Source organism: Actinoplanes sp. NPDC048967, assembly GCF_040649415.1.
Lineage (GTDB): Bacteria > Actinomycetota > Actinomycetes > Mycobacteriales > Micromonosporaceae > Actinoplanes.
This window is the reverse complement of sequence record NZ_JBEZFL010000003.1, coordinates 906,918-1,022,260: the sequence shown is the minus strand read 5'-3', so window position 1 is coordinate 1,022,260 and position 115,343 is coordinate 906,918. Positions and strand designations below refer to the sequence as shown.

Genomic DNA, 115,343 nt, shown 5'->3' with positions numbered 1-115,343 from the left:
ACCCTGGCCGACCGGATGCTGCAGATCACCGGCGTGGTCGACCCGCGGCAGATGCGCGCTCAGTATCTCGACCGGATGGACATCGAGCGCGAGCGTGGCATCACGATCAAGAGTCAGGCCGTGCGCATGCCGTGGGTCGTCCGCGAGGGTGACCGCGCCGGCGACACCGCCGTGCTCAACATGATCGACACGCCGGGCCACGTCGACTTCACCTACGAGGTCTCCCGCAGCCTCGCCGCCTGTGAGGGCGCCGTCCTGCTGGTCGACGCCGCGCAGGGCATCGAGGCGCAGACCCTCGCCAACCTGTACCTGGCGATGGAGAACGACCTGCACATCATCCCGGTGCTCAACAAGATCGACTTGCCGGCCGCGCAGCCGGAGAAGTACGCCGAGGAGCTGGCCAAGCTCATCGGTTGCGAGCCCGACGACGTGCTGCGGGTCTCCGGCAAGACCGGGGTCGGCGTCCCTCATCTGCTCGACGAGGTCGTCCGCCAGTTCCAGCCGCCGGTCGGCGACGCCGACGCCCCGGCCCGCGCGATGATCTTCGACTCGGTGTACGACGTCTACCGCGGCGTGGTCACCTACGTCCGGGTCATCGACGGGCGGATCGAGGCCCGCGACAAGATCAAGATGATGTCCACCGGCACCGTGCACGAGCTGCTGGAGATCGGCGTCGTCTCGCCCGAGATGGAAAAGGCCGGCGCGCTCGGCGTGGGCGAGGTCGGTTACATGATCACCGGCGTGAAGGACGTCCGCCAGTCCCGGGTCGGCGACACCGTCACGAACAACCAGCGGCCGGCCTCCGAGCCGCTGGGCGGCTACTCCGACCCGAAGCCGATGGTTTACTCCGGCCTGTATCCGATCGACGGCTCGGACTACCCGGCGCTGCGTGACGCCCTCGACAAGCTGCAGCTCAACGACGCCTCGCTGACCTACGAGCCGGAGACGAGCACCGCGCTCGGGTTCGGTTTCCGGTGCGGCTTCCTCGGCCTGCTGCACCTGGAGATCATCGGCGAGCGGCTCGAACGCGAGTTCAACCTCGACCTGATCTCGACCGCGCCGAACGTGGTCTACCGCGTCTTCACCGAGGACGGGGCCGAGGTCGTGGTCACCAACCCGAGCGAGTTCCCGGAAGGCAAGATCGCCGAGATCCACGAGCCGGTGGTCCGGGCCACCGTCCTGGTTCCCAACGACTACGTCGGCGCCGTGATGGAGCTCTGCCAGAGCCGCCGCGGCCAGCTGCTCGGCATGGAGTATCTGTCCACCGAACGGGTCGAGCTGCGCTACACCCTGCCGCTGGGCGAGATCATCTTCGACTTCTTCGACCAGCTGAAGTCCAAGACCAAGGGCTACGCGTCGCTGGACTACGAGCCCTCGGGCGAGCAGGCGGCGGAGCTGGTCAAGGTCGACATCCTGCTGCACGGCGAGCCGGTGGACGCGTTCAGCGCGATCGTGCACAAGGACAAGGCCTACAACTACGGCGTCACGATCGCCGCCAAGCTGCAGAAACTCATCCCGCGGCAGCAGTTCGAGGTGCCGATCCAGGCCGCCATCGGCAGCCGCATCATCGCCCGCGAGACCATCCGCGCCATCCGCAAGGACGTGCTCGCCAAGTGCTACGGCGGTGACATCAGCCGCAAGCGCAAGCTGCTCGAGAAGCAGAAGGAAGGCAAGAAGCGGATGAAGATGGTCGGCCGCGTCGAGGTCCCCCAGGAGGCCTTCATCGCCGCGCTGTCGACCTCGGACTCGGCCGACAGCAAAACAAACAAAAAATAGGGCGGTTTGGTTTTCGGGCCGGTCGGGAACTCTGGGGTCAGACGAACGCAACAACTGTTCTACCCCCCAAGGAGACCTTCAATGACCGTCACCGGCATCATCACCGCGCTCATCGTCGGCCTGATCATCGGCGCCCTCGGCCGCCTGGTCGTACCCGGCAAGCAGAACATCCCGATCTGGCTGACCATGGTCATCGGTGTCGTGGCCGCCCTGCTGGGCACGGTCATCGCCCGCGCCTTCGGCGTGGACTCGACCGGCGGCATCGACTGGATCGAGCTGCTGTTCCAGGTCCTGCTCGCCGCCGTGGGTGTGGCGCTGGTCGTCGGCATCTCCGGCCGCCGCGGCGTCACCCGCTGAACCCGGATCAGCTGAGGCTGAACCGAAAAGCTCCACAGGAACGCCGGACCGCGAGGTCCGGCGTTCCTGCATTCCCGGTCCTTTCGCAACCAGCTCAGGCCGGGCAGTCTCGGAGGCCAGAGCGGCGCAAATCACACGGCACAAGCTTCGCTGGATTGCGGGGCTGCGCACTCCGCGACAGGGCCACTAGGTTGGGCCGATGGCTGCGCGGGGGCTTCTGTTCGACGCCGGCGGCGTACTCATCGGACCCGTCGGTGGCCGGTGGAATCCCCGGTACGACTTCGAGCAGGTCCTGGCCCGCCACGTCCCCGCCATCCCGGACTCAGCCCTACCAGCAGCCTTCGCAGCAGGCCAGGCGCTGCTCGACAGCGCCTCGGGCACTGCCGACAGGACCGACTACCACCGGGCCATCCTCCAAGCCCTCGGCATCGCCGACCCCACTCGTGAGCTGCTCGCCGAGCTCGAGCAGCCCGCCGCCGGGCTGCCCGTCGAGCCCTACCCCGAGGTCCGGGATGTTCTCGCTCGGCTGCATGCCGACGGGGTGCCGATGGCTGTCATCTCGGATGCCTGGCCGGATCTCGATGACCTTTTCCGCCGGCTCGGCCTGCGGAACTACTTCGTCACTCTGGTGATCTCGGCCGTTCTCGGGTGCCGCAAGCCCGATCCGCGGATGTACCGCGCCGGCAGTGACGCGCTCGGGCTTTCGCCGGCCGACTGTCTCTTTGTTGATGATGATCCTGAGCTTGTCGCCGCGGCCGTCCGGCTCGGCTATCAGGGGGTCACGATGGTCCGGGACCCCGATGGGACAGCGCCGCCCGCCACGCGGTGGATCGCTTCGCTGAGCGAGCTTGTTCCATAGCGGATTCAGTAGCGGAACTTGTGTTGCGCGCTGCGGCGGTTCACCCACGCCGGGAGTTCGTCCACGTGTTCCAGGTGCGGCACCTGCTCCACCGGGTCCTGCGGTTTCGTCACCTTGCGCATCGTCACCACGTAGCCCTGGACCAGGCGGTCCTCGCGCAGGTCCCGGTACGTCGCCTCCACCATCACCTGGGTCTCGTCCGCCCGTTGCAGGGCGCAGTAGACCACCCCGTCGCCCTCGTCGCGGAGGGCTCGGCGGATCTGGCCCCGGTCGTCCGGGTGGACCAGATCCGGCAGCTTCGCGAACGGGGGGAGTTCCTTCTCACCGATCAGTTCGTGGAGCGCCGGGCTCGCGTACCGGATCTGCTGGTCCTCGTCGATCACCAGCATGATGTCCGCGGTGTTGCGGATCACCGCCCGCAGGTAGAGGTCGCTGTCGCGGCGGCCCACGGCCTCCACCAGGGAGATCCGGTCCAGGGCCAGCGCCGCCTGGCCGGCCAGGACCTCCAGGGCGTCGCGGCTCACCGTCAGCATGTCCTTGCGGCCCGCCAGCACCAGCGCGCCGCCGCTCGGGCGGGCCACGGCCAGCGGTTCCAGCCACAGCGGACAGACCAGCGTCCCGTCGGCCGGGTCCGTTCCGGGCTTCTTCTCGTCGTCCAGCCACCAGCTGCGCGGCCGGGGGCTCGTCGTCGCCGCCGGCAGGGCCTGCAACGTGAGCTGGCGGTCGTCGGTGGCGAAGACGATGCGTTGCACGTCGTGCGGGGGCAGCAGCTGGGTCACCGCCGTGCGGACCGCCTCGTCGACCGCGGCGTCGTCGGCCGCCGCGACCAGCGCCGCGCTGGCCTCGCGCAGTACGCGTTCGCGGGTCAGGGCCTGGCTGTTCTGCGTCACGGAGTCGGCCAGCCGGGTGAAGGCCAGCACCACCGTCAGCGCGCCCGCCACCGCGATCACCACACCGTCGCGGACCTCACCCTGCAACGCCTCGATGAGCAGCACCAGCGGTGGTGTGGCCACCGACAGGCCCAGCAGGGTCGCCCAGCGGCCCTGCCACGGCTTGGGCCGCAGCGGCAGGGGAGTCGTCAGCTGGACCATCGACGGGTGCAGCGCCGCGCCGCCCCAGGCCAGGTAGAGGACCATGTAGCCGGCCTCGGACCACGAGCTCGGGGCCAGCGAGTAGGCGATGTCGCTGCCCAGGCAGCCCAGCGCCCCGACGCCGAGCAGCACCGCCGACCAGTTGAACCAGACCGCCACGATCAGCCGGGCGCAGATGCCGACCAGCAGCAGGGCGCCGAGCATGTCCTCCGGTGCTATCCCGCCCAGCCAGCTGCTGCCCCCGATCAGGAAGACCCAGATCACCAGCAGCGCCGCGCAGGCGAAGGCCACCAGGTCGATCACCCGGGCCCGGTCCATCAGGATCGCGCCGGCCCGGGTCAGTTGCAGCAGCGACAGCGCCACCAGCGCGAACATCGCCAGGTAGGCGATGTCGGCGGCCGCGTACTTGTGCAGGGCGTGCAGGATGTCGCCGATGGCCACCGCGACGACGGACGCCGTCAGCAGCAGCCAGGGCCCGATCCGGGCGGGCTTGTGCCGGCATATCCCGAAGATGATCGCGGCGACGCCGACGGCTCCCAGATGGATCCACTCGATGGCTTGGAGCACGACTAACTAGTACCAGTCCGGTCGCTGTCTGTCCACGTCGATGTATACGCAGCGCTATGACCAGGCAACATCGTGATCGTGACTCTTCCGGGCATGAATAAACGTGAATATGAAGGCTGATCGCCTAGCTGAAGACCTCGGCGACCACGGTGTCGTTGCCCGCGCCCTTGCCGCCGGTTACGGGCTGCCACTTTCCGTCGGGTGCGTTCCACTCCCGGTCGGCGAAGCGGACCCGCTCCACGCCCGTGCTGCTGGCGTGCGAGACGAGCCAGTGGGCGTACCGCCAGCCGGCGTTGACGTCCTTGACCGCCACGGTCAGGCCGCCGCTCTGGGTCGCCTCGATGGTGTTGAGGCCCTTGCCCCAGTCGAGGCGCATGCCCTCGGCCAGTGCGGCCGCGGCGGTGGCCCCACGCAGGGCGGGCTCGCCGCTCACCGTGCACTCGACTGCGCCGGTGGCCCGGCCGGTCAGCGCTGTGGCGAGCACGGTGGACTCGTCGGCCCACTTCTCGTACGCGTTCGGGTAGGCCGACCGCTGCACCTTCTGGGCCGCGTCGGTGACCCGCATCTTCTGCCAGCCCTTGACCTTCTTGAGGGCCGAGTAGAACTTGCCCGCCGCGTACCTCGGGTCCTGGATCTTCTCCGGCGTGCCCCAGCCCTGGCTGGGGCGCTGCTGGAACAGCCCGACCGAGTCGCGGTCGCCGGTGTCCAGATTCTCCAGCTTGGACTCCTGGAACGCGGTCGCCAGCGCGATGATGATGGCTCGCTCGGGCATCTTGCGCCGCAGGCCGACGGCCGTGATCGTGGCCGCGTTGGCCATCTGCACGAGGTCCAGCGCGACCTCGCCGTCAGCCCGGACGATGCACTCCGGGCCGAGCTGCGGAAGCTTGATCTTGCCGCCGACGGAGTTGACGGCCACGACCACGCCGAGGGCGCCGAGGAGCGCGAGCAGAACGACCACGACTACCGGCTTTCTGCGCACGCACACTCCCTCCGTCGGGGGACAAGAGTAATCAACGAGTGCCCGTCTCCGGCGTCGCCGGCACCCAGGACGCCGGACGCTTCTCGCGGAAGGCCGCGACACCCTCGCGGCCCTCGGCCGACCGGAAGTAGCCGGCCGAGCGCTCCGACAGCTCGGCCAGGTCGGCGCGCACGGTCTCGGCCGGCCGGCGGCGCAGCAGCTGCTTGGTGCCGGCCAGGGCCAGCGGGCCACCCCGGACCAGAGATTCCGTGTACGCGGTGACGGCCGCGTCCAGCCCCTCCGCCTCGACAGCCGCCGTGACCAGCCCGATCTCGGCCGCGCGGGCCCCGTCGAAGACGTCGCCCGTGAGATAGAGCTCGGCCGCGGCCCGCGGAGCCAGCCGGGGCAGCACGGTGGCACTGATCACGGCCGGGATCACGCCCAGGCGTACCTCGGAGAACGCGAACGTCGCCGTACGGGCGCAGACCGCGAGGTCGGCCGCCGCGATCAGGCCCAGCCCGCCCGCCCGGGCCGGACCGGCGATCCGGGCCAGCACCGGCTTCGGGAACTCCCAGATCGCGGCGAGCACGTCGGCCAGCAGCTCAGCCGGGATCCGGCCGGACTCCCGGGCCTCGGCGGTCTCCTTGAGGTCGGCCCCCGAGCAGAAGACCGGGCCGGTGTGCGAGATCACCACCGCCCGGACCGCCGGGTCGGTGAGCGCGGCGCCGAGCGCCGCCAGCAGCTCGCTCATGAGCTGTGCGGAGAGCGCATTACGGTTCGCCGGGCTGTCCAGCGTCACGGTGGTCACCCCGGCTGCGGTGACGGTACGGACCAACTCCATGCCGGAACCCTAACGGTGTACGTGCACACTTGACGGATGCCTGGTCCCGCGCCCGAGGGCGAGCCCGTACCGAGTGACGGCTCGCTGCCCGACAGTGCCCTGCGCGACGTCGGTGGACGCGGCTTCGGGGTCTACGTCCACGTCCCGTTCTGCGCCAGCCGGTGCGGGTACTGCGACTTCAACACGTACACGGCCAGCGAGCTGGGCGGGGGCGCCAGCCGGGAGGGCTACGCCGACGCGGTCCTGGCCGAGCTGAAGCTGGCCGCCTCGGTCACCGGCGCGCGCGTCGACACCGTCTTCGTCGGCGGCGGCACGCCGACCCTGCTCGACCCGGGCGACCTGGGCCGGATCCTCGAGGGCATCGACCGCACCTGGGGGCTCGCCGCCGACGCGGAGATCACCACCGAGGCCAATCCCGAGTCGGTCACCCCGCAGTCGCTGCAGGCGCTGCGCAAGGCCGGCTACACCCGGATCTCGCTGGGCATGCAGTCCGCCGCCCCGGCCGTGCTGCGGATCCTGGAGCGCCGGCACACCGCCGGGCGGGCGCCGCAGGCCGCGATCGAGGCCCGGGAGGCCGGCTTCGACCACGTCAACCTGGATCTGATCTACGGGACGCCGGGGGAGACGCCCGAGGATTTCGCCCGTTCGCTGGCCGCGGTGCTCGACGCGGGGGTGGACCATGTCAGCGCGTACTCGCTGATCGTGGAGGACGGGACGCGGATGGCGGCCCGGATGCGCCGGGGCGAGCTGCCGTACCCGGAGGACGACGTGGCCGCGGACCGCTACCTGGCCGCCGAGGCGGCGCTGGGCGGGGCGGGTTTCTCCTGGTACGAAGTGTCGAACTGGGCGACGACACCGGACGCCCGCTGCCGGCACAACCTCTTGTACTGGACCGGCGGGGACTGGTGGGGGCTCGGGCCGGGCGCGCACAGCCACGTCGGCGGGGTGCGCTGGTGGAACGTCAAGCACCCGGCCGCGTACGCGAAGCGGGTGGAGGCCGGCCTGTCGCCCGGGCAGGGCCGGGAGATCCTGACCGATGCCGACCGGCACGTCGAGGATGTGATGTTGCGCGTACGGCTGCGCGACGGCCTGCCGCTGACCGCGCTGGACGCGGCCGGGCTGGCCGGTGCGGCCGGGGCCCTGGCCGACGGCCTGCTGGACCCGGCGGCGTACGAGGCCGGCCGGGTGGTCCTGACCCTGCGCGGCCGGCTGCTGGCCGACGCCGTGATCCGCGACCTGCTGCCGTGACGCCGATGGCGCCGGGCCGGGGCCCGGCGCCATCGAAGCGCTACTTGATGAGCGAGACCGTCATCGGGTAGTTGTACGGCTCGTTGTTGTTCGCCTTCACGCCGGCGACGATGCCGAAGATCGTGGCGATCGCCCAGGCCGCGATACCGACGAAGAAGCCGATCACGATGCAGGTCAGCACCCAGCCGACGATGGCGATGATCGACCAGAGGATCTGGAAGTTCAGCGCCTTGACCGCCTCGGCCCGCACGACCGGGGACTGGTTGCCCTTGGCCAGCAGCGCCACCAGCGGGGCGATCCAGCCGGAGCAGCCGCCACCGAGGAACGCGCCGGCCGCGCCCCCGAAGTGGGCGACCAGGATCCAGGTCTTGTCGTCGTTGCCCGGCGCGTAGCCACCCGGCGGGTAACCACCGGGCTGCTGGCCGTAGGCGCCGGGCGGGCCGTAGCCACCGGCACCCGAGCCGGGCGGCGGGCCGTAGCCACCCGCGCCGGAGCTGGGCGGCGGGCCGTAGCCACCGGCACCGGAGCTGGGCGGCGGGCCGTAACCGCCGGCGCCGGAGCTGGGCGGCGGGCCGTAACCGCCGGCACCCGAGGTGGGCGGCGGGGTGCCGTAGGTCGGCGGCTGCTGCGGCGGGGTGCCGTAGCTCGGCGGCTGCGGGGAGCCGTACGCCGGGGGCGGCGGCGGGGCCGATCCGGGAGTCGGATCGTTACCCGGATATGGGTTGAGCGGCGCGGTGGGATCCGAGGGATTGCCCTCACCGGGCGGACGCGGCGGTTCAGTCATGCGCACACGGTAGGACCGCACGTCGAACGTGGCGAGAGCAACACCCGGGTGACGTCGGAGAATAGACAGTCGGCTAAGTGGCTCAGGCCCTGACGGCTGATCATCGCGCGGCGGGCGCGGGCGACGTAGACTGGCACTCGACTTCGCGGAGTGCCAGCTGAGAGGTGGAGGGGTGCGACATGAGTCTCGACGACCGCAAACTCGAAGTACTCCGCGCCATCGTCGAGGACTACGTCGCCACCCAGGAACCGGTGGGCAGCAAAGCCCTGGTCGAGCGGCATCAGCTGGGCGTCTCACCGGCCACGGTCCGCAACGACATGGCCGTGCTGGAGGAGGAGGGCTACATCCGGCAGCCGCACACCAGTGCCGGCCGGGTGCCCACCGACGCCGGTTACCGCCTCTTCGTCGACCGGCTCTCCCGGGTCAAGGCGCTGAGCCCGGCCGAGCGCCGGGCCATCGAGCGCTTCCTGGTCGGCGCGGTCGACCTCGACGACGTGGTGCACCGCACAGTGCGCCTGCTGGCGCAGCTCACCCGCCAGGTCGCCGTCGTGCAGTATCCCAGCCTGGCCCGTTCCGCGGTGCGTCATCTGGAGCTGGTGCCGATCTCCACCACCCGGATCATGCTGGTGATGATCGCCGACACCGGCCGGGTCGAGCAGCGCCTGGTGGAACTGCCCGGGCCGACGCCCGGCGACGACGTGCTCGACATGCGCCGGGTGATCAACGCCAAGCTCACCGGGCAGAAGCTGGCCGACACCCCGCCGCTGGTGCAGACGCTGGTCGACGAGTGCGCCCCGGAGAAGCGCACCACGATGGCCTGCGTCGCCTCGGTGCTGCTGGAGACACTGGTGGAGCGCAGTGAGGAACGCCTCGCTCTGGCGGGCACGGCCAACCTCACCCGCGGCGGCGTGCTGGACTTCCAGGGCTCGCTGCGGCCGGTCCTGGAGGCGCTGGAGGAGGAGGTCATCCTGCTCAAGCTCATCGGTGAGGTGGAACCGAGCACCACCCGGGTCCGCATCGGCGACGAGAACGAGATCGACAACCTGCGGGCGGCCTCGGTGGTCAGCACGGGTTACGGACCCGGCGCGACGATCGTTGGTGGGCTCGGCGTGCTGGGGCCGACCCGGATGGATTACCCCGGCACCATCGCCACGGTACGAGCCGTGGCACGCTACGTTGGCGATTTGCTGGCACAAAACTGACGGAACCGCTCAGCGCTGGGCAGACATGAGGACTCGAACCCCTGTGGCCAAGGACTATTACGGAATTCTCGGGATCAGCCGGGAAGCCACCGACGACGAGATCAAGCGCGCTTACCGCAAGCTGGCCCGTCAATACCACCCGGACGTCAATCCCGACCCCGAGGCGCACGAGAAGTTCAAGGACATCAACGCGGCGTACGAGGTGCTCTCGGACGACCAGAAGCGGCAGATCGTCGACCTCGGCGGTGACCCGCTGGCCCCGGGCGGCGGCGGCGCGGGCGGACCGGGTGGCCCCGGCGGGGCAGGCCCGTTCGTCGGTTTCCAGGACATCATGGATGCCTTCTTCGGCACGGCCGCCGGCGGTGGCTCCCGAGGACCTCGGCCACGCACCCGGCCCGGCGCCGACGCGATCCTGCGCCTGGAGCTCGACCTGGTCGAGACCGCCTTCGGTGTCGAGGCGCCGATCACGGTCGACACCGCGGTCCTGTGCACCCAGTGCTCCGGCGCGGGCACCGCACCCGGCACCCACCTGGCCACCTGTGAGACCTGTGGTGGCCGCGGTGAGGTCCAGTCGGTGCAGCGCACGTTCCTGGGCCAGGTCGTCTCGTCCCGCCCGTGCCAGGTCTGCCAGGGCCACGGCACGGTCATCCCGCAGCCCTGCCCGACCTGCGCCGGCGACGGCCGGATCCGCACCCGCCGCTCGCTGACCGTGAAGATCCCGGCCGGCGTCGAGGACGGCATGCGCATCCGCCTGGCCCAGCAGGGCGAGGTCGGCCCGGGCGGCGGCACGGCCGGCGACCTGTACGTGGAGATCCACGAACGCCCGCACGACGTCTACTCCCGCAAGGGCGACGACCTGCACTGCCGGGTGACGCTGCCGATGACGGCCGCCGCGCTCGGCACCCGGCTGACCATCAAGACGCTCGACAGCGAGGAGAACATCGAGGTCAAGCCGGGCACCCAGCCGGCCTCGACGCTGCGCATCCGGGGCAAGGGCGTGCCGCACCTGCGCGGGCAGGGCCGGGGTGAGCTGTTCGTGCACCTGGACGTCAAGACGCCGACCAAGCTGACCGCCGACCAGGAGCGGATGCTGCGCGACTTCGCCAAGACCCGGGGTGAGGACATCGCCGAGCTGAGCAAGCAGGGCGGATTCTTCTCCCGGATGCGGGACGCCTTCAACGGGCACTAGTTCTTACGATCCAGGGCTTCATGTCGTAGGTGGTGCGGATAACTGACCGTCGCTCCCGCCGAGACCGGGCGCGGGGATCCAGTCGCTGGCGCTCCTGAACGGATCCCCGCACCCTGCCAGGTGCGTACTCCAGCGGGCCGGGCCCCGGCGGGCCGCTTCGGCCTGGTGAGTTGGGTAGCGTGAGCGCGTGTCTGCGCCTCTTTTTCTCGTTGACGAGCTGCCCAGTGGCCGGCGGTTCACGCTTGCTGGTGCCGAGGGGCACCATGCCGCCACCGTGCAGCGGCTCAAGGTCGGTGAGGATCTGCTGCTGTCCGACGGGCGGGGCGGGACCGCTGTTGCCGAGGTGGCCGCGGTTGGGCGGGGCAGCATCGACGTGCATGTGCTCGGCCGGGAGTTCGCGCCCCCGCCTGATCCGCGGCTGGTGGTGGTGCAGGGCATTGCCAAGGGTGACCGCGGTGAGCTGGCGGTGCAGGCCATGACCGAGATCGGCGTCGACGAGATCGTGCCGTGGGCCGCTTCCCGGTCGGTCGCCCAGTGGCGCGGCGACCGTGGTGTCAAAGCCCGGGAGAAGTGGGTCAGCACCACCCGGGAGGCCGCCAAGCAGGCCCGGCGTCCGTGGCTTCCGGTGGTCTCGGGCAGCCCTGATGTCTCCACCAAGAAGGTCTCCGGGCTGCTCTCCGCGGCCGCCGCCGCGTTCGTGCTGCACGAGGAGGCCACCGACCGGCTCAGCCAGGCCAAGCTGCCCGATGCCGGCGAGATCGTGCTGGTCGTCGGGCCCGAGGGCGGGATCAGCGATCAGGAACTGGGTTCGTTCGTCGCGGCCGGCGCGCAGCCGGTGCGGCTGGGCGATTCCGTGCTGCGCACCTCCACCGCCGGGATGGCCGCGCTCGCGGTGCTGTCCGCCCGGCTGGAGCGCTGGTGACGGCCGGAGAGTGACGGGTAAGGAAGGTTAGCCTAAGCTTCGCGGCATGGTGCTGACGCGGACGGCCGCTGCGACGCGGCCGGGGCCCAAGGCCGCGCCGGCCGCCGCCGGGCTCGCGGCGACCCAGGCCCGCCGCACCCTCGGCCTGCTCATCTGTCTCGGCGTGCTGGCTCTCGTCTGCTTGTTCAGCATCGCCCTCGGCACCCGCACCATCTCCCCGGGCGCCGTCTGGGACGCGTTCTTCCACTTCACCGACACCGACGACCAGTCGATCGTGCGGGACCTGCGGGTGCCCCGAACGGTGCTCGGACTGCTGGCCGGCGTCGCCTTCGGACTGTCCGGCGCGGTCATCCAGGCCGTCACCCGCAACCCGCTCGCCGACACCCAGATCCTGGGGATCAACGCCGGCGCCGGGCTGTTCGTGGTGTTCGCCGTCGGGGTGCTCGGCCTGACCAGCCTCACGCAGTACATGTGGTTCGGGTTCGCCGGGGTCGCGTTCGCGCTCACCCTGGTCTACCTGCTCGGGTCCACCGGGCGCGGCGGGGCCACCCCGATCCGGCTCACCCTGGCCGGAGTCGCCCTGGGCGCGGTCATGGACGGCATCTCCGGCGGCATCCGGCTCGTGCGGCCCCGCGCCTTCGACTACCTGCGGTTCTGGGACATCGGCTCGCTGGCCGGGCGGCCGCTGGATGTGGCCACCACCGTCCTGCCGTTCGTGCTGGCCGGGACGGTGCTCGCGCTGATCGTCGCCCGGTCGCTCAACGCGGTGGCGCTCGGTGACGATCTCGCCCGTACCCTCGGCGCCCGGATCGGCCGCACCCGGTTCCTGGCCACCGTCTCGGTGATGCTGCTGGCCGGCGCGGCGACCGCCGCGGTCGGCCCGATCGGGTTCGTGGGGCTGATGGTGCCGCACGTGGTGCGCTGGATCGTCGGCCCGGACCAGCGCTGGATTTTCGTCTACACCGTGGTTTGCGGTCCCGTGCTGCTGCTGCTCGCCGACATCGTGGGCCGGCTCGTGGTGCGGCCGGGTGAGCTGCGTGTCGGTGTGGTCACCGCCTTCATCGGCGCGCCCGTGCTGATCTGGTGGGTCCGCCGGGCCCGGGTGAGTGGCCTGTGAGCGTCGACTTCGGCCGCAAGGTCGTGGTGCTGCGCCCGCACCGCAACGCGTCCGCCCGGATCTCGCTGCGTCCGGCGCTGGTCTGTGCGGTGCTCGTGCTGGCCGCGCTCGCCGTCGGGGTGCTGACCCTGGGCACCGGTGAGTTCACCCTGACCCCGGCCGAGGTGCTGCGGGCGCTGTCCGGCGAGGGCACCCGGGCCGCCCGGCTGGTGGTCGTCGAGTGGCGGCTGCCGCGGGTGCTGCTGGCGCTGATCATCGGCGCCGCGCTGGGGCTGGCCGGGGCCGTCTTCCAGGCGCTGACCCGCAACCCGCTGGGCAGCCCGGACGTCATCGGGTTCAGCACGGGCGCGTACACCGGGGTGCTGCTCGTGACCGTTCTGGTCGGCAACGGCTACTACGTGGTGGCGGCCGGTGCGCTGGTCGGTGGGCTGGCCACCGCCGTCGCGGTCTACCTGCTCGCCTTCAAGCGCGGCGTGCAGGGCTTCCGGCTGATCATCGTGGGTATCGCGATCAGCGCCATGCTGGCCTCGGTCAACCAGTGGTTCATCATCAAGGTCGACCTGCAGGCGGCCTTCGCCGCCATGATGTGGGGGCAGGGCAGCCTCAACGGCCTGGGCTGGGCCCAGGTCACCCCGGTGGCGGTCACCGTCGGCGTGCTCTGCCTGCTCCTGATCGGGTACGGCCCCCGCCTGTCCCTGCTGGAGATGGGGGAGGACGCGGCCGCCGCACTCGGCGTACGGGTGGAACCGACCCGGCTCGCGTACCTGGTCATCGGGGTTGCCCTCACCGCGGTCGCGACAGCGGCCGCCGGTCCGGTCTCCTTCGTCGCGCTGGCCGCCCCGCAGCTCGCCCAGCGCGTCACCCGTGCGCCCGGCATCGCGCTGCTGCCCTCGGCCGCGATGGGTGCCTTCCTGCTGATGCTCAGCGACTTCCTCGCCCAGCGGGCGTTCGCCCCGACCCAGCTGCCGGTCGGGGTCGTGACCGTGTCGGTGGGCGGCATCTACTTCGTCTGGCTGCTGATCCGCCAGGCCCGACGACAGGGGTCCTGAATGAGCATCGCCGCCCGCGACATCACCATCGGCTACGACAAGAAGTCGATCAGCGAGCACCTCGACCTGGCGGTGCCGGAGAGCCGGTTCACCGCGATCATCGGCCCCAACGCCTGCGGCAAGTCCACGCTGCTGCGCGCGCTGGCCCGGCTGCTCAGGCCCAGCGCCGGTGAGGTGCTGCTGGACGGCCGGGACATCCACTCGCGGCCGGCCAAGGAGGTGGCCCGCCGGCTCGGGCTGCTGCCCCAGTCGTCGATCGCCCCGGACGGGATCACGGTCGCCGAGCTGGTCGCTCGCGGCCGGTTCCCGCACCAGAAGCTGATCCGGCAGTGGTCGGCCGGGGACGAGGCCGCCGTGGTCGCCGCGATGGCCGCCACCGGGGTGACCGACCTCTCCGGCGAGCTCGTCGACACGTTGTCCGGCGGGCAGCGGCAGCGGGTCTGGGTGGCCATGGTGCTGGCCCAGCAGACGCCGATCGTGCTGCTGGACGAGCCGACCACCTTCCTGGACATCGCCCACCAGATCGAGTTGCTGGAGCTCTGCGTGCGGCTCAACCGCGAGCAGGGCACGACGATGGTCGCGGTGCTGCACGACCTCAACCAGGCGGCCCGGTACGCCGACCACCTGGTGGTGATGAAGGCCGGGGTGATCGTGGCCCAGGGCGACCCGCGCGAGGTCATGACGGCCGAGCTCGTCGAGGATGTCTTCGCGCTGGGCTGCCGGATCATCGACGACCCGGAGACCGGTACGCCGCTGGTGATCCCGCGCTCGAAGGTGATCCAGCGCGTAGGTTAGGCTGTCCTTACTTTCGGCCGACCTGTGGGGAGACGTCGTGTCCAGCAACCCGTTCGACGACGAGAACGGCACCTTCCACGTCCTCGTGAACGACGAGGAGCAGCACTCGCTCTGGCCGTCCTTCAAGGAGGTCCCGTCGGGCTGGCGCAGCGTGTTCGGGCCCGCGCCGCGGCAGCAGGCCATCGACTACGTGGACGCCAACTGGACCGACCTGCGCCCCAAGTCGCTGCGCGACAGCATGGCCCAGTGAGCAGGTCGGGCGCTCGGATCCTGCTTCGCACCACCACTCGCAACGCCAGGCGGTTGTGGTTCGGCACCGGCCTCATCGCGGTCCACCAGGCCTGCGAGACCTTCGTCCCGGTCCTGATCGGCGTGGTCATCGACCGGGCCGTCACGCCGGGCGACCTCGGTCAGCTGCTGCTCTGGGTGGGCGTGCTCGCCGTGCAGTTCACGGTGCTGACCATGGCGTACCGCTTCGGCGCGCGGCAGCTCATGGCCGCCATCGCCGAGGAAGGGCACCAGCTGCGCCTGGAGGTGTCGGCGAAGATCCTGCACCCGCGCGGGGTACGTACCGACCTGCGGGCCGGGGATCTGCTGACCGTGTCCACGAGCGACGCCGACAACACCTCGTACCTGCTGGACTACGTGCCGCGGATCGTCGGTGCGGTCGTCGCCACGGTGATCAGTGCGGTGGTGCTGTTGCTCATCTCCGTACCGCTGGGTCTGGTCGTCCTGGTCGCCACCCCGCTGGTGCTGGTGCTGCTGCAGATCAGCTCGCCGCTGATCACCCGGCGGGTCGCCGACCAGCAGGAACAGGCCGGCCGGGCCACCTCGCTGGCCACCGACCTGGTCACCGGGCTGCGGCCGCTGCGCGGCATCGGCGCGCAGGACGCCGCCGCCGGGAACTACCGGGCGGTCAGCCGCCGCTCGTTGGCGGCGACGCTGCGGGCGTCGCGCACCCAGGGTGGCTACCTGGCCGCCTCGACGGTGCTGAGCACGCTGCTGGCCTGCGGCATCGCCATCCTGGCGGGCTGGTTCGCGCTCACCGGCCGGATCACCGTCGGGCAGTTCATCACCGTCATCGGCCTCGCCCAGTTCCTCATCGAGCCGTTCGGGACGCTGGCCGTGGTGCCGAGCTGGATCGCCGAGGCGCGCGCGTCCGCGGACCGGGTCGCGCTGGTCACCGACGCCGGGCTGGTGCTGCCGGAAGGCGCCGACCGGCCCGCCGGGCACCCGTGCGACCTGCACCTGTCCGGCGTGCGGCACGGCCCGCTCGACGGCCTCGACCTGCACGTGCGGCCGGGCGAGTTCGTCGGCGTGGTGGCCCGCCGCCCCGGCGACGCCGAGGCGCTGGTCAAGCTGCTCAGCGTCCCCGCCGACTACCAGGGCAGCGTCCTGTTGGGCGGCTCACCGCTGGAGCAGGTCGAGCGAGCCCACGCGCGCCGGCTGCTGCTGGTCGAGCCGCACCACACCGACCTGTTCACCGGCACGATCGCCGCCAACGTGGCCGTGCACGCTGACGGTTCCGACCGCCACGACGGACCGGGCGCGATCCCGGCCGACGTGCTCAGTGCCGCCGCCGCCGACGAAGTGCTGGACACTCAGCCGGAACGGCTCGACGCGCTCGTCGCCGAACGCGGTGCCAGCCTCTCCGGCGGCCAGCGGCAGCGGATCGCCCTGGCCCGCGCGCTGCTGGCCCGGCCGCCGGTGCTGGTGCTGCACGACCCGACCACCGCCGTCGACGCGGTCACCGAGCACGCCATCGCGCAGGGCATCCGCGCGCTGCGGCACGGCCCGGCGTCCGGCTTCGCCACCGTCGTCATCACCAGCAGCCCGGCCCTGCTCGCCGCCACCGACCGCATCGTCGTGCTCGGCGACGGCGTGGTCACGGCCGAGGGCGAGCACGAGGAGCTGGGCGCGAGCGACGAGACCTACCGACAGTTGGTGCTGCGATGACCCAGATCCTGCCCATCGCGACCGCCCGGCAGACCCGCGGCTGGCTGTGGGCCGAGCTGCGCGGGCGCCGGGCCGAGGTGACCGGGACGCTGCTGGTCGGCCTGCTCGCGGCCGCGGCCTCGATCGTTCCCGTGTACGCCCTGGGCATGCTCGTCGACCGGGTCCGCGACGGCGCCGGCACGGGGGCGATCGTGTCGATCTCCGTCGTCATCGTCACCGCCGCGCTGATCGGCGGGGGCGCGATCGGGCTGTCCTCGTACCTGGTGGGCCGGCTCGGCGCCCGGATGCTCGCCGACCTGCGCGAGAGCACCGTCGCGACCGCGCTGCGGCTGCCGGCCCTGGTGCTGGACCGGGCCGGGCGCGGCGACCTGCTGTCCCGGGTCGGCGCGGACATCGCCGCGATCGGCAAGGCCGTCTCCGACGTGCTGCCGAACGTGATCTCGGCGCTGCTGCTGGGCGTGCTGAGCCTGGTGGCCATGGCCGGCATCGACTGGCGGCTGGGCCTGGCCGGTGCCGTGGCCGTGCCGTTCTACGTGGTCGCGCTGCGCTGGTACCTGCCGCGTTCGGCCCCCCGGTACGCCGCGGAACGCAAGGCTGTCGCCGAGCGGTCGCAGCTGCTGGTGGAGAGCATGCAGGGGTTGCGGACCGTGCACGCGTACCGGCTGGAGCAGCGGCACCTGGCCGACATCGACGCCGCGTCGGCCAAGGCCCGCGACATCGACGTCGGCGTCTTCACGCTGTTCACCCGCTTCGTCGGCCGGGTCAACCGGGCCGAGTTCTTCGGCCTGGCGGCGATCCTGACGGTCGGCTTCTGGCTGGTCCGCGACGGCTCGGTGACCGTCGGCCAGGCCTCGGCCGCCGCGCTGCTGTTCCACCGGCTGTTCAACCCGGTGTCCACCCTGCTGTTCACCTTCGACGAGATCCAGGCGGCCGGCGCGAGCCTGTCCCGGCTGGTCGGGGTCGAGACTATGCCGGTCGAGCAGCGCGGCGCGGGCCGCCCACCGGCCGACGCGGCGCTGACCCTGGACGACGTCAGCTTCAGCTACGACGGCCGCACGCCGGTGCTGCGCGAGGTCAGCCTGCGGCTGGAGCCGGGCGAGCGGGTGGCGCTGGTCGGCTCGACCGGGGCCGGCAAGACCACGGTCGCCTCCATCGCCGCCGGTGTGCTGCGCCCCGACGAGGGCGTGGCGCGGGTCGGCGGGGTGCCGGTCGCGGAGCTGCCGGGCGAGACCGTGGCGATCATCAGCCAGGAGACGCACGTCTTCGCCGGGCCGCTCATCGAGGACCTGCGGCTGGCCCGCCCGTCGGCGAGCGTCGAGGAGGTCTCCGCCGCGCTGGACACCGTAGGCGCCCTGCACTGGGCGCTGGCGCTGCCCGAGGGCTTGGACACGCTCGTCGGTGACGGCAGCCACGAGCTGACCGCCGCGCAGGCGCAGCAGCTCGCGCTGGCCCGGCTGGTGCTGCTGGACCCTGCGGTCGCTGTGCTGGACGAGGCGACGGCTGAGGCCGGCAGTGCTGGAGCCCGGGCGCTGGAGGAGGCCGCGGCGGCGGCGACGCGGGGACGGACGGTGCTGATCGTGGCGCACCGGCTCACCCAGGCGGCGTCGTCGGACCGGGTCATCGTGCTGGAGCACGGCGAGATCGTGGAGTCGGGGCCGCATGCCGAGCTGGTCGCTGCGGGCGGCCGCTATGCGCAGCTGTGGTCGGCCTGGGAGTCTCGGAAGCCGACGAGTGCCAGTACCAGGTCGGACTGACTCTCGTGAGTTACGGCCACCACCGTTTGGCGTTCTCAATGGCCTGATACACGTCCGCGACAGCGCGTTCACCGCCCGTCTCGTGGATCGAAGTCATCGACATTCTCAACTGATCCAGTAACTGCCAGATGCTGCTGTGGCCCATCGGGCATCGCGCACAGTCCTGCCATGATTGCGGGGAGACGCCCTCGGGGGCGGACTCAGGCGACAGATCCGTGAGTTCGCCGGCGTAGCCGGCGACGGTTCTCTCGGCTATCGCGATCGCTGTCCGACGCGGGACAGGATCAGGGTGCGAACGGAGCACCACCTCCCTGAGAACATCCATCCGCCGGTCATCGGACTTGAGCCTCGCGAACAGGAGAGTCAGTGTCTCCTCCGGCTCTTCCAGGTCCGTGGTGGCGCGGAGAACGACGACGGCGATCTCATCCGCTCGCCAATCGGATGTGCTCCGCCTGGCGTCCCCGGGCGACGGCTCGAAGGCGACTTTCAGCAGTTGCGGTAACAAGTCGGTAGTGCAGACTTCGGCGAGATCGGTCAGGAGGCCCCCGCCCGTCGGGCAGCGGCCGGTGATCGCTATGGCCTCCTCGAGGAAACTGTGTCGGTCGTCGTCCTCCGCTTGATCGGCCAACGCCATCGCACAGTAAGCCAGAAAATAGTTACTGCTCGGGGTCGCGTGCGCCAGCAGGTCCCGAGCTTCACAGGACACCTGCTCGGCCGCAGGCTGTGGGAGATGCCGAGCCAGTTCCGCGAGGATGAGCGGCAGGAGGCTCAGCTGAGCGGGGTTTGCTCTGGCCGCCGAGACAGCGAGCTCGCCGAAGCCCGCTTCGGCAAGACCGGTCAGAGCGCTGATGTAATACCAGGGCCGCAGGCCGTCGCCGGTGGCGCATTCCTGGACGATCGACTGTGCAATCAGCGAGGCTGTCGCGTCGTCAGCGAATCTCAGCATCGCCACGAGTGCGAGCAGATAGCTCTCCCCGTCTATGTCCAGGCGAGTGGCCTCCAAGGCTCCGACGGCCGCCGCACGTCGGGCGGTGCCGACGAGCTCGGGCAACATGTGGGTCAGGGCTTCGCGCCGCAGGATCGGCGGCTGGATCGACCACGCGATGGCATGTGCTTCCTCGACCACAGACGAACGTGCCGGAAGGTCATCAGCATTCAGGCAGGCCATCAAGCCTTCGAAGCGCATGAACGGGTCTTCCTCCGCCATGGCACAGGACACGGCCTCTTGCAGAATCGAGGCTCGCCGGTCGCTCGTGAATCGGTTGCTGATGCTGAGAAGACCTTCGATCCGTGCGGAACGCTCGCAGGAGCGAATCTGCGCAAGCACCTCATCCAGTTCTCCGGGTGGGGCGCTTCGTGCTCGCAGCCCTATGGAGAACTGCGAATTCGTACCCTTGGTGGCTTCGAAGACGGCAGCCTTGTACCGCTCTGCTCGCGAAGGGTCCAGCTCGATCAGTTTCGACAGAGCCATGATGTCGATCCCGTAAGTGCCGGCCGTGACCTCCCTGACGATCGCGGCAGCCGTCTCAGCGTCAGCAACCCTCGCTACCTCGAGCAGCCGGATACCGATCATGTCGGTGTCTGCCCGAGCCGCAGCGATCGCCTCCGCGAGCGCGCGTGTTCTGAGCTCGTCAGGCAGGAGTGGCAGGAGTGACGTCAGAAGCCAGCAGCGGTATCGCGCCGAGGCCACCGCCGATACCTCCGACAATGTGTCCTCGAGAAAGGACTCCCGCTCCGAATCCGCAACAAAAGGCAGGAGCGCAATGTTGGCCTTCACCAGCTCCTCGCCCGCCAATTGACGAGTGTGCGCGAAGGCCCGATGGAGGTCCCACACCTTCTCCTCGATCAGAGCCGGTATGAGCCCGGGTTCGACGTAGGCGGCCTTCGTCCGCACCGCGGCGGCATAGATCTGACAGCTCACCTCCCACCCGATGCGCGGGGCCGACCCCGTACGGATGGCGTCATCGTTCGGGGCGGAGACGGCGTGCTGAGCAAGTTCGAGGTCGTTGACGTACCCGTCGAAGTCGGCGACCACCTCATGGGCTCGATACCAGACGTTGTAACTGTCGCCGCCGTGGGCTACCTCGCAGTTGAGCAGAGCCCAGACGTCATCGTGCCTCCCCGTCGCGGTGAGGTGGTGGACGAGATTCCGCAGCCCGTACCCGTTCTCCTGCGCGGAGAGCGAGGGATCCCCGGCCAGTGCCGGTAACCCGGACTCAATGCCTCCGTACCTGTCGAGCATCAGCTCGATGATCGTGGTGTGGGCGGTGACGGCCGCCTGTCGAAGCTCGATGGTGAGCGTCTCCAGGGCGTCAGATCGGTTTTCGGGCAGCCGGGCCCGGCCCTCGAGGAACTCCCGCAGGCTCAGGTGATATATCGAATAACGACGGTCCTCTGCACCGGAGACCGTCAGGAAGGGACGGAACGGTCCATCACAGAGCTGCCGAACTCGGGTCAGGGGCTTGCCACCGGAAAGGGCTGCCAGCGCCTCGGCGGTGAGGGGTTCACGGGCCACGCAGAGTGCCTGTAGTACCGGCAGCGTCAGAGCGTTCCACTCCTCCGAAGCGCGCCAGTCCCAGATCTGTTTCGCGTAGAAGTCGAGCAGGTCGGTCGGAAGATGATCAATTGCGGTCAGCTCCCGGTGACCCAGCCGAATCTCCTCCAGTAGGTATCTGAGGTAGATCCAGGTACCCCTGGTCAGTTCGGCCAACCTTTGGGCAAGTCGGTCGGCGTCTGCCGGAGACAGTGTCAATGTGCCCGTGATGTCTTCGTCCTTGACGGCTTGTTTCAGGTATCGCTGGACGTCATCGAGGTTTTCCGCACCGGCCCGGTGGATTCTCAGCGTGATACTCGGTGCGTGTGGATGCCAAGGCGTCGTGCCGGTGCGATAGGTGGCGACCACGAAAACACCCGACGGCAGAAGCGAGGGCAGGCCCCAGGGGAGCTCTGTTCCCTCCGGGTCAGCCTCGTCGAGACCGTCGGCGATGAGCACGACCCTGTCGCCGAAGCGGCGCGCCTTCTCGGCCGCCAGCACGAGGATTGAACCGAAGCCGTCCGCTGTCGTCGCCCATTCCGGTAGGAGCCCGCCCGGGGTGAGGTCGCTGAGCTCGTACTTATTGATCAGTTGCGCGGACAGGCTTCGCAGTGCCGTCGTCGTCGACTGGCCCCGAGGTTGCCGGCTGAAGTGGGCGACGTATCCCCGGTCGAAAGCGAGATGCGCGGCGAACGCTGTCTTCCCGAGGCCCGCCTCGGCCTCCACGAAGACGTAGCCCGAGCTTCGTGAGCGGAGGAACCGGTCCACGTCGGCGAGCAGCCATTCGCGGCCGGTGAAGTGTTCGACCGAGACCGCGTCGAAGACCGGGCCCAGGTGCTGCCGGGCAATCGCGAGGGGGACGCCCCCGGACTGGGGACCGGAGTTCGTAACGACGGTGTTGACATTGCCCGCGATAGCGACGGCGCCGTCGCCTGACGCGATTACCTTCGCGCTGCTAAACATCATCGCCGGATGGTCGGGATTCCCGGTTCGTCGTGATGTCCGCAGTCGAGTCGCCGCCGATGGCAACGCTTCCGGGAGCGGACGCCTCAACACCGGGGGACAGATTTGGCCTTTCGGCGGAAGACGAAGGATTCATCGACCGTGTGCTGACTCTTCCTGAGGCTGACCCGCCGATCGCTACAGATCCACTACCCGACGCGGTCACACGGGATCCCGGGTCCTCGGAAGAGCGGGAAAGCAATATCTGAAGGACGACTCCGGTCACTGTGAGGGCTGCCAGGGCCGTGCCGTACACCCAGGACCATCGTTCGGTCACCAAGTTGGTGATGATGCCGGTCAGGACAGCAATCACCAGAGCTCCTGCGGCGGCCACGCCGCGCTTTGCGGTTCGCATCATGGATTCTCGTCCGCCTTGACCCGTGACTTGACTGGGAGTGGCACGTCCGGCACCAGTATGCCAAGGCGCGACCCACGAGGCGCTTATCGTCGCCTGGCCTAGGCGGGTCCGTCGGTCTCGGGGAAGGAGACCTGGACCCGCAGCCCGTCGTGGCCGGTGGACGAGGCCGCGATGACGCCGTCGTGGGCTCGGGTGATCGAGCGGGCGATCGACAGTCCGAGGCCCGCCCCGCCGCCCTGGTGGATGCGGGTGGCCGACAGTCGGCGGAACGGTTCGAACAGGGCGGACACCGCCTCGGCCGGGACGTCGTCGCCGGTGTTTGTCACGGTCAGGGCCGGGTCGTCGCCGACCTGGACGTCGATGGTGCCGTCGGGGCGGTTGTAGCTCACGGCGTTCTGCACCAGGTTGCTGACCAGGCGTTCCAGTAGCACCTGCTCGCCCAGGACCAGGCGTGGGCGCAGGGTGCTGGTGATCGTGATGCCGGCTTCGGCGGCCCGGGCGCGGTGGGCGTCGACGACCTGCGCGGTGATGAGGTCGAGCCGCAGCGGGGTGCGGGACAGCAGGCCGCGGTCGCTCTCGGCCAGTACCAGCAGGCCCTCGATCAGCTGCTCGTTGCGTTCGTTGGTCTCCAGCAGCTGGGCGGTCAGCAGTTCGAGCTGGTCCTCGGTGCGGGCCCGGGCCAGGCCGACCTCGATCAGCGTCCGCTGCACCGCCAGCGGGGTGCGCAGCTCGTGGGAGGCGTCGGCGGCGAACCGGCGCTGGGCCTCGTAGCCGACCGCGATGCGGTCCATCATGTCGTCGATCGTGCGGCCGAGCAGCGCCACTTCGTCCTGGCCCGGTCCGGGGCGCAGCCGGTGGCCCAGGTTCTGCGGGCCGACGTTCGCGATCACCGGGACCAGGTCCCGGACCGGTCGCAGGCACCAGCGGGCCGCCGGGACGCACAGCGCCAGCAGGCCGGCCAGGACCAGGAACAGGACCGGTCCGGTCACGACGCTGGGCCGCCGGAAGACCTGCTCGCAGAGGAACGAGGCGTTGGCGTCGGGGGCCCGCGGCCCGCCCAACCCGCACCAGGACACCCCGAACTCCCGCGTCAGCGTGAGCACCTGGTCGGCCACCGTCGGGGCGAACTGCGCCGCGACCAGGGCGATCCCGCAGACCAGGAGGATGCGGCGGGCGGGGGAGGGCGACCTCATGGTGCGAGCCGGTAGCCGACCTTGGGCACCGTGTGGATCACCGGTGGGTCGCCGAGCTTGCGGCGCAAGGTCATGACGGTGGTACGCACAGTGTTGGTGAACGGGTCGGCGTTCTCGTCCCACGCCTGCTCGAGCAGGTCCTCGGCACTGACCACGCGACCGCCCGCGCGCATGAGGACGTGCAGGACGGCGTACTCCTTCGGGGAGAGTGACAGGGTCAGCCCGTCGCGGGCGGCCGTGTGCCGGGTCACGTCCAGCACGAGGCCGGCCTGCTCCAGCACCGGGGGCAACGCCGGGGTCGACCGCCGGGACAGCGCCTGCAGCCGGGCGACCAGCTCCGCGAACGCGAACGGCTTGGTCAGGTAGTCGTCGGCGCCCAGCCCGAGGCCCTCGACCCGGTCGCGGATCCCGGCCGCCGCGGTCAGCAGCAGCACGCGCGTGCCCAGCCCGGCCCCGGCGATCCGGCGGCACACCTCGTCGCCGGTGCTGCCGGGCATGTCCCGGTCCAGGACCGCGACGTCGTAGCGGTTGACGCCGAGCTTCTCCCAGGCGGTGACGCCGTCGTAGACCACGTCGACGGCCATGGACAGCCGGCGCAGGCCCTCGGCCACCATGTCGGCGAGCACCCGCTCGTCGTCCGCCACCAGCACCCGCAACGCCGCGCCTCCTCGCCTGTCCGTGACCGCCCGCCAGGCTGGCACAGCAGCAATAAAGATTCCATAAGGACCGTGCTGACGTCCTCCGGACGGGCGCGTACGCAGCATGGCATCCCATGAGATCTGTCCGTCGATGTCTCACCGTGGTCCTGATCATCGTGGCGCTGACCGCCGCGCCGGTGAGCGCACAGCCGGCGTCCGCCATCGCGTACGGCGAGGATGTGGACGCCGGTGCCTATCCGTTCACGGTGTTGCTGACCATGGCCGGCCTGCCCACCGACGGCCCCGGCACCCGGGACAGCTCCTGCTCCGGTGCTCTGGTCGCGCCCCGGTGGGTGATCACCGCGGGGCACTGCTTCCGTACGGCGGACGGGCGCCGGGTGAGCCGGACCGTGGCCGACCGCACCACCGCCACCATCGGGCGCGCGGATCTGAGCAGCGGGGAGGGGCACGAGGCCGAGGTCGTCGCCGTACGCCAGGCTGAGGGCGCCGACGTGGCGCTGGCGGAGATCGACCCGGCGGTCACCGACATCACCCCGCTGCGGGTCGGCACCGCGCCGCCCACGGTGGGCGAGGTCGTCCGGCTCACCGGGTACGGCCTGACCGCCGGTGACGGCTCCGAGCCGGCGCAACGGCTGCAGACCGGGCAGTTCGTCGTCGGCCGGACGAGCGACTCGCTGATCGAGACCTCCGGCAAGGCGCCGCGCGCGGACACCAGCCCGTGCCCGCACGACTCCGGCGGGCCGTACTTCCGGCAGCCGCGGGACGGGGCCGCGGTCCTGGTGGCCGTGGTCAGCGGCGGGCCCCGGTGCCCTCACCCGGGGCCGGACTTCAGCGCGCGGACCGACAATCTCGCCGACTGGATAGCCGGGACGACCCGCGGCGGCGACCGCCACCTCGCCGGTTACGGCCTGAGCGCTCTCGCCGCGCTGGTGGGCGTCGTGCTGGTCGGGCTCGCGGTGCGGTGGCGCCGGCGATGAGTTTCCTCGGTGAGGCCGTCGTCGACCTGGCGGCGGTCGCGGGCAATGTCCGTACCGTGGCAGCCGTCGCCCGCACGGACCTGATGGCGGTGGTGAAGGCCGACGGTTTCGGGCACGGCGCGATCGCGGTCGCGCGCGCCGCGATCGCGGCGGGCGCCGGCTGGCTGGGCGTGACCTCCTCGGCCGAGGCGCTGTCGCTGCGTTCCGCCGGGCTCACCGCGCCGATCCTGAGTTGGCTGCACGCCCCGGACGAGGACTTCGGCCGGCCGATCGCCGCCCGCGTCGACCTCGGCGTATCCACCGTGCCGCATCTGCACGCGGTGGCTGCGCTCGGCCGGCGGCTCGGCGCCCGGGCGGTGGTCCAGCTCAAGGCCGACACCGGACTTTCCCGCAACGGGGCCGCGGGGCACGACTGGCCCGAGCTGGTGGGCTGGGCCCGTAAGTACGAGCGGGAGGGCAGCCTGCGGGTCCGGGGCGTGTGGTCGCACCTGGCTGACGCCGAGACGCCGGGCTCGGTGAGCGTCGCCCGGCAGGTCTCGGCCTTCGACGAAGCGTTACGGGTCGCCCGCGCGGCCGGCCTCGATCCCGAGCTGACCCATCTGGCCAACTCCGCGGCGGCGCTCACCGCACCCGCCGCCCGCTACGACCTGTGCCGGATCGGGATCGCCCTCTACGGGATCGATCCGCTCGGCACCGGCCCACCCGGCCTGCGTCCGGCGCTGACGCTGCGATCGCGCGTGGTCAACGTCAAGCGGGTCGGCCGCGGCACCGGCGTCTCGTACGGGCCGGACCACGTCACCGGTCGCCCGACGACCCTCGCGCTGCTTCCCCTGGGGTTCGCGGACGGCCTGCCCCGCGCGGCGCAGGGCCGGGCCGAGGTGTGGCTGCACGGCCGCCGGTGCCCGGTCGTCGGACGCATCGCCATGGACCAGTGCGTGGTCGACGCCGGTGAGCTGCCCGTCGCGATCGGGGATCCGGTGACCGTCCTCGGCCCCGGTGACCATCCCGCCGGCACCGCGCCGACCGTCGCGGACTGGGCCCGCTGGGCCGGCACCAGCCCCCACGAGATCTTGACGGGCATCGGCGCCCGGGTGAGACGGACCTACCGGTACGGAGAGGCAGCAGCATTGTGAGAACCCGGATGGCACTGGTCTACGGCGGCCGCAACGGCGAACACGCGGTGTCCCGCGGCTCGGCGGCGAGCATCCTGGCCCACCTCGACCCCGGCCGGTACGAGGTCACCGAGGTCCTCATCGAGCAGGACGGGCAATGGCGGGTCGGCGGCCGGCCCGTGGCTCTGCCCGAGGCGCTGCGGGTCATGCGCGATCAGGACGTGGTGTTCCCGGCCCTGCACGGCGCGTACGGCGAGGACGGCCGGCTCCAGGCCCTGCTGGAGTGGCTGGGGGTGCCGTACGTCGGCAACGGGGTCTTCGCCGGCGCCGCGGGCATGGACAAGATCGTCACGAAGAAGCTGCTCGCCGCGGACGGGATGCGCGTGGCCGAGAGCGTGACGATGGAGGGCGACGACCTCCCGCTGTCCGAGCAGCGCCGGCTCGGACTCCCGGTCTTCGTCAAGCCGGCCCGGGCCGGGTCCAGCCTCGGCGTCACGAAGGTCCGCGACTGGGAGCAGCTCCCGGCCGCCGTGCGCCTGGCCCGCGGCTTCGACGACAAGGTCCTGGTCGAGCGGGCGATCACCGGGCGGGAGATCGACGTGGCCGTCCTGGAGCATCCCGGCGGCCGGGTCGAGGCCGGCCCGCCGCTGGAGATCACGGTGACGGAACGGACCTTCTTCGACTACGACGCCAAGTACCGGGGTGGCGCCGCGTTCGAGATCCCCGCCGCCCTCGACGCCGCGACCACGAAGCTGCTGCAGGAACGTGCTGTGCAGGCGTTCCGGGCGCTCGGCTGCCGCGGTCTGTTGCGCGTCGACTTCTTCCTGCCGGCCGGCGGAACCGGTGAGCCGGTGGTCAACGAGGTCAACACGTTCCCGGGGATGACGGCCGAGTCGCAGTTCCCGCAGATCTGGCAGCGGGCCGGCATTCCCTTCGCCGCCCTGCTGGACCTGCTGGTCGCCGGCGTCACCCGGCCCCGGACCACCGAAGCCAGAGGTTAGGCTAACCTAATCTCGCGTCGGTGACGCGCGCCCGGCAGGGCGTCCACATCGGAGGGCGAGATCAGATGACGGCAGGGCTGCAGGGTGTCGAGGAGCTTCTCGCGCGGTGGAACAACCACACGCGGCCGGCGACCACCTCGACCGCGGTCGCTGACTTCGCCGCGCAGGCCCGGCGTACCCCCGATGCCCTGGCCCTGGTGGCCGGGGAGACCAGGCTCACCTACCGGGAGCTCAGCGGCCGGGTCCACGCGGTTGCGCGGCACCTGCGCGAGCGGGGCGTCCGGGCCGAGGACGTGGTCGGCATCGGGATGCCGCGTTCCGCCGACATGGTCATCGCCGTCCTCGGTGTCATGGCCGCCGGCGGCGCGTTCGTGCCCGTCGACCCGGCCTGGCCCGCCCAGCGCCGCGAGCAGGTGCTGGCCGAGGCCCGGGCCGCGCTCGTGCTGACCGAGCTGCCGCCGGGGGTGGCCGAGGACCCGGAGATCCCGGTGGCGCCGGGGCAGCTGGCCTACGTCATCTTCACCTCCGGCTCGACCGGCACGCCGAAGGGCGCGATGATCCGGCACGAGGCCATCGCCGAGCGGCTGCGCTGGCAGGTCGAGCACGTGCTGCACTTCGGGCCGGGCGACGCCTCGCTGTTCAAGGCGCCGCTGTCCTTCGACATCAGCGTCAACGAGATCCTGCTCCCGCTGGTCTCCGGCGGTTACGTGGTGGTGGCCGAGCCCGGCGGCGAACGGGACCCGCAATACCTGCTCGACCTGATCGCCGCCGAGGGTGTGACCTTCGTCTATCTGGTCTCGTCCATGCTGGACGTGCTGCTGCAGCTGGCCCGCGGCACCCACCTGCTGGACGGCCTCAAACACGTCTGGTGCGGCGGCGAGGTGCTCACCCCGGAGCTGTTCGACCGGTTCCGCGCCCAGCTCAGCACCACGCTCTACCACGGCTACGGGCCGGCCGAGGCGACCATCGGCGTCTCGCACGTGATCTACCGCGACTCGGCCGAGCGGATCGCCACCTCGATCGGCCGGCCCAACCCGCACACCCAGCTCTACGTGCTCGACGACGAGCTGAACCCGGTCGGCGCCGGCGTCACCGGCGAGCTCTACGCCGCCGGTTTCCTGCTGGGCCGCGGTTACGTCAACGCGCCCGCGCTGACCGGCGCCCGGTTCGTCGCCAACCCGTTCGGCCCGGCCGGGGAGCGGATGTACCGCACCGGCGACCTGGCCCGCTGGCACGCCGACGGCACCCTGGAGTTCGTCGGCCGGGCCGACAACCAGGTCAAGATCCGCGGCATGCGGCTGGAGCTGGAGGAGGTCGAGGCGGTCGTCGCGACCCACCCGGCGGTGCGCCAGGCCGTCGTGGTCGTGCCCGACCGGCAGCTGATCGGGTACGCCGTCACGACCACCACCATCAGCCCGGACGAGCTGCGCGGCTGGTGCGCGGATCGGCTCCCGGAGTACATGGTCCCGTCCGCGTTCGTGCTGCTGGACGCGTTCCCGCTGACTCCCAACGGCAAGGTGGACCGGCGCGCGCTGCCGGCACCCGTACTGGCCGGACCGGCCTCGCGGGCGCCGCGCACGCCCACCGAGGCCGCTCTCTGCGAGGTCTTCGCCTCCGTGCTGGGCCTGGACACCGTCGGGGCCGAGGACGACTTCTTCGCCCTCGGCGGGGACAGCATCGTGGCCATCGGGGCTGTCCGCGCGGCTCGCCGGGCCGGCTTCACGCTGCGCGCCCGCGACCTGTTCGCCAACCCCACGCCCGCCGCGCTGGCCCTGGTCGTCGCGTCCACCGCCGAGCCCGGGACCACCACGGTGGATCCGACCGGGCCGGTCCCGCCGACGCCGATCGTCGCCTGGCTGGACGAGGTGGGTTCGGCGACCGACGGCTTCTTCCAGGCCGTCACGCTGCGCACCCCGGAGGGCCTGACGCGGCCGGAGCTGCACGAACTGGTGGACGGGCTGCTCGCCGCGCATGACGTGCTGCGCGCCTCGCTCGACGGCGCGGTGCTCACCGTCGCCCCGGTCGGGTCGGTCACCGCTCGCGACGTCGTCCGGATCGGCGAGGACCTGGACGCCACCGCCGCCCGCCTGAGCACCGACCGGATGGTGGCCTTCTCCTTCGACGAACAGGCCCGGCAGCTGATCGTGGCTGTGCACCACGTCGTCGTGGACGGGGTCTCGCTGCGCGTCCTGGCCGAGGATCTGCGGACCGGGCTGCCGATCGCGCCCGCGCCGACCGCGTACCGGCAGTGGGCGACCGCACTGTCCGCGGCGGACTTCAGCGCTGATGAGGCGTACTGGGCGGCGGTCGCGGCCGAGCCGGTGCCGCTGCTCGGCAGCCGGGCGCTGGACCCGGCCCGGGACACCGTGGCCACCGAGGAGACGCTGACCGTCACTCTGCCGTCGGGAGTGACCGAGACCCTGCTCGGCCCGGTGCCCGCGGCGATCCGCGGCGGCGTCAACGACGTCCTGGTGGCGGCCCTGGTGCTGGCGTTGTCCCCGGACGCGCCGATGCTGGTGGAGCTGGAGGGCCACGGCCGCGAGGAGGACGCCGTGGACCTGGACCTGTCCCGCACCTTCGGCTGGTTCACCACGCTCTTCCCGGTCCGGCTGGACGTGACCGGGCTGTCTGTGGCCGCCGCGGTGAAGGCGGTCAAGGAGCAGTTGCGCGCGGTGCCGGCCAACGGTCTCTCCTACGGTGCCCTGCGCTACCTGGGTCCCCGGCCGGAGCTGGCCGTGCAGCCGCAGGTGCTCTTCAACTACCTCGGCCGGCTGGATTGGGACGTCGTCGAGCGGCGGGACCCGCGCATGCCGCTGCCCCGGGCGCTGGAGGTCAACGCCGTCACCGTCGACACCGAGCTGTCCGCCACGTTCAGCTGGGCCACCGGTGTGCTCTCCCGGGAGCGGGTCGAGGAGCTCGCCGCCCGCTGGGTCGAGCTGCTGACCGCCATCGCCGCTGATCCGGCCGTCACCGGGCCCACCCCGTCGGATTTCCCGCTGGTGGATCTGACCCAGTCCGATGTCGACGCGCTCGGCGCCGAGGTCACCGACGTGCTGCCGCTGACCCCGCTGCAGACCGGGCTGTTCTTCCACGCCACCTACTCGCCGGGCGCCGACCCGTACGTGGTGCAGCAGCTCATCGAGCTGGACGGGCCGCTGGACGGGGAACGGCTGCGCCGCGCCGCCGGGGAGCTCTTCGACCGGTACCCGAACCTGGGCGCCGCGTTCCGCCCGGTCGGCGACGGCGACGTGGTAGCCGTTGTCGGCTCCCGCCCCGAGCTGCCGTGGCGGCTGGTCGTCACCGATGACGTCGACACCGTGGCCGCCGCGGAGCGGGCTGAGCCGTTCGACCTGGCCCGTCCGCCCGGCATGCGGTACGCCCTGGTCCGGCTGGCCGCCGACCGGCACGTGCTGGTGCAGACCGTGCACCACATCGTGGCCGACGGCTGGTCCGTCCCGCTGATCCTCAACGACCTGCTCGCCCTGTACGCCGGGCAGTCCCGGCCGCCCGCCCCCGCCTACCGCGACTTCCTGGCCCACCGCGGCACCGGCGACCCCGGGGCCTTCGCACGCCTGCTCGACGGCGTGGACGAGCCGACCCTGCTGGCTCCCGGCGCCGACGCCCCCGCCGCCCGCCTCTCCGCGACCGTCGACGGTGCCGGTGTGCAGGCGGTCGCCCGCGCGTACGGGATCACCGTCAGCAACGTCCTCGCCGCCGCCTGGGGTGTGCTCGTCGGCCGGGTGACCGGCCGCACCGACGTGGTGTTCGGCTCGACGGTGTCCGGCCGCGGCGTCGAGCTGCCCGGCATCGACGCGATCGCCGGCCTGCTCATCAACACCGTGCCCGCCCGGGTCCGCTGGACCGGCGCCGACAGCCTGGCCGACGTGCTGCGCGGCTTCGCGGCGGCCCAGCGCGAGGTGGTCGAGCACGAGCAGACCGCACTGGCCGACGTCCAGCGCCGCCTGGGCCTGCCCGAGCTGTTCGACACCCTGGTCGTGGTCGAGAACTACCCGGCCGCTGCCGCACCGGAAGGCGGTGACCTGCGGATCGCCGGGATGCGCGTGATCGAGGCGCCGCACTATCCGGTGACGCTGATGGTCAAGCCCGGCGACACCATCGCCGTCGACCTGACCCACCGGCTCGCCCCGGAGACCGCCGAGCTGCTGCTGGCGCAGTACGTCCGCGTGCTGACCGCGATCGCCGCCGACGCCTCCCGCCCGGTCGCCACCCTCGATCTGCTGTCGGCCGAGCAGCGGGCCGCCGCGCTGGCTCTCGGGACGGGAGCTCCCGCGCCGGTCACGGCAACCGTGCCGGACATGATCGCGGCTGTCGATCCCACCCGGACCGCCGTGCGGGCCGGCGCGGTGGAGCTCACCTACGCCGAGCTGTGGTCCCGCGCGGGCGAGGTGGCCGGCGCCCTGCACGCGGCCGGGGTCCGCCGCGGCGACGTGGTGGCGGTCGCCACCCGGCGCACGGCCGAGTTGCCGGTCGCGCTGCTCGGCGTGCTGCGCGCCGGGGCCGCGTACCTGCCGGTGGATCCGGGCTATCCGGCCGCCCGCATCGAGTTCATGCTCGAGGACGCGGCACCGGTCTGCGTGCTCGCTGACGACCCGAGCGCGCGGACGTTACCTCCGCACGAGCTGCCGACCGTCCGGGTCCGGACCGCTCGGGGTGCCGCACCGGCGGTGACGCCGGACGGGAACGACGCCGCGTCCGTGGTCTACACCTCCGGCTCCACCGGCCGGCCCAAGGCTGTCGTCGGCACCCACGCCGGCCTGGCCAACCGGCTGGCCTGGGCCCGCGACGCCTGGGACGGCGAGGTGCGGGTGGCCAAGAGCTCGATGAGCTTCATCGACGGCACCACCGAACTGCTCGGCGGACTGGTCGCCGGGGCCACCGTCGTCGTCGCGGACGAGACCGCGGCGGCCGACGGCACGGCCCTGGCCCGGCTCGTCGCCGAGTCCGGCGCGACCCAGCTGCTCGCCGTGCCGAGCCTGGCCGCCGCGCTGGCCGAGACCGCCCCGGACCAGGTCCGCGGGCTGGGCCGGTGGATCACCAGCGGTGAGGCCCTGACCGCGGACACCGTCGCCGCGCTGGTGGCGGCCTCGCCCGGGGCCACGGTCGTCAACTCCTACGGCGCCTCGGAGAACACCGGCGACGTGCTGGCCGGGGTGGTCACTCCGGGGGAGCCGGTCACCCTGGGCCGGCCCGTGCCCGGGGTACGGATCCACCTGCTCGACGCCGCCCTCGAACCGGTCGCCCCGGGCGCTGTCGGTGAGCTGTACGTCGGTGGTGTCCAACTGGCCCGGGGCTACCGGGGCCAGGGCGGTGCGACGGCGGCCCGGTTCGTGGCCGACCCGTTCACGCCCGGCGAGCGGCTCTACCGCACCGGCGACCTGGGCCGCTGGCTGGGCGACGCGGTGGAGTTCCTGGGGCGCAACGACGACCAGGTCAAGGTCAACGGGCACCGGGTGGAGCTGGCCGAGGTGGAGGCGGCCCTGCTGCGCCGCCTCGGGGTCCGCGAGGCGGTAGCGGTCGCCCGCAACCGTAGGAGCCTGCATGCCTACGTGGTCGGCGAGGACCTCGACCCGCGGGGACTGCTCGCCACGTTGCGGGAGGAGCTGCCGGCGTATCTCGTGCCCGCGACGGTGACCGTGCTGGACGCCGTACCGCTGCTGCCCAACGGCAAGCGGGACAGGCGCGCGCTGCCCGACCCGGCCGCCACCGTGGCCGCCCCGCCGCGCACACCGCGCGAGGCCCTGGTCTGCGAGCGCCTGGCGAGCGTTCTCGGCGTCGACTCCGTCGGCGTGCACGACGACTTCTTCGCCGCGGGCGGGGACAGCATCTCGGCCATCCGCCTGGTCAACCTGCTCGCCCGGGACGGGATCGTGCTCACCACCCAGGACATCTTCCGCACCCGGACCGCCGCCGCGATCGCCGCCACCGGCGAGGAACCGGTCGCCGAGCCGGACAGCGCGGCGGCCGCCGAGGTCTGGGAGCTCTCGCCGCTGCAGCAGGGCGTCTACTACCAGGCCACGTTCTCCGACGGCGCCAGCACCTACCTCGCCCAGAACGTGTTCGACCTGGACCGGCGCATCGACGTGCCGGCCCTCGAGCTGGCCTTCGCCGCGCTGCTCGACCGGCACCCGACGCTGCGGGTCGCTTTCACCGGTGACCCCCGCCCCATGCAGACCGTCAGCCCGAGCGTGCCCGCGGTCGTCACGGTGCTCGACGGCGACCCCGAGCTGATCGCCGCTGAGGACCGGGAGCGCCCGTTCGACCTGACCGCGCCCCCGCTGGTCCGGCTCACCGTCGTACGCAAGCCCGACGGCACCGACCGGCTGCTGCTGACCTGCCACTTCCTGCTCTGGGACGGCTGGTCGCGCGAGCTGGTGCTGCGTGAGCTGTTCGCCCTGTACGACTCGCGCGGCACCCGCGGGGCCCTGCCGCTCGACGGCCCCGGCTTCACCGACTACCTGACCTGGATCGCCACGCGGGACACCGCCGCCTCGGCCGCCGCCTGGAAGTCGGCACTGGGAGAGCCGACCATCGTCGTGCCGGAGGCCGTCGGACGCGAACCGATGCTCTCCGACCGGGTCCTGGCCGCGCTGCCCACCGGCGTCACCACCCGGCTCAACGAGCAGGCCCGCCGGGCCGGCGTCACGCTGAACTCGGTGCTGACAGCCGCCCTGGGCCTGGTGCTGGGCCACCGCACCGGCCGGGGCGACGTCACCTTCGGCACCACCGTCGCCGGCCGCCCGACCGATCTGCCCGGCATCGAGAACGTCATCGGGCTGTTCCTCAACACCGTGCCCGCCCGGGTCACCGCCACCGGTGGCACGCCGGTCGTCGAGCTGGCCCGCCGGGCTCAGCAGGACCGGCTCGACCTGGCCCCGCACGAGTACCTCGGGCTCGGCGACATCCAGCGCGCGGCCGGTCACGAGCAGCTCTTCGACACCCTGTACGTGCTGCAGAACTTCCTGGCCGACGACACCTTCGCCGACCTGGAGGCCGCCCAGGGCATCGTCGACGTCGAGTACACCGACACCACGCACTACCCGCTGACCTGGGTGCTCACGCCGGGCGCGAACCTGCGGATCAAGCTGGAGTACCGCCCCGACGTCATCACCGAGGTCACCGCCCGGTCCATGGTGGACTCGCTGATCACCGTGCTCAGGACGCTGGCCGACGACCTGGACGTCGCGGCCGGCGCGATGCCGTTCGCGGCCTCCCCGTCGCGAGGGCGCGACGCGGACATTCCGGACATCACCATCGCGGAGATGCTGGCCACGCAAGCCCGGCGCACCCCGGCGGCGGTTGCCCTCGTGGCCAGGGAGCAGCAGCTCACCTACGCCGAGCTGGAAGCCCGGATCGACGCCGTCGCCCGCGGGCTGGTCGCCCGGGGAGCCGGGCCGGAGCAGATCGTCGCGCTGGCCCTGCCGCGCGGCGTGGACATGGTCGTCGCGCTGTTCGCCGTGCTGCGGGCCGGGGCGGCGTACCTGCCGCTGGATCTGGACCTGCCGGCCGAGCGGCGCCGGCAGATGATCGACGACGCCCGGCCGTTGCTGGTGCTGACCTCGCTCGACGGCCTGGCCCGCGACGAGGGGCCGGTGACCCACCCGGACTTCACCGGCGACCGGCTCGACCGGCCGGCGTACGTCATCTACACCTCGGGCTCCACCGGCAAGCCCAAGGGTGTCGTCACGCCGTACCGGGGGCTGACGAACATGCAGCTCAACCACCGGGCCGAGATCTTCGACCCGACCGTGGCGCGGGCCCGGGCGGCCGGCGTCGAGCGGCTGCGGATCGCGCACACGGTCAGCTTCTCCTTCGACATGTCCTGGGAGGAGCTGCTCTGGCTGGTCGAGGGGCACGAGGTGCACGTCTGCGACGAGGAGCTGCGGCGGGACGCGACGGCGCTGGTCGCGTACTGCCACTCGCGTGGGATCGGCGTCATCAACGTGACCCCGACGTACGCGCACCACCTCTTCGCCGAGGGCCTGCTCGACGGGCACCGGATGTGGCTGGTGCTGCTGGGCGGCGAGGCCGTCACCGAGGCGGTCTGGTCCCGGCTCAGCGACCCCGACGGCCCGACCGGCTACAACCTGTACGGCCCCACCGAATACACGATCAACACCCTGGGCGCCGGTACGGCCGACAGCCCCACCCCCACCGTCGGCCGGCCCATCCTCAACACCCACGGCCACGTGCTGGACAACTGGCTGCGTCCCGTCCCGCCCGGCGTGGCCGGCGAGCTGTACATCGCCGGCGCCGGCCTGGCCCGCGGCTACCTGCACGCGCCCGGCCTGACCGCCGCCCGCTTCGTCGCCGGGCCGGACGGCACCCGCCTCTACCGCACCGGCGACCTGGTCCGCGAACGCCCGGACGGCAACCTGGACTTCCTCGGCCGCACCGACGACCAGGTGAAGATCCGCGGCTACCGCATCGAACTGGGTGACGTGGAGAGCGCGGTCGCCGCCGTGCCGGGCGTCCGCCAGGCCGCCGTGCTGGCCCGCGACGGCAAGCTGGTCGCCTACCTCGTCGGCCCGGTCGAGCCGGCCGAGGTCCGGGCCGCGCTCACCGAACGCCTGCCGTCCTACATGGTCCCGTCGCTGTACGCCGTCGTGGCCGCCCTGCCGCTGACCGTCAACGGCAAGCTCGACACCGCCGCGCTGCCCCCGGGCGCCCCGGTCCTGTCGGACGCCCGGGGCCCGCGCGACAAGCGGGAAAGCCTGCTCTGCGGCATCTACGCGGACGTGCTGGGCCTGCCACAGGTCGGCATCGACGACGACTTCTTCGCCATCGGCGGGGACAGCATCTCCTCGATCGCGGTCGCCGGCCGGGCCCGCAAGGCGGGGCTGCACGTCACGCCGCGGGATGTGTTCCGCCGCCGTACCGTGCAGGCGCTCGCCGCCGCGCTGCCCGCGACGACCGTGGAGGTCGGCACCGACAGCGGCCTGGGCGACATCGCGCTGACCCCGATGCTGGCCGAGACGGTGAAGTCGGCGACCCCGCTGAGCCACTTCTACCAGTCGATGGCCTGGCACACCCCGGCCGCGCTGACCCGCGCGCAGCTGGAGACCATCCTGCAGGCGCTGCTGGACCGGCACGACCTGCTCCGGGCCACGTTCGACGGCACCCTGCACGTGCCGCCGCCCGGTCTGCGGGCCGCCGACCTGTTCGCCCCCGACGAGGACGAGGCGATCCGGCGGCTGGACCCCGCTCGCGGGATCATGCTGCAAGCGGTCCGGACCGGCCGAAAGCTGACGCTGGTGATCCACCACCTGGTGATCGACGGCGTCTCCTGGCGGATCATCACCGGCGACCTGGCCCGCGCCTGGGCCGATGTCCGCGCCGGCCGCCCGGTCGCGCTGGACGAGGTCGGTACGTCGTTCCGCACCTTCGCCGCCACCGGGGCCGACTACTCGAAGCAGGCCGGCTTCTGGCGCGCGACCCTGGCCGACCCGGGCCCGGGCCTGGGTGACCGGCCCGTGGACCCGGCCGTCGACACCGCCGCCACGGTCCGCTCGATCACGGTCAGCCTGCCGGCCGACGTGACCGTCCCGCTGCTGTCGACCGTCCCGGCCGCCATGTACGGCGGCGTCAACGACGTGCTGCTCACCGGTCTCGCCGTCGCGGTCAACCGCTGGCGCGGCCGGAACGCGCCGGTGCTGGTCAGCCTGGAGGGCCACGGCCGTACCGGCGAGGAGGACCTGTCCCGCACGGTCGGCTGGTTCACCGCCATCCACCCGGTGCGGCTCGACCCCGGCCCGGACGGCGACGTGGCCGCCGCGGTCCGAGCGATCAAGGAGCAGCTGCGGGCGGTGCCGGCCGACGGCATCGGGTACGGCCACCTGCGCTGGCTGCACGACGAGGACTTCGGCCCGGCGCCGCAGATCCTTTTCAACTACCTGGGCCGCTTCGGCGCCGAGGGCGGTGGCGACTGGAGTCCTGCCGCGCCGTTGCGCGAGGGGGTCGACCCGGCCAACCCGGCGATGCCGCTGGAGATCAACGCGCACGCCACCGGCGACGTGTTCACCGCGACGCTGTTCTGGCCGGCCGGCATCCTCGGCGAGGACCGGGTCGTCGCCCTGGGCGAGCAATGGATGGCCGCGCTGCGTGAGCTGGCCGCGGCCGACCTCAGCGGGCACACGCCGTCGGACTTCCCGCTGGTCACGCTGACCCAGGACGACGTGGACGCGTTCGCCGACGCCGCCGACGTGCTGCCGCTGCTGCCGTTGCAGGAGGGCATGTACTTCCACTCGGTGACCGCCGAGGTGGACACGTACGCGGTGCAGCAGATCGCCGAGCTGACCGGCGCGGTCGACCCGGCCCGCCTGCGCCGTGCGGTCGAGGCCGCCGTCCGCCGCCACGACGCGCTGCGGGCCTCGTTCCGCGAGCTGCGCGACGGGCGGGTCGTGCAGGTCATCGCGGCCGACGTGCAGGTGCCGTGGCGCGAGTACGGCGCGGACGGCCCCGAGCGCCTCGCCGAGATCGCCGCGGCCGAGCTGGCCCAGCCGTTCGACCTGGCCCAGGCGCCGGTGCTGCGGTACGCGCTGGTCTCGCTCAGCGCCACCGAGCACCGGCTGATCGAGACGATGCACCACATCCTGGCCGACGGCTGGTCGTACCCGCTGGTGTTCTCGGACGTGGTGGCGGCGTACCACGGACGGGAGCTGCCCACCCCGGCCGCGACCTTCCGCGACCACGTGGAGTCCGTCGTCACCCGCGACCGCGAGGCCGCCCGCACCGCCTGGAGCACCGCGCTGGCCGGCGTGGAGCCGACCGCCCTGTACCCGGACGTCACCACGGTGTCGCACCACGACAGCGCCTTCGCCGTCTTCGCCCGCAGCCGCGAGCTTGCCGAGGTCGCCCGGGCCAACGGCGTCACGGTCAGCACGCTGGTGCACGGCGCCTGGGGTCTGCTGCTCGGCCGGCTGCTCGGCCGTGATCGCGTGGTCTTCGGCTCCACGGTCTCCGGCCGCGGCGGTGACCTCAGCGGCGTGGAGACCATCGTCGGGCTGCTCATCAACACCGTGCCGGTGCCGATGGGCTGGCGTCCGGACGAGCCGCTGGGTGACGTGCTGCGCCGGCTCCAGGAGCAGCAGACCGACGTGCTGGACGTGCAGCAGGTCGGCCTGGCCGAGCTCAACCGGCTGGCCGGGGTGCGGGAGCTGTTCGACTCGATGGTGGTGGTGGAGAACTTCCCGGCCGTCGAGGGCGGCGACGCCGAGGGCCTCGGTGTGCGCGGCTTCACCGGTACGGACTCACCGCACTACCCGGTGTCGCTGGTCGCCTTCCCCGGTGACGACCTGACGCTGGAGGTCAAGTACGACGCCGCGATCGGGGCGGCGGCCGCCGAACGGCTGGCCGGTCTGGTGCACCGCATCCTGGACCAGTTCGCCGACGGGCTCGACCGGCCGGTGTCCACCCTGGACCTGGGCGCGACGGCCACCGGCGGCGAGACCCTCGAGGTCCGCGACACCACCCTCGATCTGTGCCTGGACCGTCCGGACGCCGTCGCGGTGACCGCCGGCGACAGCACTCTGACCTACGCCGAGCTGGAGGCCCGCTCGAACCGGCTGGCCCACGAGTTGATCGCCCACGGCGTGGGCCCGGAGTCCCGGGTCGCCGTCGCCCTGCCGCGCGGTGCCGACCTGATCGTGGCGCTGCTCGCCGTCATCAAGGCCGGCGGCTGCTACGTGCCGGTGGACCTGGGCGCCCCGGCCGCCCGCCAGGAGTACATCCTGGGCGACGCGGCACCGGTCTGCCTGATCGGTGACGGCGGTGTGCCGGTCGACGCCCCGGGCCGCCCGGACACCCGGCCGCAGGTGGCCCTGAGCAGCGCGAACGCGGCGTACGTCATCTACACCTCCGGCTCGACCGGCAGACCCAAGGGTGTCGTGGTGACCCACCGCGACGTGCTGGCGCTGTTCGCCGCGGCCGAGCGGCACTACAGCTTCGGCCCGGACGACGTGTGGACGATGTTCCACTCGTACGCCTTCGACTTCTCGGTCTGGGAGCTGTGGGGCCCGCTGCTGTACGGTGGCCGGCTGGTCGTCGTCCCGCACGACGTGGCCCGTGACCCGCAGCGCTTCCGGACCCTGTTGCGCGCCGAGGGCGTCACCGTCCTCAACCAGACACCGTCCGCGTTCTACCCGCTGATCGAGGCGGACGCGGCCGAGCCCGACCGGTTGCCGCTGCGCTACGTCGTCTTCGGCGGCGAGGCACTGGACCTGTCCCGGCTCACCGCCTGGTACGCCCGCAACACCACCCCGCAACTGATCAACATGTACGGCATCACCGAGACCACCGTGCACGTCTCGTTCCGCGCCCTGCACCCGGACGACGTGAGCCGGCCCAGCGTCATCGGCACCGCCCTGCCCGGCCTGACCGTGTATGTCCTGGACGCCTATCTGCAGCCGGTGCCCGAGGGCGTGACCGGCGAGATGTACGTGGCCGGTGACCAGCTCGCCCGCGGCTACCTGGACCGGCCGGCGCTGACCGCGTCCCGGTTCGTGGCCAACCCGTTCGGGCCGGGCCGGCTCTACCGCTCCGGTGACCTGGCCCGCTGGGACGACGGCGAGCTGGTCTACCTGGGCCGCTCCGACCACCAGGTGAAGATCCGCGGCTACCGGATCGAGCTGGGCGAGATCATCTCGGCGCTGCTGGCGCTCGGTGGCGTCTCCGACGCGACCGTGATCGTGCGGGACGGCCGGCTGGTCGCCTATCTGGTCGCCCGCGCCGGCACCCGGCCCGACGCCGACGCGATCCGCGCGCACCTCGCCACGACCCTGCCCGACTACATGGTCCCGGCGGCGTTCGTGACGCTGGACGCGCTGCCGCTGACCGTCAACGGCAAGCTCGACCGCGCGGCCCTGCCGGCCCCGGCCGCCGAGACCCGGGCAGTGCCGGCCGCCACCGACGAGTCGCCCGCGGTCACCACGCTGCGGGAGCTGTTCGCCGAGGTGCTCGGCGTGCCGGTGCCGGCCGACGGTGACTTCTTCGCCCTCGGTGGGGACAGCATCGTCGCCATCCAGCTGGTCAACCGGGCCAAGCGCAGCGGCGTACGGATCTCTCCGCGCGACGTGTTCGTCAAGCGCACCCCTGCCGCGCTCGCCGCCACCGACGCGAAGCCCGCTCCGGTGGCCGCGCCGAGCGACGGCGTCGGTGAGGTGGCGCTGCTGCCGATCGTGCACCGGCTGGCCGAGCTGGGCGGCGATGTCAGCCGCGTGCACCAGTCCGACCTGATCCGCACCCCACCCGGCGCGACCGCGGCCCGACTGCAGCAAGCGCTGGACGCCCTGGTCGAACGCCACGACGCCCTGCGGTTGCGGCTGAGCCGCCCGGCCCCGATGCTCTGGTCCCAGGAGATCACCCCGACCGGCCAGGTCGTGCTGACCACTGTGGAAGGTCTCGACACCATCCAGCGGGAGGCCGAAGCCGCCGTCGCCCGGCTCGACCCGGACGCCGGCCGCGTGCTGGAAGCAGTCTTCTTCGACGCCGGGCCGGACCGGCAGGGCCGCCTGCTGCTCGTCGCCCACCACCTGGTCGTGGACGGCGTCTCGTGGCACATCCTCACCGAGGACCTCCGCCAGGCCTACGAGGGACGCGCCCTCGAACCGGTCGGCACCTCGCTGCGGACCTTCGCCCGGCTGCTCACCGAGGAGGCCGGCAGCGCGTCCCGGCTGGCCGAGTTCCCGCATTGGCAGAGTGTGCTCGCGCCCGGTGGCGAGCTCGTGCCCACCGCCCTGCCCGGAGGGCCGAGCCGCGACCACGAGATCCGCATCCCGGCGGAGCACCTCACCGGCGACGTCACCGCGACGCTGCTCACCACCCTGCACGCTGCGGTCAACCGGTGGCGGGGCACCCAGGACGACCTGGTGGTCGACCTCGAACGGCATGGACGGGAACCGATCGGCGACGCGGACCTGTCCCGCACGGTCGGCTGGTTCACCTCCGTCTCCCCGGTTCGTCTGCCCGCGCTGCCGACCGGCGACGGGCTGGGCTTCGGCCTGCTGCGCTACCTCAATCCGCGATCGGCCTCGGCCCTGGCCCGGCTCGGCACCCCGCAGGTGCTCTTCAACTACCTGGGACGCTTCACCGAGGACACCACGGACTTCTCGCCCGCGGACGAGGACATCAGGGTGGGACTCGACGGGGTCACGCCGTACCTGTTGGAAGTGAACGTCTGGATCCGCGGCCGGGAGCTGCACGCGGTGCTGACCTATGCGGATGAAGGGCTGGGGCTGGACGCCACCCGGGCCATCGCGGACGGCTGGGCGGCGGCGCTGGCTCCGGCCGAGCAGCAGTGGCCGCTCTCGCCGTTGCAGGACGGGCTCTTCTTCCAGGCCAAGCTGGCCGGTGACGCGGACGTGTACATCGCGCAGAACGCCTTCGACGTCGGGTACCGGTTCGACGTGCCCGCGCTCGAACGGGCCTTCGCGGCGGTGCTGGCGGCCCATCCGGCGACCCGGTTGGGCTTCACCGACGAGGGCCGCGACCAAGCGGTGGCGATCCTCGGCACCGAGGTGCCCGCGGTCGTCGAGGTCGTCGAAACCGACGAGGCCGGACTCGACGAGATCATGGCGGCCGACCGGGCGCGCCCCTTCGACCTCGCGAAGCCGCCGCTGGCCCGGCTCACCGTCGTGCGGCGGCCCGGCGGCCGCGACCGGCTGCTCTTCACCTACCACCTGCTGCTCTGGGACGGCTGGTCGCGCGAGCTGGTGCTGCGCGACCTGTTCGGGGCCTATGCCGGCCGCCCGATCGCGCCGGAGCGGGCGAGCTTCGCCGACTATCTCGACTGGCTGACCCGGCAGGACACCGAGGCGTCGGCGCGCGCGTGGGCGGACGCGCTCGGCGAGCCGACGATCCTCCACCCGGCCGCCGCCGGCACCCGCCCGGTTCTGGCCACCAGCCTGGCCTTGCCGCTCACCGAGGCCCAGACGGCCCGGCTCACCGAGCAGGCCCGGTCGGCCGGGGTCACCCTCAACACCGTGCTGAGCACCGCCCTCGGAATGGTGCTGAGCCACGCGTCCGGACGCGCCGAGGCCACCTTCGGCATCACCGTCGCCGGGCGGCCCACCGAGCTGGACGGCATCGACGAGGTGGTCGGCGTCTTCCTCAACACCGTCCCGCAGCGGGTGACCCTGTCGGCCACCGAGGCGGTGCGCGACGTGCTGCGACGGGTGCAGGCCGAGCGGATCGAGCTGATGGCCCACGAGTATCTCGGCCTGGGCGAGATCCAGCGCGCGGCCGGTCGCGGCGACCTCTTCGACAGCCTGTACGTGCTGCAGAACTTCCTCAACGACGACACCTTCACCGACCTCGAGACCGAGCACGGCATCGTCGGCGTCGAAGCCGTGGACGCCACCCACTACCCGCTGACCTGGGTGGTCACCCCGGGACGGCAGCTGCGGGTCCGCCTGGAGTACCGCTCCGACGTGGTCGCCGAGGCCGACGCCCGGTCCCTGCTCGACCGGTTCGCCGAGGTGCTGCACACCCTGGACGCCGACGCGCCGGTGGCCGCCGTGCCGCTGTCCGGGGCGCCGGCCCTGCTCGGCCACAGCGCGGAGATCCCCGACCTGACCATCGCGGAGATGCTCGCCGAGCAGGCCGCGAACACCCCGGCCCGGGCCGCGCTGACCCACGACGGCGTGACGCTCAGCTATGCCGAGCTGGACGGGCGGGTCAGTGCCGTGGCCCGGGGACTGCGATCGCTGGGCGCCGGCCCGGAGACGATCGTCGGGCTCGCTCTGCCGCGTGGCATCGACATGGTGGTGGCGCTGTTCGCGGTGCTGCGCGCCGGGGCCGCGTACCTGCCGCTGGATCTGGACCTGCCGGCCGAGCGGCGCCAGGACATGATCGACGACGCCCGGCCGCTGGTCGTGCTGGAGTCGCTGGCTGGGCTGTACGAGGAGGTCGGCGAGCCGTGGCGGGCCGACTTCGCCCCGGGTACGCCCGGACGGCTGGACCGGCCCGCGTACGTCATCTACACCTCCGGATCCACCGGGCGGCCGAAGGGGGTCGTGACGCCGTACCGGGGGCTGACGAACATGCAGCTCAACCACCGCGAGGCGATCTTCGCGCCGACCGTGGCCGCGGCCGGTGACCGGGTGCTGACCATCGCGCACACGGTCAGCTTCTCCTTCGACATGTCCTGGGAGGAACTGCTCTGGCTGGTCGAGGGCCACCACGTGCACGTCGCCGACGAGGAACTGCGCCGCGACGGCCGGGCCCTGGTCGCCTACTGCGCGGCCCACCGGGTCGACGTGGTCAACCTGACCCCGACGTACGCGCAGGCGCTGCTGGACGAGGGGCTGCTCGACGGCGACCACCGGCCGTGCCTGGTGCTGCTCGGCGGTGAGGCCGTCTCCGAGAAGCTCTGGGCGGTCCTGCGCGACACCGGGGGCGTGGCCGGCTACAACCTCTACGGCCCGACCGAATACACGATCAACACCCTGGGCGGGGGTACGGCGGACAGCGTCACCGCCACCGTCGGGAAGCCGATCTGGAACACCACCGGCCACGTCCTCGACGCCTGGCTGCGGCCGGTCCCGCCCGGCGTAGCGGGCGAGCTCTACATCGCCGGCGCCGGTCTGGCCCGCGGCTACCTGAACCAGCCGGGCCTGACCGCGTCCCGCTTCGTCGCCGGACCGGACGGCACCCGCCTCTACCGCACCGGCGACCTGGTCCGCGAACGCCCGGACGGCAACCTGGACTTCCTCGGCCGCACCGACGACCAGGTGAAGATCCGCGGCTACCGCATCGAACTGGGCGAGGTGGAGACGGCCGTCTCGGCGGTGCCCGGCGTCCGGCAGTCCGCGGTGCTGGCCCGCGACGGGGCGCTGCACGCCTACCTGGTCGGCCCGGCCACCCCGGCCGAGGTGAAGGCCGCTCTGGCCGAGCGCCTGCCGTCCTACATGGTCCCGTCCCTGTACGCCGTCGTGGAGGTGCTGCCGTTGACCGTCAACGGCAAACTCGACGCCGCCGCGCTGCCCGCACCCGCCCCGGTCACCACCGAATCCCGGCCGCCCGCCGACGACCGGGAGCGCCGGCTGTGCGAACTCTTCGCCGAGGTGCTGGACCTGCCGTCGTTCGGGGTCGAGGAAGACTTCTTCGACGCGGGCGGGCACTCGCTGACCGCGCTGCGGCTGCTCGGCCGGATCCGGGCCGAGCTGGGTGGGGACCTGTCGCTGCGGGTGCTGTTCGATGCCCGTACCCCCGAACGCCTGGCCCGGGCCACCGCGGGCCCGGCGCGGGCCGCCCTGGCCGCCCGGACCCGGCCGGACGTGCTGCCGCTGTCCCCGGCGCAGCAGCGGCTCTGGCTGCTCGACCAGATCGACCCCGGTTCCAGCGCCTACAACTATCCGCTGGTGCTGCGCCTGGCCGGCCGGATCGACATGGAGGCGCTGTCGCTGGCCCTGGCCGACGTGGTGGCCCGGCACGAGGTGCTGCGCACGCTGATCTCCGGCTCGGCCCAGCACATCACCGAGCCACCGGCGAGCCTGCCGGTGCTGACCGGTGTGCCGGTGGCCGAGCTGGTCGCCCGCCCCTTCGACCTGGCCGCGGACCTGCCGATCCGGGCCGCGGTCGTGGACGAGGGCGACAGCTCGGTGCTGGCGCTGGTGCTGCACCACATCGCGATGGACGAGTGGTCCGACGGACCCCTGCTGGGTGACCTGAGCACCGCCTACCTCGCCCGCCTCGCCGGCCGGGCACCCGCCTTCACCCCGCTGCCGGTGCAGTACGCCGACTACGCACTGTCCCTCGTGGACGATCCGGCGCAGCTGGACTTCTGGCGGTCCGCGCTGGACGGGCTGCCGGACGAGATCACCCTGCCCGCCGACGCGCCGCGCAGGCCGGGCCGCCGGACGGCCGGTCTGGTCCGCGCCACCCTGCCCGCCGAGCTGATCGACCCGTTGCGGGAGATCGCCCGCGCCGAGTCGGCCAGCCTCTTCATGGCCCTGCACGCCACCCTGGCCGCGCTGCTCTCCCGGCACGGCGCGGGCACCGACGTGCCGATCGGCAGTCCCACCTCCGGCCGCGGCGACGCCGCCCTGGACGACCTGGTCGGCTTCTTCGTCAACACCGTCGTGCTGCGCGCCGACCTGTCCGGCGAGCCCACCTTCGCCGAGCTGCTGCGCCGGGTGCGCGCCACCGACCTGGCCGCGTTCGAGCACGCGGCGGTGCCGTTCCAGCAGGTCGTGGAGCTGGTCGGCCCGCCACGGGCGGCCGGGCGCAACCCGCTGTTCCAGGCGATGATCGGCTACTTCCACCGGCCGGCGGACGGCGGCGAGGTACTCGGGCTGCCGGTGCTGCCGGCCCCGGAGGTGGCGGCCGACCCCAAGGTCGACCTGAACGTCACGTTCATCGACGGCGGCGCGGACGGGGTGGAGGTCACCTGCGAGTACGACGCGGGGCGGTTCCGGCCGGAGACCGCCCGGCGGTTGCTGGACCGGTTGGTGCGGCTGCTGGACGCTTTCGCCGCGGACCCGGCGCTCCTGGTCGCCGAGGCCGACCTGCTGACCGACGACGACCGGCGGGAGCTGCGATCGCTGCATTCCCCGGCCGGTGATGACGGGGCTTCGCCCGCGTCGGATGGCGGCCTCCTGTCGGCCTTCGCGGGTCCGGCCGCGTTGGATGGCGGCCTGTTGCCGGCCTTCGCGGGTCCGGCCGCGCCGGACGGCGGTCTGCTGCCGGCCTCCGCGGGCCGCTCGCCGGGTGCGGCAGGTCTGGTCGGCGTTGCGGCGGCTGACCGGCCGTGGTTCGCCGCGCTTTCCCGGCATGCGGGCGAGGCGCTCGTTGCCGACGGGATGAGCTGGAGCTATGCCGAGCTCGACCGGGCCTCGGACGCCGTCGCGGCGCTGCTGGCGGCCCGGGGGATCGGTCCGGAGAGCATCGTCGGGATCAGTCTGCCCCGCTCGGCCGACCTGGTCGTCGCCGTGCTCGGCGTGGCCAAGGCCGGCGCCGCGTACCTGCCGCTCGACCCGGCGTTCCCGGCCGCCCGGCTGGCCTTCATGGTCGAGGACGCGCGGCCGGCCGCCGTCATCGGTGACGCGGTGTTCGACGGTGTGCCCACCGTCAAGCTGACCGAGGCGGTGCCCGCCGCGGCGCCGCCGGTGCGGATCCGGCCGGAGCACGCCGCGTACGTCATCTACACCTCCGGCTCGACCGGGCGGCCCAAGGGCGTTGTCGTCACCCACCGGGACCTGGCGACGTTCCTGGCCGCCGTACCGGTGGGGGGTGATGACCGCCTGCTCGCGGTCACCACGCTGTCCTTCGACATCTCCGTGCTGGAGCTGATGGGTCCGCTGCTCGCCGGCGGGACCGTCGTGCTGGCCTCGCCGGCCCAGGTCCGGGACCCGCTGCTGCTGGCCCTGCTGCTGCGGGAGCAGCGCGTCACCACGATGCAGGCGACCCCCTCACTGTGGGCGGCATTGCTGGAGTCGTCCGATGTGGACCTGTCCGGGGTGCGTGCGCTGGTCGGCGGCGAGGCCCTGCCCGTATCGCTGGCGGCGGACCTGGTCGCTCGGACGGCGGCCGTGGTCAACCTTTACGGCCCGACCGAGGTCACGGTCTGGGCCACCCGCGACGACGTTGACGCGAGCTGGGACGGCACCATCGGGCGCCCGTTGCCCGGGACCTCCGTGCACGTGCTCGACGAGCGGCTCCAGCCGGTGCCGCCGGGCGTGGTGGGGGAGCTCTACCTCGGCGGCGCCCAGGTCACCCGGGGCTACCTGGGGCGGCCGGCGCTGACCGCCGCCCGCTTCGTGGCCACCGACGACGGGCAACGGCTCTACCGCACCGGCGACCTGGTCGTGCTGCGCGGCGGCCGGCTCGGCTACCTGGGCCGCACCGACCACCAGGTGAAGGTGCGCGGCTTCCGGATCGAGCTGGGCGAGATCGAAGCGGTCGCGCTGGCCCACCCGGACGTGACCCGGGCCGTCGTGGTGGCCCGGAACGACCGGCTGGTGGCCTACCTGACGACGACCAACGGAACGGTGCCGGACGGGCTGTGGGACGACGCGCTGCCGGCCTACATGGTCCCGGCCGTATGCCACGTGCTGGACGCGCTGCCGCTGACCCCGAACGGCAAGGTGGACCGGGCCGCGCTGCCGGACATCGCCGTCACTACCGCCGGTACGTCGCCACGGTCGCGGGTCGAGGCCACCGTCGCCCGGATCGTGGCGGAGGTGCTCGGGGTGCCCGAGGTGGGCGTCCACGACGACTTCTTCGCGCTCGGGGCCCACTCGCTGCTGCTGGTTCGGCTCGCCACTGCGTTGCGCCGGGAGACGGCTGTGGACGTACCGGTGGCCCGGCTCTTCACCGCGCCGACCGTCGCGGGGGTGGCCCGACTGCTGGCCGACGACGCACCCCCCGGGGACGCTCTTGATCCGGTGCTGACCCTGCACGCGGGCGGTGACCGGCCGCCGCTGTTCTGCCTGGCTCCGGCGAGCGGGTTGAGCTGGCAGTTCGCCGGGTTGAAGAGGTATCTGCCGGCGGACATCCCGCTGATCGGGTTGCAGAGTCCGCTGCTCTCCGGCGGGACGCTGCCGTCGTCGCTGACGGAACTGGCCGCGGCGCACGCTTCGCTGATCACGGCTCGGCAGCCGAACGGACCGGTGCGGCTGCTGGGCTGGTCGTTCGGAGGGGCGTTGGCGCTGTGCGTCGCGGCCGCGCTGAGCGCGCGCGGCCGCGAGGTGGAATTCGTCGGCATGCTGGACGCGCGCCGGGAGACGGTCCAGGCGCCGTCGACGGTCGCGGCCCTGCTCACCGAGATGGGGTACGAAGTCAGCGATCCCGGGCTGTCTCTGGCTGACGCGGTGGGCTTTGTGCGTGCGGTTGGGGGGAGCGTGGCTGCGTTGACGGATTCGCAGATCGCGTCGGTGTTGGAGAGCTATCTGGCCGCTGATCGGCTGATGGCTGCGGCGGAGTATCCGGCTTATCGGGGGTCGGTGTTCTTCGTCGAGGCGACTGTGGCTGAGCAGGGGTTCACCGGCCCGGCTGCGCCGTCCTGGCGTCCGTTGGTGGGTGGCATGGAGGTGCACTCGCTGCCGGTGGCGCACTCGGAACTGTTGGACCCGGCGACACTGGAACGCCTCGGACCACTGCTGGCCGAGCGCCTGGGGTGATTGCTGCCCGCGCCGTCCGGGCGACCGTTGATGTCGCCCGGCCGGCCGGTTCGGGTGGCCGTGGACTTGCCTGTCCGGGACCGACCGGCCTTGCTCATCGAACGAGCGGAACCACGTCCTCGCCGAGCAGGCTGCGCAGGCCGATCAAGGCGAGGCTGATGGCGAAGCCGAGCAGGATGGAGACGCCGATCCCGGCCCACCACTTGAGGCGGTTGTCCCGGCCGGGCGGTCCGAAGCGGGGTGGGGTCTGTGGTCGCCACGGGCGTTCCCGGGCCAGCCACCAGAGCAGGCCGAGGCCGAGCGGCACGCCGGAGACGAGCCAGAGCCAGAACCACTTCGTGCCGGTGACCGGGTCGGGCGCGGAGACCAGCGCCCAGAGGAACAGCAGACTGCCGGCGATGAGCAGACCGGCCTGGATGGCCCCGACTGGCGGGTCGGCAGGGCGCCGGGTCTCGTAGGCCTGCAGTTGCTGGTTGAGGGCGTTCGCTCCCGGGGCGCTGCTCTGCTCCTCCACGGTGGTGTGGTGGCGGCGGCCGTCGTTGGTATGCCAGAGGAGGATGGGACCTGGGCCGCCGGGTTCCTGGAGATCGGCGGGCAAGGGGCTGACGAGGCCGCCTTCGTTCCTCCAGCCGTCGCCCCATTCGTAGTACGTCAGGCGGTGTGCGGCTATGTCGGCGCGGACCTGCTCCTGGGTGGATTCGCGTGGGGCCGCCCACCAGGTGACGGCCGCCCAAGCGACCCAGCCGAGCATCAGGATGACGCGCAGCACCTGCCACCACGAGATACTTGGCCGCCCGCCGACCTCCTGCACGGCCGCATCACCCGTCACGGGGTCATCGTGACAGGGGATCGCAAAAGAGTGCGGTGAAGGCAGCTTGCCCCGCCATCGGAACCGCGGACCATCCGATCTGCGAGTTGATCATCGGATTCGCACGTTTTGTGATATTTCTGAGAGGTCAAGCTAGTCGATCATCGAGGGTGGGTCAGCGAGTGGAGTTCGTGCGACGGCTCGGGAAGAGTCCGCAAGAGCGAGGCTCGCTCAACAGCGTGACTTGCCCCGACATCTTCGAACTGAGTGACGGTTCCTTCGCAGTCATGGGTACTGACATGACCGAGGTCCTCGAAGGTGCTTTGCCCCCGGGTGCTGGGAGGGCCGACTACGAGCGCATCGTTGTCATCACCCGGGAGACGCTGGTCGCCGCCCGCGGCGATATCCCCTCCGCTTGAGGTTCACGCCACCTGAGCCGGCTGGGATCGCTCCGGAACCAAGGTTGGTCCGTGGGAGGCACCGGGTGCGTTGCGTGCCACCACCTTCTCGTACTCAGTGCAGATCCTATCGACTCGACGGGCGAAAACGAGCTCGATGCTATCCGGGTCGAGCTGTTGTCCTCGGGCTTCCGCTGTCGCATGCCAATAGGCACGCATGATGGGGCTGGAGAACAGGTAGCGAAGACTCTCGATGATCGCTGCCTCGCTGTAGTTCTCTGACTGGAGAGCCCGGAAATGAAACGAGTAGATCAGGTTGGCGTACAAGAACTGTCGATTGACGGTCGGGGACAGGGCGAGATCGATTGCCGGCCAGACCGCCGCCAGTTCTTCGTCGTCCATGCTGATTTTGACGAGTTGCTGGTGAAGCATGCCGAGGCTGGCGTGCGACGTGCGCCGGAGTTCGGCGTGGTTATCGACCAGGAACTCTCTCTGGCGCTGGAGCTCCGCGCTGTTCTGCCGTGAGGTGATCACCACCGCGAGCAGAGCAAGGCTGCTGATGATGGAACTGAGCACACCGAAGGTCTGCCCCACGTCACTCCAGGTGCGCCATTCCTCTGAAGCGCCCTGCCGGGCAAGCACTGCGGCGACCCCCACTCCAGCCAGCAGGGTGACGACCACGACGCCGCCGACGAGGGCCAGCCAAGTGGCGACGCGGCTCACCGTTGTGGATCTGCGCATCTCGTTACCGACCGGTGAATCTTTCATGGCGTCACGACCCTCGAGGACACGGCAGAGACTGTTGCGCACGCGCGACTGCTCTCTTCTATTCTCTGCTCTCATATTGCATTGCCGTATCAAGCGGCGCCAGCATGGAGCGGTGAATGATTGTCGTGAGGGCCTTATATCGATCGGCCAACTAGCACGTTGCAGTGTAGCAACAATCCACCTATATGATTCTTAAGGCAAGAAAGGGGCGGCCGGTTGCCCCGCCGCCCTTTTCGCTTGCAGTATCGGAGATCAGGCCGCGTTCGACAGGTCCGTGACCGCCGTCGCCTTGTCGCCGTCGGTTGCGTTCTTCAGCTGCGGCACCAGCACCTCCAACGCATACAGCAACGCATTGGGCCCGCTGTAAGCCAACGCCCCACCCAGCGGCGTGGAGAACGACGTGTACAGAGCCCGGTCCTCACCAACCACCTTCAACCGGCTGAACGCCGGCGAGGTCAGCATGTCCTTCTTCGTCGCCCCGTTCACGAAGAGCACGTCCCGGTCCAGCAGGTCGAGCCGCTCCTCGCTGACGTCCTCCGACTCGCTCTGCGCCGCGAAGCCGAGCGCGTCGAACAGCGCCCGGCGCGGGTCCTTGGCCGGGATCAGCCAGTGCTGACCCTTCTCCGGGCCGAAGTCCACGACCAGGGTCTTGCCCGCGAACTGCGGGTTGGCCGCCTTGGCCTCGTCGATCTTCGCGTTCACCTTGGCCACCAGCGCCTGCGCCTCGTTCGACTTGCCCAGCGCCTTGCCCGTGGTCAGGGTCTGCACGTCCCACGGGGTCTGCTCGTCCGCGTAGTCCTTGGACTGGATGACCGTCGGGGCGATCTGGGAGAGCTTGTCGTAGGTCTCCTTGTTGATCGTCTCGTAGATGGCCAGGATCAGGTCCGGCTGCTGCTTGATGATCGCCTCGAAGTTGATCTCGGCCGAGAACGTGGTCAGCTGCTTGCCGGCCAGCGCCTCCTTGACCCACGGGTACGTCGGGTACTCGGTGAACCATTCGCGGGTGCTCACCGGGACCACGCCCAGCGCCAGCACCGGGTCCTGGTCGTTCCAGCCGACGGTCACGACCCGTTCCGGCTGCTTCTCGATCGTGGTCGAGCCGAACTTGTGCTCGATGCTGACCGGGAAAGCGGCGGTGGCCGAGCCCGACGCGGCGGGCGCGGCGGCACCGTCCTCTTCGGACCCGCAGGCGGTGATGGTGGTGGCGGCGAGCAGACCGGCGGCGACGGCGGTGAGGGCGCGTCGCCAGCCGCCCAGGCGGCGGTTCATCTATGTGGCTCCTAGCTGAGGGGGCGTTGGATCAGTAACGAGGTTAGGCTAGGCTAACTTTGCTTCCGCGACGACCCCCTCGCGGGCCTCATCCACCCCAGGAGGACGACACATGCAGCGGACCCTGCTCGGCGGCAAGATCCACCGCGCCACCGTGACCCAGGCTGACCTGCACTACGTGGGTTCGATCACGATCGACAAGACCCTGATGGACGCGGCCGACCTGGTCGAGGGCGAGCAGGTCCAGGTGGTCGACATCGACAACGGCGCGCGGCTGGTGACGTACGTGATCGAGGGTCCGGCCGGCTCCGGCGTGATCGGCATCAACGGCGCGGCGGCCCGGCTCGTCTCGGTCGGCGACCTGATCATCATCATGTCGTTCAAGCAGGTCGACGAGCGCGAGCGCGCCGACTACGTGCCGCGCGTCGCGCACGTCAACGCGCAGAACCAGCTGATCGAGATCGGCTCGGACCCGTCGGCGCCGGTTCCCGGCGCGGACGACCAGATCTCCGGCGTTCTGGTCCACTGAGGCCGGCGGGGCCGGGGGCACTGCGATGGGCGCGCTGACGATCTGCCGGGACTGCTGCTGCGGCAGCGCCGACAAGCATCCGGAAACCGACCATGACGCCCAACTGGAGGCGATCCGCGGCGCGGTGGGCGACAGACATCGCGTACGCGTGAGCGAATGCCTACGGGTCTGCGAACGCTCGAACGTGGTCGTGGTGCACCCGACCCCGGCCGCCCGCCGAGCCGGCGCCCGCCTGGTCCACCTGGGCGACGTTCTCGACGATGATCTCGTCGGCGCGGTGGCCGCCTGGCTGGACGCCGGCGGCCCGGGCATCGCCACGGTCCCGGAGCCCCTGACCGCCCGCATCTTCAACCCGGCCGACTACGCCGACTGACGCCCGGCCGGAGGCTCAGTCCATCCGCAGCGGCGCGGCCACGAGCACCAGGCAGGCCAGCACCGCGATCCCGATGCGGACCCCGCGCAGCCCCCGCCACCACGGCAGCAGCCACAACGCCAGCCACAGCGCCCCGAAGACGGCGACGTGCTGGCCGACCACTTCGAGGGTGACTTCCTCGCACCGGTTGTCGGCCAACGTCTGCGCGCACGCCCGGTTGACCTCGCCCATGTCGTCCCACAGGACCATCAGCAGCCCCACCGAGGCCGCGACCGCCGGCCCGAGCACCAGCGTGATCAGCGGTGTCAGCAACCACCCGGCCAGATCCCGGCGCCGGTCCGTCCGCGGGCCACGAGTCAGATTCCGCACGCCCGCACCGTAGCGATCGCCCTCGATCCCCGCCGCCCCGCCGGCGCGGCCCGTCAGACCGGGTAATCGGTCCGGTGCGCGTAGGTGAGCTGGTCCGGAGCGACACCCCACTCGATGAGGACCCGGCCCAGCTGACCCTCGTCGCCGGCCTGTGCACTCCGCGCTTCGGTCATCCCGTCGTCCGGTCCGAAGCACCAGTCGTTGTCGATGTAGGTGTTGTCGAACTCCCGCTGAAGGACGTTGAACGCACCCCCGGCGAGCGGATAGACCGCGACCCAGGCCCGACGACCCTGCGCCGCCGCGGGCACCTCGGCGACGATGAGCCGACCACGCCGCAATGCGGTACGCAGGGGGAGGGGCCAGTCGTCGATCACGGCCGGAATTGAACCACGAGGTTCTAAGCTGCTGCGATGGGACGACGAGTGCTGATGACCGGCGCACGACGAGGAATCGGCGCCGCGATCGCCGTCGACCTGGCGGCACCCGGCTGGACGCTCCTCCTGCACCACCTGGACGCCCCCGACGAGACCGAGTCCGTAGCGCAGCAGTGCCGGGACCGCGGCGCCCAAGCCGAGACCCTCGAAGCCGATCTCGCCGATCCGGCCGCCGTCTCCGCGCTCGCCGAGCGGGCCGGCCCCGTCGACATCCTCATCAACAACGCCTCCCGCGCCTCGAACGTCGCCTTCGACGCGCTGTCCCTCGACGAGTGGCAGGAGACCTTCGCCGTCAACGTCACCGCGCCGATGCTGCTGACGCAGGCGTTCGGCGCCGGGATGGCCGGGCGGGGCTGGGGGCGGATCGTCAACGTCACCTCGGCCACCGTGGCGCTCGGCGGGCCGTCCGGGCCGTCGTACGTGGCCAGCAAGGCCGCCCTGGTCGGCCTCACCCGCTCGCTCGCGCGGTCGTTCGGCCCCGCCGGGGTCACGGTCAACGCGCTCTCGCCCGGCGCCATCCTGACCGAGCGCGAGCGGGAGATCCTGGGCGACGACCCGCATCCCGGGCTCGTCGCCGCCCAGGCCGTGCCGCGCACGCTGGTCCCGGCGGACCTGCTCACCGCCGTACGGTTCCTGGTTGCCGAGGGCTCGGGAGCGATGACCGGTCAGGTGGTCGAGGTCGGCGGGGGACTGGTCCTCGGTTAGCGGCGACGTCCGACGCGGCGGCAACCATCAGCCGCAGGCCAACGGATCAGCGGCGGTCCGCGGGTTGCAATAGGTGGCGGTGCCCCAGGTGCGGTCAGGAGTCGTGATCTCGAGCATCCCTCGGTCGGTCATCCGTTCTATGGTGATCCGAGCACCGGCCGGGACCGCCGCGTCATTGCTGCCGGTGACACGAGCGGTGGATGCGGTCTCCAAGCGGATCTGCAAGATCGTGACGTCGCCCTCGGCTGCCGGCTTGCTGGGATCGTCGGGTGGGTTGAGCAGTCGCATTTCGCCTGTGCCGTCGCGGTTCACGACCAGCGAGCGGTAACGGCCGCCCCATTCACCCACCATGAACTGCATGTCGGCGGGAAGGTCGCTGTTCGGCGCGTCGCCCGGCCTGTCCTCCGCCGGTTCCGAATGCGCGTCGCGGTCGATGTACCGGTCGATGTACTGGTCGAACTCACCGGAGAGACAGAGCACGCATGCCATCAGGAAGGTGGGGATCGCCACCAGGATCCACCAGCACCCCGAACCGCCACTCGACGGCGGGTCCGGGGAGGGCAACCCGAGCGCACGACGGCGTTCCTCCTCCTTCAGGCGACGGTAGGTGTCCATATCGGCCATGCGACTCATTCGACCAGGAAGCGCGTAGTCGCGGTGTCACCCGAATCGGTAGAGGGCATTCCTCGGGCGAGTCACCGTTCTGCTTCGGCGGTGTCGAGCGGCGTTGCGGTCAGCGGTCCGGGTGGCTGGTCAGGTAGCCACCCATCGTCGTGAAGTAGTCCTGGGCCGGCAGCTCCACGCCCTCGTCGGTGCGGACCGAGCGGATCAGCAGCGCCTTGCTGCGTCCGCGGCGGGCTTCCGCGCCCGCCACGATCGCCACGCCGTCGCCCTCGCGGAAGAAGATGCGGCCCGGCGTGCCGCCGTAGACCGCCTGCGAGACCGCGGCCGTGACGATTTCCAGCCGGCGTCCCTTGTGGAAGCAGAAGGCCTGGGGGTACGGCGCCGACTGTGCCCGGACCAGCCGTTCCAGCTCCTCGGCCGACCAGGTCCAGTCGATGCGGATGTCCTCCTCCGACCGCTTGTGGAAGAAGCTCGCCTTCGAGCGGTCCTGCGGCACGAAGTCACGCCGGCCGCTCGCGATGGCCGCCAGGCCGTCGACGGTGATCGGGCCGAACAGCTCCAGCGTCTTGTGGAACAGGTCCGTCGTGGTGTCGGCCGGGCCGACCGGCACGGCGCGCTGGAGCACGATCGGCCCCGCGTCCAGCGTGTCGTCCATCATGTGGGCGGTGACGCCCACTTCGCGTTCATCGTTGAGCAGGGCCCAGATCAAGGGCGAGAAGCCCGCGTACGCCGGCAGCAGCGCGTCGTGCACGTTGAGCGTGCCGAACGGCGGCAGGTTGAAGACGCGCGGCGGGATCCAGGTGCGCCAGTTGGTGGCCACGATGACGTCCGGCGCGACCTGCTTGAGCGCCTCGTACAGCTCCTCGTCGTCGGGGCGTTCGCGCAGCATGACCGGCACGCCGTGGGCCTCGGCGAGCTCGGCGACCGAGTCCGACCAGACCTTCTCGTACGCGCCCTCGCCGACCGGGTGGGTGACCACCATGACCACGTCGTGTGCCGAATCCAGCAACGCCTGCAGGGTCCGGTGCCCCCAGGTCTGGAAGCCGAACATGACGACGCGCATGAATTTTTCTCCCTCACTCGGCACTGCGGACGCCTCCGCGCATGCTTAGGTTAGGCTAACCGAAATCTGGGGTCAGGTCGGCCCCGCCGTGGAGGGGACGGACATGTCTGAACCTGTCGATGTCGTGGGAATCGGCTTCGGGCCGTCCAATCTGGCCATGGCCATCGCCGTGTCGGAACACAACAGCGGGCAGGCTCCGGAGGCTCGGGTGCGTACCCGGTTCCTGGAACGGCAGGCCGGCTTCGGCTGGCACCGCGGCATGCTGCTCGACGACGCCACGATGCAGGTCTCCTTCCTCAAAGACCTGGTGACCCTGCGGAACCCGACCAGTGAGTTCACCTTCCTGCGCTACCTGCACAGCCAGGACCGGCTCATCGACTTCATCAACCACAAGAACCTGTTCCCGCTGCGGGTCGAGTTCCACGACTACTTCGCCTGGGCCGCCGCGCAGGTCGACGACCAGGTCACGTACGACGCCGAGGTGTTGTCGGTGACGCCGGTCGCGTCCTCCGGCGGCGACGTGGTCGCGGTCGACGTGCTCTCGCGTCACGGCGGGGAGCTCAGCACCCACCGGGCCCGGAACCTGGTGATCGGCACCGGGCTGCGCCCGCGCCTGCCCGAGGGCGTGACGGCGTCCGACCGGATCTGGCACACCAGCGACCTGCTGCACAACCTGCCGAAGCTGCGCGGCACCGAGCCGCGCCGCATCGTCGTGGTCGGCGCCGGTCAGAGCGCCGCCGAGGCGGTCGCGACCCTGCACCGCGAGTTCCCCACGGCCGAGATCTGCGCGGTCTTCTCCCGGTACGGCTACTCGCCGGCCGACGACAGCAGTTTCGCCAACCGCATCTTCGACCCGGCGGCGGTCGACGACTTCTACCTGGCCCCGGAGGACGTGAAGCGGCAGCTGATGGGCTACCACGCGAACACGAACTACTCCGTGGTCGACATGGACCTGATCGACGACCTGTACCGGCGGGCGTACCAGGAGAAGGTGCTCGGCCGGGAGCGGCTGCGGATGCTGAACGTGTCCCGGCTGACCGAGGTGACCGACGGGCCGGACCAGGTGGTGGCCGGCGTACGGTCGCTGGTCACCGGCGAGACCCAGCGGCTGGCCGCGGACGTGGTGGTCTGCGCGACGGGCTACCACCAGGCCGACCCGTACGCGATCCTCGGCGAACTCGCCGACCTGTGCCACCGCGACGAGTCCGGCCGGCCGAGGGTCGAGCGCGACTACCGCGCGGCAACCGACCCGCGCCTGCGGGTGGGCATCTACCTCCAGGGCGGTACGGAGCACACGCACGGCATCACGTCCGCGCTGCTCTCGAACACCGCGATCCGGGCGGGGGAGATCCTCGACTCGGTGGTGACCCGCCGGTCGGCGCCGGCCCTGGTCGGGGTCTGATATTCATTTTACTGCGTGCATAATCATGCATAGGATCGGATTATGTCCGATCCTCAGCAAGACGCCCGCCCGGCCCGGATAGAGCGGTCGGCCGCGGCGGCGTGGCCGGCCGGCCGCACCGAGACCGCGGCCGGTTGGCTGCTGCGGCACACCCCGGGCGTGGCCCGCCGGCGCTCCAACTCGGCCCTGCCGCCGGCGCCGGACCGGCATCCGGAGGACGGCCTGGACGCGGTGGAGGCCTTCTATCGCGCGGCCGGCCTGCCGGTGACGGTCCAGGTGAGTCCGGCCGAGCAGCACTCCGCGCTGGATGCGGCACTCGCCGCTCGCGGCTACCGCCGTGAAGCCCCCACCCTGGTCCTGACCGCGTCCACCACCGACGTGATCACGGCGACGCCCCAGACGATCCGCGACCGGCGCGCCATGTCCGCCACCCCCGGCAGTGCGGCAGCCGGGCCATCGCCTGCACCAACCACGGCGGCCGGCAGCGCGTCAAGCGCCGCCCAGCCATCCGTGGACGTGGTGGTCCACCCTGCGGCAAGTGCCGACTGGCTGGCCGCTCATCAGGAGCTCAACGGGCCGGAGGACACCTCGGCAGTGGCCGAGCTGGTCCTCGCGCGGGTCCCGTCGCCGGCTGCGTTCGTCCTGGTCCGGGTGGACGGCCGGGATGCCGCGATCGGGATGTTCGTGGCCGACGGCGAGCGGGCCGGAGTGTTCTGCATGGCGACCCGAAAGGAGTACCGGCGTCGCGGTCTCGCGCTGACCGTCCTCGGCGCCGGAGCGCGCTGGGCGGCCGCCCGGGACTGCCGCTCGCTGTATCTCCAAGTCGAAGAGGGCACCGTCGCCGCCCGTGAACTGTACTCCCGGGTAGGTTTCGCCCATTCCCACCGCTACCACTACCGGGTCCGCTGACGGCCGGGAACGCTGGCATTGCGCTGCGTCAACCCCTGGTCTCTGACAGTGGTAAATATAACTCTGCGTGACTGATCATGAGGGGTCTGGTAAGACTTATTTCCACAGTCGACTCGTCCGATTAGTCAGTTCGCAGTGTGATCGTTGTCTTGTCGCGTGTCGTAGCGCACACTTCGTCCGCGCGTCCGCCCCCTCCCCTGGCGCGAAGGAACCCACATGACGCAACCCCGCCAGCTCCCACCAGCACCGGTACCGCACGTCCGGAAGCGCAGCCCGATCCCCTGGGTGATCTTCGCCGTCCTCGTCGTCGTGGCCGGCATCGTGCTGGTGCCCAAGCTTCTCGACGACGGGAACGCCGACAATGGACCGCAGCCCGTAGCGGCCGCGGAGCAGGATCCGCTCCTCGTCGCGGTGCAGAAGTGCGACCCCGCCAAGAACGGTATGAAGCTCTCTGACAGCAACCGCAAGCTGACCGTCAAAGGCGTCGGGGACAAGTCCCCGGATGGCCTCTCCGCAAGCGCCATGACCTGCGTCTTCGACACGTTGCAGGTGCCCGGCGCGCTGGCCGACCGGATGTACGGAACGGTCGAGGCCGACGGCCGGTTGCAGGGCGACTGGCCCGGCTACTCGGTCTCCTGGACCAACGACCAGAACGAGGGTCTGAACCTGACCGTTACCCGCAACTGACCACCACGCGAAAGGGGCCACGACCGCCGAGCGGTCGTGGTCCCTTCGTCTGCGCCGGCTGCTAGAGCGACAGGGTGGCGGTCAGCCGCGGGTCGTCGAGGGCGTGCGCGGCGGTCACCTCGTACGGGCCCGGAACGGTCTGCCACCCCTCGTCCCAGACCTGCCAGGTGCGCGGCGGCAGGGGGACACGGACGGTCACGGTCTCGCCCGGGTGGGCTTCGACCGGGTGGAAGCCGGCCAGCCAGCGTGCCGGGCGTTCCGGCGCCGGCGATTCGCCCTGCGTGCCGGCGTACACCTGGACGATCTCGCGGCCGAACCGGGCGCCGGTGTTCGTCAGGGTCACGACCGCTTCCGTGGCCGACACCGACAGCGTCTCGTACTGCCAGCTGGTGTAGCCCAGGCCGTGGCCGAAGGCGTACAGCGGGGTGGTGCCGGCCCGCTGCCAGGCCCGGTAGCCGATGAAGATGCCCTCGTCGTAGGCCACCTGGCCGTCGCGGGGGACCACCTGAAGGATCGGGCAGTCCTGCTCGCGGCGCGGCCACGTGGTCGGCAGCCGGCCACCCGGTTCGGTGACGCCGAGCAGCACGTCGGCCAGCGCCGCCCCGGCCTCCTGCCCCGGGAACCAGGTCAGCAGTACCGCCGCCACGTCGTCGGCCCAGGGCAGCAGCACCGGCGAGCCGGCGTTGACCACGACGACTGTGCGCGGGTTCGCGGCTGCCACCCGTACCACCAGCTCGTCCTGCCGGCCCGGCAGCGAGAGTGACGTGCGGTCGAAGCCCTCGGACTCGACCTGCTCGGTCGTGCCCACGACGACCACCGCGACGTCCGACGACGCCGCGAGGGCCACCGCCTCTTCGATCATGCTGTCCGCCGAGACGCCCGGCGCCAGGTGGCCCAGCGTGGCGCTGACCGTGTGGGCCATGCCCGGCTGGATGCTCTGGCGCAGCACGACCTCGACCGGCTCGCCGGCTGTCAGCTTCGCCACCGCCCGCTGCTCGCGCGGGGAGAGCAGCAGGTCGGCGCGGGTGGCGCCGGGCGGGTGCAGCGTCCCGCTGTACAGCTGCTGAGCGCCCACCCGCAGGTCGAAGGTGCCGAAGCCGGACACCGCGAACGTGTGCTCGCCGTCCTGTTCGGGCGTGAACGTCGTGCGCATCTCCAGGCCCGTGACGACGGCCGGGTCCAGGCCCGCGGGCAGGTCGCCGATCCAGCGCACGGCGGCGGTGTCGACGTCGAAGCGGTGCCCGGCGCCCAGCAGTTCGATCGACGCCGGCTGCGGCAGCGCGGGCAGGAACGGGCGCGGGTCAGCGCCGACGGCGTGCACCACGTCCACCCCGGACAGCGCCCGGCTCAGGCCGTCCAGCGGGGAGATCACGTGCGGCGGCACCACCTGGGCGCTGCCGCCGCCGAGCACCCGGGCGTCCGTGGCCAGCGCCCCGATGACGGCGACCTTCGTCAGTGCCGCCGGCTCCAGGGGCAGCGTGAACTGCTCGTTGCGGGCCAGCACGAAGGACCGGGCCGCGACCTCGTGCGCCACGGCGTCGCCGTCCAGGTCCGGCGGGAAAGACCCGACCGCCGGGGGTACGCCGTCAAGCACGCCCACCCGGCCGGCCAGGCGCAGCACCCGCCGTACCTTGTCGTCGATCAGCTCTTCGGCCACCTCGCCGGCCCGCACCGCCGCGACCAGCTTGGCCCCCCACGGGTTCTCCAGCGCCGGCATGGCGATGTCCAGCCCGCCCAGCGCGGCGGCGACCGTCTCCCGGGCCGCCCGCCAGTCGGAGACCACGATGCCGTCGAAGCCCCACTCGTCCTTGAGGATGTCGGACTGCAACCGGCCGTTCGAGGCCATCGGCTGGCCGTTGACGCCGTTGTAAGCGCTCATCACACCCCAGCCGCCGGCCGCCACGACCCGCTCGAACGGCGCCAGATACAGCTCACGCAGCGCCCGCTCGCCGATCCGCACGTCCACGGTCATCCGGTCGGTCTCGAAGTCGTTGCCCACCAGGTGCTTGACCGTGGTGCCGACGCCGTGCTCCTGCACCCCGGCCACGAACCCGACCGCGATCTCGCCGCTGAGCAGCGGATCCTCCGAGTAGCACTCGAAGTGCCGGCCGCCCAGCGGGGTGCGCTGCAAGTTGACCGTGGGGCCGAGCAGCAGGTGCACGCCCTTGCGCCGGGACTCCTGGCCCAGCAGGTGCCCGGCCTTGCGGGCCAGCGCCGGATCCCAGGTGGCGGCCAGGGCGGTCGGGCTGGGCAGGGCGATCGACGGGTCGTCGGGGGCCCAGCCGGTGCCGCGGACACCGATCGGCCCGTCGGACATCACCAGCGAGCGCAGCCCGATCTCCGCGATCGCGGGCAGGGACCAGAAGTCCTGGCCGCCCAGCAGCGACACCTTCTGCTCGAGGGTCAACCGGGCCAGCAGGTCATCCATGGAAGCGCTCCCATCACTTTGACTGCCCAAGATCCTACGTGCGGAGGTAGGACGCCCCGTTGAGGTCGATGATCGTCCCAGAAGCCCACTCCGCCTCGGGCGACGCCAGCCAGTGCACCGCACTCGCGATCTCCGCCGGCCGCGCCACCCGGCCGAACGGGCTCTGCCCCCGGATCGCGTCCCCGCGCGGCGACTTCAGGTGCTCGTTGGTCATGTCGGTCTCCACGAAACCCGGGGCCACACAAGCCACCCCGATCCCGTACGGGGCCAGCGCCACCGCCAGCGACTGCGCCATCGAGTTCATGGCGGCTTTGCTGGCGCCGTACGCGGGCTGGTCCGGCTCGCCCCGGAAAGCGCCGCGTGACGACACGTTGATGATCCGGCCCCCGCGCTCGCGCATGTGCTGCGCCGCGGCCCAGGACGCGTTCGCCGCCCCGAACAGGTTCACGTCGAAGGTGGCCCGCCAGTTGGCCAGCCACTGCTCGTAGCCGGTGCCGAAGACCGGGTGCGGGCGGTCCGCCGGGCCGAACACGCCCGCGTTGTTGACCAGCACGTCCAGGCCGTCCAGTCGCTGCGCCGCCTCGTCGACCATGGCCCGTACCGCGGTGGGATCGGCCAGGTCGGCCCGCACCACGATGTGGCCGCGGCCCGGCAGCGCCGCGGCCAGCTCCTCGGCCAGCGCGGCCGAGTCCCGGTGATGGATGGCGACCCGGTCGCCGGCCTCGGCGAACCGCGTCGCGACGGCCCGGCCGATGCCGCGGGAAGAACCGGTCACGAGGATCGCGCGTCCTGTCATGGCCTCACTCTAGGATCTTCGGCGTGGACAACGACTGCCTGTTCTGCCGCATCGTCGCCGGGGAGATCCCCGCGACCGTCGTGCACGAGACCCCCACCACGCTGGCCTTCCGCGACATCGACCCGAAGGCCCCGGTGCACGTCCTGGTGATCCCCAAGACGCACCACCGGGACGTCGTCGCGCTCGCCGCCGACCCCGGCGCGGCCGCCGACGTGCTGGCCGCCTCGGCCGCGGTCGCCGAGGCCGAGGGGCTCACCGGCGACGGCTTCCGGCTGATCTTCAACACCGGCAGCCACGGCGGCCAGGAGGTCTTCCACGTGCACGCCCACGTCGTCGGCGGCCGGCCGCTCGGGCCGATGGTGGCCCGGTGACCCCGGAGCAGCGCCTGGAGCGCGCCGTCCGCCGGGTCCAGGCCGACGCCCGGGTGCCCGCCCTCTCCGTTGCCCTGCACCGCGCCGACCGCAGCCTCTGGACCTGCACCGTCGGCACCTCCGGCCACCCCCGTGCCCTCGACGCGCAGAGCCGCTTCCGGATCGGCTCGGTCACCAAGACCTTCACCGCCGTGCTGGTCATGCAGGCCCGCGACGACGGCCTGCTCGACCTCGACGACCCGATCGCCACCCACCTCGACGTCCCCGCGCACGGCACCGCCACCATCCGCCGGCTGCTCTCGCACACCGCCGGCTTCCAGCGCGAGCCGTACGGCGACGTGTGGGACCTGCTCGTCGCACCCGACGACGCCGCCCTGCTCGCCGACCTGGCCAGGGCCGAGCGGGTGCTGCCCAACAACCGCCGCTACCACTACTCCAACCTGGGGCTGGCCGTGCTCGGGCAGCTCGTGGCCAAGCTGCGCGGCGGCACCTGGGCCTCGGTGCTGCACGAGCAGATCCTCGAACCGCTCGGCCTGACCTCGACCACCGTCGAGCCGACCGGCGACGCCGTGGTCGGCTACCTGGTCGACACGTACTCCGACGCCGCCCGGCCGGAGCCGCAGCTGGACATGGGCGGGGCGAGCCCGGCCGCGCAGCTCTGGAGCACCGCCGGCGACATGGCCCGCTGGGCGGCCTTCCTGGCCGCCCCGGAGATCGTCGACCCCGGCGCGCTGGTGCTGGCCCCCGAGACCCTCGACGAGATGCGCTGGCCGCAGACCACGACCGACGAGACCCTCTGGTCCGGCGGCTTCGGCCTCGGCCTCATCCTCGCGCCCCAGGGCCGCCGGGTGATGCACGTCGGCCACGACGGCGCCATGCCCGGCTTCCTCGCCGGCGTCTACGGCCGGCGCGGCGGCGAGGGCAACCCGGGCGCGCTGGGCGCCGCGGTGCTCGCCTCCTCCGGCACCGCCACCGAGATCAACGACCTGGTCCACGAGCTGCTCGCGCTGGCCGTCGAGGTCGACCCGGCCGAGGTTCGCCCCTGGTCACCGGGCCGGGCCGCCCCGCCGGCGTACCGCTCGGTGCTCGGACCGTGGTGGAGCGAGGGCTTCGCGCACGTCTTCAGCTGGCACGACGGCGCGCTGCAGTCCCGCGGGGCCGACGCCCCGGCCGACCGGCCGCCGTCGATCTTCCGGCCGCTGCCCGACCAGCCCGACGTGCTCCGGACGATCTCCGGGCGCGAGGCCGGCGAGCTGCTCCGGCTGACCCGCGACGCCGACGGCCGGGTGGTCCGGATGCACTGGGCCACCTACCGGTTCACCCGGGTCCAGGAGACCTTCGACGGCGTACCGGTCTCCGAGGGCTGACCCGCTGTTCGCGGCCCGGCCGACCCGCCGATAATGGCATCGGCGCGGGTGCCGCCGACCGGATACGATGGCACGATCCTTACGCGGACCGCCGGAGAGGCGGGCCTCTTCGAACCGGGACGAGAATGAGAGCAGGTGGCTGAGGCCTCACGGCCGCCCCTATGACCGGCACCGATCCCAGCAACGCTGCCGCCCGGGCGCAGACCAGGATCTCGGTCTCCGACCCGAAGATCATGGTGAACCTGCTCGGCGCCAAGGACGAGATCCTGCGGCACATCGAGCGGACCCTCACCAGCGACGTCCACGTCCGCGGCAACGAGATCACCATCACCGGCGTGCCCGCCGACAACGCCACGGCCGAACGCCTCTTCTCGGAGCTCATCGAGCTGATCGAGAGAGGCGAGACCCTCAGCGTCGACGCCGTCCGCCGCACCGTCGCGATGCTCGAGCAGAACACAGCCGAGCGCCCCGCCGAGGTGCTGACCATCAACATCCTCTCCCGGCGCGGCAAGACCATCCGCCCCAAGACGCTCGGGCAGAAGCGCTACGTCGACGCCATCGACGAGAACACGATCGTCTTCGGCATCGGCCCGGCCGGCACCGGCAAGACGTACCTGGCGATGGCCAAGGCCGTCCAGGCGCTGACCGCCAAGCAGGTCAACCGGATCATCCTGACCCGTCCCGCGGTCGAGGCCGGCGAGCGGCTGGGCTTCCTGCCCGGCACGCTGAACGAGAAGATCGACCCGTACCTGCGGCCGCTGTACGACGCGCTGCACGACATGCTCGATCCCGAGTCGATCCCCCGCCTGATGGCGGCGGGCACGATCGAGGTCGCCCCGCTGGCCTATATGCGGGGTAGGACTTTGAACGACGCGTTCATCATTCTGGACGAGGCGCAGAACACGACGCCCGAGCAGATGAAGATGTTCCTGACCCGGCTCGGCTTCGGCGCCAAGATCGTGGTCACCGGTGACGTCACCCAGGTCGACCTGCCCGGGGGCACCACCAGCGGGCTGCGTATCGTCCGGGAGATCCTGCAGGGCGTCGACGACGTGCACTTCTCCGAGCTCACCAGCTCCGACGTCGTCCGGCACCGGCTGGTCGCCGAGATCGTCGACGCCTACGCCCGCTACGACGTCGAGCAGGAACAACAGGCCACGCAGTCCGTCCATGCCGTGCCGGGCCGGGCCGCCAGCGGTGGCCGCCCGAACCGCCGGCGCTGATAAGGGGTTACGCACTACATGTCCATCGAGATCGCCAACGAGTCGGGAGTCGAGGTCGACACCGACGCGATCCTGGCGGTGGCCCGGCACGCGCTCGAGGAGATGGGGGTCAACCCCCTCGCCGAGCTCTCGATCCTGCTGGTCGACATCGACTACATGACCGAGCTCAACCATCGCTGGATGGGCAGTGACGGTCCCACCGACGTGCTCGCCTTCCCCATGGACGAGGGCAGCGTCGACCACGGTCCCGGCGAGGCCGGCACGGGCGAGCCGGCCCTGCTCGGCGACATCGTGCTGGCCCCCGAGGTCGCGGCGAAGCAGGCCGCGGTCGCCGGGCACACCCCCGCGGACGAGCTCCACCTGCTCACCGTGCACGGGGTGCTGCACCTGCTCGGCTACGACCACGCCGAGCCCGAGGAGGAGCGCGAGATGTTCGCGTTGCAGGCCCGGCTCCTGCAGAGCTGGCGCTCCGGACGGCGGGCCGGCTGATCCCCGTGGAGCCGTCCTTACTCGCGGCCGCCCCGACCAGCGGGCTGCCCGACGTGCAACTGGTGATCTACGCCGCGGTCCTGGTCTTCCTGGCCGGCCTGGCGTCGATGACCGACGCGGCGCTGGCCACGGTCTCCTCGGCGCGCGCCGCCGAAATGGCCCGCGAAGGCCGGCGCGGTGCCGCCGCCCTGGAAGCCGTCGCCGGTGACGTCGTCCGCCACCTCAATCTGTTGCTGCTGCTCCGGCTGCTCTGCGAGCTGACCGCGACCACGCTGGTCGCGCTCGTCGCGGTGGACAGCTGGGGCGTCGGCTGGCGGGCCGCGCTGGTCACGGCCGGGGCGATGACGCTGGTCAGCTTCGTCGTGGTCGGTGTCGCACCGCGTACGGTCGGGCGCCAGCACGCGTACGCGGTGGGCAGAGCGGCCGCGCCGCTGGTCCGCTGGCTGGGCCGGGTGCTGAACCCGCTGGCGTCCCTGCTGATCCTGATCGGTAACGCGGTCACGCCCGGCAAGGGCTTCCCCGAGGGCCCGTTCGGCAGCCAGGTCGAGCTGCGCGAGCTGGTCGACCTGGCCGAGCAGCGCGGCGTCGTCGAGCACGGCGAACGCGAGATGATCCACTCCGTCTTCGCGCTCGGTGACACCATCGCCCGCGAGGTGATGGTGCCGCGCACCGAGATGGTGTGGATAGAAGCACCCAAGACGTTGCAGCAGGCGCTGTTCCTCTTCCTGCGCTCCGGCTTCTCCCGCATCCCGGTGATCGGCGAGAGCGTCGACGACGTGCTCGGCGTGCTGTACCTCAAGGACGTCGTGCGCAGCACCCAGAACGGCGACCCGGCGGCCTCGGCCATGCCGGTCGCCGAGCTGATGCGCGGCGCGACCTTCGTGCCGGAGTCCAAGCCGGTCGACGACCTGCTGTCGGAGATGCAGGCGGCCCGCACCCACCTGGTCATCGTCGTCGACGAGTACGGCGGCACGGCCGGCCTGGTCACCATCGAGGACATCCTCGAGGAGATCGTCGGCGAGATCACCGACGAGTACGACGTCGAGCGCCCGCCCGTGGAACACCTCGACGACGGCTCGGTGCGGGTCACCGCGCGGCTGCCGATCGAGGACCTCGGCGAGATCTTCCACGTCGAGCTGCCGGCCGACGAGGTCGAGACCGTCGGCGGCCTGCTCGCCCAGACCCTGGGCCGGGTGCCCATCCCGGGCGCGTCCGTCGACGTCGGCGGCCTGCACCTGATCGCCGAGGGCACCACCGGCCGCCGCAACCGGATCGACTCGGTGCTGGTGTGCCGGGTCGAAACCGCCTCAGACGAAGCTGAGGACACCGAGAACATCCCCGAGACCGAGGAAAGACAGCACGCTGATGCCTGACCAGACCAGCTCCGCCGGACCCGCCGTCCCCGCCGCCGAGGGCGAGCTCACCGCCGAGGACGCCAAACTGGTCACGCTGGCCCGCGGCGCCCGCGCCCGGGTGGGCGCGGTCGAAGGAGCAGCGGTACGCGACCAGGACGGCCGCACGTACGCGGCGGCGACGGTGGTCCTGCCCAGCCTGGCGGTGACGGCACTGCAGCTCGCGGTGGCCTCCGCGGCGGCAGCCGGCGCGACCAAGCTCGAGGCGGCGGCGGTGGTGACCGAAGCATCAACGCTGGACGGCGCCGGGCACGCCGCTGTGCGTGATCTGGCGGCGGACGCCCCGATCCATGTGGCGTCGCCGACCGGGGCACTGCTGGGCACGGTGACGGCGTGACGACGGGCGGCGAGGCTTCGGCTCGGGACGGGGACGCGGCGCGCGGTAAGGCTGGGCGCTCGTCTTCAGGGGCTCGCGGTGGCGCCGAGGGTTCCGCTGCCGGGGGTCTCGGGCGGGCTCGTGCCGGAGGTGCCGCGGGCGCCGGAGGCGTCGGTGGTTCGCGAGGCGCAGGTGGTGGCGGAGGCGCAGGCGGTTCTCGAGGCGGCGGAGTCGCTGGAGGCCGCGGCGGGAGCGTCGCCGGACGCGATGGTCAAGCCCGTGGCCCGGCCGGCTCCCGCGGCAGCGGTGGCGCTGGCGGAGCGCGAGAAAGCGCTGGGCGGCTGCCGACGCGGTCGGACGCTGTCAGTGAGACCGGGGAGCTTCGGCCGGCGCGGTCCAAGCCCAAGTGGAGTCCGCGGACGGCGGCCGGGGGGACCGGGCGTCCTCAGGCGGCTGCTGGGCGTTCGCAGGGTGAGGAGCGGCGGGCTGCCGGTGGCCGGGGGGCTCGGGCCGGCGCGGAGAGCGGTGCCGGTGGCCGGGGGGCGCGGGCCGGCGCGGAGAGCGGTGGTGCGGAGCGTCCCGGTGGTGCCGACGAGCGGCGGCTGACGGCGGGGGAGCGGAACGAGCTTCGGCGGCAGGAACGGCGGGCGGCCCGGCGCGAGCAGGGTGGTGCCGCGGGCGGCGGGACGAAGCGTGGCGTCGGTGCGGCCAAGCGCGGCGCGGCCGGCGGGGCTGCGAAGCGCGGCGAAGCCGCTGGTGGTGCGGCCGCGCGTGGCGCCGCGGTCATCGGCGAAGCCGCGGGTAGCGCGAAGCGCGGCGCGGCAGGTAGCGGCGAAGCCGCAGCGAAGCGCGGCGAAGCCAAGAAGCGCGGCGCGGCGAAGCGCAACACCACGGGCGGCGAGAACGTCCGTGGGGCGAAAACTCTTGCTGAGCATGAGAGTGCCAGTGAATTCGGGGCGGCCACCGCCGGGGCGGGCGTTGTCGGCGACGGCGGGGTCGAGGCAGGCGACCTGAGCCCGGGGCCCCGGGCTTCCGGCGGCGCGGCGGAGGCCCGTACGGGAAGAAAGAAGCATCGGCACAAGGCGGCGAGCCGGGAGATCAAGGTCGCGGATGATGTCTACCGTGCCGGATTTGCCTGTTTTGTCGGTAGGCCGAATGCCGGTAAATCTACGCTGACCAATGCGATCATCGGTCAGAAGATCGCCATCACGTCCAACAAGCCGCAGACCACCCGGCACATCATCCGCGGCATTCTGCACCAGGAGCACGCTCAGCTCGTGCTGGTCGACACCCCCGGCCTGCACCGGCCCCGGACGCTGCTCGGTGAGCGCCTCAACGACCTGGTCCGGGAGACCTGGAGCGAGGTCGACGTGATCGGCATCTGCTTCCCGGCGGACGAGCCGGTCGGTGCCGGTGACCGGTTCATCTCGGCCGAGATGGCCGAGCTCAAGGCCACCGTCATCGCCGTGGTCACCAAGGTCGACCTGGTCGATCCGGCGACGCTGGCGCAGCGGCTGATGGCTGTCAGCAAGCTCTACGACTTCGCCGACATCGTGCCGGTCAGCGCTGTTTCCGGCCATCAGGTGGAGACCCTGGTCGACGTGATCGTCAAGCATCTGCCGGAGTCGCCGCCGTTGTATCCGGACGACGTGCTGACTGAGGAGCCCGAGCAGGTGCTCATCGGGGAGCTGATCCGCGAGGCCGCGCTCGAGGGCGTCCGGGAGGAGTTGCCGCACTCGATCGCCGTGCTGGTCGAGGAGATGGTGGTCGAGGGCCGGTTGATGAAGATCTACGCGAACCTGTACGTCGAGCGGGACAGTCAGAAGTCGATCGTGATCGGCACCAAGGGTGCCCGGCTCAAGGATGTCGGCACCAAGGCGCGCGCCGAGATCGAACAGTTGCTGAGCCGCAAGATCTATCTGGATCTGCACGTGCGGATCGCCAAGGAATGGCAACGCGACCCCAAGCAGCTTCGTCGACTGGGTTTTTAATCGCTTTTGTGGTTCTTATCACCGGATGCCGGTTTCGGTTTGCTTTGTGGGGGCTTATTTAGATAGCCCTTTACGTCATGCGGAATCGGTACCTGGACCTGCTGCGTGCCATCGCCATCGTCCGGGTGGTCGTCTACCACTCCACCGGCTGGGTCGCGCTGACCATCGCTTTCCCGGCCATGTCGGTGATGTTCGCGCTGGCCGGCTCGCTGATGGCGGCCTCGCTCGACCGGTCCGGGCCGCTCGCCGTCGAGCGCCGGCTGCGCCGCCTGCTGCCGTCGCTGTGGGCGATGTCGGCGATCGCCGTGCCGGCCATGCTGCTCACCGGCCTCGCGTGGGACTGGAAGATCCTGTACTGGGCGTTCCCGGTGCAGGACCCGCCGGCCAACGGCTGGGGCTCGATGGCCCTGAGCGCCACCTGGTACCTGCGGGACTTCCTCTGGTTCGTGCTGCTCTCGCCGCTCGCCCTGCCGGTCTTCCGCCGCTTCCCGAAACTGTCCCTGGCGACGCCCTACACCGCCCTGGCGGTCATCACCCTGCTCGGCCTCACCCCGCACCCGATCGCGCGGGACATGGCCCTCTACGGCGGCGCGTGGCTGCTCGGCTTCGCCCACCACGACGGGATGCTGCGCCGGCTCGCGCGGCGCCGCCTGGCCGGCTTCGCGGTGCTGCTGGCGACGGCCGGTGCCGGCTGGGTGCTCACCCATCCCGGACCCCGGGGGTACGACCTCAACGACATCCCGCTCGGCAACGCGCTCTGGTCCGCGGCGTTCATCCTCGTCGTCCTCGGCCTGGCCCCGGCCGTCACCGCGACCGGGGCGTCCCGGCTGGTCACCGTGCTCAACGCGCGGGCCCTGACGATCTACCTCTGGCACGTGCCGATCATCGTGGCGGTGACCCGCATCGGGGAGACGCACGGCCTGCCGGTGCGCGGCGCGACCGGGATCGGATGGCGGCTCGTGGTGATCGTCGCGCTGGTCGCGCTGGCCGTCGCGCTGTTCGGCTGGATCGAGGACTTCGCCGCCGGACGCCGTCCGGTGCTGCTGCCCGGCGGCCGCCGACGCCGGCCGGTCGTGGCGCCGGTGTCGCCCGCTGTCGGACAGATCGCCGAGACCGTCCGCACCTGAGCCGCGCGTGGCCTACCTACGTTGCACCGTCCACGGTGAGATCGTGCATCCATGACCATCACGGCCGCACACGTCCGCCGGACGTACTACGTGCTCGGTCTCGGCAACACCCTGGCGGCCTCCTTGATCTGGGGCGTCAACACGCTGTTCCTGCTGGACGCCGGGCTGACCAACTTCCAGGCGTTCGCCGCGAACGCGTTCTTCACCGCCGGCATGGTGCTGTTCGAGGTGCCCACCGGCATCGTCGCCGACTCCTGGGGGCGCCGGGCGTCGTACCTGCTCGGCACGGTGACGCTGGCGGTGACCACCGTGCTCTACGTCTGGCTGTGGCGCATCGACGGGCCGTTCTGGGCCTGGGCGGTGTCCTCCGCGTTGATCGGGCTCGGGTTCACGTTCTTCTCCGGCGCCACCGAGGCCTGGCTGGTCGACGCGCTGGCCGCCACCGGTCACACCGGCAGCCTGGACCGGGTCTTCGCCCGCGGGCAGGTCTTCATGGGCATCGGGATGCTCGTCGGCGCGGGTGGCGGCGGCTATCTCGCCCAGGTCGCCGGGCTCGGTGCGCCGTACCTGCTGCGGGCCGCCGTGCTCGTGGTGATGCTGGTGGTGGCCGCGCTGCTGATGCACGACCTCGGCTTCACCCCGGACCGCGGCGGGGGCTACCGCACCGAGGTACGCCGGATCGCCGCCCAGTCCGTCGAGTACGGCCTACGGGTCCGCCCGGTGCGCTGGCTCATGCTGGCCGCGCCCTGCACCGGCGGCGCGATGATCTACGTGCATTACGCGTTGCAGCCGTACCTGCTGCAGCTGTGGGGTGACGAGACCGCGTACGGGATCGTCGGTCTCTCCGCGGCGCTGCTGGCCGCCGCGCAGATCGTCGGCGGCCTGGTCGCGCCGGTGCTGCGGCGGGTCTTCGCGCGGCGCACCTCGATGCTGCTCGTCACCCTGGGCCTGAGCGTGCTCGCGGTGCTGCTGATCGCCCTGATCCCGAACTTCTGGGTGGTGCTGGCCCTGATCGTCGCCTGGGGGCTGCTGTCGGCGGCCGGGCAGCCCGTACGGCAGGCGTACCTGAACGGCATGATCCCGTCGCAGCAGCGCGCGACCATCCTGTCCTTCGATTCGCTGATGGCCTCGACCGGCGGGGTCGTGGCCCAGCCCGCACTGGGCCGGGCCGCCGACGTCTGGGGCTACCCGGCCTCGTACGTGATCTCGGCCGGTGTCGCCGCGCTCGCGCTGCCGTTCGTCTGGCTGTCGCGGCGGGAACGGCACCCGGCCGACGTTCCCTAGCTCCCCGGGATGGCGGTGATGGTCGCGTCCCCGCTGCCGGTCTGCACCTCGATGACGTTCTTGGCCGTCGCGTCGTTGACGATGCCGAGCAGTTCCGCGTCGCCCGAGCCGGTGCGCGTCTTCACCTGGTAAGCGCCGTCCGGCACCATCAGCTCGATGTTGCCGCTGCCGGTGCGCGCGGTCACCGAGGCCACCTTCGTGACCTCGACCGTGACGTCGCCGGAACCGGTCTGGGCGCGGACCGCCTGGCCGCCGCCGAGACCGTGGGCCTCGACATCACCCGAGCCGGTGACCAGCGTCGTCTCACCCAGCAGCTCGTTGGCCAGGATGTCGCCCGAGCCGGACTTGAGCGACACCTTGCCGCTGGCCCCGTTGACGGCGGCGCCGCCGGAGCCCACCGTGACGTCCGCCGAGCCGATGTCGCTGAGCGTGAGGTCGCCGGAGCCGAGCTTGCCGCGTACGGCCACCCCGGTCGGGGCCTGGATCTCGTACGAGACCTGGCAGTTCGGCCCGCAGTTGGTGTCCAGGGTCAGCACCGTGCCGGCCAGCTGGTACGAGGCCCGCGGGTCGTCGGAGTCGTCGCTGCGCACGATGCGCTTGATCCGGGTGTCGGCGATCGCCGCCGTGGTCACGGTGACGTCGCCGCTGCCGCCCGTCAGGACGATCTCGGAGACCTTCACCTTCTCGGTGTCGTCGTAGGTCAGCCGGGCGCCGATCCCCGCGCCACAGCCGGCCAGGGCGGCCGCGGTCGCGGCGATCAGGGTGACGGCGCCGGCGCGCCGGGCGAGAGTCGGGGTCATGCCTGTGACGCTAGGCGGCGCCGGCACCCGGGCACCATCAGTCCTCCCACTGAGGCGGCCCCGAGAAGACCCTGAGATCCGGGTCAGGGTCTGTCGTACCCAGGAGGCAGAATGACCCCGTGCCCGCCGGATACCGACGCCATCTCTACCGCGACGACGCGGTGGTCCTGCGCGTGCAGAAGCTGGGCGAGAGCGACCGGATCATCACCCTGCTGACCCGCCGGCACGGCCGGCTGCGCGCGGTCGCCCGCGGGGTGCGCCGCACCAGCTCCAAGTTCGGCGCCCGGCTGGAGCCGTTCGGCCACATCGACCTGCAGCTCGCCGGCTCGCCCGAGGGCGTCGGCAGCAGCCTGCACTCGGTCAGCCAGGTCGAGGCCCTGATGCTGTACGGAAAGAAGTTCCTCACCGACTACCCCCGCTACACCGCGGCCAGCGCCATCGCCGAGACCGCCGAGCGGCTCTCCCCGGTCGAGCGCGAGCCGGCCCTGCGGCTGTTCCAGCTCACCCTCGGCGCGTTCAAGGCCCTGGCGGCGGGCGAGCACGCCAGCAGCCTGGTCCTGGACGCCTATCTGCTGCGGGGCATGTCCTTCGCCGGCTGGGCGCCCGCCCTGGGGGAGTGCGCGGTCTGCGGCAGCCCGGGGCAGCACGGCGCCTTCTCGGTGCCGGCCGGCGGCGCGGTCTGCCCCGACTGCCGGCCGCCCGGCGCGGCCCATCCGGCCCCGGCGACGGTCGCCCTGATGCAGGCCCTGACCAGCGGTGACTGGCAGCTCGCCGACGCCACCGAGCCACCCGTACGCCGTGAGTGCAGCGGGCTGGTGGCAGCACACCTGCAGTGGCACATGGAGCGCAACCTGCGCGCGCTGCCACTGGTCGACCGACGGGAGAGCACTTCGTGACACGTCCGCCCACACCGCACAGCTCCGGCGCCCGGCCGCCCGCCCTGCCCGCGGCGGCGGTGCCGAAGCACGTGGCGGTGGTCATGGACGGCAACGGCCGCTGGGCCAAGGAGCGCGGCCTGTCCCGCACCAAGGGTCACGAGCAGGGCGAGTATTCGCTCTTCGACACCATCGAGGGCGCGATCGAGCTCGGCATCCCGTACCTGTCGGCGTACGCCTTCTCCACGGAGAACTGGAAGCGCTCACCGGAAGAGGTCCGCTTCCTGATGGGCTTCAACCGCGACGTCATCCGGCGCCGCCGCGACCAGCTCGTGGAGCTGGGGGTGCGGGTGGTGTGGTCCGGGCGGCCGGGCCGGCTGTGGAAGAGCGTGATCTCCGAGCTGCAGACCGCGGAGGAGATGTCCAAGGACAACAAGACCCTCACCCTGCAGTTCTGCGTCAACTACGGCGGCCACGCGGAGATCGCGGACGCGGCGGCGGCGATCGCCCGGGACGTGGCGGCGGGCCGGCTCAAGGCCGACAAGGTCACCGAGAAGACCCTGCGGAAATACCTGTACCACCCGGAGATCCCGGACGTGGACATGTTCCTGCGCCCGTCCGGCGAGGAACGCACGTCGAACTTCCTGCTCTGGCAGTCGGCGTACGCGGAGCTGGTCTTCCTGGACACCCTCTGGCCGGACTTCGACCGCCGCCACCTGTGGTACGCCTGCGAGCTCTACGCCCAGCGCGACCGTCGCTTCGGCGGTGCCATCCCCAACCCCGTCGCCCCGCAGTGAGCCACCGCTTCCTCTACCTGGCCCGCCACGGCGAAGCCGAGAGCGAGGAGGCCGGCCTCACCGATCGCGGCCGCCGCCAGGCCGAGCTGCTGGGTGCCCGCCTGGCCGGCGTGCCGTTCGCCTCGGTCACGCACAGCCCGCTGCCCCGCGCGGTCGAGACGGCCGCCGCCTGGCCGCGGGGGCAACCCTCGGAGGTCGTCGGCGACTACCCGCCGTGGGTGCCGGCGGACGTGCCGGCCCCGTACGCGATGCTGACCGAGGGCTGGAGCGCGGCCGAGCTGCGCGATGGGCCGAAGCTGGCCGAGCAGGCGCTGGCGCGGTTCGCGGTGCCGGCCGAGCAGGAGACGTACGAGCTGGTGATCACGCACAGCTTCCTGATCGCGTGGTTCGTGCGGGACGCGCTGGGAGCGCCGCCGGAGCGGTGGATGGGCCTGAACACGGCCAACGCGGCGCTGACGGTGATCCGTTACAGCGACGACCGGCCGCCGGCGTTGATGCTGCACAACGACATGGCGCACCTGCCGCCGGAGCTGCGCTGGACCGGCTTCCCGCCGCACCTGCGGGTGCGATAGCGCCGGGCCGCGCCTACGCCTTGCGCCGGCCGCAGGCGCCGCTTCTTGCGCGCCGGCCGGTTGCGTCGGCCGGTCGTGTCGCTCGATCGCGTCGGCCGGTTGCGGCGGCCCGTTGCGTCGGCCGATCGCGTCGGCCGATCGCGTCGGCCGATCGTTTCGGTCCGCGCGCGGGGTGCGTCAAGCGGTGATGACCGCGACTGCGGCGTCCACGTCGGACAGGTCGGGCAGCACGGCGTGGGCGCCGGCCAGCACCAGCTCGGCCATGCTGGTGGAGCCGGTCGCGACCCCCACGGCGAGCGCGTCGTTGGCCAGCGCCGCCGACACGTCGTTGGCCGTGTCGCCGATGACCACCGGCCGGAAGCGTTCGCCGTATTTCGCCTCGGCCCGTTCCAGGCAGCGCCGCACCAGCGTCGCCCGGACGCTGTCGTCGGTGCCGTAACCGCCGATCTCCGCGTCGAAGGCCCCGGTCAGCGCGAACGCCGCGATCTTCGCCGCGGCGACCTGCGGCACGTTGCCCGTGACCAGCGTCTGCACCACGTCGGGCCGGCTGCCCAGCTCGTCGAGCACGGCCCGTACCCCGGGCATCAGCGCGCCCTGCTCGGCGAACTCGTGCCGCGAGACGTGCACCTGCTCGACGTAGCGGGCGAAGAACCGTTCCGGCGTGCAGTCGGTGACCCCGTGCGTGGCGAAGACCTCGGCGCAGATGTCCAGGTCGGTGCGCCCGCCGAAGTTCGGCGTGGCCCGCCACGCCACCCCGGTGAGCTCGGTGAACGCGGCCTTCCAGGCCCGCGCGGCCACCCCGCCGCCGCGCAGCAGCGTGTAGTCGATGTCCCACATGATCAGGCGCTTCACTGCTCGGCCAGCCGCCGCTCGATGTGCTCGACCTTGCCGTGCAACGCGTCGGCGACCCCGGGCCTGATGTCGGCCTTGAGAGACACGGTCACCCGCGGAGCGTGCGCGGCGACGGCGTCGACGGCCTGCTTGATGACGGCCATGACCTCGTCCCACTCGCCCTCGACGGTGGTGAACATGGCATCGGTGCGGTTGGGCAGCCCGGAGGCCCGGACCACGCGTACGGCCTCGGCGACCAGATCACCGACGGAATCACCCACGCCGAGCGGCGTGACAGAGAAGGCAACCAGCATGGTCCCAATCTAGATCAGGCTCAACGGCGCGGGCTGTTCAGCGGAAGCTGGGCGTCTCGAGGTCCGCTCAGCTCAGGATCGTCTCCCTGGATGAGGAAGACGTCGGGAGCGATGCGTCCACGCCGCTTCCGTGGCCACGTCGTGGCGCGTGTCCATCGGATGCCCTGCAGGCGGATGGACGTCCGCAGCTTCGGCGATTTCGGTTCGCCGATGCGCTACCGGTAGGACGGACCCGGTGCCTCGTTGATGTCCGAGACGAGCCCGGTGTGCGTGGTCGGGTAGGCGACCGCCCCGGCGGTGAGTTCGTGGATCACGCCGTCGAGGAGGTCGAATGCCTTCGCGTACGCGGCCTGCGCCGCGGGCAGGTGCCAGGGCAGAGCAACATAGGCCGTCCCCACCGTCAGCCTGCGCAGCCCGGACCCCGCAACTGGTGGCGCGCTCGGCCCGTCCGGAAACCCGGCCTCCTCCAGGGCACCCCGCAACGCCTCCAACGCCGCCGGCTCGACCCGGCCCGTCCAACCCCGGGTGGCGAGGGGCCCCGGGAAGTGGTGGCGCAGCGACACCCGGCCGTCCGGCTCGATGCTCAACTCGCTGCGGCCCCAGGGGTCGCCGGGGTCGCTCTCGTTGCCGACGCTGTAGACGTACCCGCGAGTCGCCATGGGCTGAGCCTAAGCCTCGACCCAGCGGCTGCTCAGCGCCGCGATGCCCATGCTGAGGGCGGCTGCCGCCGCGACGAATGCCGTCACGCCGGCCGTTGTCTCCCCGGTTCGCAGTGCCCACACGCCCAGACCCGCGAGAGCGCCCGCGTCGCCGATCGCCGCCACGCCGAAGAGGGCGTAGTCGCGCCCGAAGGCGAGAACGCCGACGACGAGGGCCAGCCCGCCGCCCACGATCGCCGTGATTCCCGCCGCGCTGTGCGCGCCCAGGATCGCCAGGCCTCCGACGAGGGCGGCGGCACCCCAGCCCAGCACAGCCGCGGCCAGCAGCAGGGAGTCGGCCCGCAGCATGGCGACCCCGCAAACGAGGACCGCCACCCCGATGCCGGCGATCGACACACCGGCCAGCACCGCACCGTCCTGCCCGGCTGCGACACCGCCCCGCAGCAGCGCCACTCCGATGGCCAGAGCCGCGACGCCGGGTAACAGCCCGCCGGCGTCGGTCCGGAAGGCCAGCCGGCCCACTGCGGCGATGATCAGTACGGCGGCAGCGACCCCCGCCGGGATCTGCCACGCCGGGTGCAGCGCCGCTGCCGCCGCCACCACGGCCGGAGCGACCAGGGCCGGGACGACGCGGCCGATCGCGGCCACCAGCAGGACAACCGTCAACCACCGGTACGGGACGGCCGCGCCGGACAGGTTCACGAGCTGGTTCCCGGCAGCGGCCCCGAGCAGGTACGGCAGCCACCTCCGCCTACCCATGACGTCCACCGGTCACGTCGACGGCGTCCCAGGTCTGCTCCCGGGAGTCGGCACCGCGGCGGGTCAGCGTGATCCGTACCTCCGCCCGGACCTCGGCCCCGCTCTCCGCGCACGCGCCGATCAGCGTGCCGGCGAAGCCGTCCTCGGACTCCGCTGTCCGGTCGTCGTCGTGATAGAGCCACTGCACCGGGCCCTCGGTGCGCACCGGCGTGCCGCATCCCGGACATCGCGCCTGGAGGACGGCCGACAACGGCAACCAGCCGGACCGCATCGGGTACGGCCGGCGCAGCTCCAGCGCCGGGGACGGGCTCTGATGGTGCGTGCCCACCCGCAGCGCGTCTGGGCCGTGCATGAGCATCGGGCTCAGTGGGCCGGGCGGCAGCGGATCGATGCCGGCGCGGATCTGCCGGGCCGTGCAGAGCTGCGCCAGCCGGGTCAGCTCGACCGCCCGGCTCACCCCGGCGTCCGGCCCGAGACGCACCCAGCCGGGAGCCGGGTCGCGGCGGGCGGCCTCCTCGGCGGCTCGCACTCCGGCTGCCATGACCTGGCGGACATCACCGGAGGCGGCGGCGCGCAGGCAGTCCGCGACCACGCCGGTGCCGGGCCGGTCCAGGTCGGTCACCCACTGATCGGCCGTGTCGCCCTCCGGCGCGTCGAGCCACGCCCGGAGAGCGGCCGACGAATCCCGGGCCTGCTCCAGCGCGGTCAACGCCCAGCGCAGGACCTCGCGGAGCAGCCGGGCCTGCTGCGCGGCGGTCAGGCCGTCCACCGGATCGGTCACGGGAATCGGCGCCGGATCCGCTTGCAGCGCTTTGGCCAGCTGCCCGCGCAGCCACCCGTACGGCGTGTGCCGGTGCAGATGCTCCAGCAGGCCGCGCAGCTCGGGCACGTACGTGAGCAGCCGCTCGTAGGCGACCAGCTCGGCCAGCCACCGCTCGTCGGGATGGACCAGGATCCGCGAGGCGATCGCCGCCGCCACCCCCGGATCGTCCGTGCGCGTCAACGCGTCCGCGACCGACCGCTGCACGTACCCGCCGTCGGCCAGGTAGGCCACCAGCGCGGGCCGGGTGGCCTCGGCGTGCCGGCGGTGGATCAGCCCGGGCAGGAACGCTTCGCGGACCTCCGGCACGGTCTCGGCGCACGCGGCGGTCACGTACATCTCGCTCTGCGTCGCGTACCGGAGGCTTTTCGCCGCCGCGCGTCGCACCAGCGGGACCGGATCGGTCAGCAGTTGTTCCAGCTCGGCCAGGGTGACCCCCTTCGCGCCCTCGATCGCCTCGATGCGCAGCTCCGGTGCCGGGTCGGCGAGGAAACGCAGGGTGAGTTCACGCGTACGGTGCAGCGACAGCACAGCCTTGAGCCCGCGCATCCGCAGCCGGGCCTCGTCGCTCGCGGCCAGTTCCTCCCGCACCGGTTCGTAGCGGGGGCCGAGGTGATACAGCAGTCTGCCGATGCTGTCGTCGTCCTCCTTCAGGTCGAACGCCACCTCGCGGACGCGCCCGTCCAGGCCGTCCTCGCGGTTGAGGATCTGCTTGAGCGCGTGGGCCGCGGTGCTGCCGACCTCCCGGTACGCCTCCACCATGCCCCCGGCGGTCTGCACCTCGCCCGGATCGTGCAGCGCCATGTCCAGCAGGGTGCCGATCAGCTCGGCGCCGCCCTCCCGGGCCGCCCGCTCGGCTGCCCGCAACCGGACCATGTCCTCGGGACTGCGCAGGTCGTCGTGCAGCGACATGGCAGCAATCTAGCGGCTGCCGGCGCGGCCGCGACTCCCCTCAACGTGTCAGCCGGCCACGGCCTTCCAGCCGCGCCGCACCGAGCGGCGGCATCGCTCCGGCTCGTCGCCGGTGCCGACGAACAGAGCGGTCAACATGGGTATGCCGTGAGCGAGCGTCTCGCGCGGCAGGGGACCGGGAGTGACCAGGGAGACCAGGCCGTGGCCGATCACCCAGCTCTGGATCGCCAGGTCCAACGGCACGGTCGCGGGCCGGAAACGGCCGGCCTCTCGGCCCCGGCCGGCCGCCTGGACCAGGTATTCCAGCGTCTGGTCGGCCGCCTCGGCGTCCTCCAGCTCGTAGGTCGCATCGAACATGACCCGGTACAGGTCCGGATGGTCCAGCGCGTTGCCGAGGTACGCCGCGACCAGCGCGGTCAGGTCCTGTACCGGGTCGGCGGACATGGTGACCGCGGCCAGCCGGTCCGCCAGCCGGGTGAAGCCCTCCTGCCGCAGCGCCTTCCACATGCCGTCCATGCCGCCGAACCAGGTGTAGACCGCCATGGTGGAAACCCCGGTCCCGGCCACCAGGGAGCGCAGGGTGATCGGCTCGCGGGTGCGCAGCATGTGCCCGGCGCGTTCGAGGAGCAGGGTGCGGACCGCCGGATCCTTCGTCCTCGCCATGGCCTCAGGATACATAGCATTGCACTGCTATAGTTTCGGCAGTCGAGCCCACCGGCTCCCCGAGACATGGAGGCAGCATGGCCGTCACACTGGTGAACCCCGAAGGACTGCCCAAGGTCGACATCTACCGGCAGGTGTCGATCGGCACCGGGTCGAGGATGGTGTTCATCGCCGGGCAGATCGCCCGCGACGCCGACGGGGGCCACGTGGGCGAGGGAGACTTCGCCGCTCAGGTCGAGCAGTGCTACCTCAACATCGGCACGGCGCTGGCCGAGGTCGGCGGCACCTTCGACGACGTGGTCAAGCTGACCGTCTACCTCGTCGACTGGACGCCCGACAAGATGCCGCTGTTCGTCGAGGGCGTCGCCCGGGCCGCCGCGAAGCTGGGCGTCACCCCGATGGCGCCGCTCACCGGGATCGGCGTCGCCGCGCTGGCCGAGCCGGACGTGCTGGTCGAGGTCGAGGCGACCGCGATCCTCGGCTGAGGTGGGACCATGGCGGCATGCCCCGCGATGTGCTGGACCTGATCGACCACGTGCTCCGTGACGTCTCGCTGAGCGACGACGCGATGCGCTGGGCGCCGGACAGCGTTCCCGACCTGCGGCTGCTGATCCACCGGGAGTGGCCGGCCCGGCGCCAGGCGACATGGCGCTGGTGGTGCGAGACGTGCCGGCAGCCGCTGCCGCAGCCGCACTGGTGGATCGACGGCGTGCCCGCCGGCGGGGTCGTGCTCAGCAGCGGCATGCGCGCCTTCCACCACACGATCGACCCGCGGACGCCGCGGCACGCGCTTGTCGAGCGGGCGTCGCGCAGCTGAGTCAGTGGGCCGCGCAGCAGGGGGTCGGATGCCGGGTCTCGAACGGCACCAGCCGCCCGCCGGCCGCCGGGCTGGTGAGCAGGGTCAGCCGACCCGCCTGCCACTGTGGACGGACGAAGCCACCCGTGTCGATCAGATCGGCCGGGTCGGCCGCGCCACCGCCGAGGACCTCGACCTGCTCGATCGCGCTGCGGGCGAGCACGTCAGCCACGCTCAACGTGCCGACCAGCAGCTCAACCCCGGGATAGAGCACCGCCCGGCCCGAGCTGCGCGCCACATACGCAGCAACAGCCTCCGGGCACGAGGCCACGAGGCCGGCAGGCAAAGCCCCGCCACCACCGGCCGCGCCGCCAGCGGAGGCGGGCGCGGTGCCGGCGGAGGCGGGCGCGGTGCCGGCGGAGGCGGGCGCGGTGCCGGCGGAGGTAAGCGCGGCATCGAGACCGGCCGGCGCGGTGTCGGCGAAGACGAGGGTCAGCGCCACGTGCGGGCGCGGTGAGCGCACGAGGTGGGTGAAGGCCAGCACCGGCGCCGGGGACAAAGACGCCAGCCAGTGCTCGGCAGCGACCGTGTCGGGATGCCCCAGGCTGACCCCGCGCACCGGCAGGTCAGCCAGAGCCGGGGCGGCCGCCGCCGGGGTGGCGGCGGCCGCGGTCCGGTCGGTCATCACCGGGGCAGGACCCAGATCGGGTTGGTGTAGAACCACAGGTCGCCCCACGGGTCGGCGTCGCCGAGCACGTCGAGCTTCGGGCCCGCCGGGTCCACCTCGGCGCCCATCAGGCCCGGTTGGGTGCGCTTGCCGTCCGTGCCGCGCAGCCGCAGGTAGAACGGCTTGTCCAGGCGGCCCAGCCGGTACGTCACCGACAGCGTGCGGGCACCCGGCGTCACCTCGTACGACTTGACGACCCTGGTGTCCGGAGCGGTGAAGGTGTCCCGGGCGGCAACCGGGCCGGTCACCGAGCCGACGATCACGTCCACCCGGGACAGCACCGGGACGAACTGCGCCCAGTTCGGCCCGTCCTGGAGGTCGATCTCCAGGGTCAGCTCGGTGGCTGTGCCCCGCTTGACGTGCAGGACACCGCCCAGCGGCGTACCGGTGGCGGCCCGGCGGTCGCCCGCCACCCGGACCCGCGCGTCCAGGCTCTTGATCAGGCGGCCGTGGTCGACCCACACCCGCCCGGCCCGCAGGCCGTCCATGACGGCCCGGTAGGAGAACGACGTCGAGCCGACGTTGGTGCGGCCGTAGAAGCCGGGCCAGAAGTCGCCGGCGGTGGTGTTCACCTTGCCGGTGTACACCGGGTCGTTGTAGCGGCCGTTGGCCTCGAAGTCGCTGTCCGGGCCGCGGTCGGACTGGTCCAGGTAGTTGACGTGGCTGTCCGAGTTGACCGTCACCCACCAGGCCCGGCCCTCGGCCAGCAGGCTGTCCCAGAGCCCGCCGACGGTGGCGGTCATCCAGTCGAAGCCGCCCCAGGTCCGGTAGGTCTCCGGCGGGTAGCCCTGGTACGACGCGGCCGACGGGTTGTTGTCGTAGAGGCCGCGCGCGCCGCCGCGGCCGTTCGGGGCCGGGATGCCGGCGGCCTGGTGGCCGGGGGCGCCCTCCATGCCGATGGCGACGGTCGGGTCGGCGTCACGCCAGTTGCGGATCTCGTGCGGTGAGTCGATGCCGCGCCGCGACGGGTGATTGGCCAGGAACAGCGCACCCTCGACCTTGCGGGCCCGGACCTGCTCACCGAGGAATCTGATGCCGGCGATCGCGGCGGCCTCGTTCTGCTCGGTGGTGTTGGTGGCCGGCAGTTGCGACCCGTCGAAGGTCTGCTCGAACTGCTTGAGCACGCCGACCTCGTTGCGGCCCGGGTGCACGAAGACCGTGGCGTGCTCGGCGGCCGGGATGTTCCACTCCAGACCCTGGAAGGTCAGCAGGTCGGGGAGTTCCTCGCGGGTCTTGCGGATGTCCGGGTTGACCTTCTCCACGCCGATCTTGGCGTGCGCGTTGCTGCCGTGGTCGGTGATGACGACCCAGTCGAGGCCGAACGCGCGGCCGTGCCCGGCCTGGTCGATGACCCGGTACTGGCCGTCGGAGCTGTGCTGGGTATGGATGTGGTGGTCACCCGCGAGCCAGCGGAACCCGCCCTTGGCGGTGCCGCCGCCGGCCGGGCCGTGCGAGTGTGGCAGCCCGGCGGCCGCGGCGGCCGACGGCGTGGCGAGCACCGACGCGGCCGCGCCGGCCCCGAGCAGGCCGGCGCTGCGCAGAAAACCGCGGCGGGAGACGTCCGCGGGCGACAGCTCGCTGTCCGGGACGCTCAGATCAAGGGCCGGGGGTACGTCGGCAGCACCGCCGGCGTCGTGTGAGTGGTCGTGATCGTGGTGGTGATGGCCGTGACCCATGTCCCATGGCTCCCGAAGATCGACAAGGATGACCTGGCCAATCTCGCGGCCGCACCGCAACGCCGGATGGCGCCGGGGTGACCGGTGCGCGAACACGGGAGGGTTTCATGCGCAGCCGCGCATCAAAAGGCGCGGGTGGGACGAGCTACCGGTGCCGGACGATGGAGCCCGCCATCATGTCGTGCAGCGTGCGCGCGTCCGCCCGGAAGACCATGAGGGCGTCCGCGATGCCGAAGAGGCCGAGCGTGAGCATGTTGGGGATCCAGAACAGCAGCCCCTCGATGAGGAACTCGCGCAGGAACATCCGGCCCCAGCCGAACGCCTCGCCCGTGGTGGCGTCGGCGACCACGTGACCCAGCAGCTGCTTGCCGGGGGTCTGCCCGTCGCTCCAGGTGATCATCGACCAGATCAGCCAGCCGATCCCGAAGGTCACCACCATCAGCAGGACGTCCAGGACCGCCGCCCCGAGCCGGCCGCCGGCGCTGACCGTCGCGGACGCGGGCCGGGGCCAGGCCACGGCCGGTCCGGGCGCATAGACGGCCGGAGCGTGCTGGACCGGGGGAGCGTAGGGCTGCACGGCCCGGCCGGGTGGCGGGTAGTGGGTCGCGGCCGGTGCGTGCGGAGCCCGGAGATACGGATCGGTCATGGGTCCACAGCACCCTTCATCGACTACACAGCGTGGCGCCCGTGACGCTACGCGGCATCATCGCGCGGGAACAGTCAGTGGTCACCCGGCTGCGGTAGGTCACCCGGGCGGACTCGGCTACCGTGGCGGCGGCGCGTCCCGACGTTCAGCCGATGATCGGCCGGAACAGTCCGACCAGGACGCTGGTGGTCAGGGCGGCGGCGGACACCAGCATCGCGCCGGCCATCAGGGCGGCGTCGGCCCGGCCGAAGGTCTGCCGGCGGGCGTACGTCCTGGGCGTGCCCGCGTCGAAGCCCCGCGCGTCCATCGCCACCGCCAGCCGCCCGCCCCGCCGCAGGGCCCCCACCAGCAGCGCGAACGCCGTCGAGACGAACAGCCGCAGCTTGGCCACGGGGTTGCGCCCGGCGTCGATGCCGCGCGCCCGGCGGGCCAGGCTCAGCATCTGCCACTCCTCGCCCAGCAGCGGCACCAGCCGGAACGCGGCCAGCGCGCCGATCGCGAACCGGGCCGGCGCCCGTACGTTCTGCACCAGGGCGTCGGCGAGGTCGGTGGGGTCGGTGGTGGCGAACACGATGATGCCCGGCAGGGCGATCGCGAAGACCCGCAACACCATGCCCAGCGCGGTGACCAGCACCCCGGTGGTCACCGCGAACGGCCCGAGCGTGGCCACGGTGGCCCCGGTGCGCTCGGCCGCGAACAGCACCAAGGTGATCACGATGCCGCCGGCGGCGAGCACCAGCGGCCAGGCCCGCCGGAACAGGGTGCCGTAGCGCATCCCGAACAGCGGCAGCACCGCCAGCTCGACGGCCAGGGCGATGGTCGGGGTCAGTGGGTCCAGGGTGGCGATCAGCGGGGCGCTGAACAGCAGGGCGGCGGCGAGCTTGGCGACCGGGTTGCGCCGGGCGAGCGGTGCGGTGCTGGCCTCGAAGGTCGGCAGGGTGAGCGTCATACGGCCCGTTCCAGGCGGTGGACGGAGCCGGCCAGGGCCGCCACGAAGTCGTCGTCGTGGGTGACCGCGACGATGCCGTGGCCGTTGTCGCGCAGCCGGGCCAGCAGGTCGACCAGCTCGATCCAGGTGCGCCGGTCCTGGCCGAACGTGGGCTCATCCAGCACCAGCAGCCGCGGCGCGGTGGCCAGGGCCGTCGCGACGCTCAGCCGCCGGGCCTCCCCACCGGAGAGCGTGTACGGGTTCGCGCCCGCCAGCTTCTCCAACCGCAGCCGTTGCAGCAGGTCGTCGACGACCCGGCCGACCTCGGCCGCCGGGCGCCCGATCCGGCGCGGGCCCAGCGCCAGCTCGTCGGCGACCCGGTGGGTGACGAACTGGTGTTCCGGGTCCTGGAAGACCGAGCCGATCCTCGTGGTCAGCTCGGCGGCCCGCCACCGGTGCGGCGCCCCGCCCGGTACGGCGTCGATCGTGCCCGACGTGGGCTTCAGCAGCCCGCCGAGCAGCAACGCCAGGGTGGACTTGCCGGCGCCGTTGGGGCCGGTCACCGCCAGCACCTCGCCCTCGTGGACGGTCAGCCTGGTGGGCGCGAGGCGGTTGCGCAGGGTGACGGCTTCGGCGCGTACCAGCGGGGCACCCGGACCGGAGACGGCCCGGCGGGGGGCGACCGGGTGACCCGGCACCCAGACCCCCTCCTCCGCCAGCCGGTCGCCGTGCGCGGCGAACACCTCGTCCGGCGGGCCGTCGGCGCGGACCCCGCCGCCCGGTTCCAGCACGATCACCCGGTCGACGAGCGGGAGCGCCTCCGCGACCCGGTGCTCGACGATGATCAGCGTGGTGTCGTCGCCCAGCGCGCGGGCGACCGCGGCCCGGATCAGCGCCGCCCCGGCCGGGTCGAGGTTGGCGGTCGGCTCGTCGAGCAGCAGCAGGCCCGGGCGCAGCGCGAGGGTGCCGGCCAGCGCCAGCCGTTGCTGCTCACCGCCGGACAACGCCGCGGTCGGCCGGTCCCGGCCGTAGCCGAAGCCGACCCGGTCCAGCGCCTCGTCGACGCGCGGCCAGATCTCGCCGGCCGGTACGCCCCGGTTCTCCAGCCCGAAAGCCACGTCGTCGCCGCTGCGGGACATGACCAGCTGGGTCTGCGGGTCCTGGAAGACGATGCCGACCCGCTCGCGGGCCTTGCGCGGGTCCAGCCCGTCGATCTCGACCGTGCCCTCGGACTCGCCGGAGTCCTCGGGCAGCAGCCCGGCCAGCGCGGCCAGCAGCGTGGACTTGCCGGCTCCGGACGGCCCGAGCAGCAGCACCCGCTCGCCGTGGGCGACACGCAGGTCGACCCCGCGCACCGCCCACGCCCTACGACCGGCGTGCCGCCACCCGAACCCCCGAAGGACCAGCTCACCCATGGCTATGCCCCCTTTGTCATGCCCTCATGGCCCTCGCGGTCCCGGCCGTCGTCTGCCGCCGGCCGGCGACGCTCGGTGCAATCGGTCATGACTAGACGGCGGCGCGTTCGCGGCCGGAGGCGAAGCGGTCCAGCACGCCGGTCTGGGCCAGCGCCCGGACCAGCAGGATGCTGCCCAGACCGGCCACCAGGACGGCGCTGACCGCGGTGATCGCGATGTACGGCAGCCGCAACGTCGCCCACGACGTCCCGCCGTACCAGACGAAAGCGTCGTAGACGGACGCGGCGATCCCCGCTGCGGCCGCCGCCAGCGCCGCTACCGGCAGGTTCCACACCCGGTACGCGAACGCGGCGAAGACCAGCTCGGCCGCGGCCGCCTCGATCGGTCCCTGCAGCACCAGCGTCCAGCCCCAGCTGGTGCCGAGCGCGACGGACACCAGGGCGGCCAGGGTCAGCGTGTAGAACGCGGCGCCCGGCTTGCGGATGACCAGGGCGCCCAGGACGGCCGGCACCAGCCAGACGCCGTACAGGATGGCCCGGCCGGGCAGCGGGATGGCGTCCGCCGGGCCGTTCCAGAGCAGGCCCCAGGCCCAGAAGATGACCCCGAACGCGACCGCGATGATCGAGGCGATGACGATGTCGATGGTGCGCCAACGGTGCTGCATGTGATGTGCCTCCCAGCTCGTACCGGGAGGAGACGCGACGCCGTGGCCGGGGACGTCTCCCGGACACGGCGCGGCTGGAGAATGACCGAGCTCCCTGCGCTGGCATTACCCAGATCAGGTTCGAGGGTCTGCGGTGTCACCCGCACTCTCAGCGCTGTGCGCTCCCCTGTCGGATTGCATGTTCGTCGTGGTGCTTGTGTTTCGATGAACGCTAACACCGTACGGCTGTACGGGACAGCGTAGGAGGCGTCACATGCAGATCAAGGCCAGAGGTCTCACCTTCGACGTGTACGAGGGCGGCCCGGCCGACGGTGCACCGGTGCTCCTCCTGCACGGTTTCCCGCAGGACCATCGCGAGTTCGACCTGATCCTGCCCCGGCTGCACGCGGCCGGGCTGCGCACGTACGCCCTCGATCAGCGCGGCTATTCACCCGGCGCGCGCCCCGCCGCGGTCGCCGATTACCGCCTCGACCAGCCGACCGCCGACGCGGTCGCGGTCCTGGACGAGCTCGGGATCGGTGCAGCGCACGTCATCGGCCACGACTGGGGTGCGCAGGTGGGCTGGCTGCTCGCCGACCGGCACCCCGACCGGGTCAGCACCCTGACCGCGGTGTCGGTGCCGCACCCGCGCGGGCTCGGTATCGCCCTGCACAACCAGCCGTCGCAGAAGCTGCGCTTCGCCTACATGGGGGTGTTCCGGTCGCGGGCCGCGGAGCGGCTGCTGCTCGGGGCCGGCGGTACGGCACTGCGTCAGATGATGCGCCCGATCGGGGCCCGGGCCGGCCTCTACGCCACGGCCATGCGCGAGCCGGGCCGGCTCACCGGCGCGCTGAACTGGTACCGCGCCCTGTCCAGCGGGCAGCTCGCCAAGGTCGGCAAGGTCACCGTGCCGACCACGTACGTGTGGAGTGACGGCGATCCGGTCGTCGGCAAACCGGCCGCGCTGGCCACCGCGACCTGGGTGGCGGCCGACTACCGGATGGTGACGTTGCGCGGCATCGGCCACTGGATCCCGGAGGAGGCGCCGCGCGCGCTGGCGGACGTGGCGCTGGCCCGCATCGGAGTTTGACGCCGTTCACGTTCGGGCAACCATCCGTCCACCGAGAAGGAGGTTCGATGGCCGCCGAGAAGCGACGGAGCAAGCACGAGACCGAGAAGCAGCGGTGGGACCGTAACTTCGCCGACCTGCTGCAGGAGCTGCGCGTGGCCCAGACGGGCGTGCAGATCCTCTTCGCGTTCCTGCTGACTCTGCCCTTCAGCAACGGCTTCCCGAAGACGACGGACTTCCAGAAGGACACCTACATCGTCGCGCTGCTGGCCGCCGCGGCCGCCACCGCGATGATCATCTCGCCGGTGGCGTTCCACCGGGCGCTGTTCCGCCAGGGCCGCAAGCCCGAGCTGGTCCGCTACGCGCACAAGATGGCCACCGGTGGCCTGGCGTTCATGCTGATCTCGATGGTCAGCAGCGTGCTGCTGATCACCGACTACCTGACCAACATCTGGGTCGCGCTGATCCTGACCGGCATCGCCGCGCTGTTCTTCCTGACCTTCTGGGCCGCCGTCCCGTGGACCCGCCGCAACTGGGTCGACGATGACGACGAGGAGGACGACGAGGAGTTCGCCGAGGACGCGGCCGAGCCTAGCGAGGCTTCGCGGGCTTGAGCCCGAGGTCCTTGAGCTCGAGTGCGGCCAGCGCCTGCACCGCGGCGGCGTCGCCGTTGCGCCAGGACTGGGCGATGTCCGGGCCGAGCTTGGCCAGCTCGTTCAGCGGCCGGCTGGCCAGGGCCCGCAACGCCAGCAGGTCCTGACCGGCCGGCTCGGTGCGCACCTGGGCGGCCACCGCGGCCCGGCGCATCCAGCGCAGCCGCTTCGGCAGCCACAGGAAGAGCACCAGCGCCAGCGGGACCGCGACGATCAGCAACGCCATCGTCAGCGCCAGATTGTCGACGACCTCCCGCTGCTGGCGGCCGGCCTCGGCGATCGACTTCGCGGCGTCGGCGGCACTGTTGAACGGCGCGGTGAGGTCGTCGCCGACCAGCGGCACCCGGCCCACCTTGCCGCCGATATCGCCGAGGTTGCCGGCGATCCCGGTGCCCGCCTCCTGCAGTTTCTGGCCCGGCACACCGAGTTTCTCGACCATGTCGTTGACCCAGAGACCGGCCCGGATCCAGGCGTAGACCCAGAACACGACCAGGAGATCGGTCAGCAGCTGGCGGACGGCGGTGGGCAGCCGGTCGGCGTACATCTTCACGCGCGACAGCGTCCCACGCGCGGGCTAGGAACGCTTCGCCGCGCAGTCCGGGCAGGTACCGAAGATTTCCATGGTGTGCGAGACGTCGACGAAGCCGTGCCGGCCGGCGACCTTGTCCGCCCAGGTCTCCACCGCCGGGCCCTCCACCTCGACGGCCCGCCCACAGGACCGGCAGACCAGATGGTGGTGGTGGCCCTGGCTGCACCGGCGGTAGAGGTGCTCGCCGCCGGGCGGGCGCATCACGTCGATCTCGCCGGCGTCGGCCAGACCCTGCAGCGTGCGGTAGACCGTGGTCAGGCCGACCCGTTCACCCCGCTCACGCAGGATGGCGTGCAGCTCCTGGGCGCTGTTGAAGCCCTCGGCATCGGCGAGAACGGCGCTGACCGCACTGCGCTGCTTGGTGTTCCGGACAACAACGCTGTCCTCGGTCATGAGCCCTCCCTCGCATGGCTGACGGCATCGGCGACGATGTGAGCGACGTGTTCGTCCACGAGTGAGTATGCGATCTCGCGGCCCCGCCGTGCACCCCGCACCACGCCGGCGCCCCGCAACACCCGTAGGTGCTGCGAGACCAGCGGCTGCGGCGCGCCCAGCTTCTCCACCAGCTCGTGCACGCAGCGTTCGCCGGCGCCGAGCTCCGCGACGATCGCCACCCGGATCGGCGCCGACAGCGCGCGCAGCAGCTCACCGGCCGCCTCGTACGCCTCGTAGCCGCTCGTCGGCACAGGTGCCACGTTACTGCTCATCGGGCCTCCGCCTGCAGCACGACCTCGGGTGGTTCCAGCTGGGCCGTGGCGTGCGGCCGGCCCGGGGCCGACCGGCGGCGCAACACCCGCCAGGTCCCGGCGCCGACGGTCACGGCGACAAAAGCGGCGATGGCCAGGATGACGATCGTGGCGCCCGGCGCGGTGTCCACCTCGCCGGCCAGCCAGACCCCGGCGGCGGCCGAGCCCACCCCGATCACCATGGCCGCGGCCATCGTGCTGCGGAACCCGCGGGTGACCTGCTGGGCCGCCGCGACCGGCACCACCATCAGCGCGCTGACCAGCAACAGGCCGACGGTGCGCATGGCGATCGTGACGGTCACCGCGGTGGTCACGGCCATCAGCAGATTGAGCGTACGCACGGGCAGCCCGGACACCCGGGCGTACTCCTCGTCGTTGCAGACCGCGAACAGCGCCTGGCGCAGCCCCAGCATCGCCACCAGCACCGCGACGCCGAGAACCGCGATGACGATCAGGTCCTGCCGCGACGTGGTGGTCAGCGAGCCGAAGAGGAACTGCATCAGGTTGGCGTTGCTGCTGTCCTCGGAGAGCCCGACCAGCACCACCCCGCCCGCGATGCCGCCGTAGAAGAGCAGGGCCAGGGCCAGATCACCGGAGGTACGGCCCCGCTCGCGGACCAGCTCCACCCCGATCGCCCCGATGACCGAGACGACCACCGCGGTGAGCACGGGGGACTGGTTCAGCAGCAGGCCGACGCCGACGCCGGTGAGCGCGACGTGCCCGATGCCGTCACCGATGAGCGACAGCCGCCGCTGCACCAGATAGATGCCCAGCGCGGGGGCGATCAGGCCGATGATCAGCGCACCCAGCAGAGCGCGGATCATGAAGTCGTACGAGAAAAGGTCGATAGGTCTTCAGTCCCCTCAAGGGCGGCGGGCGGGGCGGTCGGACGGGTCAGTTCGCCGGCATCCGGTCGGTGGGGGCCACGCAGATCCGGGCCCGTTCGGCCTCGGCGTGCGGGTGGACGTGGTCGTGGCCGGGCTCGGCGTGGTGGCCGGCCGGCTCGGGCACCGCACCCTCGTACGCGATCCGTCCGTGGTGCACCACGACGGCCTTGTCGATGAGCGGCTCGATCGGCCCGAGCTCGTGCGCGACCAGCAGGATGGTCCCGCCCGCCTCGGCGAAGCGGCGCAGCGCCGCGGCGAAGGCGTCCTGGCTGGCCGCGTCGACGCCGGCCGTGGGCTCGTCGAGGATCAGCAGGTCCGGCCGTCCGGCCAGGGCCCGCGCGATCAGGGTGCGTTGCTGCTGGCCGCCGGAGAGGGTGCTGACCGGGTCGGCGATCCGGTCCAGCAGGCCGACGTCGGTCAGCGCGGCCCGGACCGCCTCGCGGTCGGCGGCCCCGGACGGCCGGAAGATGCCCCGGCGGGCCAGCCGTCCCGACGCCACGACCTCGCCGACGGTCGCGGGCACGCCGCTGCCGGCCCCCATCCGCTGCGGGACGTAGCCGATCCGGGCCCACTGCCGGAACCGGCGCTGCGGGGTGCCGAACAGGGTGACCGTCCCGGCCTCCAGCGGCACCAGACCGAGGATGGTGCGGATCAGGGTGGACTTGCCGGAGCCGTTGGCGCCCAGGATCGCGACGACCTGGCCGGGCTGCACGTCCAGGTCGATGTCCTGCAGCACGGCCCGGCCGCCGTAGGAGACGGCGGCGTGCGAGACGGTGACGACGCTCATGACGTACATCCCAGGGCGGTGGTCAGGGCGGTCAGGTTGCTGCGCATGACGGAGAAGTAGTCCGTATCCGGCTCGGTGAGCCCTTCGAGGGGATCGAGGACGGCGGTCCGCGCGCCGACCTCCCGGGCGATGGTCTCGGCGACCTTCGGGCTCACCAGGGTCTCGAAGAAGATCGTGGTGGTGCCGGTGGCCCTGGCCTGCTCGGCCACCTCGGCGAGGCGCTGCGGCGACGGCTCGGACTCGGGTGAGATGCCGGTGATACCGATCTCGGTGAGCCCGTAGCGGTCGGCGAGGTAGTGGAACGCGGTGTGGCTGGTGACGACCTCACGGCGGGCACAGCTCTTCAGGGCGGTCGCGTATTCCGCGTCCAGCGCGGTCAGCTCGCGGTGCAGCGTGGCCGCCCGCTCGGTGTAGCCCGCCGCCCGGGCCGGGTCGACCTGGCCCAGGCGCTGCGCGAGCTTGTCGGCGATCGCGGCGAAGCGCACCGGATCCAGCCAGACGTGCGGGTCGGTCGAGCCCTCGGCGTGCTCGGGCTCACCCGGGACGTGCTCCTCCTCGTGCTCGGCGGCGGGTAGCAGCTCCACCGCGGTGCCCACGTCGAGGGACTTGTCCTTGGCTTCCTGCGCGACGGCCTCATCGACGGCCGGCTGGAAGCCCTTGAGGTAGACGACGAGTCCGGCGTCGCTGATCGCGGCGACCTGGCGGGTGTTGAGCTCGACGTCGTGCGGCTCGGCGCCCGGCTTGGTCAGCTGGCTGACCGCGACCGCGTCGGCGCCGATCCGCTCACTGAGGAACTGCAGCGGGTAGAAGGCGGTCACCACGTCCAGCCGCCCGTCGGTGCCGAAGCCGCTCGCCTTGTCGGCGCAGCCCGCGCCGGCGGCCACCAGCAGAGCGGCGGCGGTGGCGAGCAGGCGGCGGCGCATCATGCCACCTACTGTGCGCCGTATTGGTAATGATTGTCAAAAGCGCATGTGTCAGATGACCTTGGCGACGACGGCGGCGAACAGCAGCACCAGCATCGTCACCCGTACGGCGCGCACCGGCCCGGACTGCACCGGCCAGGTCGTGAAGGTCAGCGCCACCAGGGCCGCGCCCAGCAGGAACAGCAGCGCGGCGCCGATGATCCCGGGCAGGAACAGCCCGGCCAGCAGCACGGCCAGGGCCGCCAGGAAGGCCGTCGTCGGGTTGACCCGGGCCAGCCGGCGCAGCAGGTTGTCGGACGGAGGTGGTGTCACGTCGGCCGTACTCCTTCGGTGCGTAGGCTCAGCCCATGCTGGTGCTCAACCGCTTCATCGTCCCGGGCGACACGCAGGACTCGTTCACCGAACGGGCGCACGCCGCCCTCGCCGCCCTCGCGGAACGGCCCGGTTATCTCTCCGGCCGGCTCACCCGCGCACTGGACGACCCCGCCTACTGGACCCTGGTCACCGAATGGGAGTCCGTGGGAGCCTACCGGCGCGCCCTCGGCGGCTTCGACGTGAAGGTGTACGCCACCCCGCTGTTGTCCGAGTCGCTGGACGAGCCGTCGGCCTTCGAGACCCTCGCCTCGGCCGAGCCCGGAGCCGCGGTCGTGGTCGTGGCCAGCGACCGGGCCACCGAGCCCTGGCGCTGAGCCGTACGCTTGATCCCATGACCCTTCTCGGGCAGCAGCCGCCACCGCCGCCGCAGGGCCCGGGTGTGTTCCCGCCCTTCCCCGCCCCGCCCGTCGAGGGCCGGGGCCGGCGCGTCGGCGTGGCGCTCGGCCTGGGCGCGGGCGTGCTCGTGCTCGTCTGCGGCGCCGGCGTGGCCGCCGCCGTCGGCCTGACCCGGGTGATGAGCAGCGCGCTCAACGAGCAGGCCGACGTGGTCGTGGGCGACTACCTCGAGGCGCTGCGCGACCGCGAATGGTCGCAGGCCTACGACCAGCTCTGTCCGCAGGCCAAGGAGCAGGAGACCGAGGCCCAGTTCACCAGCCGGGTCTCCACCGGGGAGCCGATCACCGCCTGGGACGTCGGCAACGTCGAGCTGGTCCAGCTCTCCGCGCCGGTGACGGTCACCTACTCCGACGGCGACCGCGCCGACCTGCGCGCCTACCTCGGGCAGAACCGGCAGACGGGCGGCTTCGAGGTGTGCCGCGTCGAGGAGTAATCTCCTCATTTTGTCCGATCCCGACGTCCCCGCCGACAACCAGCCGGCGTAGGAGGAACATGCCCGCCGATCGTATCGACGCCGTCGTCAGCCTGGCCAAGCGCCGGGGATTCGTCTTCCCCTCCAGCGAGATCTACGGAGGCACCCGCTCGGCGTGGGACTACGGTCCGCTCGGTGTCGCGCTGAAGGAGAACGTCCGCCAGCAGTGGTGGAAGACGATGGTCCAGCAGCGCGACGACATCGTCGGCCTCGACTCCGCCGTCATCCTGGCCCGCGACGTGTGGGCCGCCTCGGGCCACCTGGAAGCGTTCGTCGACCCGCTGACCGAGTGCCAGTCGTGCCACAAGCGGTTCCGCGCCGACCACCTCGAGGAGGCGTACGAGCACAAGCACGGCACGCCGCCGTCCTCGCTGCAGGAGCTCAACTGCCCCAACTGCGGCAACAAGGGCACCTTCACCGAGCCGAAGATGTTCAACGGCCTGATGAAGACATACCTGGGCCCGACCGAGAGCGCCGAGGGCCTGCACTACCTGCGCCCGGAGACCGCCCAGGGCATCTTCGTCAACTACAACAACGTGGCCACCGCCGCCCGCAAGAAGCCGCCGTTCGGCATCGCGCAGGTCGGCAAGTCGTTCCGCAACGAGATCACCCCGGGCAACTTCATCTTCCGGACCCGCGAGTTCGAGCAGATGGAGATGGAGTTCTTCGTCCCGCCGGGCTCCGACGAGGAATGGCACGAGTACTGGCTGCAGCAGCGCTGGAACTGGTACCGCGATCTGGGCCTGTCCGAGAGCAACCTGCGCTTCTTCGAGCACCCGAAGGAGAAGCTCTCGCACTACTCCAAGCGCACGGTCGACATCGAGTACCGCTTCCAGTTCGGCGGCACCGACTTCGCCGAGCTCGAGGGCATCGCCAACCGTACGGACTTCGACCTGACCACCCACTCCAAGCACTCCGGGGTGGACCTGAGCTTCTTCGACCAGGAGAAGCAGGAGCGCTGGGTGCCGTACGTGATCGAGCCCGCGGCCGGCCTGACCCGCGCGGTGCTGGCCTTCCTGCTCGAGGCGTACGACGAGGACGAGGCCCCGAACACCAAGGGCGGCGTCGACAAGCGCACGGTCATGCGCTTCGACCCGCGGCTCGCGCCGATCAAGGTCGCGGTGCTGCCGCTGTCACGCAACCCGGAGCTGTCGCCCAAGGCCCGTGGCCTGGCCGACCTGCTGCGCAAGCGCTGGATGGTCGAGTTCGACGACTCCCAGGCGATCGGCCGCCGCTACCGCCGCCAGGACGAGATCGGCACGCCGTTCTGCGTCACGGTCGACTTCGACACCCTCACCGACGACGCGGTGACGGTCCGCGACCGCGACACGATGAAGCAGGAGCGGGTCGCCCTGGACCAGATCGAGCGATACCTGATCGAGCGCCTCCCCGGCTGTTGATCTCCGCACCGCCCAGCCCCGCTCCCGCCCGTCGGGGGCGGGGCTTCTGCCGTTACGGGGTCAGCAACGCTGAGCGAGTCGGTCCTCGTGCCCGGCACCCACGAGGCGTTGCGGGCCAAGAGCTAGAAGACGAAACCGCCCGGTCGGTCGTTGCGGTCGGCGATCAGGCCGGCCAGGGCGGCCACGGCGATCTCGGCCGGGGTGCGGCTGCCGATGTTCAACCCGATCGGGCGGTGCACCCGGGCGATGTCCTCGTCGCCGGCGCCCAGCTCCCTGAGCGCGGCGATGTGCGGGCCCTCGTGCTTGGGGTTGCCCATGATGCCCACCCAGCGCACCTCGCCGGCCAGCACCTCCTTGAGCACGGCGCCGATCTCCGGCCGGTGGTGGTCGGTCAGCACCACGTCGGTGTGCTGGTCGATGCCGGCCCCGGCCAGGTCGGCCACGTACGTGTCGCCGTGCGGCCGGGGCGGGCCGAGCAGCCGGGTCGGATCCGGCTCGACCAGGATCGACTGGAACCCCAGCTCGACGCCGAACCGCAGCAGCACCTCGGCGACCGGCGAGGAGAAGACGGCAACCAGCCGCCGGGGACTCTGTTCCGCATCCACGTTTTGACTCTGCCAGATGCTGGTGTGCCATGCTCGACGGCGTGACTCTCGCTCTTTCCGCCGCTCCGCTGACTCTGGGCAAGCACCAGGTGTGGCCGCCCGTTGTGCTCGCGCCGATGGCCGGCATCACCAATGTCGCGTTCCGCAAGCTCTGCCGCGAGCAGGGCGGCGGCGTCTACGTCTGCGAGATGATCACCACCCGGGCCCTGGTCGAGCGGATCCCCAAGACGCTCAAGATGATCGCCTTCGGCCCGGACGAGGACTTCCGCAGCCTGCAGCTCTACGGCGTGGACCCGGACGTGACCGCCGCGGCCGTGCGGATGGTCGCCGAGGAGGGCCTGGCCGACCACATCGACCTCAACTTCGGCTGCCCGGTGCCCAAGGTCACCCGCCGCGGCGGCGGCAGCGCCCTGCCCTGGCGGCGCAAGCTGTTCGGCCGGCTGGTCAAGCAGGCGGTCGACGCGGCGGCCCCGGCGGGCATCCCGCTGACGATCAAGATGCGCAAGGGCATCGACGAGGACCACCTGACCTACGTCGAGGCCGGGCTGATCGCGCAGGAGGCCGGGGTCGCGGCGGTCGCGCTGCACGCCCGTACGGCGGAGCAGCGCTACTCGGGCACCGCCGACTGGGACGCGATCGCCACCCTCAAGCAGGCCCTGGACGTGCCGGTGCTGGGCAACGGCGACATCTGGGAGGCCTCGGACGCGATCCGGATGGTCGAGCAGACCGGCGTCGACGGCGTGGTCGTGGGGCGCGGCTGCCTGGGCCGGCCGTGGCTGTTCAAGGACCTCCAGGCGGCGTTCAACGGTGCGGTGTCCCAGGAGCTGCCGAAGCTGGGCGAGGTCGCCGCGATCATGTCCCGGCACGCGCACCTGCTGGTCGAGGCCCTGGAGGACGAGCGGCACGGCTGCGCGGACTTCCGCAAGCACGTGGCCTGGTATCTGAAGGGCTTCCCGGTCGGCGGGGAGCTGCGCCGCTCGCTGGCGATGGTCAAGTCGCTGGCGGAGCTCGACGACCTGCTGGCCCAGCTCGACCACGAGGAGCCGTTCCCCCGGGAGTCGCTGGGCCAGCCCCGCGGCCGCATCAACGCCCCGGGCAAGGTCTCGCTGCCGTACGGCTGGCTGGACAGCCGCGACGACGACACCGTCCCGGAGGGCGCCGAGATGGAGAACAGCGGCGGCTGACACTCACCCGTGGTGGCAGACGGCCTCGAGGTTGATGCCGTGCGGATCGAGCACGAAACCGCCGTAGTAGTCGGCGTGGTATTCGGGACGTACCCCGGGCGCCAGCAGCGACGACGCGCCGGCGGCCAGCGCCGCCCGGTAGAAGGTGGTCACGTCCTCGCGGCTGTCGACGGTGAAGGCCAGGTGCATGTTCGTCCCGACCGTGCCGCCGTCGATGAGCCAGAAGTACGGCTTGACGTCGGCCAGCCCGAAGCCCGTCATGGCGGTCGGCTGGTTCGGTGTCGCGTTCGGCGGGATCTCCAGCATCTTGGTGATGCCGATGCTGGCCAGCACGGGCTCGTAGAAAGCCACCGCCGCGGCCAGGTCGGGCACGGCGAGGTTGAGGTGGTCGATGCGGGATCCGGATCGGTTCATGACGTCAGCCTGGCAGTGGTAGCGGACACCGAATGACCGCTACGGGCGGGAAGATCGGTCCGTGGCCACCACCTCAGCGCGTCTGCTCACTCTGCTGTCCCTGCTCGGCGCGCGGGCGAGCTGGTCCGGGCCCGAGCTGGCCGGCCGCCTCGGAGTCAGCCCCCGGACCCTGCGCCGGGACGTGGAGGCCCTCCGCGACCTGGGCTATCCCGTCCCCGCGGTCAAAGGCCCCGACGGTGGCTACCGGCTCGGTACGGGCAGCAAGCTGCCACCGCTGCTGCTTGACGACGAGCAGGCCATCGCCGTCGCTGTCGCCCTGCAGACGGCACCGGCCAGCGTGTCCGGCATCGACGACGCCGTGGCCCGGGCCCTGACCAGCATCAAGAACGTCATGCCGGCGCACCTGCGCGCCGAGGCCGAGGCGATGCACCTGACGGCCATCCGCAATGCCTGGGACTTCGCCGCTCCGCCGATCGCCTCGGACACGCTCAAGGCTGTCGGCTACGCGGTCCGGGCCGGCCACCTGCTGTACTTCGAGTACCTCACCGCCGACGGCCACCGCCTGCACCCGGGCGAGCCGGGCTTCGCCCCCGCCCGGCGGGTCGAGCCGCACCACCTGGTCACCTGGGCCGGCCGCTGGTATCTCGTCGCCTACGAGCCGGCCGGCCAACGGTGGACCGTGCTGCGCGTCGACCGGATCCACCCGCAGGCCGCGACCGGGATCCCGTTCCAGCGCCGGGAGCTGCCCGAGCGCAGTGTGGCCCGCTACGTCATGCGCAGCTACGACCGCGGTGACACCCCGGCCCGCTGGCAGTGCCTCGGCGTCGTGCTCATCGAACTGCCCGCGGAGGTGGTGGCCCGCTGGGCGCCCGGCGGGTCGGTCATCGAGTACGTCGCGCCGGCCCGTACCCGTCTCACGCTCGGCGCCTGGTCCTGGGCCGGGATCGCCGGCCTGCTCGCCACCTTCGACGCCGATCTGACCGTCGTCGAGCCGGACGAGCTCAAGGCGGCCTGCCGGACCATCGCCGACCGGTACCGCCGGGCCGGGCAGTAGCCCCCTGGGCCGCCCGGAACGCCCGAATGGCTGATTCCGGGCGGGAACCGGACGCCCAGACTGTGCGAGTGAAAATTGAGACATCGACCTGGACCCGGCTCGGCACCGCGCAGAAGGCCGGCATCATCGTCGCGGCCGTGGTGGTGCCGGTGGCCGGCGTACTGGCGGTGATCGGTGCCATCGGCGGCGACTCCTCCGCGCCCGCGGCCACCCCCGAGCGTCAGCCGGCCGCCGCCGCCACGGCGGTCGCGTCGGCGTCGGCACCCGCCCCGGCGGCCGGGAAGTCGCCGGGGGTCCGCAAGCGCACGATCACCGAGACCGAGCCGATCGCCTTCAAGTCGCGCACGGTCAAGGACAACTGGCTGCCCAAGGGCACCCGCGAGCCGCGCACCGCCGGCATCGACGGGGTACGGACCAAGACGTACGAGGTGACCCTGGTCGACGGCCGGGAGACCAAGCGCAAGCTGCTCAAGTCCGAGGTGACCCGCGAGCCGGTGCCCGAGGTGGTCGCGATCGGCACCAACACCGGCCCGGACGACAACGCCAACGGCTGACGATGCTGATCCACCGTCACGGCAACAGGTGTCGCCACCACGGCACTCGCTGCGAGCGTACGGAAGGGAACAGCGGCGCTTCGTCGGTGCGTTGGTCCTGATCCTGGCCGTATAGGACCAGCGCCTGAGGGGTAGGCGTACGGATCCACAACGGCGCGCCGATGACCACCCGGTCGTACGCACCCGCATCGGTCTCGGCCGGATCGTCACTCACGTCGAGATCCTGGTACGCCTCCAGCATCCACTCGCCGGAGTTGCCCAGATGCCCATAGGTGAAGCCCCGCCGGCCCCGTTCGTTGGCCGAGCCGCCCTGATGGCAGAGGAGATTGACGGCTTCCCGGGCGATCTCCTCCTCGGTCGTCCCGGTGGCCACGTCCCGGCCGAACGATGAGATGAACCGGAAGATCTCCGGCGCGGCTGACGACGACCATCCGGTCCGCGTTGTCGGTGCGGTTGCGATGACGTCGGCGAGGTTGTCCATGCTGCCGAACATGCAGATCGCCACCCGGGATCCGGTGCTGGAACGCGCCTCGGTAAAAATGGAGACGGTGTCCTCAATCTTGCCGAAGTTGACGAACTGGGCAAAGGTCAACGTCCCGTGGCCGGCCGCGAAACGTACCCGCGGCGGTGTCACGAAGTCCCGGACTGTCTGCGCCGAAAGGTAGCGTTCTATCCGCGCGGCAACCGCATCTCGGGCGGGAGCTGGACGCGGGCGGTCGATCTCGACGCTGGGCAGGAACGGCCCGGTCGGCGATTTGTACTTCGTGGAGCCAGCGGTGCTCACATTGAGGCCGCCGTCCCGGGCGATCCGGGCGATCTTCCGCTCCGACCAGTAGAAGTACTCCCGGATGTCGGGGGGTGCGCCCATGTCAGTTCACCAGTACCCGGACCGGCTGCATCTTCGTCGAACCGCATCGCGGGCAAGCCGCCTCGGCGAGTCGCCGGACCGGGCTCTCGTAGCCGATTCCACAGGTCCAGCGGCGGCAGCGCAGTATCACCGTGGGAACACGTCGTCTGGTGGTTTCACGGAGACCAACGGCGTCGACGGTCCGGATTCCCCAACCGGTCAGCCCGGCGGAGGTGTACTCGTCAAGGAAGTCGTGCAGTCTTCTCTCGCTGTACCGGTCGTAGTCAATGGGAAGATAGTGAACCCAGCGGGGCTGCTCAGCGGCCAGTTCCGGTAGGCGCTCTCGCAAGTCGTCCAGATAGGCGCTGGGGGATTCGAGCAAGCCTGGGGAGTGGTAGTCGCTCAACTCGCCGATGACCACGACGGCAGGCCCGGCGGCCGGGCGATAGACGCGCACGTGCACCGTCATCGTGTAACTGCCGGGCAGGCAGGTCAGCAGGAACTGGTCCGCCAGCGTCGGTCCCTCCCTGCTCGGTGTCATCGTCACAGCGGGCGGCAGGGCCTCGTACTCAAGCGATTGAAGTTCGGAGTCTGCGTCCGCGAGGGAAGCGTTGACACCGCGGTCTTCCATCAGTTCCTGAGCAGCCGCAAGAAGACGTCGGAGAGTGCCCGCGAATCGACCGGCCGTCCGTGGATGCGGTGGTCCGTTCAGTTCGCTGGCCTGCTGCTCCAGGTGCCTGAGCCGCAGGCCGGCATGGACAAGGGCAGCTGCGGGATCATCGGGTGCGGCTTGATGGCCGAGCCGGGCAGCGGCGTCCAGCCTCAGCAACTCGACGAGGTGATCGGCGGCCCGTTCGTACAGAATCACGGAAAGCTGCTCGTCTGCTGACGGAAAGCGCATCGCCACTTCGACCAGGGGGATCTCGGCGCTCGCGCCGTAGCTGTTGCCCCATCGGGTCAGCACCGCGTGCAGTTGTCTGGAGTCTGTCACCGAATCGACCACCCCGTGGTGTTGCCGGACGTCGATGCAGATTCTCACTCATGACCATCCATTGCAACCCTTCGCACAAGTCTGGATACAGAGCGTGGGGAGGGTGTGTCGGCACCCTCCCCACGTCCATTCCCCGGCTCAGACGTCGAGGTCGTTCTCGATGCGCTTGAGCTGGTGGCGGGCCATCGCCAGGTTGGAGCGGTCCCGGCGCAGCGCCACGTACAGGAACAGGCCCTTGCCCGAGCGGCTGGTCAGCGGCCGGATCAGGTGGTACTGGCTGTCCAGCGTGATGAGGATGTCCTCGATCTTCTCGGTGATGTTGAGCATCTCCATCGCCCGCAGCTTGGCCCGGACCACGTCGGTGTTGCCGGCCGCCGCGACCGTCAGGTCGAGTTCCTTGCCGCCGCCGACAGTGCCCAGGGCCATGCCGCTGGTGTGGTCGACCAGCGCGACACCGACGGCACCGTCGATGTCCATGATCTCTTTCAGTGCGGTTTCCATGTCAGCCATGAGATTGGTTCCTCTTTCGTGTGGGGTCAGCCGGCTTGCCGGCCGCGGAAGGTGCTCTGCAGGGTGGCCATCGGCGTACGCCGGGCCAGTGGTGTGGACGGCCCCGTCTGCGTCGGGATCTCGGGGCGGTGCGGCGCCGGCGCCTCCAGGACGAGGATGTTCACCAGCCGCCGTACGGCCCGGCGGGCCTCGAGGTGCACCATGGCCAGGTTGGCGTTCCCGGTTGTGACCAGGGTCAGCAGGGCGTTCGGGCCCGCGGTGTACGAGGTGATGTAGCCGCCGTCGCACTCCACCACCGACTCGCGCAGCTCACCGTGGTTGACGGCGTGCGCGAAGCGCCGGGCGAGGGCCAGGTGGGCGGCGGCCAGGGCGGCCAGGCTGTCCGGTTCGATGCCGTGCGCGTCGTGCGCGACCACCATCCCGTCGGCGGTGGCGAGGACACTGCCGGAGAGCTCAGGCAACCGGGAGCGCAGATGGCCGAGTTCCGTCAGTACCGCCGGATCCACCGTCATCCTGGGTCTCTCCTTCCTGGTCGGGCCGCACCGGTGGGGGAGGGGCCCGGGTCATCGCAGGGCTCGCAGCGCGGTGCGGATCCGTTTCAGCAGCACCTCGTCGGTGCCGGTGTGCAGCTGGCCGGTGTCCGCGGCGACGTCTTTGGGCAGCTTCGCCCCGGGCTTGCGGCGGGCCAGCCGCGGAGGCCGGTCCGCTCCGGGCGTCGGGGCCAAGCCCGACTGCGGGGCCGCGCCGGGCGGATCGCCCGAGGCCGGAGCCGGTCGCGGCCCGGCGATGATGGGTACGGTCGGACCGTCCGCGGGCGACAGAGCCGGCCGGCGTACGTCCACAGCGGTGCCACGGGCGCGCGGTAGCCGTACGAAATCGGGTTGGGCTGTCTCCCGCTCGCGGACCTCGGGCCGCTCGATCAGGCCGAGTGCCGCCAGCCGGCGCAGCTCCTGGATCGTCGCGTAGCCGGCCCGGCCGAGCAGCTGGGCCAGGTCCGCCGGGGTGCGCTGGCCGTCGGCGTGCACCAGCAGCTCCCACTGCGCCGCGGTGAGCGTGACCCGTTCGACCGGCGGGCGCGGCACCGGGATGACCGGCGCCGTGTCGAGCTGCGGATGCGGGTAGATCTCGTCCAGCAGCCGCGCCCGCCGGCGGGCCTCGCGGGTGACCGCCGCCGGATCGACCCGCACGATCGGGCCCAGCCAGTGCGCGGCCCCGTCCAGGAAGTCGACCGGCGCCGAGGCGGGGGACAGCGCGAAGTAGGCCGCGTCGTAGGTCGCGCCCAGCACGCACAGCTCCAGCTCGCCCTGGGTGAGGTGGCCCTGGTCGAGCAGCAGCCGCCCGACCTGCGCGCGGGAGGTGCCGGCGTCCAGCGCGGCCTGCCAGGTACGCGCGGCCAGCCGGCCGGAGGCGGTCAGCAGCTCGCCGACGCCCGGCGCGGCCGCCGACTCGGCGTAGCTGACCTGACCCTCGATGAGGTAGACCGTGCCGCCGGGGTGGCCGCCGACGACGAGTGCGCCGGTCTGCCGCTCGCCCGCTGCCTGCGTGAGCAGACGCCCGGGCGCAGCGGTCTTCGAGGGCTTCACCGTCACTCCTTCTCACCGGGTCGGTACGCGACATCAGGTCGCCACGAGCTCGTCGGCGAGGGTCTGCATGCGGCGCCGGGCCACGGCGAGGTTGCCGCGGATCCGGTCCAGCCACACGTAGAGCACCAGCCGGCTGTCGAAATCGGTCTGGACGAGCCGCAGCAGGTGGTAGCCCCCCGCGGTCGTGATGATCAGGTCCTCGAGCAGGTCGTGCGGTACCGCCGAGACGAACAGCGATCTGCTCTGGGCGGCCTGCACGACGTCCGCCGTGCCCGCCGCCGCTGCGTCGTGGTCGGAGTTGGGTGCGGCTCCGGTCGTCGCGACCGGGAAGCCGGTGGTGTAGTCGACGATGCTGGCGCCGATCGCGCCCGGTATCGCCATGGCCTCCTGCAGGCAGTTCTCAACCCCGGGCACATCTCTCCTCAGCCGAGTGATGTTCCCGCCGTTCGCCGTGCCCGGCCGCTGGCGGGACTGCCGGGCTTCGTTGCCGCGGCCGGCCGGGGTGGTGCTGGGTGTGGCCGGCCCGGATCTTGTCGTCCGCGCCGTCACAATGGGCCATCCTGCGGCCACCCCGATCGGGGCGGTCGCACCCGGTGTGCGTCATCGCCATCGGCGTTCATCTCGTTGTTGTCACGCGGCGGCGGGTCCGCCGGGCGGGCCGCAGGCGGTGCGGTGCGGGCCGGGTGTAGAGCCGCTGGGCGGCCTGCGTACCGAGCGAGCCGAGCTCGATCGGGGCCACCGCGCCGAACCAGTGCCGCTCGCCCGGCACGAACCGCATCGGCGCCTCGTCACTGCCCTGCAACAGTGCGTGGGTGGCGGCGGTGATGGCCGCGACGACCCGGCAGGCCAGCTCGTGATGGCCGAGGTGACCGTCGCGCACGAGCGCCCGGCCGACGGTCCCGGTGCCGCGGCCCGCCGCGTACGCGGACTGCCACGCCGCCGCGGCCAGCCGCCCGGAGGTGACCAGCCGCTCGCCGATGCCCGGGCAGGCCGCCGACTCGGCATGGGTGATCCGGCCGGCGACCAGGTAGATCACCCCGCCCGGGGCGCCGCCGACATGCAGGGCCCCGGTACGCCCCGACTCGGCCAGGTTGGTGAGCAGGCGGCACAGTGCGTTCACGGTGGGCTCTCCTCCGGCCGACCAGGCATCGGCCTTTCAGGGGAGTCTCGGCCGCCGGTCGGCAGGAGGTCGCACGGGCGGTGCGTTGTTCCGATCGTGGCCGCGCAGCCGCGTGCGCGTAACATCATCGCCACTTTCGATGGCGTCACGTGAAGGAGTGCCGATGCCCGTTCAGTGGGAGCAGGTCGTTGTCGACGCGGAGGATCCCGCCCGGCTGGCCCGCTGGTGGGCGGAAGCTCTCGGTTACCAGATCGTGCACGAGGAGCCCGGCGAGGTGGAGATCCGGCGCACCCCGGACACCATGCCCGGCCTGCTGTTCACGCCCGTGCCGGAGGCCAAGAAGGGCAAGAACCGGCTGCACCTGGACCTGCGGCCGGACGACCAGGAGGCCGAGGTCGAGCGCCTGGTCGACATGGGCGCCCGGCCGGTCGACATCGGCCAGCACGAGGTGAGCTGGGTGGTGCTCGCCGACCCGGAGGGCAACGAGTTCTGCGTGCTCGCCTCCCGCAAGCCGGCTAGTACGTGAACTGACCGATCAGTCCCTGGATCTCGCCGGCGGCGGCGCTGACCCGCTCGGCCGAGCGCCGGGTGGTGTTGGCCCCCTCGGCGGTCGCCCCGGTGGACGCGGTGATGTTCGTGACCGTGCCACTGATCTCGGTGGCCGCGGTGGAGACCTCGCTGACGTTGCGGGCCATCAGCTCGGTGGTCGTGGACTGCTCCTCGACCGCCGCGGCGATGGTCCGCTGGCCGTCGTCGATCCGGGTGATGACCCCGGCGATGGTGTCGATGGCTCCGGCCGTACGCGTGGTCATGTCCTGGATCGCACCGATCTTGGCGGTGATGTCGCTGGTCGCCCGCGCGGTCTCCTGGGCCAGGTCCTTGACCTCCGAGGCGACCACGGCGAAGCCCTTGCCGGCGTCGCCGGCCCGGGCGGCCTCGATCGTGGCGTTGAGCGCCAGCAGGTTGGTCTGCTCGGCGATGGCGGTGATCAGCCGGACGATGTCGCCGATCTCCCGGCTGGCCTCGCTCAGCGTGGACACCAGCGCGGTGGTGGTGGCGGCGTTCTCGCTGGCGGCGGCCGTGGTGGTGGCGGCATCGCCGGTCTGCCGGGCGATCTGAAGGATGGAGGCGGACAGCTCCTCGGTCGCCGTCATCATGTCGGTGACGGAGTGTGACACCTGTTGGGCGGCGCTGTCCGCGTTGCGGGCCTGCCCGGAGGTCTGCTCCGCCGAAGCGTCGAGCTGACCGGCCAGGTCGCGCAGATCCCCGCTGGCCGAGGTGAGCGCGCCGGCGCTGGTCGCGGTGGCGGCCACGGTGGACCGGATCGCGCGCAGCGCCCGGTTCAGCGCCTCGGCCATCTCGCCCAGCTCATCGCGGCGTACGACCTCCACCTTGACGGTCAGGTCGCGGCCGGCGGCCGCCCGCAGCGCGGTGACCATCTGCCGCAGCGGACGGCGCACGGCCCGCACGGTGAACATCGCGGCCGCGGCGGTGAGCAGCGCGCCGGCCAGGCCGGCGGCCAGGATGAGCCAGCCACTGGTACGGCTGGAGTCCACCCCCGCCCTCGCTGCATCCTGCACCGCCACCAGCATGTTGTCGTCGATGGCGCCGAGTCCCTCCTCCAGCTGCCCGAAACTCTCCAGGAACTCCGGCAGCCGGGCGGCCGCCGCGGCGTGGTCCCGCTCGGCCAGCGCGACCAGGCTCTCGGCTGCCTCCCCGTACGCCACGACAGCCGGGCGGACCTGCGCGTACTCGGCGGCCAGCCGGTCGGGCGCCAGCTTCGAGGCTGCGTCGTACTTGGTCACCAGCGTCGTGGCGTGCTCGCTCACCTCCGCCACGGCATAGGCCTCACGCTGGGCCGGCGTGGTCGCGTAGAGCGCCGACATCACGTCGGCGCGCAGGCCGTCGTGCATCATGTCCGCGTTCCACTGGCTGCTCATGCCGTCACTGATGGCCGCGATCTCGTCGGTGGCGTCGGCCTGGTTCGCCGATCCCCACTCCGCGGTGATGCCGACCAGCGCCACCGAGGCGACGCCAATGCCCGCCATCAGGATCAGCCGGGCGACGATGGTGAACCGGGATCGGGTGTGCGAATCGGACTCCACACCAATCGCATCGGCCGACGCGACGGACGCCTTAGGGTGGGGACATGACGGACGGCGATGCCCACCGCTGGGTGCGCGAGCCCGCCAAGGACAGCGGCTACGGGCGTACCCAGTACGAACGCGACCGGGCGCGCGTCCTGCACTCGGCCGGCTTCCGCCGGCTCGCCGCCAAGACCCAGGTGCACACCGCGGGCTCCGACGACTTCCTGCGTACCCGGCTCACCCACTCGCTGGAGGTCGCCCAGATCTCCCGCGAGATGGGCGCCCGGCTCGGCTGCGACCCGGACGTGGTGGACGTGGCCGGGCTGGCCCACGACATCGGCCACCCGCCCTTCGGGCACAACGGCGAGGCCGCGCTCAACGAGGCCGCTGCATCCTGCGGCGGCTTCGAGGGAAACGCGCAGACCCTGCGCGTGCTCACCCGGCTGGAGGCCAAAGTCGACGGCGCCGGCCTCAACCTGACCCGCGCCTCCCTCGACGCAAGCTGCAAGTACCCCTGGCCGCGCCGGCCCGGCCGGCGCAAGTTCGGGGTGTACGACGACGACCGCCCGGTCTTCGACTGGATCCGCAGCTCCGCCCCGGCCGGCGAACGGCAGTGCCTGGAGGCCCAGGTCATGGACTGGGCGGACGACGTGGCCTACTCCGTGCACGACGTCGAGGACGGCGTGCACGGCCGCTACCTGTCGCTCGCGCCGCTGCTGCACGACGCCGACGAACGCGCCGAGCTGTGCGCCGACGTGGCCGCCACCTATTCGGACGAAACCCCTGAAGCCCTGGGTGAGGCCCTGCGGCTGCTGCTCGCCGACGAGGTGGTGACCGCCGTCGCCGGCTACGACGGCGGCTACCGCTCCCAGGTCGCCCTCAAACGGATGACCAGCGTGCTGACCGGCCGCTTCGTCTCCTCGGCGGTCGGCGCGACGAACAGCCGGCACGGCTCCCGGCCGGTCCGCCGCTATGACGTCGACCTCATCGTGCCGCGCACCGTCCGTAACCAGTGCGCCCTGCTGAAGGGGATGGCATTGCGCTACGTGATGCGCGCCCGCGCGGCCGAGGACTGGTACGAACGCCAGCGCGAGATCCTCGTCGAGCTGGTCACCGTGCTCGGTGAGCGGGCGCCGGACCAGCTGGACCCGATGTTCGCCGAGCTGTGGAAGGCCGCGGAGACGGACGCGGCCCGGCTGCGCGTGGTCGTCGACCAGGTCGCGTCGCTGACCGACCCGGCGGCCGTCGCCTGGCACCGGACCCTGATGGCAGCGGGCCGGTGACGCGAGGCAGTATGTAGCCGTGGCGGGCAGGGTCAAGGACGAGGACATCGCGTTGGTCCGCGACCGGACCTCGATAGCGGACATCATCAACGAGACAGTGACGCTGCGCTCGGCGGGCGGCGGCAACCTCAAGGGGCTGTGCCCCTTCCACGACGAGAAGACCCCGTCGTTCACCGTGTCACCCGCCCGAAATGTCTACTTCTGTCATGGCTGTGGCGCGGGTGGCGACGCCATCAAGTTCCTGATGGACGCCGAGCACCTGACCTTCCTCGAGTCCGTCGAGCGGCTGGCCGGCCGGGCCGGTATCCAGCTGCGCTACGACGAGTCCGGTTTCAGGAACGAGGGCCCGCGCCAGCAGCCCGGCCAGAAGCAGCGCCTGATCGCCGCGCACGCGGCCGCCGCCGAGTTCTACGCCGAGCAGCTCAGCACCCCCGGCGCCCGCAAGGCCCGCGAGTTCCTGGCCCAGCGCGGCTTCGGCCGCGACGCCGCCGAGAAGTACGGCTGCGGCTTCGCCCCCGACGGCTGGGACCTGCTCGCCAAGCACCTGCGGCAGAAGGGGTTCACCGCCGAGGAACTGACCGTCGGCGGGCTGGCCAAACCGGCCCGTTCCGGCTCGCTCATCGACCGGTTCCGCCGCCGCCTGCTCTGGCCGATCCGGGACCTGACCGGCGACGTGATCGGCTTCGGCGCGCGCAAGCTGTTCGACGACGACGGCCCGAAATACCTGAACACCCCGGAGTCGCCGCTCTACAAGAAGTCGCACGTGCTCTACGGCATCGACCACGCCAAGCGGGAGATGGCCAAGCAGGGCCGCGCGGTCATCGTCGAGGGCTACACCGACGTGATGGCCTGCCACGAGGCCGGTGAGCCGACGGCCGTGGCGACCTGCGGCACCGCCTTCGGCATCGACCACATCGGCGTGCTGCGGCGGCTGCTGATGGACAGCGACAGCTTCACCGGGGAGATCATCTACACCTTCGACGGGGACGCGGCCGGCCAGAAGGCGGCGCTGCGCGCGTTCGAGGAGGACCAGCGTTTCGTCGGGCGCACCTTCATCGCGGTCAGCCCGGACAACATGGACCCCTGCGAGCTGCGCCTGGCCCGCGGTGACCTGGCGGTCCGCGACATGATCGCGAGCCGGGAGCCGCTGGTCGACTTCGCGCTGCGGCAGACCCTGTCCCGCTTCGACCTCGACACGGTCGAGGGCCGGGTCGAGGCGATGCGCCGGGCCGCGCCGCTGGTGGCCAAGATCAAGGACCGGGAGAAGCGCCCGGAGTACGCCCGCAAGCTCGCCGGTGACCTGGGGATGGATCTGGAGCCGGTGCAGCGGGCCGTGGCCGCCGCCTCGTCGCCCGAGCAGTCCGGCGCGCCCACCCCGCGCAAGCCGGCCGACAGCCCGCAGCGCCTGGTGGAACGTGAGGCGTTGAAGCTGGCTCTGCAATATCCGGTGCTGTCGGGCCCGATGTTCGACGCGCTGGGGCCGGAGTGTTACGGCGACCCGGTCTTCCAGGGCATCCGCAAGGCGATCGCGGCGGCCGGCGGCACCGCCTCGGCCACCGGCGGCGCCGGCTGGATCGAGGCCGTCCGCGACCTGTGCGACGACCTGGGCGGCAAGGCCCTGGTGGGCGAGCTGGCGGTGGTCCCGCTGCACGTCGACGGCGAGGCCGACCTGCGGTACGTGCAGGTGACGCTGGCCCGGTTGCAGGTCGGCGCGGTCACCACCCGGATCAAGGAACTGAAGTCCAAGGTGCAGCGGATCAACCCGGTCGCGCACAAGGACGAGTATCTGGCTCTCGCCGGAGAGCTCTTCTCGCTCGAACAGCACGCTCGCGCCTTGCGCGACCAGGCGGCAGGTGGATTGTGAGTCTCTTTCGTCGGCGTCCGAAGCTCCCCGCCGCGCTGCGGCCGGCCCTCGAGGCGGAGGAACGCGTCCTGGCGTGGGCCTTCGTCGGGGACCCGGGTGGTGAGCAGGTGCTGGTCGCGACCAACCGCGGCCTGTGGCTGCCCGGCGGCGAGCGGCTCGGCTGGCACGAGATCCACAAGGTGGCGTGGTCGGGCCGCGAGCTCGTGATCACGCCGGCCGAGGTGGCCCAGGAGCGCGACGGTTACACGGTGCAGGTCGACGCGCCGGTGCGGGGGTTCCTGCTGCTGGAGCCCGGTGAGCTGCCCGATCAGGTGCGCACCCGGGTGACCCGCTCGGTGGCGTACACGTCGCACCACCCGCTGCCGCCCAACGGCGGGGTCCGGGTGGTCGGCCGCCGGGTGAGCGGGGTGGACGGGCTGAGCTGGGCGGTCCGCTACGACGCCCGGACGGCCGTGGACGCCGAGCCGATCATCGAGGTCACCGACCAGCTCGTCGGTTCCGCGCGGGACGCGACCACCCCGTCGCTCTGAATTTTGTCGGACCCCTTCACTAGGGTCGGCCGGGTGACGCTCATTCACGCCCGGGGGCTGGTCAAGAGGTTCGAGGGGTTCACCGCGGTCGACGGCATCGACGTCGACGTGCGCCGGGGCGAGGCGTTCGGCTTCCTCGGTCCCAACGGTGCGGGCAAGAGCTCCACCATGCGCATGATCGGCTGTGTCTCCCCGCCGACCGACGGGGTGCTGCGCATTCTCGACATGGACCCGCGGCGGGACGGCCCGGCGATCCGCGCCCGCCTCGGCGTCTGCCCGCAGCTCGACAACCTCGACCTCGAGCTGACCGTCCGGGAAAACCTGACCACGTACGCCCGCTTCTTCGGCATCCCGCGCAAGGTCGCCCGGGCCCGGGCCGACGAGCTGCTCGACTTCGTCCAGCTCACCGAGCGGGCCGACAGCAAGGTGGAGCCGCTGTCCGGCGGCATGAAACGCCGGCTGACGATCGCCCGGGCGCTGGTCAACGAGCCCGAGATCGTGCTGCTCGACGAGCCCACCACCGGCCTCGACCCGCAGGCCCGCCACCTGGTGTGGGAGCGGCTGTTCCGGCTCAAGCAGCAGGGTGTGACGCTGGTGCTCACCACTCACTACATGGACGAGGCCGAGCAGCTCTGCGACCGCCTGGTGGTGATGGACGGCGGCAAGATCGTGGCCGAGGGTTCCCCGCGCGACCTGATCGAGCAGTATTCGACCCGCGAGGTCGTCGAGCTGCGCTTCCACGCCGAGTCCCAGGAGGTCTTCGCGGACAAGCTGGCCGGGGTGGGCCGGCGGCTGGAGGTCCTGCCCGACCGCATCCTGCTCTACGTGACCGATGGCGACGACGCGGTGGCCGAGGTGCAGCGCCGGGCGCTGAGCCCGGCCAGCGTGCTGGTGCGCCGCAGCAGCCTGGAGGACGTGTTCCTGCACCTCACCGGCCGGACGCTGGTGGACTGAGATGACCCGCTACGTCCTGGAATATCACCTCGTCAGCTACCGCCGCATCTGGCGGTCCAGCGTGCTGTCCTCCTTCGTGCTGCCGCTGCTCACCATGCTGGGCTTCGGGGTCGGCGTCGGTGCGTACGTCACCGGCGGCGTCGAGGGAGTGCCCTACCTGGACTGGATGGTGCCCGGCCTGATCGCCTCCACGGCCATGCAGGTGGCGATCGGGGACTCGACCTGGCCGGTGCTGGGCGGCTTCGAGTGGCAGCGGATCTACTTCGGTCAGGCGGCCGCTCCGCTGCGCGTCGCCGACATCCTCGACGGTCATCTCGCGTTCGTCGTCGTCCGCACGCTGATCAGCTGCGCGGCGTTCCTGGCCATCGCCACGGCATTCGGCACGATGCATTCGTGGTGGGCGCTGCTGACGCTGCCGATCGCCGCGCTGGTCGGCCTGGCGGTGGCCACCCCCGCGTTCGCGTATGCGGCGACGGTCCGCATCGACAGTTACCTGGCGGTGCTGTTCCGGCTCGGCGTGATCCCGATGTCGCTGTTCTCCGGTGTGTTCTTCCCGGTCGAGTCGCTGCCGGGGTTGCTGCGCTGGATCGCGTACGCGCTGCCGCTGTGGCACGGCGTCGACCTGAGCCGGGCCGCCACGCTGGGCGTCGCGCCGGCCTGGTCGCCGGTCGGGCACCTGCTCTGTCTGGCCCTGTGGGCGGGCGCCGGCTGGCTGCTGGCCTACCGGGCGTTCCGCCGCCGGCTCGTGGTGTGAGGGGCTGACATGCTGACTCTGGTCCTGCCGCGGCTGATCTCGTTCGAGGGCGCCGGCCGGCGTTCGGCGTCCGTGGTCGAGCGCAACGTGACGACGCTGCAACCGTCGTACTGGCTGGTGATGGCCTCGGGCTTCATCGAGCCGATCCTCTACCTGTTCTCGATCGGCGTCGGCGTGGGCGCGCTGGTCGGCGACCTGACGCTGCCCGACGGCCGGGTGATCGACTATGCGGCGTTCGTCGCCCCGGCCATGCTGGCGTCGTCGGCGATGAGCGGGGCGCTGTCGGAGACGACCTTCAACTTCTTCGGCAAGATGAAATTCATGAAGCTGTACGACGGGATGCTGGCCACCCCGTTACGGCCGATCGAGATCGCGCTGGGCGAGCTGGCCTGGGCGATGATCCGCGGCAACATCTACGCCGCGGCGTTCCTGGTGGTCATGGTGGCGATGGGCCTGACCACGCCCGGTCTGGCCGTGGCCGCGTTCGGGGCGGCCGTGCTGGTCGGCTTCGCCTTCGGCGGCACCGGGATGGCCCTGTCCACGTTCATGCGCAGCTGGCAGGACTTCGACCTGGTGGCGTCGGTCCAGTTCGCGCTGTTCCTGTTCTCCGGCACGTTCGTCCCGGCGCAGGCCTACCCGGTGGTGCTGCGCTGGGTGGTCGAGGTGACCCCGCTGTACCGGTCGGTCGACCTGATCCGCGCGATCACCACCGGCGAGGTCGGCTGGCTCCAGGCACTGGACGTGCTCTATCTGCTGGCGCTGTTCGCGCTCGGCCTGGCGGTGGCCGGCCGCCGGATGGGCAAACTGCTCTGCCGATAGCTGAAAGGTCGCTGAGATCAGGTGATTAGACGGGCATAACACCGGGCACCACCCCAGGTGAGGTCGTCTTTCGTGCGCGGTGTGTCTCCGGGGCACGAGGGCGGAAGCCGGCCGAACGGACATTGCCGCAGCGCCCGGAGGGACCCGTCGTGAAGCTTCACAAGGACAACGACTCGAAGAGCGAGACCGAGGACAGAGCCCGCCACGACATCGCCAGCACCAGGACGGCGGAGGACCGGGACAACGACCTGTCGGCTCCGAGCCCCGACGAAGGCCCCGACAACCCGGCGAAGCTGAAGGGCAAGGGCATCTTCGCGGCGCTCAAGCGCACCGTCAAGCAGTTCTCCGAGGACAACGTCACCGACTGGGCCGCCGCGCTGACCTACTACGGCGTCCTGTCCATCTTCCCGGGCGTGCTCGTGCTGGTCTCGATCCTCGGCATGCTCAGCGACAACGGCCAGCAGACCGTGCAGGACACCGTCAGCGAGATCGCCCCGACCCAGATCAAGGACCTCCTCGACCAGGTCCTCAACCAGGTCTCCGACCCGGGCACGGCCGGCTTCGCCGCGATCCTCGGTCTGGCCACGGCATTCTGGTCGGCGTCCGGCTACATCGGTGCGTTCATGCGCGCTTCGAACGCGATCTACGACGTCCCCGAGGGCCGCCCGATCTGGAAGACCCTCCCGATCCGCCTCGGCGTCACCGCGGTGGTCGGCCTGATGCTGATCCTCTCGGCCGTCATCGTCGTGTTCACCGGCGACCTGGCCCAGGCGGTCGGCGACACCATCGGCCTCGGCTCGGCCGCCGTGACCACCTGGAACATCGCCAAGTGGCCGGTCCTGATCATCCTGGTCAGCCTGATGTTCGCGATCCTCTACTGGGCCTCCCCGAACGCCAAGACCGGCGGCTTCCGCTGGGTCAGCCCCGGCGGCATCTTCGCCGTGGTGATCTGGCTGATCGCCTCCGGAGCCTTCGCCCTGTACCTGGCGAACTTCGCCAACTACAACAAGACGTACGGCACCCTGGGCGGCGTGATCGCCTTCCTGGTCTGGCTGTGGATCTCGAACATCGCCATCATGCTGGGCGCCGAACTGGACGCCGAACTCGAACGAGGCCGGGCGATCGCCGCAGGCCACCCGGCCGACGACGAACCCTTCCTCCAGCTGCGCGACGACCGCAAGCTCAAGAAGGGCAGCGAAAAAGGCCTGAGCACCAACTGACCACCCATCCCGCGCCGAACCGACGGCCGCGACCCTCAACCGGGGTGCGCGGCCGTCGGCCTGTCGCGGACGCTGTCTTGTCGCTGCCAGATGGTGGATGTGGCCGCGGCAGGACCGGGCACCCGGCTTGCCTACCCGACCTCACCTCCGCCGCCGAGCGGCTCGCGTCATCGGCGCCGGCGTGGCGGTTGTGGTGCCCGAGACCTTGGTAGGAATTGGCCGCCATGGGGGCCAGATTCTTCCAAGATCTACGTAGCGCTGGTTGGAGAAGGGGCGTGCGTGGACCGGCCTTCGCGCAGGGGTTGGACCCGCAGGTGCTCGGCCCGATTCCGCGTAGGCCCACACGCTCCCGGCCGGGCACGCCTCTCGCGCCCTGTTCGCACCGCGTTCGGCGTTCACGCGGCTGGAGTCTCGGCGCGTGCCTCGGGTCCGCACGTTCTGCGCGCCGCGCCTGCATGTTGGCGTCTCGTGCGCCGCTTGTTCGCGTGCCACGCGCTCGGTGTGCCGCGCTCGGCGCTTTGCGTTTGGCGTGCCGCGTTTGGCGCCTTGCGCTCGGCGTTTCGCGCCTCGCCTGCACGCCTTGTGTCCGCGGCTCGTGCCTGGTCCTCGGGCCTCGTGCTTGCGGCTCTTGTCTTGTGCCCGCGACTCGTGCTCGCCCCCGCGTTTCGCGGCTCGTGCCTCGTGCCCGCGTTTCGCGCCTCGTGCTCGCGGCTCGTGTCTCGTGCCCCGCGTTTCGCGGCTCGTGCTCGCTCCCGCGTTTCGTGCCTCGCCCCGAGTTGCGCGGAGCGCCCTGCGCCCGCGTCCTGGAGGCTTGTGCCTCGGATCCCGCACGCCGCGCTTCGGGTGCCTGACAGCCCAGATCCCGCGTCCCGCGCCCGCGTCCCGCGCCCGCGTCCCGCGCCCGCGTCCCGCGCCCGCGCCCGGCGTCCCGCGCCCGGCGTCCCGCGCCTGCGTCCCGCGCCCGGCGTCCCGCGCCCGGCGTCCCGCGCCCGGCGTCCCGCGCCCGGCGTCCCGCGCCCGGCGTCCCGCGCCTGCGTCCCGCGCCTGCGTCCCGCGCCCGCGTCCCGCGCCCGCGTCCCGCGTCCCGCGTCCCGCGCCCGTATCCCGCGTCCCGCGCCCGTATCCCGCGTCCCGCGCCCGTATCCCGCGTCCCGCGCCCGTATCCCGCGTCCCGCGCCCGTATCCCGCGTCCCGCGTCCCGCGCCCGTATCCCGCGTCCCGCGTCCCGCGCCCGTATCCCGCGTCCCGCGTCCCGCGTCCCGCGTCCCGCGTCCCGCGTCCCGCGTCCCGCGTCCCGCGTCCCGCATTTCGCGCCCGCGCCCCGCGCCCCGCGCCCGCGTCCCGCATTTCGCGCCCGCGCCCCGTATCCCGCGCCCGCGCCCCGTATCCCGCGCCCGCGCCCGGCATCCCGCGCCCGGCATCCCGCGCCCCGCATCCGCATCCGCATCCCGCATCCCGCATCCGCATCCCGCGCCCCGCGTACCTGTCGCGCGCCGGGCGGCCCGCGAACCCTGGGTCCGGCGCGTATGCGGACGCAAGCTGCCGACCGAAAGAGACCGCCTCGGCGCTCGCTCAGACCCGGCCCGGTATGCGCCCCACCGACTTCAACCTCTAGTCCTCAGACCTGAGTCGCTTCCCTCGCCCGCGGCGCAAGATCACCCCACCAGGCAGCGGCGGGGCAGCGTTGCGTGCGTCGACGGGCACGCTCCGGATGGCTTACTGTCCAGGGCGGCGGATGCAGTTACTTTTGAATCAGGCGACAAAAGTTTGTGGTGATCATCGAGAAGGTATGGACGAGCCCACCGGAAGAGCCCTAGTGTGACGGTCGTGACACCGTCCCGTTTCGGCGGTGTGAACGGCCGGAGGTGCCCGTGCATGTCGTCGACGCTCCCCATCTGCGCTTGTTGCGCTTGTTGCGGGACGAGGGTCCGATCTCTCGGGCCGAGCTCGGTGATCGGCTCGATCTGACCCGTCCCCGACTGCTCGCCGAGGTCGAGCGGCTCGTCGCCGCGGGCTACATCGCGGAGGCCGGGATGGCCGCTTCGCGGGGTGGCCGGCGTTCCACTCTTGTCGAGTTGCAGCCGCGACTTCGGTTCGCCGCTGTTGATCTCGGCGCCAGCTCCATCGATGTCGAGGTGACCAACGGGCGGCTCGAGCCCGTCGCGGCGTACCGCGAAAGCGCTGACATCCGGTCCGGGCCGAAGGTCATCCTGCACCGGGTCAATGAGCTGCTCGCCAAGGCCCGCACCGACGGTGCTTTCGAC

General features: G+C 71.8%; 101 protein-coding genes and 1 riboswitch (2 of these 102 cut by a window edge). Of the genes, 55 read left to right on the top strand and 46 right to left on the bottom strand.

The genetic code is table 11. The features are described 5' to 3' along the window. From lepA to AB0C12_RS17345, 3 genes are all read left to right on the top strand, one after another. Positions 1-1,776: the 3' portion of a translation elongation factor 4 gene (lepA, locus tag AB0C12_RS17355; RefSeq protein WP_360548898.1), read on the top strand. Its footprint begins 102 nt before the window's first position; only the last 1,776 of its 1,878 coding nucleotides appear in the window; the start codon falls outside the window, past its left edge; its stop codon occupies positions 1,774-1,776. 81 nt (positions 1,777-1,857) lie between these two features. Further along, entirely contained in the window at positions 1,858-2,133 is a 276-nt protein-coding gene (locus AB0C12_RS17350) for a GlsB/YeaQ/YmgE family stress response membrane protein (protein ID WP_360548897.1), read from the top strand. Positions 2,134-2,332: 199 nt separating this feature from the next. Next, positions 2,333-2,992, top strand: a complete 660-nt coding sequence (locus AB0C12_RS17345) for an HAD-IA family hydrolase (protein WP_360548895.1) — start codon at positions 2,333-2,335, stop codon at positions 2,990-2,992. A 5-nt stretch (positions 2,993-2,997) separates the two neighbouring features. On the opposite strand, the gene AB0C12_RS17340 is transcribed toward AB0C12_RS17345, so the two are convergent. From AB0C12_RS17340 to AB0C12_RS17330, 3 genes are all read right to left on the bottom strand, one after another. Next, positions 2,998-4,650 (bottom strand): PAS domain-containing protein, encoded by a 1,653-nt coding sequence (locus AB0C12_RS17340; protein ID WP_360548893.1) that lies wholly within the window; start codon positions 4,648-4,650, stop codon positions 2,998-3,000. Positions 4,651-4,774: 124 nt separating this feature from the next. Continuing rightward, positions 4,775-5,635, bottom strand: coding sequence for a hypothetical protein (locus tag AB0C12_RS17335; protein WP_360548891.1), 861 nt, complete (start codon positions 5,633-5,635; stop codon positions 4,775-4,777). A 25-nt stretch (positions 5,636-5,660) separates the two neighbouring features. Continuing rightward, positions 5,661-6,449: an enoyl-CoA hydratase-related protein gene (locus AB0C12_RS17330; protein WP_360548889.1), complete on the bottom strand. Its 789-nt coding sequence runs from the start codon at positions 6,447-6,449 to the stop codon at positions 5,661-5,663. Between the two features lie 36 nt (positions 6,450-6,485). Between AB0C12_RS17330 and hemW the strand changes: the two genes are divergently transcribed. Continuing rightward, positions 6,486-7,697 carry a radical SAM family heme chaperone HemW gene (hemW, locus tag AB0C12_RS17325; protein WP_360548887.1) on the top strand — a complete coding sequence of 404 codons (1,212 nt, stop codon included), beginning with the start codon at positions 6,486-6,488 and terminating at the stop codon, positions 7,695-7,697. A gap of 40 nt (positions 7,698-7,737) precedes the next feature. Here the strand turns inward: hemW and AB0C12_RS17320 are convergent, their stop codons facing one another. Then, a complete protein-coding gene (locus AB0C12_RS17320; RefSeq protein ID WP_360548886.1) occupies positions 7,738-8,481 on the bottom strand; it encodes a DUF4870 domain-containing protein in 744 nt (247 codons plus the stop codon). Positions 8,482-8,660: 179 nt separating this feature from the next. Here AB0C12_RS17320 and hrcA point away from each other — a divergent pair, with 179 nt between their 5' ends. From hrcA to AB0C12_RS17275, 9 genes are all read left to right on the top strand, one after another. Further along, a complete protein-coding gene (gene hrcA, locus AB0C12_RS17315; RefSeq protein WP_360548884.1) occupies positions 8,661-9,683 on the top strand; it encodes a heat-inducible transcriptional repressor HrcA in 1,023 nt (340 codons plus the stop codon). A 43-nt stretch (positions 9,684-9,726) separates the two neighbouring features. Then, a complete protein-coding gene (gene dnaJ, locus AB0C12_RS17310) occupies positions 9,727-10,872 on the top strand; it encodes a molecular chaperone DnaJ (RefSeq protein ID WP_203770907.1) in 1,146 nt (381 codons plus the stop codon). A 187-nt stretch (positions 10,873-11,059) separates the two neighbouring features. Continuing rightward, the gene (locus AB0C12_RS17305) at positions 11,060-11,794 is read left to right on the top strand and encodes a 16S rRNA (uracil(1498)-N(3))-methyltransferase (protein WP_360548882.1); all 735 of its coding nucleotides are present in this window, start codon (positions 11,060-11,062) and stop codon (positions 11,792-11,794) included. Between the two features lie 46 nt (positions 11,795-11,840). Beyond that, complete coding sequence (locus tag AB0C12_RS17300) at positions 11,841-12,911, top strand: iron chelate uptake ABC transporter family permease subunit (protein ID WP_360548880.1); 1,071 nt, start codon at positions 11,841-11,843, stop codon at positions 12,909-12,911. Beyond that, positions 12,908-13,960: an iron chelate uptake ABC transporter family permease subunit gene (locus tag AB0C12_RS17295; protein ID WP_360548878.1), complete on the top strand. Its 1,053-nt coding sequence runs from the start codon at positions 12,908-12,910 to the stop codon at positions 13,958-13,960. Before AB0C12_RS17300 ends, AB0C12_RS17295 begins: the two co-directional genes overlap by 4 nt. After that, positions 13,961-14,755, top strand: a complete 795-nt coding sequence (locus AB0C12_RS17290; protein ID WP_360548876.1) for an ABC transporter ATP-binding protein — start codon at positions 13,961-13,963, stop codon at positions 14,753-14,755. 37 nt (positions 14,756-14,792) lie between these two features. Beyond that, complete coding sequence (locus AB0C12_RS17285; protein ID WP_360548874.1) at positions 14,793-15,005, top strand: MbtH family protein; 213 nt, start codon at positions 14,793-14,795, stop codon at positions 15,003-15,005. Next, a complete protein-coding gene (locus tag AB0C12_RS17280; protein ID WP_360548872.1) occupies positions 15,002-16,711 on the top strand; it encodes an ABC transporter ATP-binding protein in 1,710 nt (569 codons plus the stop codon). Before AB0C12_RS17285 ends, AB0C12_RS17280 begins: the two co-directional genes overlap by 4 nt. Continuing rightward, on the top strand, positions 16,708-18,465 hold the full coding sequence (locus tag AB0C12_RS17275) for an ABC transporter ATP-binding protein (protein WP_360548870.1): 1,758 nt from the start codon (positions 16,708-16,710) through the stop codon (positions 18,463-18,465). The genes AB0C12_RS17280 and AB0C12_RS17275 overlap by 4 nt, the downstream gene beginning before the upstream one ends. Positions 18,466-18,475: 10 nt before the next feature. Here AB0C12_RS17275 and AB0C12_RS17270 read toward each other — a convergent pair whose 3' ends face one another. From AB0C12_RS17270 to AB0C12_RS17260, 3 genes are all read right to left on the bottom strand, one after another. After that, a complete protein-coding gene (locus tag AB0C12_RS17270) occupies positions 18,476-21,964 on the bottom strand; it encodes a hypothetical protein (protein ID WP_360548868.1) in 3,489 nt (1,162 codons plus the stop codon). A 492-nt stretch (positions 21,965-22,456) separates the two neighbouring features. Continuing rightward, positions 22,457-23,551: an ATP-binding protein gene (locus AB0C12_RS17265; protein WP_360548866.1), complete on the bottom strand. Its 1,095-nt coding sequence runs from the start codon at positions 23,549-23,551 to the stop codon at positions 22,457-22,459. Further along, positions 23,548-24,207, bottom strand: a complete 660-nt coding sequence (locus tag AB0C12_RS17260) for a response regulator transcription factor (protein ID WP_360548864.1) — start codon at positions 24,205-24,207, stop codon at positions 23,548-23,550. Before AB0C12_RS17260 ends, AB0C12_RS17265 begins: the two co-directional genes overlap by 4 nt. A 116-nt stretch (positions 24,208-24,323) precedes the next feature. Between AB0C12_RS17260 and AB0C12_RS17255 the strand changes: the two genes are divergently transcribed. The 4 genes from AB0C12_RS17255 (at position 24,324) to AB0C12_RS17240 (ending at position 48,434) form a co-directional block, all read left to right on the top strand. Further along, positions 24,324-25,187, top strand: a complete 864-nt coding sequence (locus AB0C12_RS17255; protein ID WP_360548862.1) for a trypsin-like serine protease — start codon at positions 24,324-24,326, stop codon at positions 25,185-25,187. After that, the gene (gene alr / locus AB0C12_RS17250; protein WP_360548860.1) at positions 25,184-26,320 is read left to right on the top strand and encodes an alanine racemase; all 1,137 of its coding nucleotides are present in this window, start codon (positions 25,184-25,186) and stop codon (positions 26,318-26,320) included. The genes AB0C12_RS17255 and alr overlap by 4 nt, the downstream gene beginning before the upstream one ends. Next, positions 26,317-27,300: a D-alanine--D-alanine ligase family protein gene (locus tag AB0C12_RS17245; RefSeq protein WP_360548858.1), complete on the top strand. Its 984-nt coding sequence runs from the start codon at positions 26,317-26,319 to the stop codon at positions 27,298-27,300. The genes alr and AB0C12_RS17245 overlap by 4 nt, the downstream gene beginning before the upstream one ends. Before the next feature lie 65 nt (positions 27,301-27,365). Further along, positions 27,366-48,434 (top strand): amino acid adenylation domain-containing protein, encoded by a 21,069-nt coding sequence (locus tag AB0C12_RS17240; RefSeq protein ID WP_360548856.1) that lies wholly within the window; start codon positions 27,366-27,368, stop codon positions 48,432-48,434. Positions 48,435-48,528: 94 nt separating this feature from the next. On the opposite strand, the gene AB0C12_RS17235 is transcribed toward AB0C12_RS17240, so the two are convergent. Next, the gene (locus AB0C12_RS17235; RefSeq protein WP_360548854.1) at positions 48,529-49,263 is read right to left on the bottom strand and encodes a hypothetical protein; all 735 of its coding nucleotides are present in this window, start codon (positions 49,261-49,263) and stop codon (positions 48,529-48,531) included. A gap of 161 nt (positions 49,264-49,424) precedes the next feature. On the opposite strand from AB0C12_RS17235, the gene AB0C12_RS17230 reads away from it, so the two are divergent. Then, positions 49,425-49,661, top strand: coding sequence for a hypothetical protein (locus AB0C12_RS17230; RefSeq protein ID WP_360548852.1), 237 nt, complete (start codon positions 49,425-49,427; stop codon positions 49,659-49,661). 3 nt (positions 49,662-49,664) lie between these two features. Here the strand turns inward: AB0C12_RS17230 and AB0C12_RS17225 are convergent, their stop codons facing one another. Together AB0C12_RS17225 and AB0C12_RS17220 are read right to left on the bottom strand one after the other, a co-directional pair. Next, positions 49,665-50,450 carry a DUF6082 family protein gene (locus AB0C12_RS17225; RefSeq protein ID WP_360548851.1) on the bottom strand — a complete coding sequence of 262 codons (786 nt, stop codon included), beginning with the start codon at positions 50,448-50,450 and terminating at the stop codon, positions 49,665-49,667. A gap of 210 nt (positions 50,451-50,660) precedes the next feature. Further along, positions 50,661-51,677: an ABC transporter substrate-binding protein gene (locus AB0C12_RS17220; RefSeq protein WP_360548849.1), complete on the bottom strand. Its 1,017-nt coding sequence runs from the start codon at positions 51,675-51,677 to the stop codon at positions 50,661-50,663. Positions 51,678-51,789: 112 nt separating this feature from the next. Between AB0C12_RS17220 and panD the strand changes: the two genes are divergently transcribed. Continuing rightward, a complete protein-coding gene (gene panD, locus AB0C12_RS17215) occupies positions 51,790-52,206 on the top strand; it encodes an aspartate 1-decarboxylase (RefSeq protein ID WP_360548847.1) in 417 nt (138 codons plus the stop codon). A gap of 34 nt (positions 52,207-52,240) precedes the next feature. Continuing rightward, positions 52,241-52,579: a hypothetical protein gene (locus AB0C12_RS17210; protein ID WP_360549054.1), complete on the top strand. Its 339-nt coding sequence runs from the start codon at positions 52,241-52,243 to the stop codon at positions 52,577-52,579. Between the two features lie 15 nt (positions 52,580-52,594). On the opposite strand, the gene AB0C12_RS17205 is transcribed toward AB0C12_RS17210, so the two are convergent. Next, the gene (locus AB0C12_RS17205; RefSeq protein WP_360548845.1) at positions 52,595-52,948 is read right to left on the bottom strand and encodes a hypothetical protein; all 354 of its coding nucleotides are present in this window, start codon (positions 52,946-52,948) and stop codon (positions 52,595-52,597) included. A gap of 53 nt (positions 52,949-53,001) precedes the next feature. Then, complete coding sequence (locus AB0C12_RS17200; protein WP_360548844.1) at positions 53,002-53,322, bottom strand: hypothetical protein; 321 nt, start codon at positions 53,320-53,322, stop codon at positions 53,002-53,004. A gap of 36 nt (positions 53,323-53,358) precedes the next feature. Here AB0C12_RS17200 and AB0C12_RS17195 point away from each other — a divergent pair, with 36 nt between their 5' ends. Further along, positions 53,359-54,087 carry an SDR family oxidoreductase gene (locus tag AB0C12_RS17195; RefSeq protein WP_360548842.1) on the top strand — a complete coding sequence of 243 codons (729 nt, stop codon included), beginning with the start codon at positions 53,359-53,361 and terminating at the stop codon, positions 54,085-54,087. A gap of 27 nt (positions 54,088-54,114) precedes the next feature. Here AB0C12_RS17195 and AB0C12_RS17190 read toward each other — a convergent pair whose 3' ends face one another. Together AB0C12_RS17190 and AB0C12_RS17185 are read right to left on the bottom strand one after the other, a co-directional pair. Then, complete coding sequence (locus AB0C12_RS17190; protein ID WP_360548840.1) at positions 54,115-54,711, bottom strand: hypothetical protein; 597 nt, start codon at positions 54,709-54,711, stop codon at positions 54,115-54,117. Between the two features lie 109 nt (positions 54,712-54,820). Further along, on the bottom strand, positions 54,821-55,774 hold the full coding sequence (locus AB0C12_RS17185) for a methionyl-tRNA formyltransferase (RefSeq protein ID WP_360548838.1): 954 nt from the start codon (positions 55,772-55,774) through the stop codon (positions 54,821-54,823). A 103-nt stretch (positions 55,775-55,877) separates the two neighbouring features. Here AB0C12_RS17185 and AB0C12_RS17180 point away from each other — a divergent pair, with 103 nt between their 5' ends. The 3 genes from AB0C12_RS17180 to AB0C12_RS17170 all read left to right on the top strand — a co-directional run bounded on the left by AB0C12_RS17180 (position 55,878) and on the right by AB0C12_RS17170 (position 58,772). After that, positions 55,878-57,176, top strand: a complete 1,299-nt coding sequence (locus AB0C12_RS17180; RefSeq protein WP_360548836.1) for a lysine N(6)-hydroxylase/L-ornithine N(5)-oxygenase family protein — start codon at positions 55,878-55,880, stop codon at positions 57,174-57,176. 42 nt (positions 57,177-57,218) lie between these two features. Continuing rightward, on the top strand, positions 57,219-58,085 hold the full coding sequence (locus tag AB0C12_RS17175; protein ID WP_360548834.1) for a GNAT family N-acetyltransferase: 867 nt from the start codon (positions 57,219-57,221) through the stop codon (positions 58,083-58,085). Between the two features lie 216 nt (positions 58,086-58,301). After that, positions 58,302-58,772, top strand: a complete 471-nt coding sequence (locus AB0C12_RS17170; RefSeq protein WP_360548832.1) for a hypothetical protein — start codon at positions 58,302-58,304, stop codon at positions 58,770-58,772. Between the two features lie 61 nt (positions 58,773-58,833). Here the strand turns inward: AB0C12_RS17170 and AB0C12_RS17165 are convergent, their stop codons facing one another. Together AB0C12_RS17165 and AB0C12_RS17160 are read right to left on the bottom strand one after the other, a co-directional pair. Continuing rightward, positions 58,834-61,200: a glycoside hydrolase family 3 C-terminal domain-containing protein gene (locus tag AB0C12_RS17165; protein WP_360548830.1), complete on the bottom strand. Its 2,367-nt coding sequence runs from the start codon at positions 61,198-61,200 to the stop codon at positions 58,834-58,836. Positions 61,201-61,234: 34 nt separating this feature from the next. Next, positions 61,235-61,996 carry an SDR family oxidoreductase gene (locus tag AB0C12_RS17160; RefSeq protein ID WP_360548828.1) on the bottom strand — a complete coding sequence of 254 codons (762 nt, stop codon included), beginning with the start codon at positions 61,994-61,996 and terminating at the stop codon, positions 61,235-61,237. 23 nt (positions 61,997-62,019) lie between these two features. Between AB0C12_RS17160 and AB0C12_RS17155 the strand changes: the two genes are divergently transcribed. The 9 genes from AB0C12_RS17155 to AB0C12_RS17115 all read left to right on the top strand — a co-directional run bounded on the left by AB0C12_RS17155 (position 62,020) and on the right by AB0C12_RS17115 (position 71,576). Further along, the gene (locus AB0C12_RS17155; protein ID WP_360548826.1) at positions 62,020-62,367 is read left to right on the top strand and encodes an HIT domain-containing protein; all 348 of its coding nucleotides are present in this window, start codon (positions 62,020-62,022) and stop codon (positions 62,365-62,367) included. Next, on the top strand, positions 62,364-63,734 hold the full coding sequence (locus AB0C12_RS17150) for a serine hydrolase domain-containing protein (RefSeq protein WP_360548824.1): 1,371 nt from the start codon (positions 62,364-62,366) through the stop codon (positions 63,732-63,734). The genes AB0C12_RS17155 and AB0C12_RS17150 overlap by 4 nt, the downstream gene beginning before the upstream one ends. Positions 63,735-63,895: 161 nt before the next feature. Next, positions 63,896-64,957, top strand: a complete 1,062-nt coding sequence (locus AB0C12_RS17145) for a PhoH family protein (protein ID WP_360548822.1) — start codon at positions 63,896-63,898, stop codon at positions 64,955-64,957. 18 nt (positions 64,958-64,975) lie between these two features. Further along, entirely contained in the window at positions 64,976-65,446 is a 471-nt protein-coding gene (gene ybeY / locus AB0C12_RS17140) for an rRNA maturation RNase YbeY (protein WP_212989908.1), read from the top strand. Positions 65,447-65,451: 5 nt separating this feature from the next. After that, positions 65,452-66,819 (top strand): hemolysin family protein, encoded by a 1,368-nt coding sequence (locus tag AB0C12_RS17135; protein WP_360548820.1) that lies wholly within the window; start codon positions 65,452-65,454, stop codon positions 66,817-66,819. Beyond that, positions 66,812-67,195 (top strand): cytidine deaminase, encoded by a 384-nt coding sequence (locus tag AB0C12_RS17130; RefSeq protein WP_360548818.1) that lies wholly within the window; start codon positions 66,812-66,814, stop codon positions 67,193-67,195. Before AB0C12_RS17135 ends, AB0C12_RS17130 begins: the two co-directional genes overlap by 8 nt. A gap of 1,076 nt (positions 67,196-68,271) precedes the next feature. Continuing rightward, positions 68,272-69,165, top strand: a complete 894-nt coding sequence (era, locus tag AB0C12_RS17125) for a GTPase Era (protein WP_360549052.1) — start codon at positions 68,272-68,274, stop codon at positions 69,163-69,165. 77 nt (positions 69,166-69,242) lie between these two features. Continuing rightward, positions 69,243-70,292: an acyltransferase gene (locus AB0C12_RS17120; protein ID WP_360548816.1), complete on the top strand. Its 1,050-nt coding sequence runs from the start codon at positions 69,243-69,245 to the stop codon at positions 70,290-70,292. Between the two features lie 51 nt (positions 70,293-70,343). Then, the gene (locus AB0C12_RS17115; protein WP_360548814.1) at positions 70,344-71,576 is read left to right on the top strand and encodes an MFS transporter; all 1,233 of its coding nucleotides are present in this window, start codon (positions 70,344-70,346) and stop codon (positions 71,574-71,576) included. Here AB0C12_RS17115 and AB0C12_RS17110 read toward each other — a convergent pair. Then, on the bottom strand, positions 71,573-72,376 hold the full coding sequence (locus AB0C12_RS17110) for a DUF4097 family beta strand repeat-containing protein (RefSeq protein WP_360548812.1): 804 nt from the start codon (positions 72,374-72,376) through the stop codon (positions 71,573-71,575). The genes AB0C12_RS17115 and AB0C12_RS17110 overlap by 4 nt on opposite strands. A 119-nt stretch (positions 72,377-72,495) precedes the next feature. On the opposite strand from AB0C12_RS17110, the gene recO reads away from it, so the two are divergent. From recO to AB0C12_RS17095, 3 genes are read left to right on the top strand one after another with little or no spacing between them, the layout of a single operon-like run. Beyond that, the gene (gene recO / locus AB0C12_RS17105) at positions 72,496-73,272 is read left to right on the top strand and encodes a DNA repair protein RecO (RefSeq protein WP_360548810.1); all 777 of its coding nucleotides are present in this window, start codon (positions 72,496-72,498) and stop codon (positions 73,270-73,272) included. Further along, positions 73,269-74,048, top strand: a complete 780-nt coding sequence (locus tag AB0C12_RS17100; RefSeq protein WP_360548808.1) for an isoprenyl transferase — start codon at positions 73,269-73,271, stop codon at positions 74,046-74,048. Before recO ends, AB0C12_RS17100 begins: the two co-directional genes overlap by 4 nt. Continuing rightward, on the top strand, positions 74,045-74,620 hold the full coding sequence (locus AB0C12_RS17095; RefSeq protein ID WP_360548806.1) for a histidine phosphatase family protein: 576 nt from the start codon (positions 74,045-74,047) through the stop codon (positions 74,618-74,620). The genes AB0C12_RS17100 and AB0C12_RS17095 overlap by 4 nt, the downstream gene beginning before the upstream one ends. Positions 74,621-74,797: 177 nt before the next feature. Here AB0C12_RS17095 and AB0C12_RS17090 read toward each other — a convergent pair whose 3' ends face one another. The 6 genes from AB0C12_RS17090 to AB0C12_RS17065 all read right to left on the bottom strand — a co-directional run bounded on the left by AB0C12_RS17090 (position 74,798) and on the right by AB0C12_RS17065 (position 79,578). Beyond that, entirely contained in the window at positions 74,798-75,472 is a 675-nt protein-coding gene (locus tag AB0C12_RS17090) for an HAD family hydrolase (protein ID WP_360548804.1), read from the bottom strand. Then, positions 75,469-75,765 (bottom strand): MTH1187 family thiamine-binding protein, encoded by a 297-nt coding sequence (locus AB0C12_RS17085; protein ID WP_360548802.1) that lies wholly within the window; start codon positions 75,763-75,765, stop codon positions 75,469-75,471. Before AB0C12_RS17085 ends, AB0C12_RS17090 begins: the two co-directional genes overlap by 4 nt. Positions 75,766-75,980: 215 nt before the next feature. Beyond that, positions 75,981-76,424 carry a hypothetical protein gene (locus AB0C12_RS17080; RefSeq protein WP_360548800.1) on the bottom strand — a complete coding sequence of 148 codons (444 nt, stop codon included), beginning with the start codon at positions 76,422-76,424 and terminating at the stop codon, positions 75,981-75,983. A gap of 9 nt (positions 76,425-76,433) precedes the next feature. After that, positions 76,434-77,183, bottom strand: a complete 750-nt coding sequence (locus AB0C12_RS17075) for a hypothetical protein (RefSeq protein WP_360548798.1) — start codon at positions 77,181-77,183, stop codon at positions 76,434-76,436. Beyond that, positions 77,176-78,915 carry a hypothetical protein gene (locus AB0C12_RS17070; RefSeq protein ID WP_360548796.1) on the bottom strand — a complete coding sequence of 580 codons (1,740 nt, stop codon included), beginning with the start codon at positions 78,913-78,915 and terminating at the stop codon, positions 77,176-77,178. The genes AB0C12_RS17075 and AB0C12_RS17070 overlap by 8 nt, the downstream gene beginning before the upstream one ends. Before the next feature lie 48 nt (positions 78,916-78,963). Continuing rightward, positions 78,964-79,578: a TetR/AcrR family transcriptional regulator gene (locus AB0C12_RS17065; protein WP_360548794.1), complete on the bottom strand. Its 615-nt coding sequence runs from the start codon at positions 79,576-79,578 to the stop codon at positions 78,964-78,966. 77 nt (positions 79,579-79,655) lie between these two features. Here AB0C12_RS17065 and AB0C12_RS17060 point away from each other — a divergent pair, with 77 nt between their 5' ends. Together AB0C12_RS17060 and AB0C12_RS17055 are read left to right on the top strand one after the other, a co-directional pair. Further along, complete coding sequence (locus AB0C12_RS17060; protein WP_360548792.1) at positions 79,656-80,063, top strand: RidA family protein; 408 nt, start codon at positions 79,656-79,658, stop codon at positions 80,061-80,063. Between the two features lie 17 nt (positions 80,064-80,080). Then, the gene (locus tag AB0C12_RS17055) at positions 80,081-80,395 is read left to right on the top strand and encodes a hypothetical protein (protein WP_360548790.1); all 315 of its coding nucleotides are present in this window, start codon (positions 80,081-80,083) and stop codon (positions 80,393-80,395) included. A gap of 1 nt (position 80,396) precedes the next feature. Here AB0C12_RS17055 and AB0C12_RS17050 read toward each other — a convergent pair whose 3' ends face one another. The 6 genes from AB0C12_RS17050 to AB0C12_RS17025 form a co-directional block, all read right to left on the bottom strand. Further along, a complete protein-coding gene (locus AB0C12_RS17050; protein ID WP_360548788.1) occupies positions 80,397-81,059 on the bottom strand; it encodes a hypothetical protein in 663 nt (220 codons plus the stop codon). Beyond that, positions 81,059-82,777, bottom strand: coding sequence for a histidinol-phosphatase (locus tag AB0C12_RS17045; protein ID WP_360548786.1), 1,719 nt, complete (start codon positions 82,775-82,777; stop codon positions 81,059-81,061). The genes AB0C12_RS17050 and AB0C12_RS17045 overlap by 1 nt, the downstream gene beginning before the upstream one ends. A gap of 145 nt (positions 82,778-82,922) precedes the next feature. Then, a complete protein-coding gene (locus AB0C12_RS17040; RefSeq protein ID WP_360548784.1) occupies positions 82,923-83,423 on the bottom strand; it encodes an RDD family protein in 501 nt (166 codons plus the stop codon). Between the two features lie 145 nt (positions 83,424-83,568). Next, positions 83,569-84,372, bottom strand: a complete 804-nt coding sequence (locus AB0C12_RS17035; protein ID WP_360548782.1) for an energy-coupling factor transporter transmembrane component T — start codon at positions 84,370-84,372, stop codon at positions 83,569-83,571. Next, positions 84,369-85,766, bottom strand: coding sequence for an ABC transporter ATP-binding protein (locus AB0C12_RS17030; protein ID WP_360548780.1), 1,398 nt, complete (start codon positions 85,764-85,766; stop codon positions 84,369-84,371). The genes AB0C12_RS17035 and AB0C12_RS17030 overlap by 4 nt, the downstream gene beginning before the upstream one ends. A 91-nt stretch (positions 85,767-85,857) precedes the next feature. Continuing rightward, positions 85,858-86,430, bottom strand: coding sequence for an ECF transporter S component (locus tag AB0C12_RS17025; protein ID WP_360548779.1), 573 nt, complete (start codon positions 86,428-86,430; stop codon positions 85,858-85,860). A 73-nt stretch (positions 86,431-86,503) separates the two neighbouring features. Then, positions 86,504-86,608, bottom strand: a riboswitch (TPP riboswitch). Positions 86,609-86,683: 75 nt separating this feature from the next. On the opposite strand from AB0C12_RS17025, the gene AB0C12_RS17020 reads away from it, so the two are divergent. Together AB0C12_RS17020 and AB0C12_RS17015 are read left to right on the top strand one after the other, a co-directional pair. Further along, positions 86,684-87,499 carry an alpha/beta fold hydrolase gene (locus AB0C12_RS17020; RefSeq protein ID WP_360548777.1) on the top strand — a complete coding sequence of 272 codons (816 nt, stop codon included), beginning with the start codon at positions 86,684-86,686 and terminating at the stop codon, positions 87,497-87,499. 47 nt (positions 87,500-87,546) lie between these two features. Continuing rightward, a complete protein-coding gene (locus tag AB0C12_RS17015) occupies positions 87,547-88,092 on the top strand; it encodes a DUF6328 family protein (protein WP_360548775.1) in 546 nt (181 codons plus the stop codon). Here the strand turns inward: AB0C12_RS17015 and AB0C12_RS17010 are convergent. The 7 genes from AB0C12_RS17010 to AB0C12_RS16980 are packed head-to-tail and all read right to left on the bottom strand — an operon-like array spanning position 88,070 to position 92,375. Next, the gene (locus tag AB0C12_RS17010) at positions 88,070-88,675 is read right to left on the bottom strand and encodes a hypothetical protein (protein WP_360549050.1); all 606 of its coding nucleotides are present in this window, start codon (positions 88,673-88,675) and stop codon (positions 88,070-88,072) included. The genes AB0C12_RS17015 and AB0C12_RS17010 overlap by 23 nt on opposite strands. 30 nt (positions 88,676-88,705) lie before the next feature. Next, positions 88,706-89,113: a Fur family transcriptional regulator gene (locus AB0C12_RS17005; protein ID WP_360548773.1), complete on the bottom strand. Its 408-nt coding sequence runs from the start codon at positions 89,111-89,113 to the stop codon at positions 88,706-88,708. Beyond that, positions 89,110-89,427, bottom strand: coding sequence for a metalloregulator ArsR/SmtB family transcription factor (locus AB0C12_RS17000; protein WP_360548771.1), 318 nt, complete (start codon positions 89,425-89,427; stop codon positions 89,110-89,112). Before AB0C12_RS17000 ends, AB0C12_RS17005 begins: the two co-directional genes overlap by 4 nt. Next, entirely contained in the window at positions 89,424-90,314 is an 891-nt protein-coding gene (locus AB0C12_RS16995) for a metal ABC transporter permease (protein WP_360549048.1), read from the bottom strand. The genes AB0C12_RS17000 and AB0C12_RS16995 overlap by 4 nt, the downstream gene beginning before the upstream one ends. 46 nt (positions 90,315-90,360) lie before the next feature. Next, entirely contained in the window at positions 90,361-91,140 is a 780-nt protein-coding gene (locus AB0C12_RS16990) for a metal ABC transporter ATP-binding protein (protein ID WP_360548769.1), read from the bottom strand. Beyond that, positions 91,137-92,063: a metal ABC transporter substrate-binding protein gene (locus tag AB0C12_RS16985; protein WP_360549046.1), complete on the bottom strand. Its 927-nt coding sequence runs from the start codon at positions 92,061-92,063 to the stop codon at positions 91,137-91,139. The genes AB0C12_RS16990 and AB0C12_RS16985 overlap by 4 nt, the downstream gene beginning before the upstream one ends. A 51-nt stretch (positions 92,064-92,114) precedes the next feature. After that, positions 92,115-92,375, bottom strand: a complete 261-nt coding sequence (locus AB0C12_RS16980) for a DUF6703 family protein (RefSeq protein ID WP_360548767.1) — start codon at positions 92,373-92,375, stop codon at positions 92,115-92,117. A gap of 35 nt (positions 92,376-92,410) precedes the next feature. Here AB0C12_RS16980 and AB0C12_RS16975 point away from each other — a divergent pair, with 35 nt between their 5' ends. Genes AB0C12_RS16975 through AB0C12_RS16965 form a run of 3 tightly spaced genes read left to right on the top strand, consistent with a single transcriptional unit; the run spans position 92,411 to position 94,706 of the window. Further along, positions 92,411-92,752, top strand: coding sequence for an antibiotic biosynthesis monooxygenase (locus AB0C12_RS16975; protein WP_360548765.1), 342 nt, complete (start codon positions 92,411-92,413; stop codon positions 92,750-92,752). A gap of 17 nt (positions 92,753-92,769) precedes the next feature. After that, entirely contained in the window at positions 92,770-93,267 is a 498-nt protein-coding gene (locus AB0C12_RS16970; protein ID WP_360548763.1) for a hypothetical protein, read from the top strand. 59 nt (positions 93,268-93,326) lie between these two features. Then, positions 93,327-94,706 carry a glycine--tRNA ligase gene (locus AB0C12_RS16965; protein WP_360548761.1) on the top strand — a complete coding sequence of 460 codons (1,380 nt, stop codon included), beginning with the start codon at positions 93,327-93,329 and terminating at the stop codon, positions 94,704-94,706. A gap of 122 nt (positions 94,707-94,828) precedes the next feature. Here AB0C12_RS16965 and AB0C12_RS16960 read toward each other — a convergent pair whose 3' ends face one another. Continuing rightward, positions 94,829-95,311 carry an XdhC family protein gene (locus AB0C12_RS16960; protein WP_360548759.1) on the bottom strand — a complete coding sequence of 161 codons (483 nt, stop codon included), beginning with the start codon at positions 95,309-95,311 and terminating at the stop codon, positions 94,829-94,831. Between the two features lie 41 nt (positions 95,312-95,352). Between AB0C12_RS16960 and dusB the strand changes: the two genes are divergently transcribed. Continuing rightward, positions 95,353-96,495 carry a tRNA dihydrouridine synthase DusB gene (dusB, locus tag AB0C12_RS16955; RefSeq protein WP_360548757.1) on the top strand — a complete coding sequence of 381 codons (1,143 nt, stop codon included), beginning with the start codon at positions 95,353-95,355 and terminating at the stop codon, positions 96,493-96,495. 3 nt (positions 96,496-96,498) lie between these two features. Here the strand turns inward: dusB and AB0C12_RS16950 are convergent, their stop codons facing one another. Further along, positions 96,499-96,909 (bottom strand): VOC family protein, encoded by a 411-nt coding sequence (locus AB0C12_RS16950; RefSeq protein WP_360548755.1) that lies wholly within the window; start codon positions 96,907-96,909, stop codon positions 96,499-96,501. 61 nt (positions 96,910-96,970) lie between these two features. Here AB0C12_RS16950 and AB0C12_RS16945 point away from each other — a divergent pair, with 61 nt between their 5' ends. Together AB0C12_RS16945 and AB0C12_RS16940 are read left to right on the top strand one after the other, a co-directional pair. Continuing rightward, positions 96,971-97,963 carry a WYL domain-containing protein gene (locus AB0C12_RS16945; protein ID WP_360548753.1) on the top strand — a complete coding sequence of 331 codons (993 nt, stop codon included), beginning with the start codon at positions 96,971-96,973 and terminating at the stop codon, positions 97,961-97,963. Positions 97,964-98,031: 68 nt separating this feature from the next. After that, a complete protein-coding gene (locus AB0C12_RS16940) occupies positions 98,032-98,517 on the top strand; it encodes a G5 domain-containing protein (RefSeq protein WP_360548752.1) in 486 nt (161 codons plus the stop codon). 16 nt (positions 98,518-98,533) lie between these two features. On the opposite strand, the gene AB0C12_RS16935 is transcribed toward AB0C12_RS16940, so the two are convergent. From AB0C12_RS16935 to AB0C12_RS16905, 7 genes are all read right to left on the bottom strand, one after another. Beyond that, a complete protein-coding gene (locus tag AB0C12_RS16935; protein WP_360548750.1) occupies positions 98,534-99,385 on the bottom strand; it encodes a hypothetical protein in 852 nt (283 codons plus the stop codon). Between the two features lies 1 nt (position 99,386). Further along, a complete protein-coding gene (locus AB0C12_RS16930; protein WP_360548748.1) occupies positions 99,387-100,403 on the bottom strand; it encodes a hypothetical protein in 1,017 nt (338 codons plus the stop codon). A gap of 90 nt (positions 100,404-100,493) precedes the next feature. Then, the gene (locus AB0C12_RS16925; protein ID WP_360548746.1) at positions 100,494-100,865 is read right to left on the bottom strand and encodes a hypothetical protein; all 372 of its coding nucleotides are present in this window, start codon (positions 100,863-100,865) and stop codon (positions 100,494-100,496) included. Between the two features lie 26 nt (positions 100,866-100,891). After that, entirely contained in the window at positions 100,892-101,377 is a 486-nt protein-coding gene (locus AB0C12_RS16920; RefSeq protein ID WP_360548744.1) for a roadblock/LC7 domain-containing protein, read from the bottom strand. Positions 101,378-101,428: 51 nt separating this feature from the next. Then, the gene (locus AB0C12_RS16915; RefSeq protein WP_360548742.1) at positions 101,429-102,448 is read right to left on the bottom strand and encodes a helix-turn-helix domain-containing protein; all 1,020 of its coding nucleotides are present in this window, start codon (positions 102,446-102,448) and stop codon (positions 101,429-101,431) included. Positions 102,449-102,481: 33 nt separating this feature from the next. Continuing rightward, positions 102,482-102,862, bottom strand: a complete 381-nt coding sequence (locus AB0C12_RS16910; RefSeq protein ID WP_360548740.1) for a hypothetical protein — start codon at positions 102,860-102,862, stop codon at positions 102,482-102,484. Between the two features lie 202 nt (positions 102,863-103,064). Next, positions 103,065-103,568: a DUF4388 domain-containing protein gene (locus AB0C12_RS16905; protein WP_360548738.1), complete on the bottom strand. Its 504-nt coding sequence runs from the start codon at positions 103,566-103,568 to the stop codon at positions 103,065-103,067. Between the two features lie 163 nt (positions 103,569-103,731). Between AB0C12_RS16905 and AB0C12_RS16900 the strand changes: the two genes are divergently transcribed. Continuing rightward, the gene (locus AB0C12_RS16900; RefSeq protein ID WP_360548736.1) at positions 103,732-104,094 is read left to right on the top strand and encodes a VOC family protein; all 363 of its coding nucleotides are present in this window, start codon (positions 103,732-103,734) and stop codon (positions 104,092-104,094) included. Here AB0C12_RS16900 and AB0C12_RS16895 read toward each other — a convergent pair. Further along, entirely contained in the window at positions 104,084-105,673 is a 1,590-nt protein-coding gene (locus AB0C12_RS16895; protein ID WP_360548734.1) for a methyl-accepting chemotaxis protein, read from the bottom strand. The genes AB0C12_RS16900 and AB0C12_RS16895 overlap by 11 nt on opposite strands. Before the next feature lie 44 nt (positions 105,674-105,717). On the opposite strand from AB0C12_RS16895, the gene AB0C12_RS16890 reads away from it, so the two are divergent. The 8 genes from AB0C12_RS16890 to AB0C12_RS16855 all read left to right on the top strand — a co-directional run. Beyond that, positions 105,718-106,938 (top strand): deoxyguanosinetriphosphate triphosphohydrolase, encoded by a 1,221-nt coding sequence (locus tag AB0C12_RS16890; RefSeq protein ID WP_360548732.1) that lies wholly within the window; start codon positions 105,718-105,720, stop codon positions 106,936-106,938. Positions 106,939-106,957: 19 nt separating this feature from the next. Then, on the top strand, positions 106,958-108,802 hold the full coding sequence (dnaG, locus tag AB0C12_RS16885; RefSeq protein WP_360548730.1) for a DNA primase: 1,845 nt from the start codon (positions 106,958-106,960) through the stop codon (positions 108,800-108,802). After that, complete coding sequence (locus AB0C12_RS16880; protein WP_360548728.1) at positions 108,799-109,332, top strand: hypothetical protein; 534 nt, start codon at positions 108,799-108,801, stop codon at positions 109,330-109,332. Before dnaG ends, AB0C12_RS16880 begins: the two co-directional genes overlap by 4 nt. 33 nt (positions 109,333-109,365) lie before the next feature. Further along, the gene (locus AB0C12_RS16875) at positions 109,366-110,286 is read left to right on the top strand and encodes an ABC transporter ATP-binding protein (protein WP_360548726.1); all 921 of its coding nucleotides are present in this window, start codon (positions 109,366-109,368) and stop codon (positions 110,284-110,286) included. Between the two features lies 1 nt (position 110,287). Then, the gene (locus AB0C12_RS16870; RefSeq protein ID WP_360548724.1) at positions 110,288-111,040 is read left to right on the top strand and encodes an ABC transporter permease; all 753 of its coding nucleotides are present in this window, start codon (positions 110,288-110,290) and stop codon (positions 111,038-111,040) included. Between the two features lie 9 nt (positions 111,041-111,049). Further along, positions 111,050-111,859: an ABC transporter permease gene (locus AB0C12_RS16865; protein WP_360548722.1), complete on the top strand. Its 810-nt coding sequence runs from the start codon at positions 111,050-111,052 to the stop codon at positions 111,857-111,859. Between the two features lie 209 nt (positions 111,860-112,068). After that, positions 112,069-113,079, top strand: a complete 1,011-nt coding sequence (locus AB0C12_RS16860; protein ID WP_360549044.1) for a YihY/virulence factor BrkB family protein — start codon at positions 112,069-112,071, stop codon at positions 113,077-113,079. Positions 113,080-114,950: 1,871 nt separating this feature from the next. Then, positions 114,951-115,343, top strand: partial view of an ROK family transcriptional regulator gene (locus AB0C12_RS16855; RefSeq protein ID WP_360548720.1) — the 5' end (the start) only. It continues 786 nt past the right edge of the window; only the first 393 of its 1,179 coding nucleotides appear in the window; its start codon is at positions 114,951-114,953; its stop codon lies off the right edge, out of view.

Coding starts and splice junctions, on each gene's coding strand:
- AB0C12_RS17350 (WP_360548897.1), top strand. CDS start 1,858: ATGACCGTCACCGGCATCATCACCGCGCTCATCGTCGGCCTGATCATC.
- AB0C12_RS17345 (WP_360548895.1), top strand. CDS start 2,333: ATGGCTGCGCGGGGGCTTCTGTTCGACGCCGGCGGCGTACTCATCGGA.
- AB0C12_RS17330 (WP_360548889.1), bottom strand. CDS start 6,449: ATGGAGTTGGTCCGTACCGTCACCGCAGCCGGGGTGACCACCGTGACG.
- hemW (WP_360548887.1), top strand. CDS start 6,486: ATGCCTGGTCCCGCGCCCGAGGGCGAGCCCGTACCGAGTGACGGCTCG.
- AB0C12_RS17320 (WP_360548886.1), bottom strand. CDS start 8,481: ATGACTGAACCGCCGCGTCCGCCCGGTGAGGGCAATCCCTCGGATCCC.
- hrcA (WP_360548884.1), top strand. CDS start 8,661: ATGAGTCTCGACGACCGCAAACTCGAAGTACTCCGCGCCATCGTCGAG.
- AB0C12_RS17300 (WP_360548880.1), top strand. CDS start 11,841: ATGGTGCTGACGCGGACGGCCGCTGCGACGCGGCCGGGGCCCAAGGCC.
- AB0C12_RS17290 (WP_360548876.1), top strand. CDS start 13,961: ATGAGCATCGCCGCCCGCGACATCACCATCGGCTACGACAAGAAGTCG.
- AB0C12_RS17275 (WP_360548870.1), top strand. CDS start 16,708: ATGACCCAGATCCTGCCCATCGCGACCGCCCGGCAGACCCGCGGCTGG.
- AB0C12_RS17270 (WP_360548868.1), bottom strand. CDS start 21,964: ATGATGTTTAGCAGCGCGAAGGTAATCGCGTCAGGCGACGGCGCCGTC.
- AB0C12_RS17265 (WP_360548866.1), bottom strand. CDS start 23,551: ATGAGGTCGCCCTCCCCCGCCCGCCGCATCCTCCTGGTCTGCGGGATC.
- AB0C12_RS17255 (WP_360548862.1), top strand. CDS start 24,324: ATGAGATCTGTCCGTCGATGTCTCACCGTGGTCCTGATCATCGTGGCG.
- alr (WP_360548860.1), top strand. CDS start 25,184: ATGAGTTTCCTCGGTGAGGCCGTCGTCGACCTGGCGGCGGTCGCGGGC.
- AB0C12_RS17240 (WP_360548856.1), top strand. CDS start 27,366: ATGACGGCAGGGCTGCAGGGTGTCGAGGAGCTTCTCGCGCGGTGGAAC.
- AB0C12_RS17220 (WP_360548849.1), bottom strand. CDS start 51,677: ATGAACCGCCGCCTGGGCGGCTGGCGACGCGCCCTCACCGCCGTCGCC.
- panD (WP_360548847.1), top strand. CDS start 51,790: ATGCAGCGGACCCTGCTCGGCGGCAAGATCCACCGCGCCACCGTGACC.
- AB0C12_RS17195 (WP_360548842.1), top strand. CDS start 53,359: ATGGGACGACGAGTGCTGATGACCGGCGCACGACGAGGAATCGGCGCC.
- AB0C12_RS17190 (WP_360548840.1), bottom strand. CDS start 54,711: ATGGCCGATATGGACACCTACCGTCGCCTGAAGGAGGAGGAACGCCGT.
- AB0C12_RS17185 (WP_360548838.1), bottom strand. CDS start 55,774: ATGCGCGTCGTCATGTTCGGCTTCCAGACCTGGGGGCACCGGACCCTG.
- AB0C12_RS17180 (WP_360548836.1), top strand. CDS start 55,878: ATGTCTGAACCTGTCGATGTCGTGGGAATCGGCTTCGGGCCGTCCAAT.
- AB0C12_RS17175 (WP_360548834.1), top strand. CDS start 57,219: ATGTCCGATCCTCAGCAAGACGCCCGCCCGGCCCGGATAGAGCGGTCG.
- AB0C12_RS17170 (WP_360548832.1), top strand. CDS start 58,302: ATGACGCAACCCCGCCAGCTCCCACCAGCACCGGTACCGCACGTCCGG.
- AB0C12_RS17165 (WP_360548830.1), bottom strand. CDS start 61,200: ATGGATGACCTGCTGGCCCGGTTGACCCTCGAGCAGAAGGTGTCGCTG.
- AB0C12_RS17160 (WP_360548828.1), bottom strand. CDS start 61,996: ATGACAGGACGCGCGATCCTCGTGACCGGTTCTTCCCGCGGCATCGGC.
- AB0C12_RS17145 (WP_360548822.1), top strand. CDS start 63,896: ATGACCGGCACCGATCCCAGCAACGCTGCCGCCCGGGCGCAGACCAGG.
- ybeY (WP_212989908.1), top strand. CDS start 64,976: ATGTCCATCGAGATCGCCAACGAGTCGGGAGTCGAGGTCGACACCGAC.
- AB0C12_RS17130 (WP_360548818.1), top strand. CDS start 66,812: ATGCCTGACCAGACCAGCTCCGCCGGACCCGCCGTCCCCGCCGCCGAG.
- AB0C12_RS17120 (WP_360548816.1), top strand. CDS start 69,243: ATGCGGAATCGGTACCTGGACCTGCTGCGTGCCATCGCCATCGTCCGG.
- AB0C12_RS17115 (WP_360548814.1), top strand. CDS start 70,344: ATGACCATCACGGCCGCACACGTCCGCCGGACGTACTACGTGCTCGGT.
- AB0C12_RS17110 (WP_360548812.1), bottom strand. CDS start 72,376: ATGACCCCGACTCTCGCCCGGCGCGCCGGCGCCGTCACCCTGATCGCC.
- AB0C12_RS17085 (WP_360548802.1), bottom strand. CDS start 75,765: ATGCTGGTTGCCTTCTCTGTCACGCCGCTCGGCGTGGGTGATTCCGTC.
- AB0C12_RS17080 (WP_360548800.1), bottom strand. CDS start 76,424: ATGGCGACTCGCGGGTACGTCTACAGCGTCGGCAACGAGAGCGACCCC.
- AB0C12_RS17075 (WP_360548798.1), bottom strand. CDS start 77,183: ATGGGTAGGCGGAGGTGGCTGCCGTACCTGCTCGGGGCCGCTGCCGGG.
- AB0C12_RS17070 (WP_360548796.1), bottom strand. CDS start 78,915: ATGTCGCTGCACGACGACCTGCGCAGTCCCGAGGACATGGTCCGGTTG.
- AB0C12_RS17065 (WP_360548794.1), bottom strand. CDS start 79,578: ATGGCGAGGACGAAGGATCCGGCGGTCCGCACCCTGCTCCTCGAACGC.
- AB0C12_RS17060 (WP_360548792.1), top strand. CDS start 79,656: ATGGCCGTCACACTGGTGAACCCCGAAGGACTGCCCAAGGTCGACATC.
- AB0C12_RS17055 (WP_360548790.1), top strand. CDS start 80,081: ATGCCCCGCGATGTGCTGGACCTGATCGACCACGTGCTCCGTGACGTC.
- AB0C12_RS17050 (WP_360548788.1), bottom strand. CDS start 81,059: ATGACCGACCGGACCGCGGCCGCCGCCACCCCGGCGGCGGCCGCCCCG.
- AB0C12_RS17045 (WP_360548786.1), bottom strand. CDS start 82,777: ATGGGTCACGGCCATCACCACCACGATCACGACCACTCACACGACGCC.
- AB0C12_RS17040 (WP_360548784.1), bottom strand. CDS start 83,423: ATGACCGATCCGTATCTCCGGGCTCCGCACGCACCGGCCGCGACCCAC.
- AB0C12_RS17035 (WP_360548782.1), bottom strand. CDS start 84,372: ATGACGCTCACCCTGCCGACCTTCGAGGCCAGCACCGCACCGCTCGCC.
- AB0C12_RS17030 (WP_360548780.1), bottom strand. CDS start 85,766: ATGGGTGAGCTGGTCCTTCGGGGGTTCGGGTGGCGGCACGCCGGTCGT.
- AB0C12_RS17025 (WP_360548779.1), bottom strand. CDS start 86,430: ATGCAGCACCGTTGGCGCACCATCGACATCGTCATCGCCTCGATCATC.
- AB0C12_RS17020 (WP_360548777.1), top strand. CDS start 86,684: ATGCAGATCAAGGCCAGAGGTCTCACCTTCGACGTGTACGAGGGCGGC.
- AB0C12_RS17015 (WP_360548775.1), top strand. CDS start 87,547: ATGGCCGCCGAGAAGCGACGGAGCAAGCACGAGACCGAGAAGCAGCGG.
- AB0C12_RS17010 (WP_360549050.1), bottom strand. CDS start 88,675: ATGTACGCCGACCGGCTGCCCACCGCCGTCCGCCAGCTGCTGACCGAT.
- AB0C12_RS17005 (WP_360548773.1), bottom strand. CDS start 89,113: ATGACCGAGGACAGCGTTGTTGTCCGGAACACCAAGCAGCGCAGTGCG.
- AB0C12_RS17000 (WP_360548771.1), bottom strand. CDS start 89,427: ATGAGCAGTAACGTGGCACCTGTGCCGACGAGCGGCTACGAGGCGTAC.
- AB0C12_RS16990 (WP_360548769.1), bottom strand. CDS start 91,140: ATGAGCGTCGTCACCGTCTCGCACGCCGCCGTCTCCTACGGCGGCCGG.
- AB0C12_RS16985 (WP_360549046.1), bottom strand. CDS start 92,063: ATGCGCCGCCGCCTGCTCGCCACCGCCGCCGCTCTGCTGGTGGCCGCC.
- AB0C12_RS16975 (WP_360548765.1), top strand. CDS start 92,411: ATGCTGGTGCTCAACCGCTTCATCGTCCCGGGCGACACGCAGGACTCG.
- AB0C12_RS16970 (WP_360548763.1), top strand. CDS start 92,770: ATGACCCTTCTCGGGCAGCAGCCGCCACCGCCGCCGCAGGGCCCGGGT.
- AB0C12_RS16965 (WP_360548761.1), top strand. CDS start 93,327: ATGCCCGCCGATCGTATCGACGCCGTCGTCAGCCTGGCCAAGCGCCGG.
- AB0C12_RS16950 (WP_360548755.1), bottom strand. CDS start 96,909: ATGAACCGATCCGGATCCCGCATCGACCACCTCAACCTCGCCGTGCCC.
- AB0C12_RS16935 (WP_360548750.1), bottom strand. CDS start 99,385: ATGGGCGCACCCCCCGACATCCGGGAGTACTTCTACTGGTCGGAGCGG.
- AB0C12_RS16925 (WP_360548746.1), bottom strand. CDS start 100,865: ATGGCTGACATGGAAACCGCACTGAAAGAGATCATGGACATCGACGGT.
- AB0C12_RS16920 (WP_360548744.1), bottom strand. CDS start 101,377: ATGACGGTGGATCCGGCGGTACTGACGGAACTCGGCCATCTGCGCTCC.
- AB0C12_RS16900 (WP_360548736.1), top strand. CDS start 103,732: ATGCCCGTTCAGTGGGAGCAGGTCGTTGTCGACGCGGAGGATCCCGCC.
- AB0C12_RS16890 (WP_360548732.1), top strand. CDS start 105,718: ATGACGGACGGCGATGCCCACCGCTGGGTGCGCGAGCCCGCCAAGGAC.
- AB0C12_RS16870 (WP_360548724.1), top strand. CDS start 110,288: ATGACCCGCTACGTCCTGGAATATCACCTCGTCAGCTACCGCCGCATC.
- AB0C12_RS16865 (WP_360548722.1), top strand. CDS start 111,050: ATGCTGACTCTGGTCCTGCCGCGGCTGATCTCGTTCGAGGGCGCCGGC.